Origin of the sequence: Pseudarthrobacter oxydans (assembly GCF_013314975.1) — a bacterium.
Lineage (GTDB): Bacteria > Actinomycetota > Actinomycetes > Actinomycetales > Micrococcaceae > Arthrobacter > Arthrobacter oxydans.
The window spans coordinates 1-80,954 of sequence record NZ_JABTYH010000021.1; the positions used below are offsets into that span (position 1 = coordinate 1).

General features: G+C 67.2%; 80 protein-coding genes and 3 tRNA genes. 54 read left to right on the plus strand and 29 right to left on the minus strand.

Annotation, left to right across the window (positions count from 1 at the left end):
• Positions 1-107: 107 nt before the first annotated feature.
• Positions 108-1,073: a hypothetical protein gene (locus tag HTS88_RS13920; protein WP_174179341.1), complete on the minus strand. Its 966-nt coding sequence runs from the start codon at positions 1,071-1,073 to the stop codon at positions 108-110.
• A gap of 213 nt (positions 1,074-1,286) precedes the next feature.
• Between HTS88_RS13920 and HTS88_RS13925 the strand changes: the two genes are divergently transcribed.
• Positions 1,287-1,952 carry a hypothetical protein gene (locus tag HTS88_RS13925; protein ID WP_174179343.1) on the plus strand — a complete coding sequence of 222 codons (666 nt, stop codon included), beginning with the start codon at positions 1,287-1,289 and terminating at the stop codon, positions 1,950-1,952.
• Here HTS88_RS13925 and HTS88_RS13930 read toward each other — a convergent pair.
• Complete coding sequence (locus HTS88_RS13930; RefSeq protein ID WP_174179345.1) at positions 1,949-3,004, minus strand: NAD-dependent epimerase/dehydratase family protein; 1,056 nt, start codon at positions 3,002-3,004, stop codon at positions 1,949-1,951. The two genes, HTS88_RS13925 and HTS88_RS13930, sit on opposite strands and share 4 nt — an antisense overlap.
• 147 nt (positions 3,005-3,151) lie before the next feature.
• On the opposite strand from HTS88_RS13930, the gene HTS88_RS13935 reads away from it, so the two are divergent.
• The 11 genes from HTS88_RS13935 to HTS88_RS13985 all read left to right on the plus strand — a co-directional run bounded on the left by HTS88_RS13935 (position 3,152) and on the right by HTS88_RS13985 (position 15,113).
• On the plus strand, positions 3,152-4,012 hold the full coding sequence (locus tag HTS88_RS13935; protein WP_174179347.1) for a sigma-70 family RNA polymerase sigma factor: 861 nt from the start codon (positions 3,152-3,154) through the stop codon (positions 4,010-4,012).
• A gap of 289 nt (positions 4,013-4,301) precedes the next feature.
• A complete protein-coding gene (locus HTS88_RS13940; protein WP_174179349.1) occupies positions 4,302-4,838 on the plus strand; it encodes a D-glycero-alpha-D-manno-heptose-1,7-bisphosphate 7-phosphatase in 537 nt (178 codons plus the stop codon).
• A gap of 32 nt (positions 4,839-4,870) precedes the next feature.
• Positions 4,871-5,926 (plus strand): glycosyltransferase family 9 protein, encoded by a 1,056-nt coding sequence (locus HTS88_RS13945; protein WP_174179474.1) that lies wholly within the window; start codon positions 4,871-4,873, stop codon positions 5,924-5,926.
• Complete coding sequence (locus HTS88_RS13950) at positions 5,923-6,957, plus strand: glycosyltransferase (RefSeq protein WP_174179351.1); 1,035 nt, start codon at positions 5,923-5,925, stop codon at positions 6,955-6,957. The genes HTS88_RS13945 and HTS88_RS13950 overlap by 4 nt, the downstream gene beginning before the upstream one ends.
• On the plus strand, positions 6,954-8,207 hold the full coding sequence (locus tag HTS88_RS13955; RefSeq protein ID WP_174179353.1) for a glycosyltransferase: 1,254 nt from the start codon (positions 6,954-6,956) through the stop codon (positions 8,205-8,207). Before HTS88_RS13950 ends, HTS88_RS13955 begins: the two co-directional genes overlap by 4 nt.
• Positions 8,204-8,911: a D-sedoheptulose-7-phosphate isomerase gene (locus HTS88_RS13960; RefSeq protein ID WP_174179355.1), complete on the plus strand. Its 708-nt coding sequence runs from the start codon at positions 8,204-8,206 to the stop codon at positions 8,909-8,911. Before HTS88_RS13955 ends, HTS88_RS13960 begins: the two co-directional genes overlap by 4 nt.
• A complete protein-coding gene (locus HTS88_RS13965; protein ID WP_174179357.1) occupies positions 8,908-10,380 on the plus strand; it encodes a PfkB family carbohydrate kinase in 1,473 nt (490 codons plus the stop codon). Before HTS88_RS13960 ends, HTS88_RS13965 begins: the two co-directional genes overlap by 4 nt.
• A gap of 48 nt (positions 10,381-10,428) precedes the next feature.
• Complete coding sequence (locus tag HTS88_RS13970; protein ID WP_174179359.1) at positions 10,429-11,145, plus strand: SDR family oxidoreductase; 717 nt, start codon at positions 10,429-10,431, stop codon at positions 11,143-11,145.
• A gap of 41 nt (positions 11,146-11,186) precedes the next feature.
• Positions 11,187-12,614 (plus strand): aldehyde dehydrogenase family protein, encoded by a 1,428-nt coding sequence (locus HTS88_RS13975; RefSeq protein WP_174179361.1) that lies wholly within the window; start codon positions 11,187-11,189, stop codon positions 12,612-12,614.
• Entirely contained in the window at positions 12,611-14,149 is a 1,539-nt protein-coding gene (gene rfaE2 / locus HTS88_RS13980) for a D-glycero-beta-D-manno-heptose 1-phosphate adenylyltransferase (protein WP_174179363.1), read from the plus strand. Before HTS88_RS13975 ends, rfaE2 begins: the two co-directional genes overlap by 4 nt.
• Positions 14,150-14,195: 46 nt before the next feature.
• Positions 14,196-15,113, plus strand: coding sequence for a spermidine synthase (locus HTS88_RS13985; protein WP_174179365.1), 918 nt, complete (start codon positions 14,196-14,198; stop codon positions 15,111-15,113).
• A 28-nt stretch (positions 15,114-15,141) separates the two neighbouring features.
• On the opposite strand, the gene HTS88_RS13990 is transcribed toward HTS88_RS13985, so the two are convergent.
• Positions 15,142-16,059 carry a LysR family transcriptional regulator gene (locus HTS88_RS13990; RefSeq protein ID WP_174179367.1) on the minus strand — a complete coding sequence of 306 codons (918 nt, stop codon included), beginning with the start codon at positions 16,057-16,059 and terminating at the stop codon, positions 15,142-15,144.
• 237 nt (positions 16,060-16,296) lie between these two features.
• On the opposite strand from HTS88_RS13990, the gene HTS88_RS13995 reads away from it, so the two are divergent.
• Positions 16,297-17,046 (plus strand): 3-hydroxybutyrate dehydrogenase, encoded by a 750-nt coding sequence (locus HTS88_RS13995; protein ID WP_174179369.1) that lies wholly within the window; start codon positions 16,297-16,299, stop codon positions 17,044-17,046.
• Positions 17,047-17,120: 74 nt separating this feature from the next.
• Here HTS88_RS13995 and HTS88_RS14000 read toward each other — a convergent pair whose 3' ends face one another.
• The gene (locus HTS88_RS14000; protein WP_174179371.1) at positions 17,121-17,384 is read right to left on the minus strand and encodes a hypothetical protein; all 264 of its coding nucleotides are present in this window, start codon (positions 17,382-17,384) and stop codon (positions 17,121-17,123) included.
• A 193-nt stretch (positions 17,385-17,577) separates the two neighbouring features.
• Complete coding sequence (locus HTS88_RS14005) at positions 17,578-17,970, minus strand: winged helix-turn-helix transcriptional regulator (RefSeq protein ID WP_174179373.1); 393 nt, start codon at positions 17,968-17,970, stop codon at positions 17,578-17,580.
• A 97-nt stretch (positions 17,971-18,067) separates the two neighbouring features.
• Between HTS88_RS14005 and HTS88_RS14010 the strand changes: the two genes are divergently transcribed.
• The 3 genes from HTS88_RS14010 to HTS88_RS14020 all read left to right on the plus strand — a co-directional run bounded on the left by HTS88_RS14010 (position 18,068) and on the right by HTS88_RS14020 (position 21,929).
• A complete protein-coding gene (locus tag HTS88_RS14010) occupies positions 18,068-18,931 on the plus strand; it encodes an SDR family oxidoreductase (RefSeq protein WP_174179375.1) in 864 nt (287 codons plus the stop codon).
• Between the two features lie 235 nt (positions 18,932-19,166).
• Entirely contained in the window at positions 19,167-20,138 is a 972-nt protein-coding gene (locus HTS88_RS14015; RefSeq protein ID WP_174179377.1) for an NAD(P)-dependent alcohol dehydrogenase, read from the plus strand.
• 111 nt (positions 20,139-20,249) lie between these two features.
• On the plus strand, positions 20,250-21,929 hold the full coding sequence (locus tag HTS88_RS14020) for an HNH endonuclease signature motif containing protein (protein ID WP_174179379.1): 1,680 nt from the start codon (positions 20,250-20,252) through the stop codon (positions 21,927-21,929).
• Here HTS88_RS14020 and HTS88_RS22495 read toward each other — a convergent pair.
• Both HTS88_RS22495 and HTS88_RS14030 read right to left on the minus strand, forming a co-directional pair.
• Positions 21,926-22,183 carry a hypothetical protein gene (locus HTS88_RS22495; protein ID WP_174179380.1) on the minus strand — a complete coding sequence of 86 codons (258 nt, stop codon included), beginning with the start codon at positions 22,181-22,183 and terminating at the stop codon, positions 21,926-21,928. The genes HTS88_RS14020 and HTS88_RS22495 overlap by 4 nt on opposite strands.
• A gap of 144 nt (positions 22,184-22,327) precedes the next feature.
• Entirely contained in the window at positions 22,328-22,780 is a 453-nt protein-coding gene (locus tag HTS88_RS14030) for a hypothetical protein (RefSeq protein WP_174179383.1), read from the minus strand.
• Between the two features lie 259 nt (positions 22,781-23,039).
• On the opposite strand from HTS88_RS14030, the gene HTS88_RS14035 reads away from it, so the two are divergent.
• From HTS88_RS14035 to HTS88_RS14050, 4 genes are all read left to right on the plus strand, one after another.
• Entirely contained in the window at positions 23,040-23,876 is an 837-nt protein-coding gene (locus HTS88_RS14035; protein WP_374724854.1) for an IclR family transcriptional regulator, read from the plus strand.
• 199 nt (positions 23,877-24,075) lie between these two features.
• The gene (gene hutU / locus HTS88_RS14040) at positions 24,076-25,785 is read left to right on the plus strand and encodes a urocanate hydratase (protein WP_174179385.1); all 1,710 of its coding nucleotides are present in this window, start codon (positions 24,076-24,078) and stop codon (positions 25,783-25,785) included.
• 95 nt (positions 25,786-25,880) lie between these two features.
• Positions 25,881-27,473: a histidine ammonia-lyase gene (gene hutH, locus HTS88_RS14045; RefSeq protein WP_174179387.1), complete on the plus strand. Its 1,593-nt coding sequence runs from the start codon at positions 25,881-25,883 to the stop codon at positions 27,471-27,473.
• A 162-nt stretch (positions 27,474-27,635) separates the two neighbouring features.
• Entirely contained in the window at positions 27,636-27,872 is a 237-nt protein-coding gene (locus tag HTS88_RS14050) for a hypothetical protein (RefSeq protein ID WP_174179389.1), read from the plus strand.
• 97 nt (positions 27,873-27,969) lie between these two features.
• Here the strand turns inward: HTS88_RS14050 and HTS88_RS14055 are convergent, their stop codons facing one another.
• Entirely contained in the window at positions 27,970-28,230 is a 261-nt protein-coding gene (locus HTS88_RS14055) for a hypothetical protein (protein WP_174179391.1), read from the minus strand.
• Between the two features lie 213 nt (positions 28,231-28,443).
• On the opposite strand from HTS88_RS14055, the gene HTS88_RS14060 reads away from it, so the two are divergent.
• Complete coding sequence (locus HTS88_RS14060; RefSeq protein ID WP_174179393.1) at positions 28,444-29,307, plus strand: fumarylacetoacetate hydrolase family protein; 864 nt, start codon at positions 28,444-28,446, stop codon at positions 29,305-29,307.
• Here the strand turns inward: HTS88_RS14060 and HTS88_RS14065 are convergent.
• From HTS88_RS14065 to HTS88_RS14080, 4 genes are read right to left on the minus strand one after another with little or no spacing between them, the layout of a single operon-like run.
• On the minus strand, positions 29,304-29,696 hold the full coding sequence (locus tag HTS88_RS14065) for a universal stress protein (RefSeq protein ID WP_066273479.1): 393 nt from the start codon (positions 29,694-29,696) through the stop codon (positions 29,304-29,306). The genes HTS88_RS14060 and HTS88_RS14065 overlap by 4 nt on opposite strands.
• Positions 29,693-31,411, minus strand: coding sequence for a tripartite tricarboxylate transporter permease (locus HTS88_RS14070; protein WP_174179395.1), 1,719 nt, complete (start codon positions 31,409-31,411; stop codon positions 29,693-29,695). The genes HTS88_RS14065 and HTS88_RS14070 overlap by 4 nt, the downstream gene beginning before the upstream one ends.
• On the minus strand, positions 31,411-31,914 hold the full coding sequence (locus HTS88_RS14075; RefSeq protein ID WP_066273481.1) for a tripartite tricarboxylate transporter TctB family protein: 504 nt from the start codon (positions 31,912-31,914) through the stop codon (positions 31,411-31,413). Before HTS88_RS14075 ends, HTS88_RS14070 begins: the two co-directional genes overlap by 1 nt.
• A complete protein-coding gene (locus tag HTS88_RS14080; protein WP_174179398.1) occupies positions 31,911-32,921 on the minus strand; it encodes a Bug family tripartite tricarboxylate transporter substrate binding protein in 1,011 nt (336 codons plus the stop codon). Before HTS88_RS14080 ends, HTS88_RS14075 begins: the two co-directional genes overlap by 4 nt.
• Positions 32,922-33,149: 228 nt before the next feature.
• Here HTS88_RS14080 and HTS88_RS14085 point away from each other — a divergent pair, with 228 nt between their 5' ends.
• The 3 genes from HTS88_RS14085 (at position 33,150) to HTS88_RS14095 (ending at position 35,801) form a co-directional block, all read left to right on the plus strand.
• The gene (locus tag HTS88_RS14085) at positions 33,150-33,419 is read left to right on the plus strand and encodes a hypothetical protein (RefSeq protein WP_174179399.1); all 270 of its coding nucleotides are present in this window, start codon (positions 33,150-33,152) and stop codon (positions 33,417-33,419) included.
• A gap of 139 nt (positions 33,420-33,558) precedes the next feature.
• Positions 33,559-35,136 carry a sensor histidine kinase gene (locus HTS88_RS14090; protein ID WP_174179478.1) on the plus strand — a complete coding sequence of 526 codons (1,578 nt, stop codon included), beginning with the start codon at positions 33,559-33,561 and terminating at the stop codon, positions 35,134-35,136.
• Complete coding sequence (locus HTS88_RS14095) at positions 35,133-35,801, plus strand: response regulator (RefSeq protein ID WP_174179401.1); 669 nt, start codon at positions 35,133-35,135, stop codon at positions 35,799-35,801. Before HTS88_RS14090 ends, HTS88_RS14095 begins: the two co-directional genes overlap by 4 nt.
• 69 nt (positions 35,802-35,870) lie before the next feature.
• Here HTS88_RS14095 and hutG read toward each other — a convergent pair whose 3' ends face one another.
• Positions 35,871-36,893: a formimidoylglutamase gene (gene hutG / locus HTS88_RS14100; protein WP_174179403.1), complete on the minus strand. Its 1,023-nt coding sequence runs from the start codon at positions 36,891-36,893 to the stop codon at positions 35,871-35,873.
• Positions 36,894-37,074: 181 nt separating this feature from the next.
• Here hutG and HTS88_RS14105 point away from each other — a divergent pair, with 181 nt between their 5' ends.
• Positions 37,075-38,379 carry a cation:proton antiporter domain-containing protein gene (locus HTS88_RS14105; RefSeq protein WP_174179405.1) on the plus strand — a complete coding sequence of 435 codons (1,305 nt, stop codon included), beginning with the start codon at positions 37,075-37,077 and terminating at the stop codon, positions 38,377-38,379.
• Between the two features lie 80 nt (positions 38,380-38,459).
• Here the strand turns inward: HTS88_RS14105 and HTS88_RS14110 are convergent, their stop codons facing one another.
• The gene (locus tag HTS88_RS14110) at positions 38,460-39,899 is read right to left on the minus strand and encodes an NCS2 family permease (RefSeq protein WP_174179407.1); all 1,440 of its coding nucleotides are present in this window, start codon (positions 39,897-39,899) and stop codon (positions 38,460-38,462) included.
• Between the two features lie 111 nt (positions 39,900-40,010).
• Between HTS88_RS14110 and HTS88_RS14115 the strand changes: the two genes are divergently transcribed.
• On the plus strand, positions 40,011-40,640 hold the full coding sequence (locus HTS88_RS14115; RefSeq protein ID WP_174179409.1) for a copper resistance CopC family protein: 630 nt from the start codon (positions 40,011-40,013) through the stop codon (positions 40,638-40,640).
• Positions 40,641-40,698: 58 nt separating this feature from the next.
• Here the strand turns inward: HTS88_RS14115 and HTS88_RS14120 are convergent, their stop codons facing one another.
• The gene (locus HTS88_RS14120) at positions 40,699-41,325 is read right to left on the minus strand and encodes an FAD-dependent monooxygenase (RefSeq protein ID WP_174179480.1); all 627 of its coding nucleotides are present in this window, start codon (positions 41,323-41,325) and stop codon (positions 40,699-40,701) included.
• Positions 41,326-41,748: 423 nt separating this feature from the next.
• Between HTS88_RS14120 and HTS88_RS14125 the strand changes: the two genes are divergently transcribed.
• The 5 genes from HTS88_RS14125 (at position 41,749) to HTS88_RS14145 (ending at position 48,797) form a co-directional block, all read left to right on the plus strand.
• Entirely contained in the window at positions 41,749-42,780 is a 1,032-nt protein-coding gene (locus HTS88_RS14125; RefSeq protein ID WP_174179411.1) for a universal stress protein, read from the plus strand.
• Between the two features lie 28 nt (positions 42,781-42,808).
• The gene (locus tag HTS88_RS14130; protein WP_174179413.1) at positions 42,809-45,577 is read left to right on the plus strand and encodes a PEP/pyruvate-binding domain-containing protein; all 2,769 of its coding nucleotides are present in this window, start codon (positions 42,809-42,811) and stop codon (positions 45,575-45,577) included.
• A 97-nt stretch (positions 45,578-45,674) separates the two neighbouring features.
• Entirely contained in the window at positions 45,675-46,928 is a 1,254-nt protein-coding gene (locus HTS88_RS14135) for a LolA-like protein (RefSeq protein ID WP_246256320.1), read from the plus strand.
• Positions 46,925-47,935, plus strand: a complete 1,011-nt coding sequence (locus tag HTS88_RS14140; protein WP_251424613.1) for an ABC transporter ATP-binding protein — start codon at positions 46,925-46,927, stop codon at positions 47,933-47,935. The genes HTS88_RS14135 and HTS88_RS14140 overlap by 4 nt, the downstream gene beginning before the upstream one ends.
• Entirely contained in the window at positions 47,925-48,797 is an 873-nt protein-coding gene (locus HTS88_RS14145; RefSeq protein WP_246256322.1) for an ABC transporter permease, read from the plus strand. The genes HTS88_RS14140 and HTS88_RS14145 overlap by 11 nt, the downstream gene beginning before the upstream one ends.
• 27 nt (positions 48,798-48,824) lie before the next feature.
• Here the strand turns inward: HTS88_RS14145 and HTS88_RS14150 are convergent, their stop codons facing one another.
• The 4 genes from HTS88_RS14150 to HTS88_RS14165 all read right to left on the minus strand — a co-directional run bounded on the left by HTS88_RS14150 (position 48,825) and on the right by HTS88_RS14165 (position 52,307).
• Positions 48,825-49,745, minus strand: a complete 921-nt coding sequence (locus HTS88_RS14150) for a cation diffusion facilitator family transporter (protein WP_174179417.1) — start codon at positions 49,743-49,745, stop codon at positions 48,825-48,827.
• 10 nt (positions 49,746-49,755) lie between these two features.
• Complete coding sequence (locus tag HTS88_RS14155; RefSeq protein ID WP_174179419.1) at positions 49,756-50,184, minus strand: metallopeptidase family protein; 429 nt, start codon at positions 50,182-50,184, stop codon at positions 49,756-49,758.
• A 9-nt stretch (positions 50,185-50,193) separates the two neighbouring features.
• Positions 50,194-51,174 carry a DMT family transporter gene (locus HTS88_RS14160; protein WP_174179421.1) on the minus strand — a complete coding sequence of 327 codons (981 nt, stop codon included), beginning with the start codon at positions 51,172-51,174 and terminating at the stop codon, positions 50,194-50,196.
• 89 nt (positions 51,175-51,263) lie between these two features.
• Entirely contained in the window at positions 51,264-52,307 is a 1,044-nt protein-coding gene (locus HTS88_RS14165; RefSeq protein ID WP_174179423.1) for a PHP domain-containing protein, read from the minus strand.
• A 166-nt stretch (positions 52,308-52,473) separates the two neighbouring features.
• Between HTS88_RS14165 and HTS88_RS14170 the strand changes: the two genes are divergently transcribed.
• The 10 genes from HTS88_RS14170 to HTS88_RS14215 all read left to right on the plus strand — a co-directional run bounded on the left by HTS88_RS14170 (position 52,474) and on the right by HTS88_RS14215 (position 59,401).
• A tRNA-Glu gene (locus HTS88_RS14170) sits at positions 52,474-52,546 on the plus strand.
• A gap of 91 nt (positions 52,547-52,637) precedes the next feature.
• A tRNA-Asp gene (locus HTS88_RS14175) sits at positions 52,638-52,711 on the plus strand.
• Positions 52,712-52,759: 48 nt separating this feature from the next.
• Positions 52,760-52,835, plus strand: a tRNA-Phe gene (locus tag HTS88_RS14180).
• Between the two features lie 272 nt (positions 52,836-53,107).
• Positions 53,108-54,970 (plus strand): BCCT family transporter, encoded by a 1,863-nt coding sequence (locus tag HTS88_RS14185; RefSeq protein WP_174179425.1) that lies wholly within the window; start codon positions 53,108-53,110, stop codon positions 54,968-54,970.
• Between the two features lie 465 nt (positions 54,971-55,435).
• A complete protein-coding gene (locus tag HTS88_RS14190; RefSeq protein WP_174179427.1) occupies positions 55,436-57,031 on the plus strand; it encodes a glycoside hydrolase family 68 protein in 1,596 nt (531 codons plus the stop codon).
• A gap of 124 nt (positions 57,032-57,155) precedes the next feature.
• On the plus strand, positions 57,156-57,623 hold the full coding sequence (locus tag HTS88_RS14195) for an Asp23/Gls24 family envelope stress response protein (protein ID WP_174179429.1): 468 nt from the start codon (positions 57,156-57,158) through the stop codon (positions 57,621-57,623).
• Entirely contained in the window at positions 57,620-57,811 is a 192-nt protein-coding gene (locus HTS88_RS14200; protein ID WP_066273523.1) for a hypothetical protein, read from the plus strand. Before HTS88_RS14195 ends, HTS88_RS14200 begins: the two co-directional genes overlap by 4 nt.
• Positions 57,808-58,188: a hypothetical protein gene (locus HTS88_RS14205; protein ID WP_174179430.1), complete on the plus strand. Its 381-nt coding sequence runs from the start codon at positions 57,808-57,810 to the stop codon at positions 58,186-58,188. Before HTS88_RS14200 ends, HTS88_RS14205 begins: the two co-directional genes overlap by 4 nt.
• Positions 58,185-58,793, plus strand: coding sequence for a DUF6286 domain-containing protein (locus HTS88_RS14210; protein ID WP_174179432.1), 609 nt, complete (start codon positions 58,185-58,187; stop codon positions 58,791-58,793). The genes HTS88_RS14205 and HTS88_RS14210 overlap by 4 nt, the downstream gene beginning before the upstream one ends.
• A complete protein-coding gene (locus HTS88_RS14215; protein ID WP_174179434.1) occupies positions 58,790-59,401 on the plus strand; it encodes a hypothetical protein in 612 nt (203 codons plus the stop codon). The genes HTS88_RS14210 and HTS88_RS14215 overlap by 4 nt, the downstream gene beginning before the upstream one ends.
• A 6-nt stretch (positions 59,402-59,407) precedes the next feature.
• Here the strand turns inward: HTS88_RS14215 and HTS88_RS14220 are convergent, their stop codons facing one another.
• Positions 59,408-61,210 (minus strand): glycoside hydrolase family 13 protein, encoded by a 1,803-nt coding sequence (locus HTS88_RS14220; RefSeq protein WP_174179436.1) that lies wholly within the window; start codon positions 61,208-61,210, stop codon positions 59,408-59,410.
• 140 nt (positions 61,211-61,350) lie between these two features.
• Between HTS88_RS14220 and HTS88_RS14225 the strand changes: the two genes are divergently transcribed.
• The 5 genes from HTS88_RS14225 (at position 61,351) to HTS88_RS14245 (ending at position 66,013) form a co-directional block, all read left to right on the plus strand.
• Positions 61,351-62,637, plus strand: a complete 1,287-nt coding sequence (locus HTS88_RS14225) for an ABC transporter substrate-binding protein (protein WP_174179438.1) — start codon at positions 61,351-61,353, stop codon at positions 62,635-62,637.
• Positions 62,638-62,644: 7 nt separating this feature from the next.
• Entirely contained in the window at positions 62,645-63,682 is a 1,038-nt protein-coding gene (locus HTS88_RS14230) for a carbohydrate ABC transporter permease (protein WP_174179440.1), read from the plus strand.
• Positions 63,679-64,575, plus strand: a complete 897-nt coding sequence (locus HTS88_RS14235) for a carbohydrate ABC transporter permease (protein WP_104188119.1) — start codon at positions 63,679-63,681, stop codon at positions 64,573-64,575. Before HTS88_RS14230 ends, HTS88_RS14235 begins: the two co-directional genes overlap by 4 nt.
• Entirely contained in the window at positions 64,572-64,820 is a 249-nt protein-coding gene (locus HTS88_RS14240; protein WP_174179442.1) for a hypothetical protein, read from the plus strand. The genes HTS88_RS14235 and HTS88_RS14240 overlap by 4 nt, the downstream gene beginning before the upstream one ends.
• 140 nt (positions 64,821-64,960) lie before the next feature.
• Positions 64,961-66,013 carry a LacI family DNA-binding transcriptional regulator gene (locus tag HTS88_RS14245; protein WP_174179444.1) on the plus strand — a complete coding sequence of 351 codons (1,053 nt, stop codon included), beginning with the start codon at positions 64,961-64,963 and terminating at the stop codon, positions 66,011-66,013.
• Between the two features lie 24 nt (positions 66,014-66,037).
• Here HTS88_RS14245 and HTS88_RS14250 read toward each other — a convergent pair whose 3' ends face one another.
• Both HTS88_RS14250 and HTS88_RS14255 read right to left on the minus strand, forming a co-directional pair.
• Entirely contained in the window at positions 66,038-66,934 is an 897-nt protein-coding gene (locus HTS88_RS14250) for a DUF8083 family protein (protein WP_174179446.1), read from the minus strand.
• Positions 66,935-66,968: 34 nt separating this feature from the next.
• Entirely contained in the window at positions 66,969-67,775 is an 807-nt protein-coding gene (locus tag HTS88_RS14255; RefSeq protein ID WP_174179448.1) for an exodeoxyribonuclease III, read from the minus strand.
• 257 nt (positions 67,776-68,032) lie between these two features.
• Between HTS88_RS14255 and HTS88_RS14260 the strand changes: the two genes are divergently transcribed.
• From HTS88_RS14260 to HTS88_RS14275, 4 genes are read left to right on the plus strand one after another with little or no spacing between them, the layout of a single operon-like run.
• Positions 68,033-69,532, plus strand: a complete 1,500-nt coding sequence (locus HTS88_RS14260; protein WP_174179450.1) for a CoA-acylating methylmalonate-semialdehyde dehydrogenase — start codon at positions 68,033-68,035, stop codon at positions 69,530-69,532.
• Positions 69,532-70,656 (plus strand): enoyl-CoA hydratase/isomerase family protein, encoded by a 1,125-nt coding sequence (locus HTS88_RS14265; protein WP_174179452.1) that lies wholly within the window; start codon positions 69,532-69,534, stop codon positions 70,654-70,656. Before HTS88_RS14260 ends, HTS88_RS14265 begins: the two co-directional genes overlap by 1 nt.
• A complete protein-coding gene (gene mmsB / locus HTS88_RS14270) occupies positions 70,649-71,638 on the plus strand; it encodes a 3-hydroxyisobutyrate dehydrogenase (RefSeq protein ID WP_174179458.1) in 990 nt (329 codons plus the stop codon). Before HTS88_RS14265 ends, mmsB begins: the two co-directional genes overlap by 8 nt.
• The gene (locus tag HTS88_RS14275; protein WP_174179459.1) at positions 71,635-72,411 is read left to right on the plus strand and encodes an enoyl-CoA hydratase; all 777 of its coding nucleotides are present in this window, start codon (positions 71,635-71,637) and stop codon (positions 72,409-72,411) included. The genes mmsB and HTS88_RS14275 overlap by 4 nt, the downstream gene beginning before the upstream one ends.
• Here the strand turns inward: HTS88_RS14275 and HTS88_RS14280 are convergent.
• On the minus strand, positions 72,398-73,375 hold the full coding sequence (locus HTS88_RS14280) for an NAD(P)/FAD-dependent oxidoreductase (protein ID WP_174179460.1): 978 nt from the start codon (positions 73,373-73,375) through the stop codon (positions 72,398-72,400). The two genes, HTS88_RS14275 and HTS88_RS14280, sit on opposite strands and share 14 nt — an antisense overlap.
• 67 nt (positions 73,376-73,442) lie before the next feature.
• Between HTS88_RS14280 and HTS88_RS14285 the strand changes: the two genes are divergently transcribed.
• Positions 73,443-74,042 carry a helix-turn-helix domain-containing protein gene (locus tag HTS88_RS14285; RefSeq protein WP_246256324.1) on the plus strand — a complete coding sequence of 200 codons (600 nt, stop codon included), beginning with the start codon at positions 73,443-73,445 and terminating at the stop codon, positions 74,040-74,042.
• A gap of 71 nt (positions 74,043-74,113) precedes the next feature.
• Positions 74,114-74,767 carry a DedA family protein gene (locus HTS88_RS14290; protein ID WP_174179461.1) on the plus strand — a complete coding sequence of 218 codons (654 nt, stop codon included), beginning with the start codon at positions 74,114-74,116 and terminating at the stop codon, positions 74,765-74,767.
• A 43-nt stretch (positions 74,768-74,810) separates the two neighbouring features.
• Here the strand turns inward: HTS88_RS14290 and HTS88_RS14295 are convergent, their stop codons facing one another.
• Positions 74,811-75,317, minus strand: a complete 507-nt coding sequence (locus tag HTS88_RS14295; RefSeq protein WP_174179463.1) for a MarR family winged helix-turn-helix transcriptional regulator — start codon at positions 75,315-75,317, stop codon at positions 74,811-74,813.
• A 148-nt stretch (positions 75,318-75,465) separates the two neighbouring features.
• Between HTS88_RS14295 and HTS88_RS14300 the strand changes: the two genes are divergently transcribed.
• On the plus strand, positions 75,466-76,599 hold the full coding sequence (locus HTS88_RS14300; RefSeq protein ID WP_174179488.1) for an acyl-CoA dehydrogenase family protein: 1,134 nt from the start codon (positions 75,466-75,468) through the stop codon (positions 76,597-76,599).
• On the opposite strand, the gene HTS88_RS14305 is transcribed toward HTS88_RS14300, so the two are convergent.
• From HTS88_RS14305 to HTS88_RS14325, 5 genes are all read right to left on the minus strand, one after another.
• A complete protein-coding gene (locus HTS88_RS14305) occupies positions 76,596-77,381 on the minus strand; it encodes a MerR family transcriptional regulator (RefSeq protein ID WP_174179465.1) in 786 nt (261 codons plus the stop codon). The two genes, HTS88_RS14300 and HTS88_RS14305, sit on opposite strands and share 4 nt — an antisense overlap.
• Before the next feature lie 33 nt (positions 77,382-77,414).
• Positions 77,415-77,768, minus strand: a complete 354-nt coding sequence (locus HTS88_RS14310) for a hypothetical protein (protein WP_174179467.1) — start codon at positions 77,766-77,768, stop codon at positions 77,415-77,417.
• A 150-nt stretch (positions 77,769-77,918) separates the two neighbouring features.
• A complete protein-coding gene (locus HTS88_RS14315) occupies positions 77,919-78,122 on the minus strand; it encodes a cold-shock protein (protein WP_013599688.1) in 204 nt (67 codons plus the stop codon).
• A gap of 133 nt (positions 78,123-78,255) precedes the next feature.
• On the minus strand, positions 78,256-78,882 hold the full coding sequence (locus HTS88_RS14320) for a response regulator (protein WP_174179469.1): 627 nt from the start codon (positions 78,880-78,882) through the stop codon (positions 78,256-78,258).
• Complete coding sequence (locus HTS88_RS14325; RefSeq protein ID WP_174179470.1) at positions 78,879-80,114, minus strand: sensor histidine kinase; 1,236 nt, start codon at positions 80,112-80,114, stop codon at positions 78,879-78,881. The genes HTS88_RS14320 and HTS88_RS14325 overlap by 4 nt, the downstream gene beginning before the upstream one ends.
• Positions 80,115-80,305: 191 nt before the next feature.
• On the opposite strand from HTS88_RS14325, the gene HTS88_RS14330 reads away from it, so the two are divergent.
• On the plus strand, positions 80,306-80,869 hold the full coding sequence (locus tag HTS88_RS14330; RefSeq protein WP_174179472.1) for a GlcG/HbpS family heme-binding protein: 564 nt from the start codon (positions 80,306-80,308) through the stop codon (positions 80,867-80,869).
• The last annotated feature ends 85 nt before the right edge of the window (positions 80,870-80,954 follow it).

The following is an 80,954-nucleotide window of genomic DNA, read 5'->3' on the forward strand; positions in this document are numbered from 1 at the left end:
CAGCGTGGACAGGTCACGGGTCACGTCCCCGAGCAGCTCACCCAGCGAGGCGTTGTCCGCCTTCTGGTGCGCCGCACTCGGAGCGGGTTCCGGAATGGAGCTACTCATCACAGCCCGCCAGACTGGCCATCCCTGGAACGGTCCCGGGTGAGGGGATCGCCTGCCATGGGATCGTCGGCAAGGTAGCGGTCGCCCAGCGGATCATTGGCAATCCGGTTTCCGGACCACGGTTCTTCGACCAGCTGCGGACTATCCAGGGGGCTGGCGGGACGCGTGGGGTCGGAGTAGCTGCTGCCTGGTGCGCCGCCGTCGTATCCTGCCGTTGTGGTGGCCGGGCCGGGGAGCTGGACCGGAGGGGGCGGTACGGTGCCGCCCGCCGGCACGTAGGACTCGGTGTACCGGTCGCCGTAGGGCGTGCCGGAGTAGAGCCCTGCCGTGCCAGTGGCGCCGCTGGTGGATGAAGACTCCGGTGCCCCGGCTGTCAGCCCGCGGGTGAGGCGGCCGGCCAGGACGCCCGCTCCGGCTGCAAGCAGGAGGAAAGTTCCGGGGTTGTTGCGGGCAAACCGCTGGACCTCGCCGAGAATGTCCCCCGGCTGCTTGTTCTCCAGCCAGGACGCCATGGAAGAGGTGCGCTCCGCAGCCTGCCGGACCAGGTCGCTGGCCATTCCCTGCTGGTCTGGAGCGGTGGCCATGCTGTGCAGTTGGCTGGAGATGTTGCGCATGCCTTCGGCGGCCTTCTGCTGCTGGGTGCCGGCCTGGCTTGTCAGCCCGGACTTCGCCTGGTGCAACAGGTCCTGCGCGCTGTGCTTCGCCTCGGACGCCACGTGTGCGGCTTCTTCCTTGGCGGTCTGGGCAACGTTCTGGGCTGAGCCCTTCGCCGTGCGGGCGACATCAGCCGCTTCCTCCTTGGCCGCATCCTTGCGGGAGGTCCCCGTGCTGTCGTCGGGCTGGCCTGCACCGTACTGGGGAGTTGCGGCTGACGGGAAAGTGGCGGCGGACCGCTCACCCGGAATTCCTGTGGAGGCCGGGGGAGCCGTGGTTGCGGGATCCTCGGGCCATTGGTTCTCTGTCATCTTCGCTCTCTCTTTCCAAGAAGGCCGGTTGTTGATCAAGAACCAGCAGTACTGGCCGTAAAATAATAAGCATGATTACTAATAAAAGGTAAGTACCCTTGCTAAAGCAGTTCAAAACAGTTCCAGTGCAAAACGAGTTCAAAACAGCTCCAGCAGAGTCAGCCGGAAGGGCGCAGTCCGTCCGGTCACGTCAAGTGGAAAGTGGTGGGTAAGTTGGAAACAGCTCCATGGGTTTGGGTGGTAGTTGCCGTTGTTGTGGTGGTGCTGATTGTGCTGCTGTTGCTGGCAAGCGGACGGCGCCGGAAGGCGATCCAGCAGAAGCGGGACGACGAACACCGGGAGAAGGCGGCGGAAATCCGCCGCGAGGCCGAGGCGAAAGAACTGGACGCCCGGGAGCGTGAAGCGAAAGCCGCGCGGGCCAGGGCGGATGCAGAACAGGCTGCGGTGGACGCAGCCAGGTTGCGCCAGCAGGCCGATCAGGAGGCAACGGAAGCCAAGGCGCTCCGCGACGATGTGAATGAACGCGCGCGGAAGGCGGACGAGCTCGACCCTGACGTTCACAGCGACCGCCGAGGCGATGTGAATCCGGACCGCCGGGACCGCAGCAACCGCGAGCGCGTCAGCCACGAGGGCGTGCGGGATGGCGCCGCTGACGCAGGCCGCGGCACTGATGGCCGGGGTGTCCCCGGGGCCCAGCCGAGCCATGATGACCGCGGCGTTGCCGGCCATGATGGCGTCCGGCGCGGGGAGGCTGCCCGTGAAGGCGTTGCCCATGACGGCGTCCGGGACGACGGGGTGCAGGATGACCGCCCCGACCGGGGTTCCACCCATGACCGCAGCAGCAGCCGTGACCGGGAGGAACCGGGTTCGGGAATCTAGTCCGCGGGCAGTGCCGGTTTCCTTGGCTTAAGCACGGGGGAGGGAGTTACTCCTTCCCCCGTTCCCATGCCCCGGAGTACTGCCCGGACGGCATCCGTGGCAGGTATCGTCGGCTCCCAGCCGAGGATGCGGCGGGCCCTGTCGGTGTCCATGATGGGAGCGCCGGCAGCCATCTCCACCCACCCTGAGTCGGTGGGTTGGAGCCTCAGCCGCCAGGTCAGTCCGACGACCCTATGAAGCAGTCCCATGGGGATGGGGAGGATCCTGCGGGCGCCCAGGATGCGGGCAAGTTCCTGGGGCGTCAGTACCGGCTCTGCCGCAATGTTGAAGGCTCCGGAAGCGCGCTGGTCGATCACGCGCCAGTATGCATCCGCCACGTCATCAGCGTGCACGGCCTGGAAAACCAGGTCGTCCGGGGCGGGCAGGAGCGGAATCCTCAGTTTCCCCGGCAAGAGACGTGGCAGGAGCCGGCCGAGGAAATACCTGCCGATTTCACTTCCGGCATCGGACTGGAAAATCAGCCCTGGCCGGAGCCTTGCCACCGAGATGCCCGGTTCTGCTGCCATGACCGCGTCCAGGGCTGCTTCCTGCTCCGCCTTGTGCCGGCTGTAGTGCGAGCCCGCCATGCCGTTGACCGGCCAGGATTCGTCGCGTCGCTGATCTTTGGGCGCCTTGCTGTAGGCACCGACGGAAGAAGCGCACACCACCTGTTTCACCCCGGCCCTGGACGCTGCCGCGAGCACGTTCCTGGTGCCCGTCACATTGGTGCGGTACAGCTCTTCCAAATCCCGGTTGGGCTGGATCTGCCAGGCCAGGTGGACAACGGAATCCACACCTTCCAGGGCGGCATCAAGCTGGGCGCGGTCACTATCCAGGCCGATATCCAGGGTGTGCCATTCAACGCCGGAGTAGGGTTCCCGGCCGGTGTCCGGGCGGCGCCTGCTGATGCCCGTCAGTTTCAGGCTTCCCGGCTTTTCAGACAGCTGGGCCTGCAGCTTGCGGAGGAGTGCTGTTCCGGCATTTCCGCTGGCACCCGTGATGGCGATGTGCATGGCAAGGACTCCTTGGCGTGGCCTCTCGGTACGGCTGACACACAGAGCCTATATCCGGGAACCATTGTTTTATAAGCAACCTTATGATTTCCTACTTCTGAGTCTTGCCGCAGGCTTTCGGACCCCTACCAGAGGGAACCAACGACAATGCCCGAGTACTTTCCCGCACTTGCCGTGGATACGATGCCCGTCCACCAGCACCAGCCAAAACCCCTGCAAACAAGCCCTTCCGGCCCCAGATCGGGACGGTTGCGCCAGACCTTCGAAAACGATCTGGTCCTGGGCTACCTGGACCTGGCTGAGGCCTTGGCTGGCCGGTTTGAGGCGCGCGGACGAGAACGCGCGGACCTGAACCAGGTGGCCTACCTTGGGCTCGTGAAGGCTGCCCGCGGTTTTGACCAGTCCAAGGGCGACAGCTTTCCCGCCTATGCAGCCCCCACCATCACGGGTGAGCTGAAGCGGTACCTGCGTGACCGCACGTGGGTGGTCCGCCCGCCACGGCACATCCAGGACCTGCGCACCCGGATGTTCCGGGCTGAGCCGGAGCTCACCCAGTCGCTGGGAAGGAATCCCAGCGTGGCCGAACTGGCAGGGGCGCTGGACGAAGATCCCGCCGCCGTGCAGGAAGCCATCTCGGCCTCGAGCAGCATGCACCCGGACTCGCTGGACGCCGTTAACCCGCACTCCGACGCACCGTCCATCGGTGAGGTGCTGGCCTGCCCCGAGACGCCGCTGGAGCGCCTCGAGGAGCTCGCCTGCCTGCGTGATGCCATCCAGGACCTGGATCCCGCGGACAGGGAACTCCTGTACCGCCGCTACTTCTGCGAGGAGACCCAGGTGCAGCTGGGCAGGCGGCTGGGCATGTCCCAGATGCAGGTATCGCGCCGGCTTGCCCGGGTACTGGTGGCTCTCCAGCGCAGGCTGGAGGGCAGCGCGCTCCCGGTACAGGGGGACGCAGCGCACGGAAACACTTCGCACGGAAGGACTTCCCGGACGCGGACGGGCTAGCCGCCCGGCTCCCCTGGCCGAACGAATCGGCGGGCCCGGTATCCGCAGCGCCCGGATCCGCAGCACGGGAACCCGGAGCCCAACGCTCCGGAGCGCGAATTTCGGAGCACCCGCTCCGGCACCCAGCACCCCGCGGCCCAAGCCGCAGGAACACCCCGAATGACGCGCAACAGGCAGGCAATAACAGCCTTATCTTGCCTGTTCAGCGCCCGGGGACGAATAACAAACGACAGTTGAGAAAACTGTCCGGCCCTGTTTAGGGGTATCGGCAGAGGGGAACAGGGAGGACATGGTAAGCACCGAAACATCCAGGCTCAGGGCTGTCCTGTTCGACCGGGACGGAACCCTGGTGGTCGATGTGCCGTACAACGGGAATCCGGACCTTGTCCGGCCAATGCCCGGCGCCAAAGCGGTACTTGACGCCCTGCGATCCGAAGGCATAGCCACCGGGGTGGTCAGCAACCAGTCCGGCATCGCCCGGGGCATGATCACTGCCGACGACGTCGCCCGGGTGAATGCCAGGGTGGAGGAACTGCTTGGCCCCTTTGACGTTTGGGAAGTGTGTCCGCACGCCGAACAGGACGGGTGCCTGTGCCGCAAACCGGCCCCGGGCATGGTCCACAGCGCCTGCCGGAAGCTCGGCATAACGGAGTCCGGCGCGGCACTGATCGGCGACATCGGCGCCGATGTCAGGGCCGCGGAGGCGGCCGGTGCCACGGGCGTCCTGGTCCCTACCCCCGTGACCCTCGCCGCGGAAGTGGCTGAAGCGCCGCTGGTGGCGCAGGACCTGGCCGGCGCCGTGCGCCTGCTGCAGGAGGGGCGGTGACGGGCCGCGTCCTGGTGGCGCGTTTGGACAGCATGGGCGATGTCCTCCTGTCCGGTCCTGCCGTCAGGGCCGTGGCCAATGGGCGGATCCCGGACGGCAGCAGGCCCAACCACGTGGTGATGCTCTGCGGCAGGCAGGGAGAAGCTGCCGCAGCCATGCTGCCGGGGGCCGCAGAGGTGTACAGCTGGGACAGCCCCTGGATCATGAACCCGGCGCCGGCGATGACCGGCCCGCACGCGGACAGGCTTATCGACTATGTCCGGAACTCCAGGATCACCGAAGCCGTCATCCTCACGTCCTTCCACCAGTCACCCCTCCCGCTGGCGCTGCTGCTGCGGCTGGCGGGCGTCGAGCGCATTACCGGGGCGTCCACCGATTACGCCGGGTCCCTCCTTGACGTCCGGCTGAAACCGGGGGAGGACTTTCCGGAGGACCAGCCTGAGGCCGAACGCGCCCTGGGCATCGCGGAAGCGGCAGGGTTCAGGCTCCCGGCTGGCGACGACGGCAAGCTCCGCCTCGCCTCCGTTCCCGATGTCGCGGACCTGGTAGGGCACGATCCGTACATTGTGGTCCATCCCGGCGCGGCCGTCCCCGCCAGGGCCTGGCCGCCGCTGCACCACGCGGCCGCCGTCGAACTCCTCCAGGGTGCAGGGCACCGCGTGGTGGTCACCGGAGGCCCAGGCGAAACGTCCCTGACCGCCACAGTGGCAGGTCCCTCGGCGCTGGACCTTGGCGGCAGGACTGACCTCACCTCGCTGGCCGGCGTCATGGCGGGAGCCGGGGCAGTCATCACCGGCAACACCGGTCCCGCACACCTCGCGGCCGCCGTCGGCACTCCCGTTGCCTGCCTGTTCTCCCCGGTGGTGCCGGCCATCCGCTGGGCACCCTACGGGGTTCCGCTGGAACTCCTGGGGGACCAGAACGCTGCCTGCCGGCTGACCCGCGCCCGCATTTGCCCGGTTCCGGGACACCCCTGCCTCGACTCCGTCTCGCCCGAGGAAGTCGTGGCGGCAGTCGAACGGCTGATGGGCGGAGTGAGCTCTTTCAGTACCCACGTCAGTACCCGTAGAAAGGCCCGCAACAGATGAGAATCCTGCTCTGGCATGTCCACGGTTCCTGGACGGACGCCTTTGTGCGCGGCCGTCACGAGTACCTGCTCCCTGTCCTGCCCGGCGGCGGGCCGTGGGGGCTTGGCCGTGCCGGCCGGGACTGGCCCGCATCAGTGCGTGAAGTGGAACTGGCGTCGCTGGACGCTGACGCCGTGGACGCGGTCGTCCTGCAACGACCGGAGGAGATCGACGAAGTTGCGCGGGTCGTGGGCCGCCGGCCCGGCGCGGACCTGCCGGCCGTGTACGTGGAGCACAACACCCCCAAGGGCAACTTCCCCTTCACAAGGCATCCGCTCGCGGACCAGGCCGGGATCCCGCTGGTCCATGTAACGCACTTCAACCGGCTCGCCTGGGACAACGGAGCTGCGGTTTCAACGGTGATCGAGCACGGAATACCAGACCCCGGGCAGCTCTACACGGGCGAACTGGCGGAGCTCGGCGTGGTGGTCAATGAACCCGTCCGGCGCGGCCGCGTGACGGGGACGGACCTGCTGCCGGCCTTCGCCTCGGTGGCACCCCTGCAGGTCTTCGGTATGAAAACGGACGGCCTCGCCGCTGCCACCGGCGTTGACGCGCTCCGGCTGACCTCCCGCGGCGACCTGAAGACGCAGGAATTGCACCGCGAGCTGGCACGCTGCCGGGTCTACGTCCACCCGATGCGCTGGACCTCGCTGGGTTTGTCCCTCCTGGAGGCCATGCACCTGGGAATGCCGGTGGTTGCCCTGGCAACCACCGAAGCACCTCGGGCGGTGCCGCCGGAAGCGGGCGCCGTGTCCGCCGACATCGACGAGCTGCTCCGCTGTGCGCGGCGGCTGGTGGCCAACCCGGAGGAAGCACGACGGCGGGGAGCTGCCGCGCGTGAGGCGGCACTGGAGCGCTATGGGCTGGGCAGGTTCCAGGAACGCTGGGACGAGCTCCTGGGGGACCTGGCGGCTGAACCAAGTCAGCGCGGCAACAACGGCCTGGACGAGCGGATCCTTGTTCCGGCGCGGGAGAGGAAGACCCCATGAGAATCTCGATGATTTCAGAACATGCCAGCCCCTTGGCGGCCCTGGGCGGAGTGGACGCCGGCGGGCAGAACGTGCACGTCGCCGCACTGTCCGAAGCGCTGGCCAGGCGCGGCCACCACGTCACCGTCTACACCCGCAGGGACGCAACGGAGCTCCCCGCCCGGGTCCGGGTGGGGCCCCGCCTGGAAGTGGTCCACGTGGATGCCGGACCGGCACGCCACGTTCCGAAGGACGGGCTGCTGCCCTTCATGGGTGAACTCGCCGACGGTGTGGCCAGGGACTGGAGCCTGCGGCCCCCGGACGTGGTGCACGGCCACTTCTGGATGTCTGGCCTGGCTGCCCTGGATGCCGCCAGGCGCCCCGCCTCCGGATACCGGATCCCCGTCATCCAGACCTTCCACGCGCTGGGAACGGTCAAGCGCCGGCATCAAGGCGCAGAGGACACCAGTCCGCAGGAACGCCGCTGGCTCGAACCCGGCGTGGGCCGGTCCGCGGACCGGATCATCGCCACCTGCTCGGACGAGGTGTTCGAGCTCAAGGCCATGGGCATCGACACCGGCAAGATCTCCATCGCCCCCTGCGGCGTGGACCTGGACTTCTTTTCCGCCGACGGTCCCACGGCTGCACGGACAGCAGGCCACCGGATCCTCTCCGTGGGCCGCCTGGTGCCGCGCAAGGGCGTTGACCTGGTGATCCGGTCGCTTCCCTACCTGCGCGAGTCGGGGTTCGACGACGTCGAGCTCCTGATCGTGGGCGGCGGCGGGGATTCGGGGGTGCTTGACGCGGATCCGGAGGTGCGCCGATTGCTGGGCCTTGCCGCTGAACTCGGTGTGGCGGACCAGGTGCGGCTGCAGGGCCAAGTGGCCCGCGGTGAGATGCCCGGGATCTTCCGCAGCGCAGACGCCGTGGTGTGCGCCCCTTGGTACGAGCCCTTCGGCATCGTTCCGCTGGAGGCCATGGCCTGCGGCGTCCCCGTGGTGGCTGCCGCCGTCGGCGGTCTCCGTGACACCGTGGTGGACCATGGAACCGGGCTGCACGTGCCGCCCCGCGATCCGGAAGCCATCGCTTCTGCCCTGGCCATGCTGCTCCGCAACCGGTCCCTGCGGGCCGAGCTGGGCAACGCGGGAAAGGTCCGCGCCCGCACCCGGTACTCCTGGGACCGGGTGGCCGCCGAAACCGAAAAGGCCTACCAGTTGGCGGTGGCGGGAGCTCCTGCCGGTGTTGCCCCGATGGAAGGAGCGGCACTGTGACTCCGGACTGGTCCCTGCGTGACGCCGGCCTGAGGACCCTGGCCGCCCCTCCGGCGCTGCCGGCCGTCCTGCCCGGCTCCGGCTTTGTGGACCCGGCCACCGCGGACATCGTGCAGGCCCACCTGGACAACGTCCTGCCGGCGCTGGATTCGCTGCGCCGCCAGTCCGGCCGGCTTGCGGCGTGGGGAATGGACCTGGCGCACCGCCTGCTGCGCGGGCAGCGCCTCCTGGCCGCAGGCAACGGCGGTTCCGCCGCGGAGGCCCAGCACCTCACTGCCGAGCTGGTGGGCAGGTTCGACGGCGAGCGCGTACCGTTCTCCGCGATTTCCCTGCATGCCGAGTCCTCGGCCGTCACGGCGATCGCCAACGACTATGGGTACGACGACGTCTTTGCGCGCCAGGTGCGTGCCCACGGCCGGTCCGGCGACGTGCTGATACTGCTGTCCACCAGCGGCAAGAGTCCCAACCTGCTGCGGGCCGCGGAGGTCGCGTCCCGGCTCAACATCACCACCTGGGCGCTCACCGGGGCCGGCCCCAACCCCCTATCCGACGCGTGTGACGAGGCAGTGATGATTGACGCCCTTAACGCCAATGCGCAGGAAGGACACCTGATCGCCCTGCATGCCATGTGCCGTGCCTTCGACCTGGAAGTGGGGCGGCGAAGCACTCCCGACGCCGGGCTCCAGGGACGGGGCCGGTCATGAGGATCGTGGTGGTGGGTGACGTGATGCTGGACGTGGACCTGTCAGGGGAGGCCACCCGGCTCAGCCCCGACGCGCCCGTTCCGGTGGTGGACGTCTCCCGGGTGAAGCGGCGGGCCGGCGGCGCCGGCCTGGTGGCACGGATGCTCGCGGAGGACGGCTGGCCCGTCACCCTGGTGACTGTCATGGGCGACGACGACGCCGGGCGCCAGCTTGAAGCGCACCTCGCCGGGGTGCGGCTTGTGTCCGGCCCCAGCGGCCACCCCTCGCCGGTCAAGACCCGGGTCAGGGCGGGATCGCACCCGGTGGTGCGCTTTGACGAGGGCTGCGGCAAGGCTCCCGTTCCGGATGCCAGCCCCGCCATGCTCCGCGCGGTTGAGCAGGCAGGCGTGATCATCGTGGCCGACTACGGCAGGGGACTGGCGGCGAATCCGCAGCTCAGGGACCTCCTGGCCGGGCTTGCGGGAAGGGTGCCTATCATCTGGGACCCGCATCCTTCCGGGCCGGACCCCGTTCCGGGGGTGGCCGTGGTGACACCAAACGCCGCCGAGGCGGGCAAGGCTGCGCAGGCTTATGCCGGCTTCCAGGACGCAGGTCCACAGGACCCAGCAGTACAGGACGCAGGTTCACAGGACCCAGCAGTACAGGACCCCGCAGTCCAGGCCGGCCGGATCCTGCTGGAGCAGTGGCAGAGCCGCGCCGTCCTGGTGACCAAGGGCGAACAGGGAGCGGTTTTGCTGCGGAAGGGCAGCGGCTCTCCCCAAACGGTCCCGGCACCGCGGGTGGAAGCAGGTGATCCCTGCGGGGCCGGAGACCGGCTTGCAGCCAGCCTGGCGGTCCACCTCCTGGCCGGCCGCGACCTTAGTGAGGCTGCGGGACTGGCAGTCCATGATGCGGCAGATTTCCTCGCCAGCGGGGGAGTGTCCGCACTGCCGGACCACGCGTCCTCCACGTCGGCTGCCCAGGATGCGCGGAGCCAGGCAGCGCCCCACACCCAGGGAGGCAGCAGGCGCCGCACCCGCGAACCGCTGCTGCTGGCCCGCACGGTGCGGGAGGCCGGCGGGACAGTGGTGGCCACCGGCGGCTGCTTCGACCTGCTGCACGCCGGCCACGTCCGGTCCCTTGCAGCAGCCCGCGAACTGGGCGACTGCCTGATCGTCTGCCTCAACTCGGACGAATCCGTCCGCCGGCTCAAGGGGCCGGACCGCCCCATCATCGGCCAGCAGGACAGGGCCGAACTGCTGCTGGCCATGGAATGCGTGGACGCGGTGATGATCTTCGACGACGACACACCAGTGGCCGCCCTGGATCGCCTTCGCCCGGATATCTGGGTCAAAGGCGGGGACTACAAAGGCGCCCGCCTTCCGGAGGCCGAACTCGTGGAGCAGTGGGGCGGCCGCTGCCTGACCGTGCCGTACCACCCTGCCCGTTCCACCACGGGCCTCGCCGACGCCCTCGCCAAGGTGGGCTGACCGCCCCGCCGCCCAAGGTTTTTCGTTTTGCCCATCGAAAGGAACACCATGACTGCAGAAGTAAATGCGCCCGCAACCACTACCCCCGGCCGCGTGCTCGTTACCGGAGGTGCCTCCGGACTGGGGGCCGCCGTCGTCGACGCCGTCCTCAAGGCAGGCGGCACCCCGGTGGTGCTGGACCGCGATATCAGCAGCGTGTCTGCGGTGAAGGCGTTCGAAGTGGACGTCTCGGACCGCGCGGCCGTGGAAGCGGCAGTGAAGGAAGCCGCGGAGTCCCTGGGCGGACTGGAGGCCGTGGTCACCGCCGCCGGCATCGACCGCTGCGGCAAACTGGCCGACGTCGAAGCGGCCGAGTGGGAAAAAGTCATCGGAGTGAACCTCATGGGCACGGTCTCGGTGGTCCGGGCTGCCCTGCCCTACCTCAAGGCCAGCCACGGCCGGGTGGTGACGGTCGCCTCCACCCTGGGGAAGCGGGCAGTCGCTGACGCCACCGCCTACTGCGCCTCCAAGTTCGGCGTGGTGGGATTCAGCCACGCGCTGGCAGCAGAAACGGGCGGGGAGATCGGCGTGACCACCATGATCCCCGGGGGCATGAAGACCCGCTTCTTCGATGACCGCACGGAGCAGTACAAGCCGCAGGACGATTCGCGCCTCAATGACCCCGCCAACACGGCGCAGGCAATCCTCTTCGCCCTGTCACAGCCCACGGGATGCGAGGTCCGCGAAATGCTGATCTGCCATGAGGAAGAGGGCTCCTGGCCCTAATCCAACAGACCACCAGACCGGAAACCGACGGGAGGAACACCATGCCTACCACTGCAGTCGAAACAATCACAGGCGCTGGATCAGCAGAACGAGCCGGGATCACCATCCGCAATCCGCGCACCGGCGATGTCCTGTGGACCGTGCCGGAGGCCGGACCTGAGGCCGCAGCCCGCGCCGTGGACGTTGCCCGGAGCGCAGCTCCGGACTGGGCCGCCACCGCTCCGTCGGACCGGGGCGCCGCGCTCCGGGGCGCCGCCCGGGCGCTCGATGCCGCGGCCCGGGAACTGGCCGGGCTCAACGCCAGCGAAACTGGACGGCCGGTGGAGGAGTCGCTGGCGGGGATTGCGGCCGGTGTGTCCACGCTGGAACAGTATGCCGAGCTTGGCCCTGTCCACCGCGGCCTCAGCCTGCGCGGAAGCCAGCTCGCGTCGGACTACACCGTGGCGGAGCCCCGGGGAGTGGCAGCCCTCCTGACCCCATGGAACGATCCCGTCGCCGTGGCCTGCGGACTGATCGGTGCCGCGCTGGTCACCGGCAACACGGTGGTCCACAAGCCCAGCGAACGCTGCCCGCGCCTCGGCGAGGCGCTGGGGGAGGTCCTTGCCCCGGCGTTCCCGCCCGGGGTGTTCCAGACAGTCACCGGCGGAGCGGGCGTCGGCGCGCTGTTGGCACAGTCGGACGTGGACGTCATCGCCCACGTCGGATCCAGTGCTGCCGGTGCCCATCTTGCCCGGGCCGGGGCACAGTCCGGTGCACACGTCATCCGGGAAAACGGCGGAAACGATCCACTGCTGGTGGACCGCGACGTCGATCCCGTATGGGCGGCTGAACAGGCCGCCATGGGCGCCTTCAGCAACAGCGGCCAGATCTGTGTGGCGGTTGAACGGATCTATGTCCATGAAGCCATCGCGGCGGAGTTTTGCGCTGCGCTGGAGGCGGAAGCAGCGCTCCGGAACGGCAACGGCACGGTGGCCCCGCTGGTGGACGGACGGATGCGGGATGCGGTCCACGCCCACGTGGCCGACGCGCTGCAGCAGGGGGCGCACGCCGTGGAAGGCGGGACCCTCCCGGACGGGCCGGGCTCCTTCTACCCGGCAACGGTGCTGACCGGATGCACGGAGCGGATGGAGGTCATGACGGAGGAGACGTTCGGCCCCGTTGCCCCGGTCCAGGTGGTGACCTCGTTCGACGACGGCCTGCGGCTGGCGTGCAGCGGCAAGTACGGCCTCGCCGCCACGGTGCTGTCCGCCAACATCGGCCACATCCAGCAGGCGGTGGCCGCCCTCCCTGTAGGCACCGTGAAAATCAACGAGGTCTTCGGCGGGGCCCCGGGCGGGGCCGCCCAGCCGCGGGGCATCAGCGGCGCCGGCTTCGGGTACGGCCCCGAACTCCTGGACGAGTTCAGCCGGGTCAAAGTGGTGCACATTGCGGCGCCCCCGGCGGCTGCCCTGGCAGGGGACCAGCCGTGACCACGGCGCCGGAAACGGCGGATCTTTCGCAGCAGCGCGCCCTCGCGGAGTGGCTGCCTGGACGGATCGCTGCGGAACGGCCGGCCGTCCTGGTGCTTGGCGACGTCATGCTGGACGGCTGGTGGAGCGGCAGCATCGAGCGGCTGTGCCGGGAAGCCCCCGCGCCGGTGGTGGACGTGCAGAACCGCGAGTCGGTACCCGGCGGAGCGGCCAATACCGCCATGAACCTGGCCGCCCTGGGAGCCCGCGTCTCGGTGGCGGGCATCATCGGCACCGACGACGCCGGCGTGGACCTCCGCAACCAGCTGGTGGCAGCCGGGATCGATGTCACGCACCTGCTCGACCACCCGGACATGGTCACCACCACCAAGATCCGGATCAGCAGCGGCGGCCAGGTGATGCTCCGCATCGATGACTCAGCCGGCTCCGTGCCCGCCGAAGCGCTGGCCGAACTTGCGGCGTCGGTGCGGGCCGCCGTCGAACACCGGCAGGCGGTGATGGTCTGTGACTACGGCACCGGCGTCCTGGCGGATCCCGTCCGGCGGGCCCTGGCGGACGCCCTCGCCGGCAGGGACCGCGGGGAGCCTGGCGCGCGGCCCCTGCTGGTGGTTGACTCCCACGACCCCCGCCCGTGGGCGCCGCTCCACCCGGACCTGGTAACCCCCAACGCGCAGGAAACGGCGCGGATGCTGGACCTCCGGCTCCCGGACGGACCGGAAAGGGTGGCGGAAGTGGGCAGGCACGCCGGGACACTGCTGGAGGCCACGGGTGCGGCTGCCGTGGTGGTCACCCTGGACCGTGACGGAACCGTGCTGCTGAGGCCCGACGGCGTGACGCACCGGACGTGGGCACGCCCGGCTGCCGAGAAACAGGCATCGGGAGCCGGTGACACCTTCGTGGCCGCGCTCACACTGGCGAGGTCGGCCGGACTGCCCCTCACGGCCAGCCTGGACCTGGCGCAGTCGGCAGCCGACGTCGTGGTCCACCAGCCGGGCACGTCGGTCTGCAGCACGGCGCAGCTCAGCCGCTACCTGAAGGCGTTCGCGGACACCGCGCTGGACGCCGGCGAACTTGAACGGCAGCTGGAGCTGCACCGCGCCCAGGACCAGCGGATCGTGCTGACCAACGGCTGCTTCGACGTCCTGCACAGCGGCCACACCCGCTACCTCAACCAGGCCAAGCAGCTGGGGGACATCCTGGTAGTGGCGCTCAACAGCGACGACTCCGTGCGGCGGCTCAAGGGTGACGGCCGTCCCATCAACGCGGTGGCGGACCGGGCGGCCGTGGTGGCGGCGCTGAGCTGCGTGGACTACGTGACTGTCTTCGACACCCCCACCGCAGCTCCGTTGATCCGGCAGCTGCGTCCCGAGGTTTACGCCAAGGGCGGGGACTACACCCCGGAGATGCTGGCCGAGACCCCTGCCGTGGAGGAGTACGGCGGCCGCGTTGCCATCCTGGACTACGTGGCCGACCGTTCCACGACGGCCGTGGTGAACAAGATCCGGGACGGCGAAGGGGCCGTGCAAACCAACTAGGGTTAAGAGCTGGACAGGTTGGGCTGGATGAAGCGGGGCACGGGCAATGGCGAAACGCGGGAAGCCGGGGGGCCGAGGAAGCCGAGCCACGGCGGGTGTGGTGGAGGTTCCCAAAGGAACCCGGCCGGACGGCCCGGTTGAGGGCGTCTACTACATCGATACCGGAGACTGCGAGCTGATCGCGGACCAGGACAACTCCACCGGCTGGCTCCTGAAGATCAACGGCGTCATGAGCTCCCACATCGACCTCGCCGACCCCCTGTTCCTGGACTTTGAGTACATGCGGTGGATGGCGGCGCTCATCGAGTCCCGCTGGCCGCCGTCGGAAGCGTCCTCGGGGCCGAAGCTCCGCGGGCTGCACCTGGGCGGCGGAGCCTGCTCGCTGGCGCGGTACTTCCATGCCGCGTACCCGGATGCGCGGCAGGTGGTGGTGGAGCTGGACGGCAAGCTGGCCGAATACGTGCGCGGCTGGTTCGACCTTCCCAAGGCGCCCCTGCTGCGGCTCCGCGTGGGGGAGGCCCGCGCGGTTACCGAGACCCTGACGGCGGAGACCCGCGACTTCATCATCAGGGACGTGTTCGCCGGAGCCTTGACCCCGCGGCCCCTGACCACTGCGGAATTCACCCGGCACGCCAAGCGCGTGCTTGCACCAGGGGGGATCTACGTGGTGAACTCCGGTGACGCGCCGGACCTTAAGAACGCCCGGGAGGATGCCGCCACCATCGCGGCCTCCTTCAAGCACACCGTGATCATCGCGGACCCCGCCATGCTGAAGGGCCGGCGCTACGGAAACATGGTGATGGCGGGCAGCGACACCCCGTTCGGCGACGATCCGAAGCTCCACCGGCGGCTCCTGGGCGGCGCGGTCCCTGCACACCTGTGGGACGACGCCCAGGTCCGGGCTTTCGCGGCAGGGTCACCGGTGCGGCACGACCCGCCTGCAACCCCATCGATTGCTCCGTAACTGTCGTTCTCACCCCCGAAAACGACAGTTACGGAGCAGCCGAAGAGGTTTGTCCACGGCCCAGCAGCCATTCCCGGTGCTCGGCCATCTGTTCCCGCAGCGCCTGGACCACCGCTGCCACCGCCGGGCGCCGCAGCGAATCCGGCCGGAGCACCATCCAGTAGGGCAGCAGTTCGGCGATGTCGGCCGGCAGCAGGCGGACCAGGTCAGGGTGGAGGTCGCCCATGAAACAGGGCAGGAAGCCGATCCCTGCTCCTGCGCGTGTTGCTTCCACGTGGACAAAGACGTTGGTTGAGGTAAGGCCGTCACGCATGGCGGGCACCAGCCGGCGCGGCGCGTCCAGGTCATCCACCTGCAGCATCGAATCCACGAAATAGACCAGCGGGTGGTCATTGAGCTCGGCCACCGTGGCCGGCGTGCCGTGCTCGGCCAGGTAGGCGCGCGAGGCGTACATTCCCAGCATGTATTCGCCCAGCCGCATGGCCTCGGCCCGGTGCACCTGCGGTTCGCCCACCACCACTTCGATGTCCAGGCCCGAGCGCTGCTGCAGTGCCCGCCGGGTCATGGTCACCACTTCAACGCTCAGCCCGGGGTGGTCACGCCGCAGCCGCGCCACCGCCGGGGCGGCGATGTAGGCACTGAAGCCATCCGTTGCCGTCATGCGTACGACGCCGGTAATTGGGTCGGGTGCCCGTCCGGCGGGCCCCAGGGCGCCCACCACCGCTTCGACCTGTTCAGCAGCCTGGACGGCTTGCGCTCCGAGGTCGGTCAGCTCCCACCCTCCGGGGGCACGGGCCAGGACCCTTCCGCCGAGTGCCTTCTCCAGGGAGGCGATCCGGCGTGAGACGGTGGTGTGGTTCAGGCCCAGTGCCTGCGCGGCGGCCGTAAATTTGGCGGTGCGGGACACCGCCAGGAGCACCAGCAGGTCATCCGGATTGACGTTCATATCTGCAATTCTGCACACAGTGCGTGCTGCTTTGGCTATTGAAGGCGCATGTCCGTGCAGTAAGACTCAGTGGAGCCATTAGTGCTGGAGATCACAGCACGTGTCGCCGTGGACACGGAGGAGAAACCCCATGAGCGCTGAAGAGCGCCCTGCAGGCAGTCCTGCCGGACCTGCCCCGGTAGACGCTGCGCTGCATGAGCGACCGGAAAATCTGTTAGAAAGCCCGAGGGGACTGCCATGGAAAACACGTTGAACGGCCGCAAGGCACTGATCACCGGGGGAGCCGGCGGGATTGGCGCCGCGAGCGCCCGGGCCCTCGCCGCCCGGGGCGCCAAGGTGGTGATTGCGGACGTGGACGCAGCCGCGGCCGAAGCGCTCGCGGATGAAGTGGGAGGCACCACCTGGGCCGTCGACCTGCTGGACGTGGAATCGCTCGCCACCCTGAGCCTTGACTGCGACATCCTGGTGAACAACGCCGGGATCCAGCGCATCAGTCCCATCGAGGATTTCGAGCCGGCCGATTTCCGCAGGCTGATCACCCTCATGCTGGAGGCGCCGTTCCTGTTGATCCGTGCGGCGCTGCCGCACATGTACGCGAACAATTTCGGCCGGATCATCAACCTCTCTTCCGTGCACGGCATCCGGGCCTCCCCGTTCAAAAGCGCGTATGTATCCGCCAAGCACGGACTTGAAGGGCTGAGCAAGGTGACGGCGCTTGAGGGCGGGGAGCACGGTGTGACCTCCAATTGCATCAACCCCGGTTACGTGCGCACGCCGCTGGTGGAGTCGCAGATCGCTGACCAGGCCAAGGTCCACGGAATTCCGGAATCGGAGGTCCTGGCCAAAATCATGCTGACGGAGTCCGCCGTAAAACGCCTGGTGGAGCCGGAGGAAGTGGCCTCACTCGTTGCCTGGCTCGCATCTGACCATGCGGGCATGGTGACCGGCGCCAGCTACACGATGGATGGCGGCTGGTCGGCCCGCTAACCGCCCGGCGCAGGAGTTTTTGTCCGGATAGGCAGGCTTTCGAGGCCTTCAGCCCTGCGTATCCGGACAAAAACTCAATCCAGTTGTTTGATTTGCCGGTGGTCGTAGAAGAACACGCCGTGGACGGTATCCACGCCCACTGATGTTCCCTGCTGGAAAACCACTAATCCCTCGCGGCGGCCCTTGAACGGATCATCCGCCACCACTGCGTCACCGATTTTGTAGGGTGACCGCGGGGCGAAGGGCTTCAGCATGCGGCTCCATGTTTGGGCTGCAACCTTCGTCAGGCTGATGGGCCTGCCCATGCTCGACGGGTCCCGGACAACGGCTTTGGCCATATGTACCAACTCCTCGGAAGCGGCGCACGCCGCTCACTCGCGGTGCAGGTTAACCGGAACGTTCCCAGCAGAGGGCGGCCCTCCACATTCCGGCTGGCACCTTAGATCAAAGCTATGCGCTATTCACACCAGTCACACCAGTAACAAGTACTCGCTTTTGGCGGGCCCGGTACTTGCCTGCTGCGGCAACGGCTCAGCGCTGGCCGTTGACGATGTCCTCAGCGTTTTCGAAGGCCCATGCCACCAGCGGAACCAGCAGCGCGCTCAGCTCATAGCCGCGGTCGGTAAGGCTGTAATCCACGCGGGGCGGAATAACCGGCTGCGCGTCCCGGCGGACCAGGCCGTCCCGCTCCAACGTCTTGAGGGTCTGTGCCAGCATCTTCTCGCTGATGCCTTCTGCCCGGCGCCGCAGGTCGCTCCACCGCTGCTCGCCCTCGGAAAGCGCAAGCAGGATAAGGACGCCCCACTTGCTGGTGACGTGGTCCAGCACAGTCCGGCTGGGGCAACCGGCCGGGAACACGCCGTCGGCGAGGTCAACCGGAAGCGGCGCTGCCTGGGCCGTATCGGAACGGGCACTAACTTTCATGTGAGTACCTTACCTGAAAGTGCGTACTCTCTTTTAGGAAGCAATCAGGAATGTAGGTGGTTGTGCCTCATGACAGACACCCTACGGAAGGAATTTCATGAGCATCGTCATCACCGGAGCAACCGGCCAGCTGGGCCGCCACGTCGTCGAGGCCCTACTGGAGCTCAACGTCCCTGCCGGGGAGATTGTGGCCGCGGGGCGCTCCGTGGAAAAACTGGCAGGCTTTGCCGGGCGCGGAGTGCAGGTCAGGGCAATGGACTACGCGGACGCGTCCTCCGTTACCGCGGCACTGAAGGGTGCCCGGAAAGTGCTCCTCATTTCCGGCAGCGAGGTGGGCCAGCGGGTGGAGCAGCACCGTACCGTGATCGAGGCCGCCAAGGCCGAAGGCGTGGAACTGTTGGCCTACACCAGCATCGCCAACGCCGACAGCACGGGAATGAAGCTGGCGGCCGAGCACCAGGCCACGGAGGCCATCCTGCGGGAATCAGGGGTGCCCTTCGTTCTCCTGCGCAATGGCTGGTACCTCGAGAACTACACGGACCAGCTGCCCGGGACCCTGGCCCAGGGCGCCCTTGCGGGGAGCGCCCGGAACGGACAGGTCAGCGGCGCCGCGCGTGCTGACTACGCCCACGCCGCTGCTGCCGTGCTCGTGGCGGAGGGGCAGGCAGGCAACGTGTACGAACTCGGCGGTGACGAGGCCTTCAGCATGGCGGACCTCGCAGCCGAAATCAGCGCGGCCACCGGCAAGACCATCACTTACAACGACTTGCCCCCACAGGAATACGCCGGCCTGCTGACCGGGGCCGGAGTGCCGGAGGCGTTCGCGGAGATCCTGGCGGACTCCGATCTTGGCATCGCCCGCGGGGACCTCCTGGTAAGCAGCGGGGACCTGCGCAGGCTGATCGGACGGCCTGCCACCTCACTGGCTGAGGCTGTGCGGACCGCCGCTGCCGCCATCTAGCGGCCGCACCGACAGCTTTTGCGCTGATGGTGTGCCTCCGGCCGGCAGCTGGGAATGCTGCCGGCCGTCGGCGCGGGGAAAGAGGCGAAGCCTCCGCTGCGGACTGTGGTGGCCACGGACAGCGGCGGCGTCCGTCCACAAGGTGGTCCCGCCGTCGTCCGCCACCCTTGACTCGGTACCGGCTTTTCCTTACGTTGGGGGCCTGCTGCCAGCCGCGGCCCAAAGGAGATCGAGCATGAAAGCTATCGTGCAGGACGTCTATGGGACTGCGGACGTGCTTGCGCTGCGGGATATTGCCCGGCCTGTAGTGCGCGACGGCGAGGTCCTGGTCAGCGTGCGGGCAGCCGGAGTCGAGCAGGGCGTGTGGCACCTGATGACCGGGCTGCCCTACCTGGTCCGGCTCTTTGGTTATGGGCTCAAGAAACCCAAAGTCTCCGTGCGCGGCCGGGAAGTGGCCGGTGTGGTGGAGGCCGTGGGAGCCGGCGTGACTCGGTTCAAGGCGGGTGACGAGGTCTTCGGAACGTCAGAGGGGTCCTTTGCGGAGTTCGTCTGCGCCAAGGAGGGCAGGCTGGCCAGGAAACCCCGGAACCTTCCCTTCGAGGGAGCAGCAGCGGCAGCCATCTCCGGCGTGACGGCCTTGCAGGCTGTCAGGGACTCCGGCCAGGTGACCGTGGGCCAGAAGGTGCTGGTCATTGGGGCGGGTGGAGGAGTGGGGTCCTTCGCGGTGCAAATAGCCAAGGCTTTTGGTGCGGACGTGACGGGAGTCTGCAGCACCGGCAAAGTGGAATTCGTCCGGTCCCTCGGCGCTGACGCAGTAATCGACTACACACGTGAAGACTTTGCCGCTGCCGGGGCGCAGTATGACGTCATCCTGGACACCGCGGGCAACCGTCCGCTCTCCGTCCTCAAGCGCGCACTCGCCCCGCGGGCCACACTTGTGCTTGTCGGCGGCGAAAATGGCGGAAATCTCACCGGCGGGTTCGAAAGGTCACTGGCGGCACCTTTGTTGTCGCTGTTCTCCCGGCAAAAGTACAAAAGCCTGGTGTCGAGGGAGACGTACCTTGACCTTGAGGCCCTGGCATCCCTGATTGAAGCCGGGAGCGTCAAACCCGCCGTAGACAAGGTCTTCCCGCTTGCGGAAGCACCGGCCGCCGTCAGGTATCTCCGGGAGGGCCGGAGCCTCGGGAAAGTGGTGGTCAGGATCTGATCCCGCCGTTTTGCCGTCGCGTGAAAAGTCCGGAAGTAATTCTGAGTTCGGCTCGCTGCCTGTCCATCTCCGGACCCCTTGAATGTCAGACCCCACTGCCAGGATTGATTTATGGAAGGCAATCCGGTGGTGGTGGAGGCAGAGGCGTTTGTTGATGCTTCGGTGGCTGCTTTCACGGCCGTGCTCAGCGGCGCTGCTGTTGCCGGTACGACCGGTTCTGGGACGGCTGTTTCCGGTCCGGGTGCCGCTGGGCCTGGCGTCGGCGGCTGCGGTGCCGCTGGACCTGGCGCTGACGCTGGCGGACTTGGTGATGATCCGTTGCAGCGGGTTGCTGATAATGCGTTGGATGTCCTTGCGGGGGTGGCGCGGTCGGAGGCGAAGCTGGCAGCGGTGAAGGCGCAGGCGGTTCAGGTGCTCGCTGCCGCCACGAGTGTGGTGAACGGTCCGCCGTCCTCGCCGCAGGAGGCCACGGCCCAGGACCGGAGCCTGGTGGCCGAGGTCGGCTGTGCGCTGGTGATTGGTGACCGTGCCGCCGGTGCCTTGTTGGCCGAGTCCCACGCCCTGGCCACGGCCCTGCCCCGGACCCTCGCAGCGTTGGGGTCCGGGACGATTTCCTGGGCCCATGCCCGGGAAATGGTGGACCAGACCGTGGGGCTTGACCGGGCCGGGGCCGCCGCCCTGGAGGCCCACTTCCTGGATCCGGACACGCCACGGCCGGCCGGGGCGGCGACGATCGGTGAGATGCCGGCCTACCGGTTCAAGGCCAAAGCCCGCACCTGGCGGGAACGCCACCATCCCGAATCGCTGGAGAAACGCCATACCAAGGGGGTGGCGGACCGGCGGGTCGAATACCGGCCGGACCAGGACGGCATGGCCTGGCTCTCGGCCTGCCTCCCCGCCGACCAGGCCATGGCAGGCTGGAACCGGCTCAACGCCCTCTCCCGGGGAATGCAAGGCCCCCACGAGGCCCGCACCCTCACCCAACTCCGCGCCGATACCTTCGCCCAAGCCATCCTCACCAGCGGCACCAATGCCAGCATCGGCGACGGGGCAGGTGCCGGAACGGATCTCACCCCGTCTTCGTCAATCCGGGCGCAGGTTCTCGTCACCGTGCCGGTCGTCTCCCTCATGGGAGTGACCGATGAGCCAGCCATGCTGGACGGCTTTGGCCCCATCCCAGCCTCCATGGCACGGGACCTGGTCGCTGACGGTGCTGATTCGTTCTACCGGGTCCTGGTCGATCCGCGGGACGGGGCGCCGTTGGAGATCGGGCGGAGCAGCTACCGGGTCACCAAAGCCATGCGGAACTGGCTCCGGCTTCGCGACGGCCAGTGTCCGTTCCCCGGCTGCAGCAACCCGTCTTTGGATAACGAGGCAGACCACCTCCTCGTCTGGCACCACGGCGGGACCACCGGGATCAGCAACCTGGGACAGCCCTGCCCGAAACACCACAAACTCCGGCACACCAGCAGGTGGAAACCAACACCAGCCACCAAAAACCAACCACCCGGCTGGACCTCACCCACCGGACGCCACTACAAAAGCGAACACCAGGACTGGGAGCCACCCCACTGGCCTGCCAGCACTCGTGTCCCTGCCATTGCCGATGCTCCGGCCCGCCCAACTGGAGACGTCCCGTACTTGGAGCCTCCCCCGGAGGAACCCGCAGGCGGAAACCTCCTGGACCCTGGCGACATACCGGCGGATGACCCCTTATGGGACGACTTCTACGCCCTGCCGCCCATTTCGGCTCAGGAGCCGTTGACGCACTGGGAACCGGCTCTGCCCTAGCTGCAACAGCCGGCTTCCCGGGAGCACTCCGTGCAGTAAGAGCGGGTCCAAAGGACGACGTCGTGGTGGCGATACAGGATTCCGGCGCCAACCCGGGCCCCTTCCGCCATCGCGGCCCGATACGTGCCCACTCTTCCGGGTGCCGGGCTGCGGGCTGTGAGGATGGGATCCCCGGCGCGATGTCCTGCCGTCCCATCGACAAGTTCGCGGAGAATGTCAGCACGGCCAAGGAAGTGAGCCCGCTCAGTAACCATATGGACCAGAACCTGATGCAGGGTGGCATGGCGCCACTCTTGCTACTCCTGAATCAGCCAACAGTGTCAGAGAGCTGCGACCCGATTCATTTTCTCCGGCCGCCTTTGAGACTGGAGCGCCCTCGTACATACCGAGCCTGGTGCCTATAGATAGCTTTTGCGCACCGTGAACCAATCGTTTGCACCCAGCTTTCCGGGGTAGGGCAGCGGCGTCATCGGCTCCCGGAATGCCGGAAGGACCCCCACCTGCCATAAATCCTGGTAAACGATCCGACCGGGGTCACTTGTAGACAGTCGCTCCCAGGCGACCTTCTTTGCATCGAGAATTGCCAGTAGTGGATCTAAGCGGGCGGTCATACTGTCCGCGGACTCCCGGAACCAAGTGATCGCACCGATCGAATTTCCATCCGCATAGAACGGTGGATTGGGCAGGTTCTCCTGGAACCAAGCGTCTGCAACGGCGTAGCAGGTGATTTCTTTCTCAAGGAGCCGCCCTGTCCGGCGCAGATGGTCTACAGCCACGAAAACGCCAACGGGTGCTCCAGTGCGCCCGACATACTTCGTTTGGAACCGCTGGAAGCCCGTCATTGCAGCCATGATCTCACTTATTGGGGAAGGGCCTTGCCCAAAGAGTCCCCTAACCCTGACTCGTTGCACTTCCGGACCCTGGGGCTGGCAAATGTCGAAGCTTGCGGCAACGCCATGAATTCCCACGGGCTCTACGGCGAGGTCGTGCATGTCTGTGATCCCAGACACCGTGCATACTTCAATGACGTCGAAACCCAAGCGCGGGGCGCACAGTTAAGTACGGGATACCGGACAGGGCTGCGAGGCCCGGAACAGCAATGGAGGGACCATGGCGGTCGAAACGGAGGCCAGGCCTGAAGCAGGCAGCGCACCTCAGATGGCATCAAAGGGGACATCCAAAGTCCCCGCTGCCGAAAACACGCTGCGCATCCTCAAACTTCTGGCATCCCGTCGAGGCCCCATGGCGGCGTCGCAAATCGCTTCCACCCTGGGCCTGCCACGCTCCAGCGTCTACCACCTGCTGGGGGTGATGGAAGCCAACGGGTTTGTCCTCCACCTCCACGAGGAGCAGCGCTACGGGCTCGGCATCAGCGCGTTCGAGCTCAGCTCCGCCTACTCCAGGCAGGAGCCGCTCTCCCGGCTCGGCCGCCCGTTGCTCGCCTCCCTGGTGGATGCGCTGGGTGAGAGTGCACACCTGGCGGTACTGCACGGGCGAGACGTGCTGTACATCGTTGAGGAGCGCGCCAAGAACCGCCCGTCCTTGGTGACCGACGTCGGAGTCCGGCTCCCCAGCCACCTCACCGCCAGCGGGCGTGCCATTCTTGCGGCCCTGCCCAAGTCCCAGGTCCGTGCGCTCTATCCGAACGCTGCTGCTTTCACCGCCCGGCACGAGGTGGAAGGCGCCATCATGAAGTACTCGGCGCTGTCCTCGCACCTGGACCGGGTAAGGCAGCGCGGTTACGCCACCGAACATGGCGAAGTCACACCAGGCTTTGGCTCCATCGCCGCCGCCGTGACGGACCACCTGGGATGGCCGACGGCGGCCGTCGCCGTCACCTTCCTCGAGGACAAGCTGCCGGCTGAGCAATGGCCGGCGCTCGCCGCCCGCGTCCAGAAAGTGGCCGATGAGCTCTCGGTGCGGCTCCATGGCCGCCCCGCCAAGTAGGCCCCAGCCCCACCCGAGCCGCTCCGCACTCCCAGCCACCGACCCGTCCAGTTTGGTGCCTTAACTAAAAGGGCGGCGGGGGCTCTAGGAGGGTCCGGTATCCCGGACAGCACCAATCCGCAGGCCCTGTTTCTGCCACCTCAGACGGGCTTTAGTAGATACAGAACTTCCAGCAAAACCACTACACGAAGGAGCCACCATGGCACCCGCCGATTTCACCACCGGTGCCCGCCCGGTCAAAGCAGCCCGCGGCACCGGGCTCACCGCCAAGTCCTGGCAGACCGAAGCGCCGCTGCGCATGCTCATGAACAACCTGGACCCCGAGGTCGCCGAGCGCCCGGATGACCTGGTGGTTTACGGCGGCACCGGCCGCGCTGTCCGGTCCTGGGCCGCTTTCGACGCGATCACCCGTACGCTGGAAACCATGGAGAAGGACGAAACCCTCCTGGTGCAGTCCGGCAAGCCCGTCGGCGTCTTCCGCACCAACGAATGGGCGCCCCGCGTGCTTCTGGCCAACTCAAACCTCGTCGGCGACTGGGCCACCTGGCCCGAATTCCGCCGGCTGGAGGCCGAGGGCCTGATGATGTACGGCCAGATGACCGCCGGGTCCTGGATTTACATCGGCACCCAGGGCATCCTCCAGGGCACCTTCGAGACCTTCGCCGCGATCGCCCGCAAGCTCACCGGCGATGAAAACGGCACCCTCGCCGGAACCCTGACGCTCACCGGCGGGTGCGGCGGCATGGGCGGTGCCCAGCCGCTTGCCGTCACCCTGAATGACGGAGCGTGCCTGATTGTCGACGTCGACGAAACGCGCCTGCGGCGCCGCGCCGGCAAGCGCTACCTCGATGAGGTGGAGACCGACCTCGACGCCGCGATCGCCAAGGTGCTCAAGGCCAAGGAAGAGCGCCGCGGCTGGTCCGTGGGCTATGTCGGCAACGCCGCCGAGGTCTTCCCGGAGATCCTGCGCCGCCACAAGGCCGGTGAGCTCACCGTGGACATCGTCACCGACCAGACGAGCGCGCACGATCCGCTGTCCTACCTGCCCGAGGGCATCTCGGTGGCGGAATGGCACCGCGAAGCAGAAGCTGACCCGGAAGGCTTCACCAAGAAGGCGCAGGCGTCGATGGCCAGGCACGTCCAGGCCATGGTGGAATTCCAGGACGCCGGCGCCGAGGTCTTCGACTACGGCAACTCCATCCGCGACGAAGCCCGCAAGGGCGGCTACGAACGTGCCTTCGAGTTCCCCGGCTTCGTCCCCGCTTACATCCGCCCGCTCTTCTGCGAGGGACTCGGCCCCTTCCGCTGGGTTGCCCTGTCGGGCGACCCGGAAGATATCCGCGTCACCGATGAGGCCATCAAGGAGCTGTTTCCGGAGAACAAGCACCTGCACCGCTGGATCGACGCCGCCCAGGAACGCGTCGAGTTCGAAGGCCTGCCGGCCCGCATCTGCTGGCTCGGCTACGGCGAACGCGCCAAGGCCGGCCTGCTGTTCAACCAGCTCGTGAAGGACGGCAAGGTCAAGGCGCCCATCGTGATCGGCCGCGACCACCTGGATTCAGGGTCTGTCGCCTCCCCGTACCGCGAAACCGAGGCGATGCAGGACGGTTCTGACGCGATCGCTGACTGGCCCATGCTCAACGCCCTGCTGAACACCGCCTCAGGCGCCACCTGGGTGTCCCTGCACCACGGTGGCGGGGTCGGCATCGGCCGCTCCATCCACGCCGGCCAGGTCTCCGTCGCGGACGGCACCGACCTCGCCGCCCAGAAACTCGAGCGCCTTCTCACCAACGACCCCGGCATGGGCGTCATCCGCCACGCCGACGCCGGGTACGACCGCGCCCTCGAGGTCGCCAGGGAACGCGGCGTCCGCATTCCCATGCAAGAGACAGCGTCCGAAGCCCGCTGACCAGCCCCACATCCACATCAGTTGCTTCGTAACTGTCGTTTTGAGCCCCGAAAACGACAGTTACGGAGCAATCGATCCACAGAAGCAGGAACACCATGAGCACCATCACCCACGAACCGCTGACCGTCACCCTCGGCACCAGCGGTATCACCCCGGAGGACGTCGTCGCCGTCGCGCGCCACAACGCCAGAGTGACCATTTCCCCGGAAGCCCTCGAAACCGTTGCAAAAGTGCGCGCGCACATCGACGACCTCGCGGCGAGCGACACCCCGGCGTACGGAATTTCCACCGGTTTCGGCGCCCTTGCCAACCGGCACATACCCAACGAATTGCGCACCCAGCTGCAAAAGAGCCTGATCCGCAGCCACGCCGCCGGCATGGGTCCGGCCGTGGAACGTGAAGTGGTCCGCGGCATCATGTTCCTCCGCGCCAAGACACTGGCCTCCGGCCGCACCGGCGTCCGTCCGGTGGTCCTGCAGACCATGGTGGACGTCCTCAACGCCGGCATCACCCCGGTGGTCCGCGAGTTCGGGTCGCTGGGCTGCTCCGGCGACCTGGCACCCCTATCGCACTGCGCCCTGGTCCTGATGGGCGAAGGCGAAGCCGCCGGGCCGGACGGCCAGCTGTACGGCACCGCCGGCCGTCCCGCCGTCGCCGAACTCCTTGCCTTGCACGGCATCGAGCCGGTCACCCTCGCCGAAAAGGAAGGCCTTGCCCTGGTCAACGGTACCGAGGGCATGCTGGGCATGCTGCTGATGGCCATTGCGGACCTTCGGCAGCTGCTGACGACGGCGGACATCACCGCAGCGATGAGTGTCGAGGCGCTGCTGGGCACCGACCAGGTGTTCCTGCCGGAGCTGCACGCCGCGCTGCGACCCCATCCGGGGCAGGCCGCCAGCGCTGACAACATGCTGCGCGTGCTTTCCGGTTCGCCGATCGTCGCCTCCCACAAAGTCGGTGATTCCCGCGTGCAGGACGCCTATTCGCTCCGCTGCGCCCCGCAAGTCACCGGTGCGGTGAGGGATACGCTGGACCACGCGGACCTGGTGGCGTCCCGCGAACTCGCCGCGGCCATCGACAACCCGGTGGTGCTCCCTGACGGGCGGGTCAGCTCCAACGGCAACTTCCACGGCGCTCCTGTGGCCTACGTGCTGGACTTCCTGGCCATCGCCGTGGCGGACCTCAGTTCCATCGCGGAGCGCCGGACGGACAGGATGCTTGACCCCGCGCGGTCCCACGGCCTTCCTGCGTTCCTCGCAGCCGACCCGGGTGTCGATTCCGGGCTCATGATCGCCCAGTACACCCAGGCCGGGCTGGTCTCGGACAACAAGCGTCTCGCTGTACCTGCATCGGTGGACTCCATCCCGAGTTCGGCCATGCAGGAAGACCACGTCTCCATGGGGTGGCACGCGGCCCGTAAACTCCGGAAGGCAGTAGAGAACCTGCGGCGCGTCCTGGCGATCGAGCTGGTGACCTCAGCCCGGGCATTGGATATCCGCACCCAGCTCTCCGGTGGCGGGCTGACGCCGGGACCGGCGGGCGCCGCCGTCGTCACTGCACTTCGGAGCGTGGTGGACGGGCCGGGGACGGACCGCTTCCTTTCCCCGGAGCTGGAGGCGGCGGACAGGCTGGTCGCCGCAGGGGAGGTGCGCCGGGCCGTCGAATCGGCCGTGGGTCCACTGGCATAAAAGCGAACAATCTTCAGCCTATCGGCACAAAGCGTCCGCCTGGTGAAATTTCGAGCGACACGGACATCGGGCGGACGCGGAGTGTAGTAGAACTGAAGGTGTAGTGAAAGTCACATCAAAGAGGCTGTGGCGCGGAACATATACAAAGGGGTAGAAGTTCAAATGAAAGCACGTGGGGCAGTCCTGTCGAGGCGCAATGCCCATTCCGCCGTTATTTCCGACTGGAGGGGACTCCAGGCCGGGGAACGCGTCGAGATCATCAAGCAGGCGCATGTGGTGGCCACCGGTGAGGTGGAAGAAGTGTCCCAGAGCGGAAACGTTCTGTGGCTTGTGCCGACTGGTCCGTCCGAAAAGCAGCTCTTTTTGAAGTCCGACGGCGTACAGGTCCGCCGGGCCTGATAACCCGGCCAACTGCCGATAGAAAAAGTCCCCGCCGCTGCGTATGCAGCGGCGGGGACTTTTGTCTGTGCGCGAAAGGGGCGTCCCTCGCAATCTGTCAGGCTGCGATGGCCTCGTAGGTCTCGCCGAAGGGGACCGATTCGTCCAACGCCACGGTGTAGCGGCCGGGGTGCAGCCTGGTCACCAGGATGCCGCAGGCCGCGTCCTGGGCTGCAACCTCGATGAGTTCGGCAACTGCTTCTTCCAGGCCCGTGTGGACGTCGCCCGCGGTGGAGAACTCCAGGTCGATCGACCGGACTGCCGGTGCGTCAGTGGCTGAGGAGACGGCGGGGACGTGCTCCATTGTTGCTGTAGTCATGTGTGAACTTCCTGTGTTTCATGCCTGAGGGCCTTTTCATCGTACCTGCTCGTCCGCGCAAATGTCAGATGACTGCTGTTTGGAGTGTCGAAATCCCGTCCGAAGCCAGCCGGACTCGCGGCCTCCCAGTCACAATAGGGCGCGTTGGCGGAGCGTCAGCGCATCGGCAACGATGGGGTGCAAACGTGCAACGTCAGCTCGAAGGGGATCTGGATGAAAATCATGCGCCTGGGTGAAAAGGGCAAGGAGCAGCCGGCAGTCATGGTGCCGTCCGGCCGGTACTACAGCCTCCTGCCGCTGACGCCGGACGTGGACGGTGAGTTCCTGGCATCCGGGGGAGTGGACAAGGTCCGGCACGCGCTGGAAGCCGGATCCCTGCCGGAACTGGAAGGTGTGGCGGCGCTCAGGGTTGGCCCCCCGATTGCCAGGCCCGGCTCGGTGGTGGGAATCGGGATGAATTACGCCGCGCACGCCGCCGAGTCAGGTTCCGCGCCCCCGGAAATTCCGGTGGTGTTCCTCAAACCGGGCAATACTGTTGCGGGACCGTTCGATGCCGCTCCCATTCCGCCGAACTCCAGCAGGTACGACTGGGAAGTGGAGCTGGGAATCGTCATCGGCAGGGAGGCCTCCTACCTGAAGTCCCCCAGCCAGGCGAAGGACTGCATCGCGGGATACGTCACCGCCAACGACCTCTCCGAGCGTGAGTACCAGCTCCCCGGGGCGGCCGGCCAGTGGACCAAAGGGAAGTCCCTCCCCGGCTCCACGCCGCTGGGCCCCTGGCTGGTTCCGGCAGGCGAGATCGACGGCGGGAACCTGCCGTTGCGGAGCTGGGTCAACGGGGAGCCGCGGCAGGACTCCTGCACCTCGGAGCTCATCTTCGATGCCGCCACCCTTGTCCACCACTGCAGCCAGTACATGCGCCTGGAGCCCGGGGACGTCATCCTGACCGGAACGCCGGAAGGCGTGGCGCTCAGCGGCCGCTTCCCCTACCTCCAGCCGGGTGACGTGGTGGAGGTAGAGGTTGTGGGGCTGGGGCGCCAACGCCTTGGGCTGTTCCGTGCTGGAGAGTCCGGCTAGCCTGCCTTTACTGCCAGGACCGGGCAGTCGGCTTCCAGCAGGATCCGTTGGGAAACGCTGCCCATGATGAGCTTGCCCACCGGTGTCCGACGGCGCAGGCCGATCACAATCAGTTCAGCGTTGTGCTCCTCCGCGGCATCGAGCACCTCTGCGGCGGCATCGTGGCCACGGACCGGCTGCTTGATCACGTGGTCGATGCCCTGGGTGGCCAGGCGGTCCTCAATGCTCTGGATCTCCGGCTCCTGGGCGTAGCGGTTGTCCACCAGCGCGTCCCCCTTGGACGAGTTGATGACCAACAGTTTGGTGTTGCTCTTCCGGGCTTCGTGGATGGCCTGGGTCAGGGCTGCTTCGCCCTCGGGGGTCGGGACGTATCCCACCACGATGGTCATGGTGTCTCCTTCTTGTCTGCGTGGGCCGGGCTGTCTGGGCGGGCAGTGCTGTCCGGGTGGCTATGGCTGCCTGGGCGGGCAGTGCTGTCTGCGTGGACACCGCTGCCTGAATGAACTGTGCTGCCCGGGTGGGCGGCACTCTCCGGGTGGACGGGCAGGTCTGCATGCGCGGAGCTGCCGGACGGAGCCGCCGGCCCCGTTTCCGTGGCCGGCACGGGTCCGGCCGCAGCCGGGCGGTTGCGCCGGACCAGCTTGAAGATCAGCGGCCACAGCAGGATGAGTCCCACGATGATGTAGATGACGACGGCGATCGGCTCGCTCCAGAGCCCTGCCGGGTCACCGGCGCTGAGTTGCAGGCTCTTCCGCAGCTGGCCCTCGATGCGTGGCCCAAGGATGACGCCAAGGATCAGGGGCAGCACAGGCAGCCCGAACCGGCGCATCATGAATCCCAAAGCCCCCAGCGCAAGCAGGAGGACCAGGTCAAAGGCCTGCAGGTTCACCGAGTAGGCGCCCAGCGTGGCGAAGAACAGGATTCCCGCGTACAGGTACGGCCGGGGGAGCTGCAGGAGCTTGGCCCACAGGGGAGCCAGCGGCAGGTTGATCAGCAGGAGCAGCAGGTTGCCGATGAAAAGGCTTGCAATCAGCGCCCACACCAGGGGGCCCTGGCTGGAGAACAGCTGCGGACCCGGCTGGATGCCGTAGGAGGTGAACGCAGCCAGCATGACGGCGGCAGTGGCGTTGGTGGGCAGGCCCAGCGCAAGCATGGGGGTCAGGGTCCCGGCGGCGGCTGCGTTGTTGGCAGCTTCCGGACCGGCCACGCCCTCGATGGCACCCTTGCCGAACTCCTCGGGGTGCTTGCTGAGGCGCTTCTCCGTCACATAGGAGAGGAACGTGGGGATTTCCGCGCCGCCGGCGGGAAGGGCGCCGAAGGGGAATCCGAAGGCGGTCCCCCGGAGCCAGGGCTTCCAGGAACGGCTCCAGTCCTTCTTGCCCATCCAGGGACGTCCAACCGGAATGACGTGCAACGGGGTGCGGCGCAGGTGGGCGGCAACCCACAAGGCTTCACCCACTGCGAAGATGGCCACGGCCACCACAACGATGTCCAGGCCGTCCGCGAGCAGCGGCTGGCCGAAGGTCAGGCGGCGCTGGCCGGTCACGGAGTCGATGCCCACCAGGCCGATGGCCAGGCCCAGGGCCAGCGAGGAGAAGCCGCGGAGCCGGGATGAGCCGAGCACGGCCGTGACGGCCAGCAGGGCCAGGACCATGATGGCAAAGTAGCTGGGCGCACCCAGGCTGACGGCGAACTCCACCACGATGGGGGCGCAGACGGCCAGGAGTGCGGTGCCGATGGTGCCGGCGATGAACGAGCCGATGGCCGCCGTCGCAAGCGCCTGCGCGGCCCGCCCCGCTTTGGCCATTTTGTTGCCTTCGATCGCCGTCACCACCGAGGACGATTCACCGGGTGTGTTCAGCAGGATCGAGGTGGTGGAACCGCCGTACATGCCGCCGTAGTAGATGCCGGCGAACATGATGAAGGCGCTGGTGGGTTCCAGGGCGTAGGTGACGGGCAGCAGCAGGGCCACGGTCATGGCCGGGCCGAGGCCGGGCAGGACGCCGACGGCGGTGCCCAGGATGACGCCGATGACGGCGTAGAGGAAATTCATGGGGGTGAGGGCGGTGGCGAAACCGTCCATCAGTGAGGACCAGACGTCCATCAGAGGATTCCTTCCAGGAGTCCGGCGGGCAGTGCGATGCCCAGCCCGAGGTAGAAGCCGTAGAAGGTCAGCAGGGACAGGGCCACGGAGATGAGCCCGTCACGGATGTAGCGGCGGCTGCCCAGTGCCAGGACGCTGCCCCAGAACAGGACGGTGCCGGAGATGACCCAGCCGGCCCAGTCGATGAGCAGGATGTTCAGGATGAAAGCGCCCGCCAGGGGCAGGATGGTCTTCCAGTCGGCAGGGTGGGTGAGGTCGATGTCCTCGCCGCCCTCCGCTTCGCCCTGGCCGCCCCGGATGACGTTGACGGCCAGCAGGACTGCGCAGGCCACCAGCAAACCGGCCACGATGAACGGAACCGTTTTGGGACCAACCGGGTCCGACTGGGAATACGGGGTTACCAGGCCGTTGGCGTCCAGGAAGACAAGGACGCCAACCGCGCCGAGCAGGAGTGCAACTCCCAGCTCGGCGCGGCCTTTAAGGCCTGTGGTCAGCGAGCTCACGCCAACCCAAGCTTGGTGAGGACGTCCGCCACCCGCTTGTCCTGCTCGGTGAGGAAGGTCTCGAACTCGTCGCCGGTGATGAAGGCGTCAGTCCAGCTGTGGGTCTTCAGCGCTTCCTTCCAGCCTTCGGTTGCGTGCATCTTCTCAAGGGCGGCGATCAGGGAAGCCTTGTCCTCGTCGCTGATGCCCGGAGGGGCCACGATGCCGCGCCAGTTGGTGAACACCAGGTCGATGTTGGATTCCTTCAGTGTGGGGGCGTCCACGCCTTCCAGGCGCTCCTCGCCGCTGGTTGCCAGCACGCGGACTTCGCCGGATTCGATCTGCTGCAGGTACTCACCGGCGCCGGAAGCGGCAAAGCCAAGCTTGTTGCCGAGGATCGCGGGCAGGAGGTCTCCGCCGCCGTCGTAGGACACGAAGTTCACCTTGGTGGCGTCGATGCCCACCGCGCCGGCCAGCTGCATGGGCAGCAGGTGGTCGGGGCCGCCGGGGGAGGAGCCGCCGCCTACGGAAATAGACGCCGGGTCAGCCTTCCAGGCCGCCACCAGGTCGTCGATGGTCTTGTAGGGGGAGTCCTTGCTGACCATGATCGCGCCGGGTTCCTCGATGAGCCGGGCCAGGGGGGTGGTCTCGGTCAGCTTGGATTCGGACTTGTTGGTGTAGCTGGCGCCCACGACGCCCAGCCCCATGAGCATGGTGAGGTCGCCGTTGCCCTTTTCGTTGACCACGCGGGCCAGGCCCACGGTGCCCCCGGCGCCGGCGAGGTTGAAGACCTCGGTGTTGTTGGAGATCTTCTCGTCGTCGAGGACCTTCGCTGCGGCGCGTGCGGTGGTGTCGTAGCCGCCGCCCGGGGTGTTGGGGACCATGATCTGCAGGCCGGTGATGGGTCCGGCGGCGGCGCCGGAGCTTTCCGGGCCGGTGGAGCTCTTGCCGGTGGCACCGCAGCCGGTGGCCATCAGGGCGATGCCGGCGGCGACGGCGGCGACTCGCAATGCGCGGATCTGGCGCATGGTGTTCCTCTTCTCAGTAATGCAATTCTCTACAGGATGATCAGCGGACCTGATCTGTGCTTTCGATGCTAGGCCCGGCAGTGACGGCGATCACTCTTGTGTACGCAGAGAAAGTTAAGTTCATTGCGTTCACGTTTCCGGCACCCCACCACGCCCGGGTCCGCACCGCCCTTCGCCTCGTCGTGCATCGCCCTTTAGGCTGGAAGTTGGCCAGGGAACGGGGCGGACATGGCGGAGCGAAGCGGGCGTTACGGAACCAGGCCGGCAGCATGGATCGGCATCGCGGTGGTCCTGCTCGCGCTGGTCCCGGCAGTCATGCGGGTTGTTGATGGACGGGCGGGCTGGTGGGAGGCGCTGTACATCCTGGCCGGGGCCGGGTTGATCACGTTCCACGCAACCCGGCTGGTGCTGCTGCACCGCGCAGGCCGGATCCCGGGTGCCGGCGCCGGCACCGCCCGGAGTGCCGGCGGGGAAGGGCACGACGGCGGTCCCCGCTGACTGTGCCGCAGGCTGCGGTATAGTTCCGGTACGCCGGGAGGGGGCGGGCGGCGCGCCCCTGTGCCTGCGCGACGTGTGCCTGCGCCCAGGCACCTGAACCACCATTAAAGGAATCCACGCAGTGACGCGACGAAGAGGAATGTCCCTCGCCGGGCAGTACCTTGTGCTCCAGTTGCTGATTGTCCTGGCAGTGCTCGTGGCCGTGGTGGCCATTTCCCTGGCCCAGTCCGCTGCCGCCTTTGAGCGCACCGAGGGCAGGAGGGCGCTCTCCGCCGCGGAGGCGCTCGGCAACAACCCCGCGGTCCGGGCTTTGCTGCCGGAGGCTGAGCCGCGTGTTGGTTCAGCGCTCCCTGCGGTGGCCGAGTCCGTCCGGACCGTCTCCGGATCGTCCCACGTCACGCTCGCAAAACTGGACCGGACGGTGGTTGCCGCCTCCGATCCGGGCCTGCTGGGCAAGCCCATGGAACTCGGAGCCAGCAGGGTCATGGAAGGCCGGGCGTGGACCGGCGTCCTGAACCAGGGCGGAACCGCCGTCCTCTCCGCCCACGTCCCGGTGCTCAACGATTCGGGAAAGATGATCGGCATCGCAGCCATCAGCCGCAACTACCCGTCCACCCTTGAACGGCTCGGCGATGCCGTCCCCAACCTCCTGACCTACCTCGGCGTGGCCAGCGTCCTGGGCGTGGCGGGATCCCTGCTGTTGTCCCGCCGGGTCAAACGCCAGACCCTCGGGATGGAGCCCAGCGAGATCACCGGGCTGGTGGAAAACCGCGAGGCGATGCTGCACGGGCTGAAGGAAGGCGTGGTGGCGCTGGACCCCCATGAGCGCGTCACCGTAGCGAACGACAGTGCCAGGGAGCTGTTGGGGCTGCCGCCGGACTGCGTGGGCAGGAAACTCGCGTCCCTTCCCGTGGACCCGGCGCTCAAGGTGGTCCTGACCCGCGACCAGCCGGACCCGGACCAGCTGGTGCTTGTGGGGGAGCGGCTGGTGGTGCTGAACCGTGTGCCCATCCGCTCCCGCGGCCGCAACATCGGCTCGGTCACAACCCTGAGGGACCGGACAGAGCTGTCATCCCTGGAGCGTGAGCTGGGGGCCACCCGGACCGCCACGGACACGCTGCGCGCGCAGGCCCACGAGTTCGCCAACCAGTTGCACGTCATTTCCGGCCTGATCCAGATCGGCGAGTACGATTCCGTGGTCCAGTTCGTTAACGGCGCCACGGTGGACCGGACCAGGCTCAATGATGAAGTAACCAGCCGGATCCAGGATCCCGCGCTCGCCGCATTGCTGATTGCCAAGTCCAGCCTCGCCACGGAGCGCGGCGTGGCACTGCAGCTTGACCCGGAGTCCGCCCTGCGCCCGGTCAGCGACGATTTGTCCCGGGACCTCACCACCGTTGTGGGGAACCTGGTGGACAACGCGTTCGACGCCGTCACCGGGCTTCCGGGGGCAGCCGTCCGGGTGCTTGTGGAGGACACTGAGGACCATGTCACCGTCACGGTCCGGGACACCGGCCCGGGCGTCCCGGACGAGGCCGTGGAGGACATCTTCCGCCAGGGGTTCTCCACCAAGGAAGCCGGCCCGGCGGACGGACGCGGCTTCGGCCTGGCGCTTTCACGGGTGGTCTGCCGGCGGTCCGGCGGGGACCTCACGGTGGCCAATGACAACGGAGCAGTCTTCACCGCACGATTCAAAAGGGGTGCAACGCAGCCATGATCAAGGTGCTGATCGTCGACGACGACTTCATGGTGGCCAAGGTGCACGCCGGGTTCATCCAGCGGACGCCCGGCTTCGCCGTGGTGGGCGTGGCGCACACCGGCGCCCAGGCCGTGATCGAGACGGAACGGCTGCGGCCCGACCTGGTGCTGCTGGACATCCACCTTCCGGACATCAACGGGCTGGACCTCATGCACCGGCTGCGGGACGTCGCCCCGGAGCTGGACGTGCTGGTGATCAGTGCCGCCCGGGAAGTGGAGACCGTGCGCAAGGCCCTCCGCGGCGGAATCGTGCACTACCTGATCAAGCCCTTTTCCCAATCGGACCTGCAGGAGCGCCTGGAGCATTACCGGAGTGCGTACCAAGGGCTGGATTCAGCCAAGGACGTGGCCGAGCAGTCGGACGTCAACCGGGTGTTCGGCCTGGACCGGACCGAGCGGCCGCTTCCCAAAGGCTGCAGCATCGAGACCCTGAAGCTCGTGGAGGCCACCCTGAATGCCGCCGACGGCGATCTTTCCGCGGCTGAGGTAGCCGAGCAGCTGGGAACGTCCCGCGTCAGCGCGCGGCGGTACCTGGAGTACCTGCACGACGAAGGGACCCTCGACGTGAGGCTCAAGTACGGCGTGGGGCGTCCGGAGCGGCGCTACGTCCTCAAGGGCCAGTAGCGCGCTTACCTGCAGGCAGCGCCTTACGGGCGGGCAGCGCCGCCCGATGCGCGCCCGCAGCCTGCCGGATCAGCGCAGCAGCGTGTCCAGCAGCCGCGCGGCAACGCGTGCAGTCCGGCTGTCCACGTCCAGCGCCGGGTTCAGCTCGGCGATGTCCAGGTGCAGGAGCTTCCCGCTCCAGGCCACCTGCCGGCACACCGCGGCGATCACGGGGAGGGGCACGCCATACGCCGCCGGGGCACTCACCCCCGGCGCCACCGCAGCCGGCAGCACGTCAAGGTCGATGGTCAGGTACAGCACGTCGATCCCGGCAAGGAATTCTGCCACGAAGGTGCGGACACGTTCGGCCTCGCAGTCCTCGTCCAGCAGGTAGCGCACCCCCAGCGTCCGCGCCGTGTCGAAGAGTGCATGCGTGTTGTTGGGTTCGGATATCCCGACGACGGCGTAGCGGAAGTCGCGACCCGCGGCCGCTTCCGCGCGGGCCATCTGCAGGAACGGCGTCCCGGACGTTGCCAGCGGCTCGTCCCGCAGGTCGAAATGGGCGTCAAGGTTCAGGATGCCCAGCCGCTTCCCGCCCCGGACCGCCGCAGAGGCGGCCACCCCCAGGTAGCTCGCGAAGGCGGTTTCATGTCCTCCGCCCAGCACTGCCGTCACCTGCCCGGCGTCGATCAGTGCCGTGACGGCCCGGCCGGCGCGTTCCTGTCCGGCCTCAAGGTCACCGCCTGACACCACAACGTCCCCGGCGTCGTAGACGGCCCGGTCAAGATGGAACGCCAGCGGCGCCAGGACCTTGCGGATGGCCGCCGGAGCGGCTGCCGCGCCGGTGCGGCCCTTGTTCCGGCGCACGCCCTCGTCGCTGGCGAAGCCCAGCAATGTTGCGGGCCTGGCATCCTCCCCGCCTGGCGCACCTGTCACGCCTGCAGCACCCGCAGGGCCCGCCGTCCCCGCGGCGCCCTCCGTGCGGGTAGCTGCTGCCCCGCCGTCGTACGCCGTAACTGCCTGCCACCAGCGCCGGTGGGCGGCATCATCGCCGTCGAACCTCCCTTCCCAGGGCCGGGGCGGGAGGTCAATGTCAGGTATCAGGGGGGCCATGCTCCAAGCTCACCGCATGAGGACGGCGAAAACCAGCAGCGCCGCCGTCGCCATGTCCGGTATCCAAGATCGTCAGCGTCCGCCGGCAGCAGGGGCTATTGTGGAGCAATCCCTTCCCCCGGGGACCCCATCACCTTGTGTGCCGCACCGGCGCATCATATCCAGGCCGGAGAACAGCCCCGTGTTTGAAGCCCCCAGCATCCTCTTTGCTGCCGCAGGCGCGGCCGTTTTTACCGCAGCTGTCCTCCCCAAACTCCTGCGGAACATGCCGTTCTCCATGCCCATGGTCTTCCTGGGCGCCGGCATGGCGGCTTTCGCCCTGATTCCCACGCTTCCGGACCCGGACCCCATGGCGCACAGCGACTTCGTTGTGCACCTGACGGAGATCTGCGTCATCATCTCGCTGATGGGCGCCGGGCTTGCTTTGGACCGCCCCGTGGGCCGCAAGCGCTGGGCCACCACCTGGCGGCTGCTGGGAATCGCCATGCCGTTGTGCATCATCGCGCTGACCCTGCTGGGCCTGTGGTTCCTGGGCCTCGGCCTCGGCGCTGCCCTGCTGGTGGCCTCCAGCCTGGCGCCTACGGACCCGGTCCTGGCCTCCGAAGTGCAGGTGGGTGAACCCGCGGACCACGACGAGGAGGCCAACAAGGAGGACGAGGTCCGCTTCGGCCTCACCTCCGAAGCCGGCCTCAACGACGGGCTTGCGTTCCCCTTTGTGTACCTCGCCATCGCCATCAGCATCGTGGGCTCATCCCCGCTGGCCTGGTTCCCCGAATGGTTTGCGGTGGATGTCCTGTGGCGGCTGGCCATCGGCGTGCTGCTGGGATTCCTCACCGGCAAGATCCTGGCACGGCTGTTTTTCTCGGCCGGCGCTGAAAGCCTCCGGCTGTCCAACCACTCGGAGGGCTTCGTAGCCCTGGCCGCAACCTTCCTCGCCTACGGTGTCACCGAGATGATCGAGGGCTACGGCTTCATTGCCGTGTTTGTCTGCGCGGTGACCATCCGCTCCGCCGAGCACACGCACGGTTACCACCGGGTGCTGCACTCCTACGTGGAGCAGCTGGAGCGGCTCCTGACCGTGGTGATCCTGGTCCTGCTGGGCGGTGCGATTGCCCGCGGGCTGCTTGCCGGGATCGGTTGGGCCGAGGTGCTGGTGGCGCTGGCATTCCTGCTCCTGGTCAGGCCACTGGCAGGCTGGATCGGCCTGCTCGGCGGCAAGACCGGACCGCGCGAGCGGATCGCCCTCTCGTTCTTCGGGATCCGGGGGATCGGCTCGCTCTACTACCTCTCCTATGCGCTGGGCAAGGGCGAGTTCGCCGGCCAGGCCGAATGGCTGTGGGCCTTCGTGGGGCTGGTGGTGGCACTGTCCATCGTGATCCATGGCGCCACCACCTCGCCGCTCATGAACCGGCTGGACAAGCTTCGGGAAAAGAAGGCCCGGGCGTTGACAGGCGACGAAGGCCTGGCGCCCAACACTCCCGTGTAGGGCACCAGGCCTTGGTTCGGCGCTGGCCGCGCCGGAGCCCTGCCGCCGCGCAGGTCGCCGCGCCGGTCGCCGGGCCGGGGCTACATGCCCAGTGCGGCCTCGATGGGACCCACCGCGAAGAACAGCAGGAACGCGCCGGCCACGGCCCACATGAGCGGGTGGATCTCCTTGACCCTGCCCTGGACGGTGCGGATCAGGACAAAGGCGATGAAGCCGGCGCCCAGTCCGTTGGCGATGGAGTACGTGAACGGCATCAGGGTGAAGGTCAGGAATGCGGGGATGGCAATGCCCCAGTCCTGCCAGTCGATCCGGCCCACCTGGGACACCATCATGAAGCCCACCACCACCAGGGCGGGGGCAACCGCTTCGAAGGGCACCAGGTTGATGAGCGGGGTGAAGAACATGGCCACCAGGAACAGCAGCCCGGTGACGATTGAGGCCACGCCCGTGCGCGCGCCTTCGCCGATTCCGGCCCCGGCTTCCACATAGATCTGGTTGGAGGATACCGAGGCCCCGCCGCCCACGATCGCGCCGAGGGCGTCCACCTGGAGCACACGGTCGACGTCCGGGATGTTGCCGTGTTCGTCAACTGTCCCGGCCTCGTTGGCCAGGCCCACCATGGTCCCCATGGCATCGAAGAAGATGCTGAGGAGGATGACGAACGCGAGCAGGGTTGCGGCGACGAAGCCCAGGTGCTCGAAAGCGCCGAACGGGTTTGCCTTGCCGATCAGGGACAGATCCGGGGCGGCCCAGCCGGTGAAAGTGGGCGCCACCAGGGACCAGCCCTGCGGGTTGGAGGTCTCGCCGTCGAAGCTCGGCCCGATGTGCAGGGTCATCTCCAGAAGCACCGAAATGATGGTGGAGGTGATGATGCCGATCAGGATGGCGCCCTTGACCTTGCGCACCACCAGCGCGATGGTCAGGACCAGGCCGAAGATGAACACGGCGGTGGGCCAGCCGAGGAGCTTGCCGTCGTAGCCAAGGCCAACGGGCACGGTGGTGCCGGCGACATCGGGGATGCGGCGGACGAAGCCAGCGTTGACCAGGCCGATCAGCGCGATGAACAGGCCGATGCCCACCACGATGGCCGTCTTGAGCCCGTCCGGGACGGCTTTGAAGACGGCGGTGCGGAAGCCGGTCAGGACAAGGATCAGCATGGTAACGCCGGAGAGCACCACCAGGCCCATCATGTCCGGCCACGTCAGCCCCGGGTTGGTGGCCACAGTGACGGCCACGAAGGCGTTGACGCCCAGGCCGGTGGCAAGCGCGAAGGGGTGCTTTGCCCAGGCGCCCATAAGGATGGTCAGGATGCCCGCCACGAAAGCCGTTACGGCGGCTACGGCGGTGAACCCCAGCGTGGTGCCGCTGGAGTCGGGGCCCGAGAGGATCAGGGGGTTCAGCACCACGATGTAGCTCATGGCAAAGAACGTGGCGAAGCCGCCTCGGATCTCGCGGGAAAGGTTGGAACCGCGCTCGGTGATCTTGAAGTACCGGTCCAGGGCAGAGCCTTGCTTAAGCATTAGTCCTCCGGGGAAGTCTGTGGGGATACCTGCATCCTATGGTGGCGGCGGCAGGGCGGCAGGCATTTTCGCCTAGTCTGTAAGGAAGCCAACACAAGGAGCCGCCGCCGCATGCGTCCCATCCGCCAGATCCTGACCCTGGGGCTCGTGCTCCTTGTTTTCGCCGCCGGTGTGCTGGGCCTCGCCGGGCCCGCCTCCGCGCATGATGCCGCCGAGTCCAGCACCCCGTCGGACGGCGCGTCGCTGCCGGCGCCGCCCGAACAGGTCTCGGTGGCCTTCAACAACAAGCCGCTGGGCATTGGCGCGGCGTTCTCCGTTAAAGACGCCTCCGGTGCGGAATGGGCGGAGGGGCCGGTGGACATCGTGGACAACGTGGCATCCCAGAAGCTGAAGGCCGGAGGCCCCGCGGGGGAGTACACCGTGGCCTGGCGGGTGGTCAGCTCGGACTCGCACCCCATCGAGGGGACGTTCGCCTTTACGGCCGCCTCTGCCGGGCAGGGCGCCGCGCCGGCAGCAAGTCCGACGGCGGCGGGTACAGTCCCAGCCCCCGGTACCGGTGCAGGCACCGCCCCCGCCATGGGGACTGCCCAGCCGGGGACCACCGGTGAGCCTGAACAGGTGGGCTCAGGGGAGCCGTTCCAATGGAGCATCGTCATCTTTGCCCTCGTCGCAGTGGGGCTGCTGGCTACCCTTGCCATCCTGGCCCGCCGCCGGCTCACGGCCGGCACGGACGACGAATGATGGCGCGAGCCGGTCACGCCGGGGCCAGCAGCGCCGGGCGGCCTTGGCAGGTCCGGGGCTAGCAGGTCAGGGCCGCAAGGCTTCCGGTGGCAGGCTGGGCAACCGCATCAGGATGCACCCGGGCGGAGATTGCCTGGCCCACCGTCTTGGCCTGGCGCAGGACTTCCTTGGGGGAGGGCGTGATGAGCTCGCCAACTCCCACCAGGTAGATGCCAATGGCCCGCATGGCTGCGGTAAGGTTCCGGCCCACCGCCATGCCGAAATCATTGATCATGCGCCGGAGCTGGCTGTGGGCGCAACGGGTCAGGACAATGTGGTCCGCCACCAGGATTCCTGTAGGCGTATGCACCTCCCACTGCGGGGCTGAAGCAAGCGGCGACCCGCCGTCCACCATGGTCAGCTGGATGGCGCGGGTGGTGTTGCGCACGTCGACGTCGTGGCTGGCGGCGTAGTTCCGCAGGTGCCGCAGGATCTCGTTGCGTTCGCGAAGGCTCACGGAGTCCGCCGCGTCGCACCGCTGGAGGGAAGCTGTGTTGGCCGGTTGCGCGGCGCCAAGGAGGTCCAGTCCGTCCACCACGATCGAGTCCACGCCGCGGCGGCACAACTCGGCAGCCACGGCCAGGCCTGAAAGCCCCGTGCCAATGATCACAGTGGTGGTCTGTTCGGTCCCGGCACTCCCAGGCATGCTTGACACTACAGTTTCCCTCCTTCGAAAGTTTCGGCAGGTGCGGGCGTCCTCGCCCGCTCGCGTCCCGTTACCCCCAAAGCCCGGCCGCAGTGCGTTGCCGGGCAGCTCTGACGGAATGAGGCAGTAGGCGTCCCGGACCAACAATGTCCTGAAGACTACAGAAGATTCGCGGCCAGGGATAGCCCAATCCCGAAACAATTTCGTCCAGGTGAAGGCGCTTTCCCGAAGACTGCCCGCTACCTGTGGATAACCGCTGTTTCCAGCCCCGAAGAGGCTTGCTAAGGCAGGGCCTACGGAGAATAGTGAGAAGCGGAAGCGAGCCTTTCTTCCCAGCTCAGGCGGGGGTAGGGGTGCACGTGGAATGGCCTGCTTCTGGCAGAATAGCCGCAACATCAGGCAGTATCGCGAGGAGGCGGCCCCATGGGCGCACAAGAGTTGCATCCGGACCCGCAGGACGGCGGCAGTCCTGCCGCTCCCGAGGGGATCGTAGTCGGCGTCGACGGATCGGACCACGGCCAGTGCGCACTGGTGTGGGCAGCACGCGAGGCCCAGCGCCGGCGTCGTCCGCTGCACATCGTCACCGCCTATTCCGTCCCGATCTTCGCGGCTTCCGGCTTGGACGGCGGATACGCCACCGTAGACGACTCCGTCATTCGTGAAGGCGCGGAGTCGATCGTCAAGCAGGCCCTTGAGAAGGTGTCCACCTACGACATCGATGCCACCGCGTCCGTGGAGAACGGCGATGCCTCCGGCGTCCTGCTGGAGATGTCCGAAACTGCTGAGCTCCTGGTGTTCGGCACCCGCGGCCGCGGCGGCTTTGTGGGCAGGCTCCTCGGTTCGGTGAGCAGTGCACTCCCGGCCCACGCGAAATGCCCCACGGTGACGGTGCCCCTCATCTGTTCAGACCGGCTTGGCGAAACAACTGAGGACCGGCACATCAAGGCAGAGCAGGCCAAGGCCGGCCACCAGCGCGTGGAGAACGTGGTGGTGGTGGGCGTGGACGGTTCGGAGCAGGCACGGGTAGCCGTGTTGGAGGCAGCAGCCCAGGCTGAACGGCTCGGGGCCACCCTGCGCGTGGTCTGCGCGGTGCCGCAGTACAGCGGCTCCCTCGCGTGGGTTCCCGCCCCCATGGACCGCAAGGCGCTGTTCGCCGACATCCAGGTGACCCTGGACGCCGGAATGGCCTGGCTGCGGAGCCACTTCCCGAATCTGCCCACCGAGTCCGAGCTGAGGGACGGCTCTCCTGTGGACGTCCTGGTGGACGCCAGCCGCCACGTGGAGCTGGTGGTGGTGGGTACCCGTGGCCATGGCGGGTTCACCGGGATGCTCCTCGGCTCAACCTCGGACGGGGTGCTCCACCACGCCAAGGGCCCCGTCATGGTGGTCCCGGACCGGGACGACCCGCGCCTGGCGGACCGTGCCCGGTTTGGGCCGGTACTCGGGGCAGCCTGACCGGATCCCGCCGCAGGGGAGCGCCACGATGGCAACTGACCGTCCAGGAAACGGTGGACGGGACTCCCGCCCTCGGGACGGAAACTCCGCCCCCGTCCTCGTCCTGCGCCTCAGCCAGGTGGACGGCAGCATGCTTCCGCTCGTGGGAGGCAAGGCCGCCAACCTCGGGGAGCTGATCGCAGCGGGACTGCCCGTGCCTGACGGGTTCTGCCTGACCACGGCGGCCTACCGGGAGGCTGCCAGTACTGTCCTGGACGGTGTGCTTGCGGAGCTCGGCCGCCTCCAGGCCGCACTGCAGCCTTCCGATCCGGGCAGGTCCGCCCAGCTCACCATGCTGGCCGGGAGGGCACGGGAGGCCATCCGCGCCCTCCCGGTTCCACCGCGGGCCGCAGCCGCCGTGGAGCAGGCGTATGCGGCCCTGGGCGGGAACACCCCCGTGGCCGTAAGATCCTCCGCCACGGCCGAAGACCTTCCTTCTGCGAGCTTCGCGGGCCAGCAGGACACGTACCTGAACGTGGTGGGCAGCACCGCCGTGCTGGACGCCGTGCGCAACTGCTGGGCCTCCCTCTGGACAGACCGTGCAGTGGCCTACCGGGCAGCGCTGGGCATCGCGCCGGACCAGGTTGCCCTCGCCGTCGTGGTCCAGCGGCTGGTGGACGCCGAGGCGGCCGGGGTGATGTTCACGGCGAATCCCCTGACCGGAAGGCGCAGCGAGGCGGTCATCGATGCAGCACCCGGGCTCGGCGAAGCTGTGGTTTCCGGCGCCGTCAACCCGGACCACTTCGTGGTGGATACGGAAAAGGCACGGGTTATTGAGCGCAAGACCGGTGACAAGCGCGTTATGGTCCGGCCCCTCCCGGGTGGTGGAACGGAGGTCCTGGAGATGCCTGGCCGGGCAGACTCCTCAAGCCTCACAGACGAACAGGCCGTAGGGCTTGCTGCCCTGGGCCTGCAGGCCGAGCGGCACTTCGGCTCGCCGCAGGATACCGAATGGGCCATCGACACGGGCGGTGCACTCTGGCTGACGCAGTCCAGGCCCATCACCACGCTGTACCCCGTACCGCAGAGCCGGTCTGCAGGTGCCGGAACCCGGCTGTACATGTGCTTCAGCCTGGCCCAGGGCCTCACCCGCCCGCTCACCCCCATGGGGCTGGCGTCACTGCGGCTCATTGCCTCTTCGGTGGCGAAGGCGGCCGGGTTTCCCGTTCCCGATCCCCGGCACGGCCCGCCGCCCTACGCAGAGGCAGCCCAGCGCATCTACGTCGACCTCACCACGCCGGTCCTGAGCAGCGTCGGCCGCCGCATCCTCCCCCGGGTCTTCGACATCATGGAGGCCAGGTCCGCCATGGTGGTCCGGGAGGTTTTCGACGACCCGGAGTTTTCGGTGATCCGCAGGACGCCATTTGGATTCCTCCGCCATGTCCTGCCGGCAGCGGCTCGTGGCCGCGTGCCGGAGACGGCGCTCCGTGCGCTGTTCCGGCCCAGGGCGGCGCTCCGCCGCCTGGACTCCTTCACCCGGCACTATGCCGAGGACCTGGAGCTTGGCGCAGGAGCAGGTCCCCTTGATCGGCTTGACCACGCGGAGCGGCTCCTGGAGGGCAGGCTCTTTGCCATCGTGCCCGCGGTCCTGCCCCTGCCCGCGGTGGGATTCGCCATGCTGTGGCTGGCGGGAAGGCTGATCGGAGGACAGGACCGCCGGAAGGACCTCGAAATGGTGCTCCGCGGCCTGCCTCGGAACGTGACAACCGAGATGGACCTCGAGCTGTGGCGCCTTGCCGCGGCTGCAAAGGACGACAGGGACTCACGGGCGGCCCTGGAGTCGCGGGAACCGTCCGCGCTCGCAGCGGACTTCAAGGCCGGCACCCTGCCCCCTGCCCTGCACGCAGGCCTGGTGCGGTTCCTCGACCGCTACGGGCACCGGGCCGTGGCCGAAATCGATGTTGGCATGCCCCGGTGGTCGGACGATCCCACGCACATCCTGGGCGTCCTGGCCAACTACCTGCGCCTCACGGATCCCGCCATGGCACCGGACGTCCAGTTCAGCAGGGCCCAGGCTGAGGCGGAGGCGGCCGTGCAGCAGCTTGTTGGGGAGGCACGCCGCCGAGGGCGGGCCCGTGCGCTGGTGGTGGGCGCGGCCCTTTCCCGGGCCAGGCTGTTCGCCGGGCTGCGGGAAATGCCCAAATACCAGCTTGTCCTGGGTTTGGCGGAGGTGCGGAAACAGGTGGCCCTGGTGGGAGCCGCGCTTGCATCCGAGGGCAGGCTGGAGAGCCCGGAAGACATCTTCTTCCTCGATTTCGGTGAGGCCAGGCAGGCCCTCCAGGGCCCGGACCCGCAAGGTTCCCGGACACTGCGCGGACTCGTGGTGGACCGGCGGGCCGCTTACGCCACCGAGCTTGGCAGGCGCCATATCCCCAGGGCCCTGCTCTCGGACGGCACCGAACCCGAGGTGCTGTACGCCGCCGCACGTGTCGCGGCGGGCAGCGCCACATTGTCCGGCAGTCCGGCATCGGCGGGATCGGTCACCGCCCGGGCCCGCGTCATCCTGGACCCTGTGGGCGCCCACCTGGAACCCGGGGAGGTCCTGGTGGCTCCGTCCACCGATCCGGGGTGGACCCCCTTGTTCCTGACCGCCGGCGGCCTGGTGATGGAGATGGGCGGGCCCAACTCGCACGGCGCCGTGGTTGCCCGGGAGTACGGCATACCGGCGGTGGTGGGGGTGCCGGAGGCCACCGTCCGGCTTGCCACGGGACAGAGAATAACGGTCGACGGCGGCGCTGGAACCATCGTGCCCGGATAGGCCCCGCGTGCCCCGCACCTGCCTGCAGGCAGGTGTGGGGAGCCGTGCCGAGGCGTACCCTTGAGCTATGGACTCCCATCAAGGAGACGGCCGGACAATGAACCACCGGAATGTGGGCGCCCCGATCATAACCGGGGCCGCAAAACAGCGCCGGAACCGTGCATGGCTGCGCTGGGTTCCTGCCGTGGCCGCACCGGCAGTGATCGCGGCCGGAGTGCTGGTGGGATCCATCCCGGCACGCGCCGGCGACGCCCTGGCGGACAAGACCCCGGCTGAGGTGATTGCCCTGCTCGCCGGCAACAGGACACACACCTTCTCCGGCACGATTGAACAGGTTTCCGAACTCGGATTGCCGGAACTGCCTGCAACGGGTCCGGGTTCCGGTCCTGCATCGGATGACCCCGCCGCGTCCGCGATCGAGATGCTCACCGGTGAGCATACGGCCAGGGTCTTCATGGACGGCAAGGCCAAAGTCCGTCTCCAGGTGGTGGACCGGTTCGCCGAGCGGAACGTCATCCGGCGCGACGACGATGTGTGGTTCTACTCCTCCAGGGACAACTCAACAACGCACCTGACGCTGCCCGCCCATGCCCGCGACCTCCCGCTGGAAGACCAGGCCCTGCCCGGAACCAGCCCGGACAGCACCAGCCCGGACAGCACCGGCCCTGAAAACACCGTGGTCCCGCCGACGCCCCAGGAGCTCGCGGCGAAGTTCCTCGCCGCAGCCGACACCACGACTGCCGTGTCCGTGGGCCCGGAGGTCCAGGTTGCCGGGCGCGCTGCCTATATCCTGCTCCTCGAGCCACGCACCAGCGGCACCCTGGTGGGCATGATCGCCATCGCCGTCGATGGAGAAACCGGTATGCCGCTCTCCGTGGAGGTAACGGCCCGCGGGGGTGGGGAGCCTGCTTTCAGGACAGGTTTCACCAGCCTGTCGCTTGATGCACCGGATCCCGCCCTGTTCAACTTCGTGCCACCGCCGGGCAGTACCGTTGAAGAGCTTCAGATCCGGCATCCTGCACACCCGCCCGTTGGCCCAGGGTCCCCCGGCTACCCGGGCACCCACACCGAACCGGACCAGCTGGAGGCCGGCATCAAGGACAAGGCCGGCTCCTACCTGACCGGGACCGGCTGGGAAACGGTTGTGGAACTACCGGCGGACACCGGTGCCGGTGCAAAGCTCAGCACCGCGCTGGCGCAGAATCCGCTGCTCGCCCAGGCAGCCGCCGTCGTTCCCGGCGGGCGGCTCCTCTCCAGCGCACTCTTCAACGTCCTGCTGACCGATGACGGCCGCGTCTTTGCGGGCATGGTCCCGGCTGACAGGCTGCACGCCGCATCCTCCGCCCCGTGACGGGACCCGCAGGGGTTCCGGGACGGCGGACGTGCGGCCTGACCATCGAGACGCAGGGCCTGACCAAGCGCTTTGGGCAGCAGGTGGCCGTGGACAGCCTGGATCTCGCGGTGCCGTCAGGCGCGGTCTTCGGGTTCCTGGGCCCCAACGGCTCGGGAAAGACCACCACCATCCGGATGCTGCTGGGCCTCGCGGCGGCGTCCGCCGGGACCGTCAGGCTGCTGGGCAAGGAGATGCCCGGCAGCTTCCAGGATGTCCTGCCACGGGTGGGGGCCCTGGTGGAGGGGCCCGCCTTTTATCCGTTCCTTTCGGGGACCGCGAACCTCCACCGGCTGGACGCCGCCGGCCGGCACGCGGATCCCGCCACCCGCCGGGAACGGGTGGGTTTGGCCCTGGAACGGGTAGGGCTTGGCCACGCCGCCGGCAAGCGGGTCCACGCGTATTCGCTGGGCATGAAGCAACGGCTGGGCATCGCCAACGCCCTCCTGTCTCCCCGCGAGCTTCTGGTGCTGGATGAACCAACGAACGGACTGGACCCGCAGGGCACCCGTGAAGTGCGGAACCTGGTCCGGTCCCTGGCAGCCGACGGGACCACCGTTTTCGTCTCCAGCCACCTGCTCGCCGAAGTTGAACAGATCTGCACGCACGCGGCCGTCATGAGCGCGGGCCGCCTGGTGGCGCAGGGCCCGCTGGCCGAACTGCGCCGGTCCGGCAGTTCGCGCCTGCGCCTGGTGACCCCGGACGCGGGTCCGGCGTCGTCGGTCCTGGCCGCGCTGGGACTGTCACCGGAAACAGGGGCGGCCCAGCCGGACGGGGACGTGCTCCTGGCTGCCTTGGCAACGCCGGGATTCCAGTCGGAGGCCGGGGCGGGGCAACCCGCCGCGGAGGACATTGTTGCGGCACTCGTCAAGGCAGGCGTCCGCGTCCGCGGTTTCGCGGTGGAACGGGAGAGCCTTGAGGACCGGTTTGTTGAACTGACGGGGGAGGGGTTCGACGTTGCCCAGTAGTGTGCCGGCGGAGGCGGAGGTTGTGACGGCCGTGGCGGGGCCGCGGGGAGCCGGCCTGTCCCTCCTGTTGTCCGAAATCGCGGTCCTGTTCCGGCGGCGCCGAACCTGGGCCCTGCTGCTCGCGCTGGCCGCCATTCCGGTGCTGATTGCCGTGGCCGTGAGGGTCTCATCGGCGGTTCCTCCCGGGCGCGGCCCGGCCTTCCTGGACCGGATCACGCAGAACGGCCTGTTCGTTGCGTTCACCGCCATGCTGGTGTCCGTCCCGCTGTTCCTGCCGCTCACGGTGGGCGTGGTGGCGGGGGATACCATCGCGGGCGAGGCCAACCTGGGAACGCTGCGGTACCTGCTCGTGGCGCCGGCGGGCCGGGTCCGGCTGCTGCTGGTGAAATATGCCGGCGCCCTGGCGTTCTGCCTCGCAGCGCCCCTCACCGTTGCCCTCGCCGGCGCTGCCATCGGGGCCGCCCTTTTCCCCGTGGGCCCCGTGACCCTGCTGTCAGGTGATGTCATCGAACCGCCTGAGGCCGTGCTCCGGCTCCTCCTGATCTCGGCGTACCTGGCCGTTTCCCTGGCCGGGCTGTCCGCCATAGGACTGTTCCTGTCCACGCTGACGGTGGTTCCGGTGGGTGCCATGGCCGCCACTGTGGTGCTCTCGGTGGTGTCCCAGGTCCTTGACCAGCTGCCGCAGCTCGAGTGGCTCCATCCGTGGCTGTTCAGCCACTACTGGCTGGGCTTTGGGGACCTGCTCCGCCAGCCGGTGCTGTGGGACTCGTTCGCCAGCAATGCGCTGCTGCAGGCGGGATACGTGGCCGTGTTCGGCGCACTCGCCTACGGACGGTTCGTCACCAAGGACGTCCTGAGCTGAACGGAGCCGGGAAACCCGGCCGAATCCTCAGGCGTGCTGGTGCGCCTCGTGTTCTGAATGGCTGGCGGGCTCCAGCTGGAAGGTGCAGTGGTCGGTATCGAAGTGCGAGCCCAGGCAGGTGATCAGCTTGTCCAGCAACTGGTCGGCGCCGCGGGCGTTGAGCACACCGTCCTCCACCACCACGTGCGCCGAGAAGACCGGGACGCCGGACGTGATGGTCCAGATGTGGATGTCGTGCACGTCAGTAACGCCCTCCACGGAAAGGATATGCTCGCGGATCATCTGCACTTCCACGCCCTTGGGACTGGCCTCCAGCAGCACATCCACCACGTCGCGGAGCAGGCTCCAGGCCCTGGGCAGGATCATCAGGGCGATCACGACGGACGCGATGGTGTCCGCCGCCTGGAATCCGGTCACCATGATCACCACAGCCGCAGCGATGACGGCGAAGGAACCCAGCAGGTCACCCAGGACCTCCAGGTAGGCGCCCCGCACGTTGAGGCTCTCCCGGTGCGCTCCGCGCAGGATCATCAGGGACGCCACGTTTGCGGCAGCGCCCAGGATGGCGGCGAACAGCATGATGTCCGTCTGCACTTCCGGCGCAGCGCCGATCCTGCGGATCGCCTCGCTGAAGATGACCACCGAGATCACGATCAGGATCAGGGCATTTGCCAGCGCAGCCAGCACCTCGGCCCGCTGGTAGCCGTAGGTCCGCTGATCGCTGGCGGGCCGCCCCGCAATCCAGGCAGCCAGCAGGGCAATGGTCACCCCCGCCGCGTCGGAGAGCATGTGGCCGGCGTCGGCAAGCAGGGACAGCGAACCCGAGAGGACCGCGCCGATAACCTGGACCAGGACCACGGCGAGCGTGATGGCAAGGACGGCAATGAGCCGCTTCCGGTGCCGGCCTGTTGCGGTGATGCCGTGGGTGTGGCTGTGGTCGTGTCCCATGCCTACAAGGCTAGCCCCAGCCGAGCTCGTGCAGCCGGTCGTCGTCAATCCCAAAGTGGTGGGCAATTTCGTGCACCACCGTCACGGCCACCTCGTGGATGACGTCCTCCCGCGACACGCAAAGGTCCAGTATGGGCTCCCGGAAAATGGTGATCCTGTCCGGCAGGGACCCGGCGTCCCACCAGGAATCCCGCTCGGTCAAGGGGACGCCCTCATAGAGTCCCAGCAGGACGGTGTCCGGGTCCTCCCCGGGCTTCGGGACGTAGTCGTCCTCGATGAACACCGCAACGTTGTCCATGGCGCGGGCCAGCTTGTCCGGGATGCTGTCCAGGGCATCCTGGACAGCGGCCTCGAACTCGTCCTCGGACATGGTGAAGCGGAGGGGTTCGCTGGGGCCCTCATGGGCTGCGGGCAGGCCCGGCGGCAGGCTGGCTGGCATATTCCGACTCTAGCGGGAACCGGCCGCCCCGGTCCTCTGGTCCCGGCTCCTGCGCCGGGTCAGCGCCACGCCCACCAGGCAGACCAGGCCGCCCACCAGGCCCAGGAAGGCAGGAACCTCGCCCAGCAGGAGCCAGGAAATCAGGATGGTGGTGCCGGGCACCAGGTAGGTGGTGGCCGCCAGCTTGCCGGCGTCCACCAGCGAGAGCGCGTACGCCCATGTGGTGAAGGCAATCGCCGTGGGAAAGATTCCGAGGTAGGCCAGCCCCCACGTTGCCGCCGGCGGCGCCGCCTGCAGTTCGCTGACCAGCTGGCCCGCGAAGGGCAGGCAGCAGAGCGCACCCACCAGGATCCCGAACCACGTGGCCTGGGCGGCAGGAAACTTGCGCAGCACCGGCTTCTGGATGATGACGCTGACGGCGGCGAGCACGGCGGCAAGGAGGCACAGCAGCACACCTGCCACGTCCGTCGTCGCGCCTTCCCCGGGCGCGGAGGACTTGGCTGATCCGAAGGCGATCAAGGCCACGCCGGCGAACGCCACCAGGCTTCCGATGATGAGCCACCGCGGGAAGCCCTCCTTGAGGAAGATGCCGGCCATGATGGCCACCAGGATGGGGTTCACGTTGATCAGCAGGGCGCTGGTGCCCGCGTCAAGCACATGCTCGGCGGCGTTCAGCGCCACGTTGTACCCGCCGAACCACATCACCCCGTAGGCCAGGATCGGCCACCACTCCCGGCCCTTGGGAAGGAGCCGGGTCTTCACCAGTTGGGGCAGCACCAGCAGGGAGAGGACGACGGCGGCAATCGCCAGCCTGCCAAGCGTCAGGGAGCCGGGGGAGAAGTGGGGGCCGATCGCCCGGATGCCCACGAAGGCGGACGCCCAGAGGACCACGGTGACCACCATGGCAGCCACCCCAAGTGCCTTGACCGGGGTTGCTGCGGTGTGGGGCGGTGCGGTGGCAGTCCGGTTGGCGGGGCTGGTTGAAGGCATGCAGCAAATCTATCCGGCTGCAAGGGCAGCTGGCTGGCGGAAATCGGCCACGTCTGGGCAACTTCCTGCCAAAAGACTCCGCCCAGGGGCTATTGCGGCGCCGCCCATTCCAGCAGGCGTTCCACGGGCCACGTGGTGATGATCCGGTCCGCGGGGACGCCGTTCTTTTCCGCGCGCTCGGCACCGTACTGCAGGAAGTCGAGCTGGCCGGGTGCATGGGCATCGCTGTCGATCGAGAACAGGCAGCCGGCGTCCAGGGCGAGCTGGATCAGGGGATCCGGCGGGTCCTGGCGTTCCGGCCGAGAGTTGATCTCCACGGCGACGTTGTGTTCCGCGCACGCCGCGAACACTGCTTCTGCATCGAAGTCGGACGGCGGCCGCGTACCGCGCTGCCCCTCCACGAGGCGCCCGGTGCAGTGGCCCAGGACGTTGGTGTGCGGGTCCTGGATGCCGCCGAGCATGCGGCGGGTCATGGTCCTGCTGTCCGCGCGCAGCTTTGAATGGACGCTGGCAACCACAATGTCCAGGCGGTCAAGCAGTTCCGGGTCCTGGTCCAGTTCCCCCGATTCCAGGATGTCCACCTCGATTCCGGCGAGCAGCCGGACCGGCCTGCCCGGCTGGCCGCCGTCGCTTGGAACGGGGCCGGAATTGATTGCCTCCACCACGTCCAGCTGCCGGAGCAGGCGTTCGGCGGAAAGCCCGTTCGCAATGGTGAGGTTGGGGGAGTGGTCTGTGAGGGCGAGGTATTCCCTTCCCAGCACCCCGGCGGCAGCCACCATCAGCTCGATGGGGGAGCCGCCGTCGGACCATTCACTGTGGCTGTGCAGGTCTCCCCGCAGCATCCCGCGGAGTTCCTCCCCTCCGGACGCCAGCGGCGCGGCACCCTTTTCCCGGAGATCCGCCAGGTACTCCGGAACCTGGCCCTCCACCGCCTGGCGGATCACCTGGTAGGTCCGGTCGCCGATGCCCTTCATCGATTTCAGCCGGCCGTTTCCGGCGCGCGCGGCCACTTCCTCCGGCGGCAGCGCGCTGATGGCCGCCGCTGCCTTGCGGAATGCCTGGACCTTGAAGGTGGCAGCGCGTCCGCGCTCCAGCCAGAAGGCGATCTCATTGAGTGCTGCTACGGCATCCATTCGTCCATCTTCACCCGTCCCGCCCGCTCCGTGCCGGTGTTTTTCGCCGATTTTGGATAATTCCTGCCTAGGCCCTATAGTTTTAGAGTCCAGTTCGGAGAAACGCAAAGGACAAAGACGGAAAGCCCAGCTTGACGCCTTTTTATTTTGTTCCGAACGGGTTCTGGCCCCCATCGTCTAGCGGCCTAGGACACCGCCCTTTCACGGCGGCGGCACGGGTTCGAATCCCGTTGGGGGTACGCAAGGAACTGGTCAAACAGGCAGAAAATGTCTGGTAGGCTGGAAGCCTTGAAAAAAGCGGTAGAGATACCGCGGAAGCAAGAAACGCAAGGCCCTGTAGCGCAGTTGGTTAGCGCGCCGCCCTGTCACGGCGGAGGTCGCGGGTTCAAGTCCCGTCAGGGTCGCTCTGATTGTTGGAAGAGATTCCGGCTGTCATGGTGACTAGTCACCTAGGCTCTGTAGCTCAGTTGGTAGAGCGTTCGACTGAAAATCGAAAGGTCACCGGATCGACGCCGGTCGGAGCCACCACTGGGAAGCATCAGTTCTTCGGAACTGGTGCTTTTCTTATTTTCCGGGCCTACAGTTATAGGGCCGCACGGAGCTACGTCTCGATCCGGCATCAAAACCCCACGGGCCCGGCCATCCTCCCGCCGATGGCTTTTCAGGTTCCGTAAACTTGCAGGCTGCACCGCCGCGGACACGCGGCACCAGCACAACAAAACACCCGAACAGACGAACGTACACGAGACGAATCTGCACAAGCAGTCTGAGCGCCTACAGCGCATAAGGAGAAACTGGGAATGTCCGCCTCATCCGGCACCAGGACCATCAGCCAACCACCCGGGGAAACACCTCCCGCCGTCAAGAAGGAGGAGGAACAGCCCCCCCAAACCGACGGCCCGCAGCTCGCGCGGTGGGTCTTCTGGCCGGCAGCCGCCGTCATCATCGTTTTTGTCCTCTTTGCCACGATCTTCCCGGCGGCTGCCACCGATCTGTTCACCGCCATCCAGGGCAACGTCATTCGGTGGTTCGGCTGGTACTACGTTGCAGCCGTTGCGCTCTTCGTGGTGTTTTCACTGTGGATCGGACTCAGCCGCTACGGCGATATCAAGCTGGGCCAGGACGATGACGAGCCCGAGTTCTCGGTGGTGTCCTGGTTTGCCCTGCTCTTCGCGGCGGGCATGGGCATCGGCCTTGTCTTCTTCGGTGTGGCCGAGCCCCTGAACCACTTTGCCGCGCCCCGGCCCGGCGTCGAAGGTTCCCCGTTGGAGCTTGCCCAGCAGGCGATGACGCAGACCTATCTCCACTGGGGCCTCCACGCCTGGGCCATCTACGTCGTGGTGGGTGTATCAATCGCCTACGCCGTGCACCGCAGGAACCGCCCCATCTCCATCCGCTGGACGCTGGAGCCGCTCCTGGGCCGCAAGCGCGTTTCCGGCGGCTGGGGCAACCTGATCGACATCGTGGCCCTGGTAGGCACCCTGTTCGGCGTTGCCACCTCACTGGGCCTCGGCGTCCTGCAGATCTCCGCAGGACTTGAGCAGGCCAACATCGTCCAGGCCACCACCATGACGCAGATCGGTCTGATCCTCTGCATCATCACGCTGACCATCATTTCGGTGGTATCGGGCGTGGGCAAGGGCATGAAGTGGCTCTCCAACACCAACCTGGTCCTGGCCGCGCTGCTCATGCTGGTGGTGCTGTTCACCGGCCCCACGCTGTTCCTGCTGCGCGAGTTCGTGCAGTCGATCGGCCACTACTTCCAGAACGTCGTAGGCCTGACATTCAACACTCTCGCCTTCTCCGGCGCTGAGGGCGAGGCGTGGCAGGCAGCCTGGACCACCTTCTACTGGGGCTGGTGGATCTCCTGGGCGCCGTTCGTGGGCATCTTCATCGCCCGCATTTCCAAGGGCCGCACCGTCCGCCAGTTCGTGGCCGGCGTCCTCCTGGTACCCACCGCCATGGGCTTCCTGTGGTTCTCCGTCCTGGGCGGCGCCGCCATCCACCGCGAACTGTTCGGCAGCGGCGGGCTCATCGGCGACGACGGCACCGTGGACACCGAGGGCTCACTGTTCAACCTGCTGGGCAGCCTGCCCGGCGGGGTTGTCCTTACCGTGGGTGCAATCCTCCTGATCGCCATCTTCTTCATCACGTCGGCGGACTCCGGTGCGCTGGTGATGGGCATGATCTCCACCGGCGGCGACGTGGAACCCAGGAACTGGCTGCGCATCTTCTGGGCGCTGGCCGCCGCGGCCGTTGCCATCGCCCTGCTCCTGGCCAATGGACTGCAGGCGATCCAGACCGCCGCCATCCTCACCGCCGTGCCCTTCAGCGTGGTGATCATCCTGATGTGCATCTCCACGGCCAAGGCCTTCCACCGGGAACACGAGACCCTGATGCGCGCACAGCGCAAGCTGGCCCGCGACCAGATGGCGGCCCATGTCACGGAGCAGGTCCAGGACTCCATGCATGACTCCGTCCAGGAGCATTACCAGGAGCACGTGGCCGAACAGATCCACGACTCTGTCCAGGAGCACTACCAGGAGCACCTGGCGGACCAGGTGCAGGACCAGGTCAGCGAAGCCGTGGAGGCGCAGCTGAGCGAACGCCTGGCCGCAGGCGAGGCCGCGGACCCGGCGCCGGGAGGACAATCCAGGACGTAGTCAAAGCACCGGACGTAGCCGGTTCCGGCCCCTCAGGGAGGCACCAGTCCAGCCGGACGGGTGCCTCCCTTTTTGTGCCCGGGCACCGGACCGGAGCCCGGGCAAGAGGTGGCATTTCTCACCTTTGCACCCCCTCGAAGGCAACATTTGATCTCGGCGGAAGGTTGTGGCACGCGCGCGTTAGGGGTTAGGTGTAAGCGCTTGCGCAAAATCGGCTCAGCCCCGGAAAGGGGTGATGAAACCTGGTTTGATCTCTCCCTCGGAGGCTGCTTACGGTGGAGCCACGGCCAGGAAAGCACCACAGTTCCGGGCCTCTTCTACGGGGACCACCCAACCCCGTTTTCCCCTTGATACAACGGCGTCCCCGATGACGCCTGCCGTGTCGCCGGGGGCCGCCGGAGTTCGAAGGGCATGGGCATCCGCCCGTCTTCCACGAATAGTTTCAACTCCGCGAGAAGAGCAACAATGCACAAGCACCCCCAATCACCCCGGATGCTGCGGTGGCGCCCCGCCGCCGCAGCACTGGCCACAGCCGTTGCTGCCTCGGCCTTCCTGGCCGTTCCCTCAGCCCAGGCCAACGAGCCGGCCGATCCGCCGGCCGCCGAGCAGATGCCGGCGCCCACCCCCGGTTTCCCCCTCCCCACGGAACACACGCAGGAAGCCTTCGACCCGGCGTCGGACTTCACCTCCAAGTGGACCCGCGCCGACGCCAAGCAGATCATGGCGCAGAGCGACCCCACTGTTGCCCCTGGCGAGAACTCCATGAGCCCGGACGTCACCATGCCGGAGATCCCCGAGGATTTCCCCACCATGAACGAGGACGTGTGGGTCTGGGACACCTGGTCACTCACCGACGAAAACGCGAACCAGATCAGCTACAAGGGCTGGGACGTCATCTTCTCGCTCGTTGCTGACCGCCACGCCGGCTATGGCTTCGACCAGCGCCACTGGAACGCCCGCATCGGCTACTTCTTCCGCAAGACCAACGCCGACCCGGCCAAGGACAAATGGAACTACGGCGGCCACGTCTTCGCCGATGGTGCGTCCATCGGCAACACCGAATGGTCCGGCTCCACCCGCCTGATGCAGGGCAACCACGTGAACGTGTTCTACACGGCCACCACGTTCTACGACATTGCCGAACGGAACGCAGGCGGCGGCGGCATCGCCCCGGATGCGTCCATCGCCAAGGCCCTGGGCAAGATCCATGCAGACGAGAATGGCGTCACGTTCGACGGCTTCGAGCACACCAACCTGCTTGAGCCTGACGGAAAGATGTACCAGACCAAGCAACAGAACCCGGGCTTCGCCTTCCGCGACCCCTACACCTTTGCCGACCCTGCCCACCCCGGCAAGACCTTCATGGTCTTCGAAGGCAACACCGGCGGCACGCGCGGCGAGTACGAGTGCAAGCCCGAAGACCTCGGTTACCGCCCCGGCGATGCCAATGCCGAGTCCGTTGACGAGGTCAACAGCAGCGGAGCCTACTACCAGACAGCGAACGTGGGCCTGGCAGTTGCAGACAACAAGGACCTGACCAAGTGGTCCTTCCTGCCGCCGATCCTCTCAGCCAACTGCGTGAACGACCAGACCGAGCGTCCGCAGATCTTCATCCAGAATGAGGGCGGCAAGAACAAGTACTACCTGTTCACCATCAGCCACCAGTTCACGTACGCCGCCGGCATGCGCGGCCCGGACGGCGTCTACGGCTTCGTCGGCGACGGCGTCCGCTCGGACTACCAGCCGATGAACAACAGCGGCCTGGCCCTGGGCTCGCCCACGGACCTGAACCTGCCGTCGGAGTCCCCTGAGGCACCCACCCCGAACCAGAACGGCCGCCAGTTCCAGGCGTACTCCCACTACGTGCAGCCCGGCGGGCTGGTCCAGTCGTTCATCGACAACGTGAACGGCGTACGCGGCGGCTCGCTGTCACCCACCGTGAAGATCAACTTCCGGGACGGCATCTCGCAGGTGGACCGCAGCTTCGGCCAGGACGGCCTTGGCCCGTTCGGCTACCTGCCCACCAACCTCCGCGTTGGCGGCGAGGGCCACTACAAGTAAATCCGACTGCCCTTGAGTGCAGTCCAGCTACAGGCAGGGACGTCCGGATCACGGGCGCCCCTGCCTGCTGCCGTTAAGGCACCGCCGGGGATAGGGTGGGGATCAACAGAAGGGGGAGTGCCTGATGGAATACCAGAACCCACAACCCAGCCAGGGGCTACAGCAGCGTGCCGCGCCGGTTCCCGTACCCGGCCGGACCGTTATTTCCGAGACAGCCGTCGCCAAGGTGGCGGGCATAGCAGCCCGTTCCGTCCCCGGTGTCTATTCTTTGGGCTCTGTCCCGTCACGCGCACTGGGCGCCATCCGCGACGCCGTTGGCAGCTCCGACCATGCCGCCGGGGTGCGGGCCGAAGTCGGCGAAACGCAGGTTGCCGTGGACATCAGCCTTGTGGCCAGCTACGGGACACCGCTCCACTCGCTCGCCAACCAGGTCCGCGCCGCTGTCTACCGGGCGGTGGAGGAACTCGTGGGGCTGCAGGTGATCGAAGTTAACGTTGAAATCACTGACGTCTACATTCCGCCTCCGGTCAAACCCGCCGTTTCCGGACCGGCTGACGTTTCCGGCAGTGCCGGAAGGGAGGCGCTGCTGTGAACCTCACCGTGGCCGGCGCAGCAATGGGCGCGTTCGTCGCCTTCATGTCCCTCCAGTTCGGGCTATGGGGCTTCCTGGTCTCCCTCCTTTTCATGGCCATCGGGGCACTGCTGGGCCGGGCCGCCGAAGGGAAGCTGGACCTGCGCGGGGTCCTGGACGCCATCATCGGCCGGCGCTCGTCCTCATGAGCTCCACAGCCCCGGCCGTCCGGGGCCAAGAGCTGAGCGGCCACAACCGCATCAGTACCCAGGCCCTGACAAGCCTCGCCAAAGCCGCAGCAGCCCAATTCCTCGGCGTGGAAGCCGACGACGTCCGCGCTGACTGGTCGGACGACGACGGCATGCTGGCGCTGTCCCTCGTCGCGCCCATCAGCATGCCCCCGCTGAGGGCGGTGGTCCTGGATCCCTCGCGCGTCGCGGGAACAGGAGGTTCCATTTGGGACCGGACCGTCAGGGCAAAGGCGGGAATCCTTGCCACGGTGGCGGAGCTTAGCGGTTCCGGGTTGAGCCGCGTGGACATCAGGATCACCGGGGCAAAGATCAGTGAAGGAGGGCGCGTGCGATGAGCCGCCGCGTTGAGGGCCAGGGCCCGGACATGGACCGGATACTGCGCCGTGAAACCCGGTCATCGCGTGCTGTGGTGGCCACCGCAGCCGCCGTCCTGGTCATGGTCCTTGCGGCCTACGGACTCCTCGAAGCAGCAGTCCATGCCATAGGGCAACCGGCCTGGCTGATCGAGCCGCAGGTGGCAGCAGAGCGCCTGGTTGCGCTGCCGGCGGGAATCCCTCCCTTGCTGCTGGGCGCCATTGGAGCGGTACTGGCAATGGCCGGCCTGGTCTTCCTCCTTAATGGGATTCTGCCCGGACGCCGCGCCCGCCACCTTATGGGTGGCGGCAGGGACGCCGCAGGCCCGGCCGTTGTGGTGGACGATGAAGTCATTGCGTCCTCGCTGGCACGGCGTGCCCGCCTTGCTGCAAACGTCACGCCGGAACAGGTCATGGTGGTGGTCTCAAGGCGGCAGGTAGTGGTGAACGTCCGGCCCACCTCCGGCGTGCCTGTGAACCAGGACGCGGTCCTCGCGGCAGTCCGGAGCGAAGTGGATGCCATGGCGCTGGATCCCTTGCCCGAGGTGCGGGTGAACGTGGCAACCTCCGGAGTGATCGGCGCATGAACAGTACCCCCACCCTTCTCAACCGGATCCTGGTCGCGGCCCTGGGACTGCTGCTGCTTGGAACGGGCGTCCTGCTGATGTTGCTGGCGGCAGTGCCCGCGGTGGGCTCCTGGTGGCGGTCCTGGTCCGCGGACGCATGGAGCGGAATCAACGCGGCGTTCAACGCAACCCGGTTTCCGGGACGGCCCGAAAGCTGGCTGTGGATCCTGGTGGCGCTGGCCCTGCTGGTGGTTATCGGCCTCATGGTGGCCTGGGTTGCCCAGCAGGGCAAAGGACGGGCCGATGTGCTGGCCGTCGAGTACGATCCCGGTGAGGTCCCGGGAGACGTGCGGATCGGCGGGGGAGTGGCTGAGCAGGCGCTGAAACATGCCCTCGCGCACCGTCCGGACCTTGCCGGCGCCACGGTGACCACCTACGACGTCAAAGGCGCACCCGCGTTGAAGGTCCGGCTCCTTCCGCGGCAGGGCGTGGCCCCGCACCTGCTCGCAGACGAGGTGTCGGTGCTGGTATCAGCCCTGGAACAGGCCGTGGGAAAGGACATTCCCGTGCTGATCCATATCGGAGCCGGAGCGCGGACGCGCTTCCGCAGGGCAGAGCGCGTCCGCTGACCGTCCTTAGTTCCTGGTCAGGTACACGGCGCAGTCCACGGGGACCTCATGCATCAGCTCCCACTCCGCGGCGGGCTCCGGTCCGCTGAAGAGCGCCACCGACCAGCCGTCGGGTACGGGCGCGGACGCGAAGCCCATGTTGGCGAGGACCAGGACGTCCCGGTTGTGGAAAGCCAGCAGGCCGCTTTCCGGTGCATGGACCTCCGCCCACGCCAGCGAGCCCGTGCCGAGGCGCCGGGCGGACCGGAAGGCGAGTGCGGCGCGGTACAACTCCAGGGTGGAGCCTTCCTCGCCCTCCTGCTGGTCGGCGGCAAGTGGCCCAAATTCTGCAGGCTGCGGAAGCCAGGGGGACGCCGGTTCGCCCGGGAATGAATCCGCAAAGCCGAAACCGGGCTTGTCCGCAGCCCACGGAAGCGGTACCCGGCAGCCGTCCCGTCCGGTTTCTGCGCCCTGGGTACGGAAGAAGGTGGGGTCCTGCCGCGCCCCGGCCGGAAGCGTGGTGTGCTCAGGAAGCCCCAGTTCCTCGCCCTGGTACAGGTAGGCGGAACCCGGCAGCGCCAGCTCAACCATGGTTGCGGCCCGGGCCCGGGCCAGCCCCAGGGCCGTGTCCGGCTGCTCATCGTCCGCGGCGATGCCTTTCGGGAACGTGGTGGGATCCGTGAGACCGAAGCGGGTGGAATGGCGGACGGTGTCGTGGTTGCTGAGCACCCAGGTGCAGGGGGCACCCACGGCTTCGGCCGCCTTTAGCGACGCGTCGATTGCCTCGGCCATGCGCTCGGCGTCCCAGCCGGCCATGAGGAAATCGAAGTTGAAGGCCTGCTGCATCTCATCCTGCCGGACATAGAGCGCCAGCCGCTCGGCCGGTTCCACCCAGGCCTCGGCCACCATCATCCGGTCGCTGCCATACTCCGACAGGACACGGTGCCAGTCCCGGTAGATGTCGTGCACGCCGTCCTGGTCGAAGAAGGGCGAGGGCGGATACACGGGGGACACCGCGCGGTGGGGTTCCTCGGCATCAGTGTGGGCGCCGGGTGCATCGCCGGGAGGTGCCGGTTCCCTTCGCACTTCAGAGGTGCCTTCCACCATGGCGGCAACCCCTTCCCAGTCCGGAAGGCCCTGCTCCTTGACCATGCCATGGGCAACATCCACGCGGAATCCGTCAACGCCTCGGTCCAGCCAGAAGCGGAGCACCGAGCGCATCTCCTCCCGGACTTCCTCATTTTCCCAGTTCAGGTCCGGCTGCTTGGTGTCAAAAAGGTGCAGGTACCATTCTCCGGCTGAGCCGTCGGCTTCGGTGACCCGGGTCCACGCCGAGCCGCCGAAAATTGACTTCCAGTTGTTGGGCGGCCGCTTGCCGTCACCGGAACCCGGCACCTCGTCCTTTCCCGGGCGGAACATGTAACGGTCCCGTTCGGGGGACCCCGGCGGGGTGCCGAGTGCTGCCCGGAACCAGGCGTGCTCGTCCGAGGTGTGGTTGGGGACGAGGTCCACGATGACCTTCAGTCCGCGCCGGTGAGCTTCCTGCAACATGGCGTCGAAGTCCTCAAGGGAGCCGAAGAGGGGGTCCACCTGCCGGTAGTCGGCCACGTCATAGCCGCCGTCGGCCTGGGGCGACTTGTAGAACGGGGAGAGCCAGATGGCGTCCACGCCCAGCTGTTCCAGGTAGGGCAGGCGGTCCAGGACCCCGCGCAGGTCCCCCATCCCGTCCCCATTGCCATCGGCGAAGGAGCGGGGGTAGATCTGGTAGACGACGGCGTCCGCCCACCATTCGCCGGTCTGGCCAGAGGCAGGAACGCTCGGCTTGGACATTAGGTTCCTCTCAGATAACTTTTTGATGTAAACGCTTGCATTGCCGACAGCAACATTACTAGTGTGATGGTCACCACAACAACCTCACCAAACAACCGCACTGTCGACTTACTTGTCACTCAGCGAGGAGCTTCAAGCTAATGAAAACCCCTAGATTCCTACTTCCGGCTGCCACCGCCGGTGTCCTGGCCCTGACCCTCACCGCCTGCGGCGGGGGAGGTGGCGGCGGAACCACGGGAGGCGGCAGCGACGCCGAAGCAAACCTCGAGGGCCGCGGCCCCATTACGTATGTCCAGGGCAAGGACAACAGCAACGTGGTCCGTCCCCTGCTCGACAAGTGGAATGCTGCGCACCCCGATGAGCAGGTGACGTTCAAGGAGCAGACTGACCAGGCAGACCAGCAGCACGATGACCTGGTCCAGAACTTCCAGGCCAAGAACGAAAACTACGACGTCGTCAGTGTTGACGTTGTCTGGACTGCAGAATTTGCCGCCCGCGGGTGGCTGCAGCCGCTCGAAGGCAACATGGCCATCGAGACGGACGGCATGCTTGAGCCCACCATCGAGGCAGGCTCGTACCAGGACAAGCTGTACACCGCGCCTGTTTCCTCCGACGGCGGCATCCTCTACTACCGCAAGGACCTGGTTCCCGAAGCTCCCAAGACCTGGGACGAGATGATGGGCATGTGCTCCATCGCCAAGGAAAACAACATCGGCTGCTACGCCGGCCAGTTCAAGCAGTACGAAGGCCTGACGGTTAACGCATCAGAGGCCATCAACTCCGCGGGCGGCTCCGTGCTCGGCGACGACGGCAAGCCCAACCTGACCACTCCCGAGGCCGAGGAAGGCCTGAACAACCTGGTTGACGCCTTCAAGAACGGGAACATCCCGGCCGAAGCCATCACCTACCAGGAAGAGGAAAGCCGCCGCGCGTTCCAGGAAGGCAAGCTGCTCTTCCTGCGCAACTGGCCTTACGTCTACAACCTGGCCACCACTGAAGGTTCCTCCCAGGTGAAGGACGTGCTGGGCATGGCTGCACTTCCCGGCAAGGATGGCCCGGGTGCGTCCTCGCTCGGCGGACACAATGCCGCCATCAGTGTCTACTCCAAGAACAAGGCCACGGCCCTGGACTTCGTGAAGTTCCTGATCGAGGAAGAGCAGCAGAAGTTCTTCGCCACCCAGGGTTCGCTGGCTCCCGTCCTTGGTGACCTCTACGAAGACCAGGAACTCGTTGCCAAGCTGCCGTACCTGCCGGTCCTGAAGACCTCCATCGAGAACGCCGTGCCCCGCCCGGTCACCCCGTTCTACCCGGCGGTCACCCAGGCCATCCAGGAGAACTCCTACGCTGCCTTGAAGGGCGAGAAGTCCGCTGAACAGGCCTTGGCCGATATGCAGAAGTCCATCGAGTCCGCCGGCGCAGGATCGTAGCTCCATCATGGCAACCGAATTGGGCCCGACGCCGGTAAAAGGGCCGGCGTCGGGCGGGACCCCGGTCCACCACGGACCCAAGGGCGTAGGGGAAGACAACAAGATCCTCAGCCAGGGCAAGTGGGCCACTTGGCTTCTTGCACCGACCATCATTGCTCTGGGCATTGTGATCGTCTACCCGATCATCAGTGCCATCGTCATGTCGTTCCAGAAGGACGCCGGGCTTGATCCGGCGACAGGGCTCTTCACCGCCGGCGGTCCCGCCGGCATCCAGAACTACGTGAACTGGCTGGGGCAGCAGTGTGCCGCCCCCGGCGGCGGTACCGTCGCCTGCCCGCCCGGCACGCTGGGCGGCCAGTTCTGGTCAGCCACCGGAACAACCTTCCTCTTCACCGTCATCACTGTCACCTTTGAAACAATCCTTGGTTTCTGGATGGCCATGATCATGGCGCGCACCTTCAAGGGCCGCGGACTCGTCCGGGCAGCAGTGCTGGTTCCGTGGGCCATCCCCACCGCCGTCACCGCCCAGCTGTGGCTCTTCATCTTCGCCTTCGAGGGCATCGCCAACAAGCTGTTCAACGCCTCCATCCTGTGGACCGGCAGCGAGTGGCCGGCCAAGTGGGCCGTGATCATCGCGGACACCTGGAAGACCACGCCGTTCATGGCGCTGCTGATCCTTGCTGGCCTGCAGATGATTCCGGCGGACGTCTACGAGGCTGCCAAGGTGGATGGTGCCACTGCGTGGCAGCGCTTCCGGCTCATCACGCTTCCGCTGGTGAAGCCAGCGCTGATGGTCGCCATCCTGTTCCGCACCCTGGACGCCCTCCGTATGTTCGACCTTCCGTACATCCTCACCGGCGGTGCCAACAACACCACCACGCTGTCCATCCTGGTGATCAACCAGATCAGGCAAGGGTTCAATTCAGCGGCCGCCTTGTCCACCATCACATTCATCATCATCTTCCTGGTCGCATTCATCTTCGTCCGGTTCCTTGGTGCGAACGTCGTGGAGCAAAGCGGAGCCACCGGTAAGGGGAAGAAATGACAACCACAACTGCCTCCACGGAACTGCGGGCACGGCAGGACAAAGGCCGCAAGGCCGCCCAGAACCGGGAAAAATGGGCGCAGGCACGCACGTACATCAGCGCCGTCGTCATCCTGATCTGGTGCCTTGCGCCGGCTTACTGGATGGTGGTGACGGCGTTCCGCGAGGTGGGCTTTACCTACGACACCTCGCTGCTGCCCACCCACGTGACCCTGGACAACTTCGCCACTGCCTTCGACACCTCGTTCGGCAACCGGTTCGGCCAGGCACTGATCAACAGCGTCTTCATCGGCGTGACGGTTACGGCCATCTCGCTCCTGATCGGCGTCTTCGCCGCGTACGCACTGGCGCGCTTGAACTTCCGGTTCAAGTTCCTGGTGCTGGGCTTCATCCTGGGTGCCTCCATGTTCCCCGGCGTTGCCTTGATCACCCCGCTGTTCCAGCTGTTCACCAACATCGGCTGGATGGGAACGTACCAGGCGCTGATCATCCCGAACATCTCCTTCGTCCTGCCGCTGACCGTCTACACGCTGACGTCCTTCTTCCGCGAAATGCCGTGGGAGCTGGAGGAATCAGCCCGTGTCGACGGCTGCACGCAGGGCCAGGCGTTCCGGAAAGTGATCATGCCCCTGGCAGCTCCGGCGATCTTCACCACGGCAATCCTGGCGTTCATTTCCTCCTGGAACGAGTTCCTGATCGCCAGCCAGTTGTCCAATGACGCCACGCAGCCGGTCACGGTTGCCATCGCCAGCTTCGCCGGTGCCCAGCCCAACCAGATCCCCTACACGGCCATTATGGCCGCGGGCACGATCGTCACCATTCCGCTCGTAATCCTGGTGCTCGTCTTCCAGCGCAAGATCGTGGCCGGCCTTACGGCAGGTGCGGTCAAGTGACGGGTGACGCTTCCCGCTCCCGCCCCACGGGGGCGGGAAGCGATCGCCGTCGGGCCAGGTCCGGCGAGGATTTTGACATCATTATCGGGTTCCTCGGCTTCTGGGCCCTGGTCCTGTTCGTGGTCACCCTCTGGATGGAGGTGACGGCCCAGCCCGCACTTGGCTGGGCGTTGGGCCTGCTGGCAACGCTGCTGGCGCTGTACGGCATGGTACGGCTGCGGCGGCGCCTGCCGGACCGGAGGTAGCACTCCCGGCGGTTCGGACGCGGGGGCTGCCTCCCCCCAGGCAGGTAACACTGCGACGCAAGGCGGTGCCCGAATACCATTGCAGGGGGCATCGCACAGAAGCAGGGCGCATGCCTGCAGGGAGTACATGAGGGGACACCGTGGCACGCACAAGTGAAAGGTCTCAACGGGGCGGCCACAGCGGGGTCAGCATCGAAGACGTAGCGGCCGCAGCAGGGGTGTCCACCGCCACCGTGTCCCGGGCGGTCCGGGGACTGCCCCGGGTGTCACCGGCAACGCGGCAAAAGATCCTCGACGTCGCAGGGGACCTGGGTTATGTGGCCTCCAGCTCCGCCTCGGGCCTTGCCACCGGCCGGACCAAGACCATCGGGGTGCTGGCGCCTTTCGTGAGCCGGTGGTTCTTTTCCAAAGCCATTGAAGGCGCGGACCGGGAACTGCACGCCCGCAACTACAACCTATCGCTGTTCAACCTGGGCGGGCACGGCAGCAACCGGGAACGGCTCTTCAGCAAGACCATGGTCTACAAGCAGATCGATGCGCTGCTGGTCCTGTGTATGGCGCTGACCCACGAGGAACTCGAGCACCTGCAGAAAATCGACATTCCCCTGGTGGTGGTCGGCGGCCACGTCGAGGAATGCGCCTACATCGGGATAGACGACTATGCGGCAGCCTCCACGGCCGTCCGCCACCTGATCGACCTGGGCCACCGTGACATTGCGCTGCTGCACGGCGACGACGAGACGGACCTGAACTTCGACGTTCCCCGCGTCCGCATCCTGGCGTTCAAGGACGTGATGACGGCGGCGGGGCTTCCCACCCGGCCTGAATGGGACGAATGGGGCGACTTCACGGTCCGCAGCGGACAGGCCGCTTTCCGCCGGCTCTGGTCCAAACCCGGTGCCAAGCCCACCGCCATCTTCTGTGCCTCGGACGAGATGGCCATGGGCGTGATCTTCGAAGCCTCCCGCCTCGGGGTCCGGGTGCCGGAAGACCTGTCCGTCGTGGGAATCGACAACCATGACTTTGCTGAGGCCGTGGGCCTGACAACGGTGGGCCAGCGGCCCGACGAACAGGCCGAGCTGGCCACCAAGATGCTCCTTGATGAACTGGACGGGCAGGTTGGATCGGTCCAGTCCGCCGTCGCGCCCCATGAACTGATTGTCAGAAGGACGACGGCGCCGCCACAGTCCTAGGTGCATCCATCCGCGGTTGCAGCTTCAGGAGGCGCGCGCCAGCTGCCGGATGGGAATCCAGCGGGACGCCAGGCGTCGGTAGGCTGCAGCAGCGCCGGTCATGTCGCCCTCCGCGAGGCACTCGATGCCCAGCCTGATGTCCATGGGGGATTCGTCCGGGTACACCTTGTCCGCCACTGCTCCGTAATCGAGCTCCACCATCGAGTCCACGTGGAACATCTCAAGCCACTCGGTGAGCTGGGCAAGATCGTCCAGCATGTCCAGGTCCGGCGCCGCCAGCGCCAGGTTGGCCACCGCGTAGCGGGCACGCTCCAAGGCCTCGGTGATGGGCGCCCACACCCGCACCGTAACGATCCGCCCCCCGGACTCCACAACGTCCTTGTGGTCCGACTCCATGAACAGCGAGAACCAGCTGAACGGGATTCCCCACGTGGATGCCCGGGTGTGCACGCGGGTTGAGCCGTCGCGGGCCTTTACCTGGTCAATCCGTTCCTGGTGCTTGTCCCGCTGTTCCTCGGGGATCAGCAGTTCCGCCAGCGGGCCGTGGATGCCCTCCATCAGTGCGTTGGCGGCCAGGCCGGCGCGCAGCACCAGCTGGCTGGGGCAGTACAGCAGCACAGGCTCGGCGCCGGCTCCGTCAGCGGATGGTTCGCTGTCACTCCCTGCGACAGGTGCCGGGGCGGTGGTGACGCGCACCAGGTCTGTGCGTCCGGTGGGGAAGGGGTCGCCTCCGGAGCGCGTGATGCGCCCCAGGGAGGCAAGCAGTTCGGCGTTTTCGACGGCGGCGCGGGAGGCGGCACGCGCCCCTGCCTCCTGGATCGCCTTGCGTTGCTCTTCGGGGAAGGCCTCCAGCGGTTCGTAGACGCGCAGGGTTGACGAGAATGGCAGGCCGGCCTGGCCCCGGTAGAGGTTTCCGGTCACGACGGCCTCCTTGCGTGGGTCCAGGTCGCAGTCATCAGTCCGCCAGTTCCACCAGCACGGGTGCGTGGTCCGAAGCGCCCTTGCCTTTACGCTCCTCGCGGTCGATCGAAGCGCCGGTGACGCGCGCTGCCAATGCCTGTGAGGCCAGCACGAAGTCGATCCGCATGCCTTCCTTCTTGGGGAAGCGCAGCTGGGTGTAGTCCCAGTAGGTGTAGACGCCCGGTCCCGGTGTGTAGGGACGCACCACGTCGGTGAAGCCTGCCGACTCGAAGGCGTGGAAGGCGGCGCGCTCCGGCGGGCTGACGTGCGTGTACCGGTTGTTGACGAAGAGGTCGATGTCCCACACGTCCTCGTCGAAGGGCGCTATGTTCCAGTCACCCATCAGGGCCACCTGGGCACCCGGGTCCTGCGTGACGAGCTCCTGGGCGTGGGTCTTCAGGCTCTCCAGCCACTTGAGTTTGTAGGGCATGTGTTCGTCGTCCAGGGAACGGCCGTTGGGGACGTAGAGGCTCCAGATGCGGATTCCGGCGCAGGTTGCTGCCATGGCGCGGGCCTCCTGGACCGGGTCCTTGCCCGCCTTGCCGAAGGAGGGCTGGTCCAGGAACGTCCGCTCAACGTCCTCCAGCCCCACGCGGGAGGCGATGGCAACTCCGTTCCACTGGTTTACGCCGAAGTGGGCCACCTCGTAGCCCATGCGCTCAAAGAGTTCCCACGGGAAGTTGTCGTCCTTGCATTTGGTCTCCTGGATGGCCAGGACGTCGCAGTCGCTGCGCTGAAGCCAGGCCTCAACGCGGTCGGCGCGGGCACGGAGCGAGTTCACATTCCAGGTAGCTATCTTCACAGTTCCTAACCTACCTTGAGCGCCGGAAATGCGGACCCGGAAGTGCCGCCGAAACGGGGCACAACGGCGCGGACACACCGCCGCACGCAGCTCCCTTCGGCCGGGCCAGGTCCCAATGTGCCCCGGCACGGCGAAGCCTGCCATGTGGCTGGGACAGCGGAACAGGGACGGAGCGGGGCCCGGTGGAAGTTAGTAGGAAGTCCGAGTATATTCGCAACCAGAAATGACCTGGATCACATGCGAAGGAGCGTGCAGTCATGGTCCGTGAACTCTCCCACTACATCAACGGCCAGCATGCGGCAGGCCTGTCGGGCCGCTTTGGCGACGTCTTCGACCCGTGCGCCGGCCAGGTCCAGGCGCGCGTGCCGCTTGCCGGCCGGGATGAGGTGCAGAACGCTGTTGCCGTCGCGGAGAAGGCGCAGGTGGAGTGGGCGGCCATGAACCCCCAGCGCCGGGGGAGGATCCTGCTTCGGTTTGTGGACCTGGTCAACCGGGACCTGGACGCGCTCGCCCGGTTGCTGTCCTCCGAACACGGGAAGACACTCGCCGACTCGAAAGGCGACATCCAGCGGGGCCTGGAGGTGGTGGAGTTCGCCGCCGGGGCGCCGCACCTGCTCAAGGGAGAGTTCTCCAGCGACGCCGGACCGGGGATAGACATCCACTCGCTGCGCCAGCCGCTGGGTGTCGTCGCCGGCATCACCCCGTTCAACTTTCCGGCCATGATCCCGTTGTGGAAGTCCGGCCCTGCCCTGGCCGCAGGCAACGCCTTCATCCTGAAACCCTCCGAACGGGACCCCTCGGTACCGCTGCGCCTGGCCGGGCTGTATACCGAAGCGGGCGTCCCGGACGGGGTGTTCAACGTGGTCAATGGCGACAAGGAGGCCGTGGACGCGTTGCTGGAGGATCCGCGCGTCAAGGCGGTGGGCTTTGTGGGTTCCACCCCGATTGCCCACTACATCTATGCCACGGCCGCCGCCCACGGAAAGCGGGCCCAGTGCTTCGGCGGGGCCAAGAACCACATGGTGGTCATGCCCGACGCCGACCTGGACCAGGCGGCGGACGCCCTCATCGGCGCCGGCTACGGCTCCGCCGGGGAGCGCTGCATGGCCATCTCCGTTGCCGTACCCGTGGGGCAGGAAACGGCGGACCGGCTGGTGGCCAAACTCCAGGACCGCGTCGCAGCCCTCAAGGTGGGCCACAGCCTTGACCAGGCGTCCGACTTTGGCCCGGTGGTGTCGGCCGATGCCAGGGAACGCATCGAGGGCTACATCCAGGCGGGGGCTGACTCCGGAGCCACGCTCCTGGCGGACGGCCGGGGACTCAGTGTGCCGGGCCATGAGGACGGCTTCTGGGTAGGCCCCACCCTTTTCGACCACGTCACCACGGACATGGCGATCTACCGCAACGAGATCTTCGGTCCTGTCCTGTGCGTGGTCCGGGCGGCAGACTACGACGAAGCGCTCGAGCTCTGCACCAGGAACGAGTTCGGCAACGGCGTGGCCATCTTCACCCGGGACGGTGACGCCGCCCGCGATTTCGCCACCCGCGTGGACGTGGGCATGGTGGGGATCAACGTCCCCATCCCCGTGCCCATCGCCTACTACACGTTCGGGGGCTGGAAGGCGTCGGGATTCGGCGATTTGAACCAGCACGGTGCGGACGCTTTCCGCTTCTATACCAAGACCAAAACGGTGACCACGCGGTGGCCCTCGGGAATAAGGCACGGAGCCAGCTTCGTGATGCCGGAAGGAAGTTGATGACGCACAGCGCACCGCAGGGCACGGCTGATACAGGGGTTTCAGTGGACAGCCGGGAGGTGCTGTTCGAGCGCCGCGGCCGGCTGGGCGTCATTACCCTCAACAGGCCCAGGGCGGTCAACGCGCTCACGGCCGGCATGGTGGGGCAACTTTTGGAGCAGCTCACCGCCTGGGCGGACGACGACGGCGTTGCCACGGTGCTGGTGCAGGGCGCCGGAGACCGGGGCCTTTGCGCCGGCGGCGACATTGTGGCCATCTACCGGGACATGCTGGAGGGCGGGGAACGGACCGCCCGTTTTTGGGCAACCGAGTACCGGGTCAACTCCCTGATCGCCCGTTATCCCAAACCTTACGTGGCACTGATGGACGGGCTGGTGCTGGGCGGCGGCGTCGGCATATCCGCCCACGGGTCCGTGCGGGTGGTCACCGAACGCACCCGCACGGGGATGCCGGAAACCACCATCGGCTTCGCGCCCGACGTCGGCGGGACGTTCCTGCTGTCCCGCGCCCCCGGTGAAACCGGAACCCACGCAGGCCTGACCGGCGCACACCTGGACGGAGCGGATGCGCTGTACCTCGGCCTGGCCAGCCACTTCGTCCCGTCGGAAAAGCTGCCCGCCCTGGTGGCGGCGCTGGAACACGAAACAGCGGAAGCCGCCGTCGGGCGTTACAGCACGGAAGCGCCGCCCTCGGCGCTGCAGGGACAGCGGGACTGGATTGACGCCTGCTACTCCGCGGATGACGCCGGGGACATCGTCCGGCGCCTGCGGGGCTACGAGGGCGTGGGCAGCGACGAGGCCGCTCAGGCGGCAGACGCCATCGAGGCGAAATCGCCCACGTCGGTGAAGGTCACGCTGGCCGCCCTGCGCCGCGCGAAAGGCCACACCCTCGATGAGGCCCTGGCGCAGGAGTACCGGACGGGCCTGCGGTTCCTGGAAGCGCCGGATTTCCGGGAGGGCATCCGGGCGCAGGTTGTGGACAAGGACCGAAACCCCCGCTGGAACCCGGCCACCCTGGCGGACGTGGCGCCGGAGCAGGTGGAGCGCTTTTTTGAGCCCCTGGGGAGCCGGGAACTGGACCTTCGGGGCGTGGACCCGCAGCTAAAGGAGCCTGACCATGACTGAAAAATACACTGTCGCCTTCCTGGGCCTCGGCCACATGGGCGGTCCGATGGCTGTGAACCTGGTCAAGGCAGGCTATTCCGTGGCCGGCTTCGATGTGGTGCCGGCAGCCCTCGAAGCCGCCACAGCCAGCGGCGTCCCGGTCGCGGCGGGCGCTGTTGAAGCCGTCTCCGGGGCTGACGTGGTCCTCACCATGTTCCCCAGCGGCCGGCATGTCCTGGAGGCCTATCGCGGCCAGGCGGGGCAACCCGGACTGCTGGCGGCGGCGAAACCCGGGACCATGTTCCTGGACTGTTCCACCATCAACGTGGACGAGGCCAGGGAAGCAGCATCCCTCGCCATCGAGGCCGGCCACCGCTCCGTGGATGCCCCGGTCTCCGGCGGCGTAGTGGGGGCCGAAGCAGGCACCCTCACCTTCATGGTGGGCGGGGACGCCGCAGACTTTGAGGCGGTGCGGCCGCTGCTGGACGTGATGGGCAGGCGCGTTGTCCACTGCGGTGCCCATGGCGCAGGCCAGGCCGCGAAGATCTGCAACAACCTGATCCTGGGCGTCTCCATGATCGCCGTCAGCGAGGCGTTTGTCCTGGGGGAGAAGCTGGGCCTGAGCCACCAGGCGCTCTTCGATGTGGCCTCCGCGGCTTCTGGACAATGCTGGGCCCTCACCACCAACTGCCCGGTGCCCGGCCCCGTCCCCACCAGCCCGGCCAACCGTGACTACCAGCCGGGTTTCGCCGGGGCCCTGATGGCCAAGGACCTCTCATTGGCCGTCAACGCCCTCAACAGCACCGGGGTGGCTGCCCGGATGGGCCCGCTCGCCGCGGAAATCTACGGTACGTTTGCGGCAGGGGAGGGCGCGGGAAGGGACTTTTCCGGCATCATCACCGACATCCGCGACATGTCCGGCCGCCCGGCGGGCGGCGGACCAGAGAACTCAGCAGGCAGTGCGCCACAGAGCGCAGCGCAGGACGACGGGAGCCCGGAGTGACGGAATACGCGAACATCCTTGTGGAGCAGCGGGGCCGGGTGGGCCTGGTGACACTGAACCGCCCGCAGGCACTGAACGCCCTGAACAAAGCCACCATGGAGGAACTGGTGGCCGCGGTCAAGGCGATGGATGCCGACCCCGGGGTGGGGGCGGTTGTTATTACCGGCTCCGGCAAGGCCTTCGCGGCCGGCGCCGACATCAAGGAGATGGCGGCGCAGGGCTACATGGACATGTACGCCGCCGACTGGTTCCGCGGCTGGGAAGACTTCACCAGGCTGCGCATCCCTACCATTGCGGCCGTCTCGGGATTTGCCCTGGGCGGCGGCTGTGAACTTGCCATGATGTGCGATCTGGTCATCGCCGGAGACAACGCGAAGTTCGGGCAGCCGGAAATCAACCTGGGCGTCCTGCCCGGCATGGGCGGCTCACAGCGGCTGACCCGCGCCGTGGGCAAGGCCAAGGCCATGGACCTGATCCTTACGGGGCGGTTCATCGGGGCGGAGGAGGCCGACCGCTGCGGCCTGGTGTCCCGGGTGGTGCCCGCCGAGGACGTGGTGGACGAGGCTCTGAAGGCCGCCGACGTGATCGCCTCCAAGTCCAGGCCAGTGGCCATGGTTGCCAAGGAAGCCGTGAACGCCGCCTTCGAGACCGGGCTCGCCCAGGGGGTGCTGTTCGAGCGCCGGCTGTTCCACTCCCTCTTCGCCACCGAGGACCAGAAGGAAGGAATGGCGGCGTTCACGGAGAAGCGCCAGCCGGAGTTCAGGCACCGGTAGGGGCCAGCGCCCTCCGGTAGGCGTCGACGTCCGCTGCCAGCTCCTCCGCCATGAGGTGGTTGTTAATGACGACGGCGGTCCAGGCGGCAGCGGCCGCAGAGGCCAGCACCTGGGCCTTCAGGTCCGTGACATTGCCTGCCGCCCAGACACCGGGAACGGGCGTGCCGCCGTCGGCATCCGTTTCAAGGAAGGTTCCCGCTCCGGACGGATGTTCGGACGGGGCCAGGCCAAGGCCGGCAAAGGCTTCCAGCCGGGCATGGGCGCGCGGGCCCACCACCAGCGCCTCCACGGCAATCTCCGGACCTCCGGCCAGGGCGACTCCGCGCAGCCGGTCACGTTCAACCCGGACGGCTTCGGCAGCCCCGTCCACCACCCGGATCCCGCGCGCCGCCAGTTGCTCGGATTCGGCGTCGGACGGGGCAACCCTGTTGTTCAGGAACAGCGTAATGTTGCTGCTCCACTGCCGGAAGAGCAGGGCCTGGTGCACCGACCATGGGCCGTTCCCAAGGATGCCGATGGCCTGGTCCCGCACTTCCCAGCCGTGGCAGAACGGGCAGTGCAGCACGTCCCTGCCCCAGCGCTCACGCAGCCCATCGACCGCGGGCAGCTCGTCCGTGAGCCCGGTGGCAACCAGCAGGCGCCGGCCGCGCAGCTGCGTGCCGTCGTCGAGCGATATTTCGAAGCCCTGCGCCAGGCCGCCGGCGGCAGCCACGACCCTGCCGTTGACCACGGCAGCCCCGTAGCTCTCAGCCTCCGTGCGGGCGACAGCAAGGAGCTCACCAGGGCTGATCCCGTCGCGGGACAGGAAGCCGTGGACACCTGCGGCAGGGGCGTTGCGCGGTTCCCCGCCGTCCACCACGGCCACGGAACGGCGGCTGCGGCCCAGCATCTGGGCCGCACTCAGTCCGGCAGCGCCGCCGCCAACAATCAGGACGTCATGGAGTGTTTCGAAGTTTTCAGTCATGGCTCCAATGCTGCTGCGTTCCCGTCAGGACTGGCAAAGTATTTTGCCGGAATGGCAATATGGTGCCATGGATACAGGAGCAGAAAGCGGCAGGGAGTCGGGAACGGACGCTGTGCTTGCGGCGGTGGGGCCGCGCCTCAGGGCGCTCCGCCTGGCCCGGGACATCACCCTGTCAGCAGTGGCAGACGCCACCGGTATCTCGATGAGTACCCTCTCCAGGCTGGAGTCCGGCCAGCGCCGCCCCAACCTCGAGCTGCTGCTGCCCCTGGCGAGGGCCTATCACGTCCCGCTTGATGAACTGGTGGGTGCGCCCGCAACGGGAGATCCCCGGGTCCACCTGCGGCCCATCATGGCGCGGGGGATGACCATCATTCCGCTCACCCGGAAGCCGGGCGGCATCCAGGCCTACAAGCACATCCTGCCGGCCGGGCCGCTGGACCAGCCCAACCCGCAGGTACACGAAGGCTACGAATGGCTGTATGTCCTCAACGGAAAGCTCCGTATGGTGCTGGGCAGCCAGGACCTCGTTTTGGGCGCGGGGGAGGCCGCCGAGTTCGATACCCGCGTCCCGCACTGGTTCGGCCGGGCGGATGGAAAACCGGTTGAGTTCCTCAGCCTTTTCGGCACCCAGGGGGAGCGGATGCATGTCCGTTCCCGCCCGTCCTGAACCTGGTCCAGCTTTTTCCCAGCTGCGTAAGGTAGACAGGACGGGACGGCCGGAAGCAGATGGGGAGTTCTATGTGGGGAATGGCGGCAGGCGCTGGCGGCTCAACTGACAATTTGACCGGCCTGGTGGGCGTTGCTGCCCGGACCATAGAGCACATGGGTGAGTGGGGCGTCGGTGCTTTTACCCTCGCCGAAACGGTGGTTCCGCCTATCCCCAGCGAGGTGATCCTTCCCCTGGCCGGCTACCTCGCCAAACAGGGTTCCCTGCAGCTGATCCTCGTCTTTGTGACCAGTACCCTCGGGGCCTACCTCGGTGCCCTGTTGCTCTACTGGCTGGGCGCGAAGCTGGGCCTTCAACGTTCCATCCGCGGGCTGTCCAGGCTCCCCCTGGTGGACCAGGAGGACTTCGAGAAAGCGGCGGGATGGTTCCGCCGCCACGGCAGGTCCTCCATCTTTTTCGGCCGGCTGCTCCCCGGTGTCCGCAGCCTGATCTCCCTCCCGGCCGGAGCATCCGGGATGCCCCTGGCCACCTTCAGCGTGTACACCCTGGCGGGCAGCGGACTCTGGAACGGGGCCCTGATCGGCCTCGGGTACCTGCTGGGCACCCAATACCAGTTGATCGAGCAGTACTCCAGGTTCCTGAACTACGCGGTCTACGCCGCGCTGGGCGTGACGGTAGTCCTGCTCGTGGTGCGGCGGCTCAAGCGGGAAAAAGTCCGCCGCTGACGGGCCTATCCCGCAGGCCGCCCGTCATGCCCCTGGCCAGGCGTTACTCCTCGAAGTCGCCGGCGTTCCGGCGGAAGGATCCCAGGATGCGGATCAGGTGGTCCACGTCGCCGGGATCAAACCCCGGGGCGCTGAACACCTCGGCGTTGAGAGCCGCCGTCGAGCTCTTCGCCAGGGTGCGCCCCGCGGTGGTGAGCTCAATCAGCGTGGTCCTGCCGTCGGTGGGATGCGGGGACCGGTCCACCAGGCCTGCGCGTTCAAGCCGGTCCACGGCATTGGTGATGGACGTGGGGTGGACCTGGAGCAGTGCGCTCGCCTTGTTCATGGGCAAGGAGCCTTTCCTGGCGAAGCTCAGGAGTGCCAGGAGTTCATAGCGGGCAAACGTCAGCCCGAACGGTTTGAGCGTGGACTCGATCCTGGCCAGCAGGATCTGCTGCGTCCGCATGATGGCGGTGATGGCAGCCATGGGGGCCGCGACGTCCGCCCAGCCATGGTCCTCCCAGTTCCGCCGGGCTTCGGCAATGGGATCGCGGGACAGTGGGGTACCCATCGAACACCTTTCGTCCGAGTGATGCGCATCACTCTTTTATGAGCGATGTGAATATACTAGGACATCCAATGGTTGGGCGAAGCGGAGGTGGGTGCCGGTGGGTCCCGAAGGACGCGGCGAATCGCCCCCCTTTCCCGACGCCGACCTCATGTACGTCGTGGACCTCCTGGCAGGGCCTGAGCGGGAGCGGTACCTCCGCGTCCGTGAATTCCTGCAGGACCATGTGCGGGGGCAATCCATACCGTACTGGAACCGCGAAGAGTTCCCCTTCGGCCTTCTGGCGGAGATGGGCGTATACGGACTGGGTGCCCTCCAGGTGGATGGCAGTTCCGTCCTCCTCAAGGGCCTGATGTACGTGGAGCTGGCCAGGGCGGACGTGTCCCTCTCCGCCCTCACGGGCATCCACAATGAGCTGATCGTGGGAACCATCAAGGAGCTGGGATCCGAGGAACAGAAGCTCCGCTGGCTGCCGGGCCTTGAGGCGTTCACCAGCCTTGGCGCGTTCGCGCTGACTGAACCGGACCATGGGTCCGATATCTCCGGCGGACTCGAAACGTCAGCCAGGCTGGACGGCGCCGAATGGGTCCTCAACGGTGCCAAGCGCTGGATCGGGGCAGGCACCATCGCCGACTTCGCCCTGGTCTGGGCACGCGACGTGGAGGACCTGCAGGTCAAGGCCTTCCTGGTGGAGGCGGAACGGCCCGGCTACACGGCTGCAAAAATCTGCAACAAGATCGGCCTGCGGATCATGCAGAACGCGGACATCACGCTGAAGGACGTGCGGATTCCGGCGGCCAACCTGCTGCCCGGGGCCACATCCTTCGCCAAGGCCAACGACTTACTGCGGGACTCCCGGGCCTGGGTGGGCTGGCAGGCCGCCGGAATCCAGCTCGCCGCGTTCGACATAGCCCGCTCCTACTCACTGGCGCGCCGGCAGTTCGGCAAGGAGCTGGCACAGTTCCAGCTGGTCCAGCAGCAGCTTGCGGACATCCTGGGGAACGCCACGGCCTCACTCGCGCTGATGGTACAGCTGGCACGTATCCAGGAGGAGGGAAAGCTGGAGATGGCACAGGCAGCCCTGGCCAAAGCCACCACCACCAGGCTTGCCCGCGCGTCGGTGGCCATGGGCCGTTCCCTGCTGGGCGGCAACGGCATCAGTGCCGACTTCGAAATGGGCAAGCTGTTCGGCGATGCAGAAATCCTCTACACCTACGAAGGCAGCTACGAGATCAACTCCCTCATCGTGGGGAGGGCCCTAACCGGAAAGTCGGCGTTCGCCTAGAGGCGCTTCTCCGCATAAGCCAGCAGTGCATCCCGCACAAAGCCTGCTCCTTGCATGCCGCCATAATTGGCCGCGAACCGGGCATCGGCAACGTACATCTCCGCCAGGCCCACAACATACCCCTTGATGTCTCCGCCGTCCTCAGCGGCAGGGGTGCCGGGAATGGACGTCAGCCACTCAATGTGCCGCCGCGCCAGGTCCTGCGCTTCGGGACCGGCAGGGGAAAGCCCTGAACCTGCAGCGGCGATCCAGTCGCTGCCCAGCTTCGCAGCGCGGGACTTCCACTCCCGCTGTTCCGCCGCATCCATTCCACGCCACCAGGCGTCGCTTTTCGCATAGGAGTCCTTGCCCCAGCGCTCTTCCACCTCGTCCTTGTACTGCGTGTGGTCGAAACCGTCGAACATCTTTTCCGCCACCATGTCTCCTCCGCCTTTCACTGTTTCGATTGTTTGCCGGACGGATGCCATCTGCCGCGCGAGCCGCTCCTGTTCCTGCGCCAGCCATTCCAGGTGCCGGCCCAGGGCCTGGACGGGATCCGCCTGCTGCTGGAAGACCTCGGCAATAGCCGGCAGGCCAAGGCCAAGCTCCCGCAGCAGGAGGATCCGTTGCAGCTGCAGGAGGGCGTCGCCGTCGTAGTAGCGGTAGCCGTTGCTGCCCACCCGGCTGGGCTTCAGCAGGCCAATCTCGTGGTAATGCCGCAGTGTACGGCTTGTGGTGCCCGCCAGCCGTGCCACGTCCTGGATGGACCAGTCAGGGCCGGTCTTGGCATCCGTTGCTTCCATGGTTTGAGCGTAGGGGTTGACGCTGCGTCAAGGTCAAGCAGGCTTTTCCGGGAAACCCTGACCGCGCGGACGGCGGCGGCCGGACCGGTTCCTGGCCTGCGCAACGAGGCGGCTGAAGGCGAAAACAAAGACGGCCTCGATGGCCAGCATCAGACCCACGAGCACCCATTGCCCCCGGGCGGCGAAGACAATGCAGCCGGTCAGCGCCAGGACAGTTCCCAGGGCAAGGGTGTAAATGGCGAACCCCACCGCGACGCGCGCGCTGCGGACACCGGTCCGGAACCCGAAGCCCAGGGGTTCACCGCCAGGGTGCCCGGGAACGCGGTCGGGCACGGCCGGCCCCAGTTTGTCGAACTCTTCCCAAGGGTCCTGATCCTGTCCTGTCACTCTCCGATTGTCCCAAATTTCAGAACCCTAAGGGTGGTGGAGCGGCGGGCAGCAGCCGGGGAAGCAAAACAGCGGCCCCTCCAGCAAAATGCTGAAGAAGCCGCTGCAGGATACCGGGTTCCGCCGGCACAGCCGGCGGTCACCTAAACCTTAGAGCGGGCGGATGTTCTCCGCCTGCGGGCCCTTGGGGCCCTGGGTCACATCGAATTCAACCTTCTGGTTCTCATCGAGTGAGCGGTATCCGCTGCTGGCGATTGCCGAGTAGTGGGCGAAAACGTCAGCGGACCCGTCATCGGGGGCAATGAAGCCAAAACCCTTTTCGGCGTTGAACCATTTAACTGTGCCTGTTGCCATGGCTGCATTCCTTCGTGTGACTCTGATTCTCTCCCCGTGCCATCGGCCCGGAGTGCGAGGAGAACGTCCCCCGCAGTCCCCAACGTACGGGGCGCAGGCCGCGCTTGCAAGGGTTGTGCAACATTTGGCGAGGTCAGCGCATCCCTTCGCGGCGGATGGCGGTGGCAATCGCGGCCGCCCGGGTGTCCACCCCAAGCTTGGCGTAGATGTGGGCAAGATGCGTTTTCACCGTGGCTTCGGAGATAAAGAGGCGCCGGCCCAGTTCACGGTTGCCCAGACCTTCCGTCAGGAGGCTCAGCAGTTCGGCTTCGCGCGGAGTGAGGATTTCTTCAGGGTTGCGCAGCTGCTGGAACAGCCGCGATGCCACCGGCGGGCTCATGACGCTCTTGCCTTCGGCAGCACCACGGATCGCAGTAAAAATTTCTTCCGGCGTGGCATCCTTCAACAAATACCCCATGGCGCCGGCGTCCACGGCCCGCACAATATCGGCATCGGAGTCGTAGGTGGTGAAGACGAGGACCGCCTGGCCGCTGTTGCGCTCGCGGATCTTCCTGATCGCTTCGATCCCGTCCATTCCGCTGCCCATGGCGAGGTCCATGACCACCACGCCAGGGGAGTGCTCCCGCACCCGCTCGAGCGCTTCTTCCCCGGATGCTGCCTCTCCGATGACCTCCAGGTCGGGCTGCGTTCCCAGGAGGGCCCGCAGCCCGCTCCTCACTACGAGGTGGTCGTCCACCAGCAGGACGGTGATTGAGCTCATGCCGGTTCCCCCGAAGTGACCTGTATGGCGGAGGGCAGGGGCAACTGGGCGGCAACGATGGTCCCTTCCCCGGGCGAGCTTTCCACGGACAGGGTGCCGCCCAGCTGTTCCACCCGCTGGCGCATGGCCCTCAGCCCGTACCCTCCCGCGTCCGACGGCGGTGCTGCCGCCGCCGGATCGAAGCCGGTACCGTCGTCGTAAACGTCCAGGGTGACCCCCTCTGGAAGAAACCCCAGGGTCACGGTGGCGGCAGTGGCTGACGCATGTAGCTTGATGTTGGAGGCGGCGCTTTGCACGACACGGAGCAGGGCATGGCGGAGCTCCGGGGGCACGGGGCGCGGGTCCCCGGTGACCAGGAGCCTGGCCTCCGGGACATACTGCCTGGCCGCGAGGAGCAGGGCCTCGGACAGCGGAGACCCGTCCAGCCCCGGGGAGGCGAGCTCGTGCACCAGGCTGCGGGTCTCGGACAGATTGCCCCGCAGCAGTGCAGTGGCACGGCGGAGATCAGCCCGCGCCGCATCTCGTGGCCAGGCCCGCCCCGCGGCCTCGAGCAGGAGCAGGCTGCTGGCCAGTCCCTGGGTGACGGTGTCGTGGATTTCCCGGGAGACCCGTTCCCGCTCGGCAATGGTGCCCGCGCGGCGTTCGCTGGCTGCCAGCTGTTCCTGCGCCGCGGACACCTCGGCGTGCAGGCGGCGCTGCTCCTCGGCGTCGTGCTGGATCCGGTCATAGATGAGAGTCAGCATGGCGCCCACGGCCAGCGGGCCAAGAAGCATGGCGAGGTCCGTGCCGTTGCTCATCCGGAACAGTCCGGCCGCCGTGGCAGCGGCGGTGATTCCAGCGGCCGCGTACGAGGCGGCACCGGCCAAGGCGCTGCGGCTGAGGAAGAAGAGCGCAAACGAGCACCAGGCAAAGCTCGGAGCTGCAATCACCAGCACTGCCCAGACCGCCACCAGGGCGAACATCCAGGGCGCGCCTGGGCCTCCGCGCCAGCCGAGCACGGCCACGGCGGCATAGAGCAGGCTCGCTGCGGCTGCCAGGCCCAGGATCACCAGGTTGTCGGCCGGGCTGTGCCGCATCACGTAGCGGACCAGCGAGGCCACCAGCAGCACGGCGAAGCCCAGGTGCACCGCGGTTTCGATGCTGCCCAGGCCGGTGCGGGGTGCACTCCGCCGGGGTGTGGTTCCCGGGGCGGCAGCGGTGGCCGGGGCAGTGCCGGCGGCTCGGGTAGGCATGGGATGTCCCGTTCTGGCTGGTGGGAAACGCTACCTTCCATGCTATTGCCCCCGCCAATGCTGGTCTCTCAGCCATTTGGCTGATACGGCTGGCCATTGGGGGGAGGCCACTGCAGACGAAGGCCCGATGCCGGGTGCCGCCGCCCCCGGAAGGATTGGTGCGTACCCACCATGACCTCCAAGGAGACACTGTGAAGAAGTCGCACAAAGCCTTTGCCGCCGCCGCTGCCGGCGCCCTCGTCCTGACCGCAGGAGCGACGGCGGCAGCCAACGCCGGGACCAGCCCCGCTCCGGCAGCCGTCCCCGCCGTCGATGTCCAGCCTGCGCCCGAAACCGTGGTGCAGCAGAACCGCATCAGCGTTGGGGCATCGGCCACAGCAGTCAGCGCCGCCCTGGCCAGATGCCAGGCTGACAAGCTGCCCTTCGTCACCGTCGCTCTGGTGGACCGCTTCGGCACCGTCCAGGCGCTGCTCCGCGGTGACAACGCAGCCGAACACACCATCGAAGCGGCCAAGCAAAAGGCGTATACCGCTGCCGCTTTTGGCGCCCCCACCAGTGAACTGGCCAAGCGCATCAACGGCACCGGCCCTTCCATCGCCGACCTCCCCGGCACCCTGTTCCTGGCCGGCGGCGTCCCGCTGAAGGTTAACGGCGTCTCGGTGGCAGGCATCGGCGTCGGCGGTGCTCCGGACGGTGCGCTGGACGAAGCCTGCGCCACGGCAGGGGCGGATGCCGTCGCCGGAACTGCCAAGTAGGCTCCGCATATGAGGCGATTCCGGACTGCCGTGATGCTTGCCGCCGCGGGGTTGCTGCTCAGCGCCTGCGGCTCCGGTTCACCGG

Bases quoted from the DNA above. Each gene is read 5' to 3' on its own strand.
- HTS88_RS13920 (WP_174179341.1), bottom strand. From the start codon at position 1,073: ATGACAGAGAACCAATGGCCCGAGGATCCCGCAACCACGGCTCCCCCG.
- HTS88_RS13930 (WP_174179345.1), bottom strand. From the start codon at position 3,004: ATGCACATCGCCATCACGGGTGCCAGCGGAAATGCCGGAACAGCACTC.
- HTS88_RS13935 (WP_174179347.1), top strand. From the start codon at position 3,152: ATGCCCGAGTACTTTCCCGCACTTGCCGTGGATACGATGCCCGTCCAC.
- HTS88_RS13940 (WP_174179349.1), top strand. From the start codon at position 4,302: ATGGTAAGCACCGAAACATCCAGGCTCAGGGCTGTCCTGTTCGACCGG.
- HTS88_RS13945 (WP_174179474.1), top strand. From the start codon at position 4,871: ATGGGCGATGTCCTCCTGTCCGGTCCTGCCGTCAGGGCCGTGGCCAAT.
- HTS88_RS13950 (WP_174179351.1), top strand. From the start codon at position 5,923: ATGAGAATCCTGCTCTGGCATGTCCACGGTTCCTGGACGGACGCCTTT.
- HTS88_RS13955 (WP_174179353.1), top strand. From the start codon at position 6,954: ATGAGAATCTCGATGATTTCAGAACATGCCAGCCCCTTGGCGGCCCTG.
- HTS88_RS13965 (WP_174179357.1), top strand. From the start codon at position 8,908: ATGAGGATCGTGGTGGTGGGTGACGTGATGCTGGACGTGGACCTGTCA.
- HTS88_RS13970 (WP_174179359.1), top strand. From the start codon at position 10,429: ATGACTGCAGAAGTAAATGCGCCCGCAACCACTACCCCCGGCCGCGTG.
- HTS88_RS13975 (WP_174179361.1), top strand. From the start codon at position 11,187: ATGCCTACCACTGCAGTCGAAACAATCACAGGCGCTGGATCAGCAGAA.
- HTS88_RS13985 (WP_174179365.1), top strand. From the start codon at position 14,196: ATGGCGAAACGCGGGAAGCCGGGGGGCCGAGGAAGCCGAGCCACGGCG.
- HTS88_RS13990 (WP_174179367.1), bottom strand. From the start codon at position 16,059: ATGAACGTCAATCCGGATGACCTGCTGGTGCTCCTGGCGGTGTCCCGC.
- HTS88_RS13995 (WP_174179369.1), top strand. From the start codon at position 16,297: ATGGAAAACACGTTGAACGGCCGCAAGGCACTGATCACCGGGGGAGCC.
- HTS88_RS14000 (WP_174179371.1), bottom strand. From the start codon at position 17,384: ATGGCCAAAGCCGTTGTCCGGGACCCGTCGAGCATGGGCAGGCCCATC.
- HTS88_RS14005 (WP_174179373.1), bottom strand. From the start codon at position 17,970: ATGAAAGTTAGTGCCCGTTCCGATACGGCCCAGGCAGCGCCGCTTCCG.
- HTS88_RS14010 (WP_174179375.1), top strand. From the start codon at position 18,068: ATGAGCATCGTCATCACCGGAGCAACCGGCCAGCTGGGCCGCCACGTC.
- HTS88_RS14015 (WP_174179377.1), top strand. From the start codon at position 19,167: ATGAAAGCTATCGTGCAGGACGTCTATGGGACTGCGGACGTGCTTGCG.
- HTS88_RS14020 (WP_174179379.1), top strand. From the start codon at position 20,250: ATGGAAGGCAATCCGGTGGTGGTGGAGGCAGAGGCGTTTGTTGATGCT.
- HTS88_RS22495 (WP_174179380.1), bottom strand. From the start codon at position 22,183: ATGGTTACTGAGCGGGCTCACTTCCTTGGCCGTGCTGACATTCTCCGC.
- HTS88_RS14030 (WP_174179383.1), bottom strand. From the start codon at position 22,780: ATGGCTGCAATGACGGGCTTCCAGCGGTTCCAAACGAAGTATGTCGGG.
- HTS88_RS14035 (WP_374724854.1), top strand. From the start codon at position 23,040: ATGGCGGTCGAAACGGAGGCCAGGCCTGAAGCAGGCAGCGCACCTCAG.
- hutU (WP_174179385.1), top strand. From the start codon at position 24,076: ATGGCACCCGCCGATTTCACCACCGGTGCCCGCCCGGTCAAAGCAGCC.
- hutH (WP_174179387.1), top strand. From the start codon at position 25,881: ATGAGCACCATCACCCACGAACCGCTGACCGTCACCCTCGGCACCAGC.
- HTS88_RS14050 (WP_174179389.1), top strand. From the start codon at position 27,636: ATGAAAGCACGTGGGGCAGTCCTGTCGAGGCGCAATGCCCATTCCGCC.
- HTS88_RS14055 (WP_174179391.1), bottom strand. From the start codon at position 28,230: ATGACTACAGCAACAATGGAGCACGTCCCCGCCGTCTCCTCAGCCACT.
- HTS88_RS14060 (WP_174179393.1), top strand. From the start codon at position 28,444: ATGAAAATCATGCGCCTGGGTGAAAAGGGCAAGGAGCAGCCGGCAGTC.
- HTS88_RS14065 (WP_066273479.1), bottom strand. From the start codon at position 29,696: ATGACCATCGTGGTGGGATACGTCCCGACCCCCGAGGGCGAAGCAGCC.
- HTS88_RS14070 (WP_174179395.1), bottom strand. From the start codon at position 31,411: ATGGACGTCTGGTCCTCACTGATGGACGGTTTCGCCACCGCCCTCACC.
- HTS88_RS14080 (WP_174179398.1), bottom strand. From the start codon at position 32,921: ATGCGCCAGATCCGCGCATTGCGAGTCGCCGCCGTCGCCGCCGGCATC.
- HTS88_RS14085 (WP_174179399.1), top strand. From the start codon at position 33,150: ATGGCGGAGCGAAGCGGGCGTTACGGAACCAGGCCGGCAGCATGGATC.
- HTS88_RS14090 (WP_174179478.1), top strand. From the start codon at position 33,559: ATGTCCCTCGCCGGGCAGTACCTTGTGCTCCAGTTGCTGATTGTCCTG.
- HTS88_RS14095 (WP_174179401.1), top strand. From the start codon at position 35,133: ATGATCAAGGTGCTGATCGTCGACGACGACTTCATGGTGGCCAAGGTG.
- hutG (WP_174179403.1), bottom strand. From the start codon at position 36,893: ATGGCCCCCCTGATACCTGACATTGACCTCCCGCCCCGGCCCTGGGAA.
- HTS88_RS14110 (WP_174179407.1), bottom strand. From the start codon at position 39,899: ATGCTTAAGCAAGGCTCTGCCCTGGACCGGTACTTCAAGATCACCGAG.
- HTS88_RS14115 (WP_174179409.1), top strand. From the start codon at position 40,011: ATGCGTCCCATCCGCCAGATCCTGACCCTGGGGCTCGTGCTCCTTGTT.
- HTS88_RS14120 (WP_174179480.1), bottom strand. From the start codon at position 41,325: ATGCCTGGGAGTGCCGGGACCGAACAGACCACCACTGTGATCATTGGC.
- HTS88_RS14125 (WP_174179411.1), top strand. From the start codon at position 41,749: ATGGGCGCACAAGAGTTGCATCCGGACCCGCAGGACGGCGGCAGTCCT.
- HTS88_RS14130 (WP_174179413.1), top strand. From the start codon at position 42,809: ATGGCAACTGACCGTCCAGGAAACGGTGGACGGGACTCCCGCCCTCGG.
- HTS88_RS14135 (WP_246256320.1), top strand. From the start codon at position 45,675: ATGAACCACCGGAATGTGGGCGCCCCGATCATAACCGGGGCCGCAAAA.
- HTS88_RS14150 (WP_174179417.1), bottom strand. From the start codon at position 49,745: ATGGGACACGACCACAGCCACACCCACGGCATCACCGCAACAGGCCGG.
- HTS88_RS14155 (WP_174179419.1), bottom strand. From the start codon at position 50,184: ATGCCAGCCAGCCTGCCGCCGGGCCTGCCCGCAGCCCATGAGGGCCCC.
- HTS88_RS14160 (WP_174179421.1), bottom strand. From the start codon at position 51,174: ATGCCTTCAACCAGCCCCGCCAACCGGACTGCCACCGCACCGCCCCAC.
- HTS88_RS14165 (WP_174179423.1), bottom strand. From the start codon at position 52,307: ATGGATGCCGTAGCAGCACTCAATGAGATCGCCTTCTGGCTGGAGCGC.
- HTS88_RS14185 (WP_174179425.1), top strand. From the start codon at position 53,108: ATGTCCGCCTCATCCGGCACCAGGACCATCAGCCAACCACCCGGGGAA.
- HTS88_RS14190 (WP_174179427.1), top strand. From the start codon at position 55,436: ATGCACAAGCACCCCCAATCACCCCGGATGCTGCGGTGGCGCCCCGCC.
- HTS88_RS14195 (WP_174179429.1), top strand. From the start codon at position 57,156: ATGGAATACCAGAACCCACAACCCAGCCAGGGGCTACAGCAGCGTGCC.
- HTS88_RS14205 (WP_174179430.1), top strand. From the start codon at position 57,808: ATGAGCTCCACAGCCCCGGCCGTCCGGGGCCAAGAGCTGAGCGGCCAC.
- HTS88_RS14210 (WP_174179432.1), top strand. From the start codon at position 58,185: ATGAGCCGCCGCGTTGAGGGCCAGGGCCCGGACATGGACCGGATACTG.
- HTS88_RS14215 (WP_174179434.1), top strand. From the start codon at position 58,790: ATGAACAGTACCCCCACCCTTCTCAACCGGATCCTGGTCGCGGCCCTG.
- HTS88_RS14220 (WP_174179436.1), bottom strand. From the start codon at position 61,210: ATGTCCAAGCCGAGCGTTCCTGCCTCTGGCCAGACCGGCGAATGGTGG.
- HTS88_RS14225 (WP_174179438.1), top strand. From the start codon at position 61,351: ATGAAAACCCCTAGATTCCTACTTCCGGCTGCCACCGCCGGTGTCCTG.
- HTS88_RS14230 (WP_174179440.1), top strand. From the start codon at position 62,645: ATGGCAACCGAATTGGGCCCGACGCCGGTAAAAGGGCCGGCGTCGGGC.
- HTS88_RS14235 (WP_104188119.1), top strand. From the start codon at position 63,679: ATGACAACCACAACTGCCTCCACGGAACTGCGGGCACGGCAGGACAAA.
- HTS88_RS14260 (WP_174179450.1), top strand. From the start codon at position 68,033: ATGGTCCGTGAACTCTCCCACTACATCAACGGCCAGCATGCGGCAGGC.
- HTS88_RS14265 (WP_174179452.1), top strand. From the start codon at position 69,532: ATGACGCACAGCGCACCGCAGGGCACGGCTGATACAGGGGTTTCAGTG.
- mmsB (WP_174179458.1), top strand. From the start codon at position 70,649: ATGACTGAAAAATACACTGTCGCCTTCCTGGGCCTCGGCCACATGGGC.
- HTS88_RS14280 (WP_174179460.1), bottom strand. From the start codon at position 73,375: ATGACTGAAAACTTCGAAACACTCCATGACGTCCTGATTGTTGGCGGC.
- HTS88_RS14285 (WP_246256324.1), top strand. From the start codon at position 73,443: ATGGATACAGGAGCAGAAAGCGGCAGGGAGTCGGGAACGGACGCTGTG.
- HTS88_RS14290 (WP_174179461.1), top strand. From the start codon at position 74,114: ATGTGGGGAATGGCGGCAGGCGCTGGCGGCTCAACTGACAATTTGACC.
- HTS88_RS14295 (WP_174179463.1), bottom strand. From the start codon at position 75,317: ATGGGTACCCCACTGTCCCGCGATCCCATTGCCGAAGCCCGGCGGAAC.
- HTS88_RS14300 (WP_174179488.1), top strand. From the start codon at position 75,466: ATGTACGTCGTGGACCTCCTGGCAGGGCCTGAGCGGGAGCGGTACCTC.
- HTS88_RS14305 (WP_174179465.1), bottom strand. From the start codon at position 77,381: ATGGAAGCAACGGATGCCAAGACCGGCCCTGACTGGTCCATCCAGGAC.
- HTS88_RS14315 (WP_013599688.1), bottom strand. From the start codon at position 78,122: ATGGCAACAGGCACAGTTAAATGGTTCAACGCCGAAAAGGGTTTTGGC.
- HTS88_RS14320 (WP_174179469.1), bottom strand. From the start codon at position 78,882: ATGAGCTCAATCACCGTCCTGCTGGTGGACGACCACCTCGTAGTGAGG.
- HTS88_RS14325 (WP_174179470.1), bottom strand. From the start codon at position 80,114: ATGCCTACCCGAGCCGCCGGCACTGCCCCGGCCACCGCTGCCGCCCCG.